This is a genomic window from Fluviirhizobium alvei, from assembly GCF_030551875.1.
In the GTDB taxonomy this organism is placed as follows: Bacteria; Pseudomonadota; Alphaproteobacteria; order Rhizobiales; family Rhizobiaceae; genus Rhizobium_E; species Rhizobium_E alvei.
Map to the genome: position 1 here is coordinate 1 of NZ_JAUOZU010000009.1, position 114206 is coordinate 114206.

General features: G+C 59.8%; 101 protein-coding genes and 2 pseudogenes (1 of these 103 running past the window's edge). 57 read left to right on the forward strand and 46 right to left on the reverse strand.

The features are described 5' to 3' along the window. Positions 1 to 176: 176 nt before the first annotated feature. Positions 177 to 673: pseudogene (locus Q4481_RS13730) on the forward strand (DDE-type integrase/transposase/recombinase); the annotation flags it as partial. 528 nt (positions 674 to 1201) lie between these two features. Here the strand turns inward: Q4481_RS13730 and Q4481_RS13735 are convergent. The 3 genes from Q4481_RS13735 to Q4481_RS13745 form a co-directional block, all read right to left on the reverse strand. Further along, a protein-coding gene (locus tag Q4481_RS13735) for an IS3 family transposase (RefSeq protein WP_304377179.1) occupies positions 1202 to 2553 on the reverse strand; the annotation gives its coding sequence in 2 pieces (ribosomal slippage) (positions 1202 to 2217 and positions 2217 to 2553; 1353 coding nt in all). Positions 2554 to 2600: 47 nt separating this feature from the next. Further along, the gene (locus tag Q4481_RS13740; protein ID WP_304376962.1) at positions 2601 to 2828 is read right to left on the reverse strand and encodes a ParB N-terminal domain-containing protein; all 228 of its coding nucleotides are present in this window, start codon (positions 2826 to 2828) and stop codon (positions 2601 to 2603) included. 597 nt (positions 2829 to 3425) lie between these two features. Then, positions 3426 to 4826, reverse strand: a complete 1401-nt coding sequence (locus Q4481_RS13745; protein WP_304376963.1) for a helix-turn-helix domain-containing protein — start codon at positions 4824 to 4826, stop codon at positions 3426 to 3428. Positions 4827 to 4949: 123 nt separating this feature from the next. Here Q4481_RS13745 and Q4481_RS13750 point away from each other — a divergent pair, with 123 nt between their 5' ends. Then, complete coding sequence (locus Q4481_RS13750) at positions 4950 to 6542, forward strand: isocitrate lyase (RefSeq protein WP_304376964.1); 1593 nt, start codon at positions 4950 to 4952, stop codon at positions 6540 to 6542. A gap of 113 nt (positions 6543 to 6655) precedes the next feature. On the opposite strand, the gene Q4481_RS13755 is transcribed toward Q4481_RS13750, so the two are convergent. Together Q4481_RS13755 and Q4481_RS13760 are read right to left on the reverse strand one after the other, a co-directional pair. Continuing rightward, a complete protein-coding gene (locus tag Q4481_RS13755; protein WP_304376965.1) occupies positions 6656 to 7138 on the reverse strand; it encodes a MarR family winged helix-turn-helix transcriptional regulator in 483 nt (160 codons plus the stop codon). Positions 7139 to 7273: 135 nt separating this feature from the next. Continuing rightward, positions 7274 to 8845, reverse strand: coding sequence for a phytoene desaturase family protein (locus tag Q4481_RS13760; RefSeq protein WP_304376966.1), 1572 nt, complete (start codon positions 8843 to 8845; stop codon positions 7274 to 7276). Between the two features lie 283 nt (positions 8846 to 9128). On the opposite strand from Q4481_RS13760, the gene Q4481_RS13765 reads away from it, so the two are divergent. The 3 genes from Q4481_RS13765 to Q4481_RS13775 all read left to right on the forward strand — a co-directional run bounded on the left by Q4481_RS13765 (position 9129) and on the right by Q4481_RS13775 (position 12138). Then, on the forward strand, positions 9129 to 9908 hold the full coding sequence (locus Q4481_RS13765; protein WP_304376967.1) for a cyclase family protein: 780 nt from the start codon (positions 9129 to 9131) through the stop codon (positions 9906 to 9908). 117 nt (positions 9909 to 10025) lie between these two features. Further along, positions 10026 to 11615 (forward strand): phytoene desaturase family protein, encoded by a 1590-nt coding sequence (locus Q4481_RS13770; RefSeq protein WP_304376968.1) that lies wholly within the window; start codon positions 10026 to 10028, stop codon positions 11613 to 11615. Between the two features lie 16 nt (positions 11616 to 11631). Beyond that, the gene (locus Q4481_RS13775; RefSeq protein WP_304376969.1) at positions 11632 to 12138 is read left to right on the forward strand and encodes a MarR family winged helix-turn-helix transcriptional regulator; all 507 of its coding nucleotides are present in this window, start codon (positions 11632 to 11634) and stop codon (positions 12136 to 12138) included. A gap of 72 nt (positions 12139 to 12210) precedes the next feature. Here the strand turns inward: Q4481_RS13775 and Q4481_RS13780 are convergent, their stop codons facing one another. Continuing rightward, positions 12211 to 13761, reverse strand: a complete 1551-nt coding sequence (locus tag Q4481_RS13780) for an indolepyruvate oxidoreductase subunit beta family protein (RefSeq protein ID WP_304376970.1) — start codon at positions 13759 to 13761, stop codon at positions 12211 to 12213. A 12-nt stretch (positions 13762 to 13773) separates the two neighbouring features. After that, on the reverse strand, positions 13774 to 15927 hold the full coding sequence (locus Q4481_RS13785) for a ferredoxin family protein (protein ID WP_304376971.1): 2154 nt from the start codon (positions 15925 to 15927) through the stop codon (positions 13774 to 13776). Between the two features lie 255 nt (positions 15928 to 16182). On the opposite strand from Q4481_RS13785, the gene Q4481_RS13790 reads away from it, so the two are divergent. The 8 genes from Q4481_RS13790 (at position 16183) to Q4481_RS13825 (ending at position 22848) form a co-directional block, all read left to right on the forward strand. Then, positions 16183 to 17718 carry an ABC transporter substrate-binding protein gene (locus tag Q4481_RS13790; RefSeq protein WP_304376972.1) on the forward strand — a complete coding sequence of 512 codons (1536 nt, stop codon included), beginning with the start codon at positions 16183 to 16185 and terminating at the stop codon, positions 17716 to 17718. Positions 17719 to 18023: 305 nt separating this feature from the next. Then, on the forward strand, positions 18024 to 19031 hold the full coding sequence (locus tag Q4481_RS13795; protein WP_304376973.1) for an ABC transporter permease: 1008 nt from the start codon (positions 18024 to 18026) through the stop codon (positions 19029 to 19031). A gap of 43 nt (positions 19032 to 19074) precedes the next feature. Further along, entirely contained in the window at positions 19075 to 19920 is an 846-nt protein-coding gene (locus Q4481_RS13800; RefSeq protein ID WP_304376974.1) for an ABC transporter permease, read from the forward strand. After that, positions 19917 to 20789, forward strand: a complete 873-nt coding sequence (locus Q4481_RS13805) for an ABC transporter ATP-binding protein (RefSeq protein ID WP_304376975.1) — start codon at positions 19917 to 19919, stop codon at positions 20787 to 20789. Before Q4481_RS13800 ends, Q4481_RS13805 begins: the two co-directional genes overlap by 4 nt. 1 nt (position 20790) lies before the next feature. Further along, positions 20791 to 21633 (forward strand): ATP-binding cassette domain-containing protein, encoded by an 843-nt coding sequence (locus Q4481_RS13810; protein WP_304376976.1) that lies wholly within the window; start codon positions 20791 to 20793, stop codon positions 21631 to 21633. A gap of 14 nt (positions 21634 to 21647) precedes the next feature. Continuing rightward, positions 21648 to 22202 carry a VOC family protein gene (locus tag Q4481_RS13815; protein ID WP_304376977.1) on the forward strand — a complete coding sequence of 185 codons (555 nt, stop codon included), beginning with the start codon at positions 21648 to 21650 and terminating at the stop codon, positions 22200 to 22202. A gap of 81 nt (positions 22203 to 22283) precedes the next feature. Further along, a complete protein-coding gene (locus Q4481_RS13820; RefSeq protein WP_304376978.1) occupies positions 22284 to 22529 on the forward strand; it encodes a type II toxin-antitoxin system ParD family antitoxin in 246 nt (81 codons plus the stop codon). Between the two features lies 1 nt (position 22530). Beyond that, positions 22531 to 22848, forward strand: a complete 318-nt coding sequence (locus tag Q4481_RS13825; RefSeq protein WP_304376979.1) for a type II toxin-antitoxin system RelE/ParE family toxin — start codon at positions 22531 to 22533, stop codon at positions 22846 to 22848. Position 22849: 1 nt separating this feature from the next. Here the strand turns inward: Q4481_RS13825 and Q4481_RS13830 are convergent, their stop codons facing one another. Further along, positions 22850 to 23839, reverse strand: a complete 990-nt coding sequence (locus Q4481_RS13830; RefSeq protein WP_304376980.1) for an AraC family transcriptional regulator — start codon at positions 23837 to 23839, stop codon at positions 22850 to 22852. 154 nt (positions 23840 to 23993) lie between these two features. Between Q4481_RS13830 and Q4481_RS13835 the strand changes: the two genes are divergently transcribed. The 3 genes from Q4481_RS13835 to Q4481_RS13845 are packed head-to-tail and all read left to right on the forward strand — an operon-like array spanning position 23994 to position 26608. Then, the gene (locus Q4481_RS13835) at positions 23994 to 24506 is read left to right on the forward strand and encodes a flavin reductase family protein (RefSeq protein ID WP_304376981.1); all 513 of its coding nucleotides are present in this window, start codon (positions 23994 to 23996) and stop codon (positions 24504 to 24506) included. 38 nt (positions 24507 to 24544) lie between these two features. Beyond that, the gene (locus Q4481_RS13840; RefSeq protein WP_304376982.1) at positions 24545 to 25330 is read left to right on the forward strand and encodes an SDR family oxidoreductase; all 786 of its coding nucleotides are present in this window, start codon (positions 24545 to 24547) and stop codon (positions 25328 to 25330) included. A gap of 39 nt (positions 25331 to 25369) precedes the next feature. Next, positions 25370 to 26608, forward strand: coding sequence for a styrene monooxygenase/indole monooxygenase family protein (locus tag Q4481_RS13845; RefSeq protein WP_304376983.1), 1239 nt, complete (start codon positions 25370 to 25372; stop codon positions 26606 to 26608). Positions 26609 to 26934: 326 nt separating this feature from the next. Here the strand turns inward: Q4481_RS13845 and Q4481_RS13850 are convergent, their stop codons facing one another. Further along, complete coding sequence (locus tag Q4481_RS13850; protein WP_304376984.1) at positions 26935 to 27492, reverse strand: winged helix DNA-binding protein; 558 nt, start codon at positions 27490 to 27492, stop codon at positions 26935 to 26937. 171 nt (positions 27493 to 27663) lie between these two features. Here Q4481_RS13850 and Q4481_RS13855 point away from each other — a divergent pair, with 171 nt between their 5' ends. From Q4481_RS13855 to Q4481_RS13945, 19 genes are all read left to right on the forward strand, one after another. Then, positions 27664 to 28782: an LLM class flavin-dependent oxidoreductase gene (locus Q4481_RS13855; RefSeq protein ID WP_304376985.1), complete on the forward strand. Its 1119-nt coding sequence runs from the start codon at positions 27664 to 27666 to the stop codon at positions 28780 to 28782. Between the two features lie 113 nt (positions 28783 to 28895). Next, on the forward strand, positions 28896 to 29417 hold the full coding sequence (locus Q4481_RS13860) for a flavin reductase family protein (protein WP_304376986.1): 522 nt from the start codon (positions 28896 to 28898) through the stop codon (positions 29415 to 29417). Positions 29418 to 29531: 114 nt separating this feature from the next. After that, complete coding sequence (locus Q4481_RS13865) at positions 29532 to 31847, forward strand: bifunctional salicylyl-CoA 5-hydroxylase/oxidoreductase (protein ID WP_304376987.1); 2316 nt, start codon at positions 29532 to 29534, stop codon at positions 31845 to 31847. 7 nt (positions 31848 to 31854) lie between these two features. Further along, positions 31855 to 32640, forward strand: coding sequence for an SDR family NAD(P)-dependent oxidoreductase (locus Q4481_RS13870; protein ID WP_304376988.1), 786 nt, complete (start codon positions 31855 to 31857; stop codon positions 32638 to 32640). Between the two features lie 25 nt (positions 32641 to 32665). Beyond that, complete coding sequence (locus Q4481_RS13875) at positions 32666 to 33085, forward strand: acyl-CoA thioesterase (protein ID WP_304376989.1); 420 nt, start codon at positions 32666 to 32668, stop codon at positions 33083 to 33085. Continuing rightward, entirely contained in the window at positions 33078 to 33473 is a 396-nt protein-coding gene (locus tag Q4481_RS13880) for a RidA family protein (RefSeq protein ID WP_304377180.1), read from the forward strand. The genes Q4481_RS13875 and Q4481_RS13880 overlap by 8 nt, the downstream gene beginning before the upstream one ends. A gap of 40 nt (positions 33474 to 33513) precedes the next feature. After that, the gene (locus Q4481_RS13885; protein WP_304376990.1) at positions 33514 to 33939 is read left to right on the forward strand and encodes a cupin domain-containing protein; all 426 of its coding nucleotides are present in this window, start codon (positions 33514 to 33516) and stop codon (positions 33937 to 33939) included. Then, the gene (locus Q4481_RS13890; RefSeq protein ID WP_304376991.1) at positions 33939 to 34787 is read left to right on the forward strand and encodes a fumarylacetoacetate hydrolase family protein; all 849 of its coding nucleotides are present in this window, start codon (positions 33939 to 33941) and stop codon (positions 34785 to 34787) included. The genes Q4481_RS13885 and Q4481_RS13890 overlap by 1 nt, the downstream gene beginning before the upstream one ends. 3 nt (positions 34788 to 34790) lie before the next feature. Then, positions 34791 to 35573 carry an SDR family NAD(P)-dependent oxidoreductase gene (locus tag Q4481_RS13895; protein WP_304376992.1) on the forward strand — a complete coding sequence of 261 codons (783 nt, stop codon included), beginning with the start codon at positions 34791 to 34793 and terminating at the stop codon, positions 35571 to 35573. Between the two features lie 320 nt (positions 35574 to 35893). Further along, positions 35894 to 36658 carry a DeoR/GlpR family DNA-binding transcription regulator gene (locus Q4481_RS13900; RefSeq protein WP_304376993.1) on the forward strand — a complete coding sequence of 255 codons (765 nt, stop codon included), beginning with the start codon at positions 35894 to 35896 and terminating at the stop codon, positions 36656 to 36658. A gap of 119 nt (positions 36659 to 36777) precedes the next feature. Beyond that, positions 36778 to 38298, forward strand: coding sequence for a glycerol-3-phosphate dehydrogenase (locus Q4481_RS13905; protein ID WP_304376994.1), 1521 nt, complete (start codon positions 36778 to 36780; stop codon positions 38296 to 38298). A gap of 37 nt (positions 38299 to 38335) precedes the next feature. After that, positions 38336 to 39421, forward strand: coding sequence for an ABC transporter ATP-binding protein (locus tag Q4481_RS13910; RefSeq protein ID WP_304376995.1), 1086 nt, complete (start codon positions 38336 to 38338; stop codon positions 39419 to 39421). Between the two features lie 10 nt (positions 39422 to 39431). Further along, positions 39432 to 40502 (forward strand): ABC transporter ATP-binding protein, encoded by a 1071-nt coding sequence (locus tag Q4481_RS13915; protein WP_304376996.1) that lies wholly within the window; start codon positions 39432 to 39434, stop codon positions 40500 to 40502. Positions 40503 to 40504: 2 nt separating this feature from the next. Continuing rightward, a complete protein-coding gene (locus tag Q4481_RS13920) occupies positions 40505 to 41374 on the forward strand; it encodes a carbohydrate ABC transporter permease (RefSeq protein ID WP_304376997.1) in 870 nt (289 codons plus the stop codon). A 10-nt stretch (positions 41375 to 41384) separates the two neighbouring features. After that, positions 41385 to 42203: a carbohydrate ABC transporter permease gene (locus tag Q4481_RS13925; protein WP_304376998.1), complete on the forward strand. Its 819-nt coding sequence runs from the start codon at positions 41385 to 41387 to the stop codon at positions 42201 to 42203. A gap of 10 nt (positions 42204 to 42213) precedes the next feature. Next, on the forward strand, positions 42214 to 42495 hold the full coding sequence (locus tag Q4481_RS13930; protein ID WP_304376999.1) for a DUF2160 domain-containing protein: 282 nt from the start codon (positions 42214 to 42216) through the stop codon (positions 42493 to 42495). Between the two features lie 84 nt (positions 42496 to 42579). After that, on the forward strand, positions 42580 to 44301 hold the full coding sequence (locus Q4481_RS13935) for an ABC transporter substrate-binding protein (protein WP_304377000.1): 1722 nt from the start codon (positions 42580 to 42582) through the stop codon (positions 44299 to 44301). An 82-nt stretch (positions 44302 to 44383) separates the two neighbouring features. Beyond that, a complete protein-coding gene (glpK, locus tag Q4481_RS13940) occupies positions 44384 to 45880 on the forward strand; it encodes a glycerol kinase GlpK (RefSeq protein ID WP_304377001.1) in 1497 nt (498 codons plus the stop codon). A 142-nt stretch (positions 45881 to 46022) separates the two neighbouring features. After that, positions 46023 to 48092, forward strand: coding sequence for a 3-hydroxyacyl-CoA dehydrogenase NAD-binding domain-containing protein (locus Q4481_RS13945; RefSeq protein ID WP_304377002.1), 2070 nt, complete (start codon positions 46023 to 46025; stop codon positions 48090 to 48092). Positions 48093 to 48161: 69 nt separating this feature from the next. Here Q4481_RS13945 and paaG read toward each other — a convergent pair whose 3' ends face one another. From paaG to Q4481_RS13985, 8 genes are all read right to left on the reverse strand, one after another. Next, a complete protein-coding gene (paaG, locus tag Q4481_RS13950; RefSeq protein ID WP_304377003.1) occupies positions 48162 to 48968 on the reverse strand; it encodes a 2-(1,2-epoxy-1,2-dihydrophenyl)acetyl-CoA isomerase PaaG in 807 nt (268 codons plus the stop codon). Further along, positions 48959 to 49255, reverse strand: a complete 297-nt coding sequence (locus tag Q4481_RS13955) for a hypothetical protein (protein ID WP_304377004.1) — start codon at positions 49253 to 49255, stop codon at positions 48959 to 48961. The genes paaG and Q4481_RS13955 overlap by 10 nt, the downstream gene beginning before the upstream one ends. Next, on the reverse strand, positions 49252 to 50862 hold the full coding sequence (locus tag Q4481_RS13960; protein ID WP_304377005.1) for a glucose 1-dehydrogenase: 1611 nt from the start codon (positions 50860 to 50862) through the stop codon (positions 49252 to 49254). The genes Q4481_RS13955 and Q4481_RS13960 overlap by 4 nt, the downstream gene beginning before the upstream one ends. A gap of 23 nt (positions 50863 to 50885) precedes the next feature. Next, on the reverse strand, positions 50886 to 51437 hold the full coding sequence (locus tag Q4481_RS13965; RefSeq protein ID WP_304377006.1) for a flavin reductase family protein: 552 nt from the start codon (positions 51435 to 51437) through the stop codon (positions 50886 to 50888). Positions 51438 to 51545: 108 nt separating this feature from the next. Next, positions 51546 to 53669: an acetate--CoA ligase family protein gene (locus Q4481_RS13970; RefSeq protein WP_304377007.1), complete on the reverse strand. Its 2124-nt coding sequence runs from the start codon at positions 53667 to 53669 to the stop codon at positions 51546 to 51548. Between the two features lie 24 nt (positions 53670 to 53693). Then, complete coding sequence (locus Q4481_RS13975) at positions 53694 to 54569, reverse strand: SMP-30/gluconolactonase/LRE family protein (RefSeq protein WP_304377008.1); 876 nt, start codon at positions 54567 to 54569, stop codon at positions 53694 to 53696. An 86-nt stretch (positions 54570 to 54655) separates the two neighbouring features. Next, positions 54656 to 55873 carry an ABC transporter substrate-binding protein gene (locus tag Q4481_RS13980; protein ID WP_377352879.1) on the reverse strand — a complete coding sequence of 406 codons (1218 nt, stop codon included), beginning with the start codon at positions 55871 to 55873 and terminating at the stop codon, positions 54656 to 54658. Between the two features lie 104 nt (positions 55874 to 55977). Continuing rightward, positions 55978 to 56733 carry an SDR family NAD(P)-dependent oxidoreductase gene (locus Q4481_RS13985; protein ID WP_304377010.1) on the reverse strand — a complete coding sequence of 252 codons (756 nt, stop codon included), beginning with the start codon at positions 56731 to 56733 and terminating at the stop codon, positions 55978 to 55980. 210 nt (positions 56734 to 56943) lie between these two features. Between Q4481_RS13985 and Q4481_RS13990 the strand changes: the two genes are divergently transcribed. Then, entirely contained in the window at positions 56944 to 57696 is a 753-nt protein-coding gene (locus Q4481_RS13990) for an IclR family transcriptional regulator (RefSeq protein ID WP_304377181.1), read from the forward strand. A 51-nt stretch (positions 57697 to 57747) separates the two neighbouring features. On the opposite strand, the gene Q4481_RS13995 is transcribed toward Q4481_RS13990, so the two are convergent. The 9 genes from Q4481_RS13995 to Q4481_RS14035 form a co-directional block, all read right to left on the reverse strand. After that, positions 57748 to 58731 (reverse strand): branched-chain amino acid ABC transporter permease, encoded by a 984-nt coding sequence (locus tag Q4481_RS13995; protein WP_304377011.1) that lies wholly within the window; start codon positions 58729 to 58731, stop codon positions 57748 to 57750. Continuing rightward, the gene (locus Q4481_RS14000; protein WP_304377012.1) at positions 58728 to 59603 is read right to left on the reverse strand and encodes a branched-chain amino acid ABC transporter permease; all 876 of its coding nucleotides are present in this window, start codon (positions 59601 to 59603) and stop codon (positions 58728 to 58730) included. The genes Q4481_RS13995 and Q4481_RS14000 overlap by 4 nt, the downstream gene beginning before the upstream one ends. Before the next feature lie 2 nt (positions 59604 to 59605). After that, complete coding sequence (locus Q4481_RS14005; RefSeq protein ID WP_304377013.1) at positions 59606 to 60346, reverse strand: ABC transporter ATP-binding protein; 741 nt, start codon at positions 60344 to 60346, stop codon at positions 59606 to 59608. Next, positions 60339 to 61133, reverse strand: coding sequence for an ABC transporter ATP-binding protein (locus Q4481_RS14010; protein ID WP_304377014.1), 795 nt, complete (start codon positions 61131 to 61133; stop codon positions 60339 to 60341). Before Q4481_RS14010 ends, Q4481_RS14005 begins: the two co-directional genes overlap by 8 nt. A 61-nt stretch (positions 61134 to 61194) precedes the next feature. Beyond that, positions 61195 to 62349 carry an acyl-CoA dehydrogenase family protein gene (locus Q4481_RS14015; RefSeq protein WP_304377015.1) on the reverse strand — a complete coding sequence of 385 codons (1155 nt, stop codon included), beginning with the start codon at positions 62347 to 62349 and terminating at the stop codon, positions 61195 to 61197. Further along, positions 62349 to 63125, reverse strand: coding sequence for an enoyl-CoA hydratase/isomerase family protein (locus Q4481_RS14020; RefSeq protein WP_304377016.1), 777 nt, complete (start codon positions 63123 to 63125; stop codon positions 62349 to 62351). Before Q4481_RS14020 ends, Q4481_RS14015 begins: the two co-directional genes overlap by 1 nt. A gap of 19 nt (positions 63126 to 63144) precedes the next feature. Continuing rightward, a complete protein-coding gene (locus Q4481_RS14025; protein ID WP_304377017.1) occupies positions 63145 to 64263 on the reverse strand; it encodes an acyl-CoA dehydrogenase family protein in 1119 nt (372 codons plus the stop codon). Between the two features lie 57 nt (positions 64264 to 64320). Next, entirely contained in the window at positions 64321 to 65952 is a 1632-nt protein-coding gene (locus Q4481_RS14030) for a long-chain-fatty-acid--CoA ligase (protein WP_304377018.1), read from the reverse strand. A 113-nt stretch (positions 65953 to 66065) separates the two neighbouring features. Beyond that, positions 66066 to 67301 (reverse strand): NADH:flavin oxidoreductase/NADH oxidase, encoded by a 1236-nt coding sequence (locus Q4481_RS14035; RefSeq protein ID WP_304377019.1) that lies wholly within the window; start codon positions 67299 to 67301, stop codon positions 66066 to 66068. Positions 67302 to 67475: 174 nt separating this feature from the next. Between Q4481_RS14035 and Q4481_RS14040 the strand changes: the two genes are divergently transcribed. Continuing rightward, complete coding sequence (locus Q4481_RS14040; protein ID WP_377352727.1) at positions 67476 to 68006, forward strand: nuclear transport factor 2 family protein; 531 nt, start codon at positions 67476 to 67478, stop codon at positions 68004 to 68006. A gap of 140 nt (positions 68007 to 68146) precedes the next feature. Here Q4481_RS14040 and Q4481_RS14045 read toward each other — a convergent pair whose 3' ends face one another. Next, positions 68147 to 69217: an LLM class flavin-dependent oxidoreductase gene (locus tag Q4481_RS14045; RefSeq protein ID WP_304377021.1), complete on the reverse strand. Its 1071-nt coding sequence runs from the start codon at positions 69215 to 69217 to the stop codon at positions 68147 to 68149. A gap of 524 nt (positions 69218 to 69741) precedes the next feature. Between Q4481_RS14045 and Q4481_RS14050 the strand changes: the two genes are divergently transcribed. Next, on the forward strand, positions 69742 to 70737 hold the full coding sequence (locus Q4481_RS14050; RefSeq protein ID WP_304377022.1) for an adenosine kinase: 996 nt from the start codon (positions 69742 to 69744) through the stop codon (positions 70735 to 70737). On the opposite strand, the gene Q4481_RS14055 is transcribed toward Q4481_RS14050, so the two are convergent. Next, a complete protein-coding gene (locus tag Q4481_RS14055; RefSeq protein ID WP_304377023.1) occupies positions 70727 to 71284 on the reverse strand; it encodes an SH3 domain-containing protein in 558 nt (185 codons plus the stop codon). The genes Q4481_RS14050 and Q4481_RS14055 overlap by 11 nt on opposite strands. Positions 71285 to 71452: 168 nt before the next feature. On the opposite strand from Q4481_RS14055, the gene Q4481_RS14060 reads away from it, so the two are divergent. Beyond that, positions 71453 to 72457 carry a 2-hydroxyacid dehydrogenase gene (locus tag Q4481_RS14060; protein WP_304377024.1) on the forward strand — a complete coding sequence of 335 codons (1005 nt, stop codon included), beginning with the start codon at positions 71453 to 71455 and terminating at the stop codon, positions 72455 to 72457. On the opposite strand, the gene Q4481_RS14065 is transcribed toward Q4481_RS14060, so the two are convergent. Then, positions 72458 to 73237, reverse strand: coding sequence for a molybdopterin-synthase adenylyltransferase MoeB (locus tag Q4481_RS14065; protein ID WP_304377025.1), 780 nt, complete (start codon positions 73235 to 73237; stop codon positions 72458 to 72460). 79 nt (positions 73238 to 73316) lie between these two features. Next, on the reverse strand, positions 73317 to 74543 hold the full coding sequence (locus tag Q4481_RS14070; RefSeq protein WP_304377026.1) for an FAD-dependent oxidoreductase: 1227 nt from the start codon (positions 74541 to 74543) through the stop codon (positions 73317 to 73319). Positions 74544 to 74640: 97 nt separating this feature from the next. Between Q4481_RS14070 and Q4481_RS14075 the strand changes: the two genes are divergently transcribed. The 3 genes from Q4481_RS14075 (at position 74641) to Q4481_RS14085 (ending at position 77992) form a co-directional block, all read left to right on the forward strand. Continuing rightward, positions 74641 to 75300: a TetR/AcrR family transcriptional regulator gene (locus Q4481_RS14075; RefSeq protein WP_304377027.1), complete on the forward strand. Its 660-nt coding sequence runs from the start codon at positions 74641 to 74643 to the stop codon at positions 75298 to 75300. Between the two features lie 60 nt (positions 75301 to 75360). Further along, positions 75361 to 76065 carry a Crp/Fnr family transcriptional regulator gene (locus Q4481_RS14080; RefSeq protein WP_304377028.1) on the forward strand — a complete coding sequence of 235 codons (705 nt, stop codon included), beginning with the start codon at positions 75361 to 75363 and terminating at the stop codon, positions 76063 to 76065. 64 nt (positions 76066 to 76129) lie between these two features. Next, positions 76130 to 77992: a CHASE2 domain-containing protein gene (locus tag Q4481_RS14085; protein WP_304377029.1), complete on the forward strand. Its 1863-nt coding sequence runs from the start codon at positions 76130 to 76132 to the stop codon at positions 77990 to 77992. Here Q4481_RS14085 and Q4481_RS14090 read toward each other — a convergent pair. From Q4481_RS14090 to Q4481_RS14100, 3 genes are read right to left on the reverse strand one after another with little or no spacing between them, the layout of a single operon-like run. Then, positions 77982 to 78593 carry a DNA-3-methyladenine glycosylase family protein gene (locus Q4481_RS14090; RefSeq protein WP_304377030.1) on the reverse strand — a complete coding sequence of 204 codons (612 nt, stop codon included), beginning with the start codon at positions 78591 to 78593 and terminating at the stop codon, positions 77982 to 77984. The two genes, Q4481_RS14085 and Q4481_RS14090, sit on opposite strands and share 11 nt — an antisense overlap. A gap of 1 nt (position 78594) precedes the next feature. After that, a complete protein-coding gene (gene polA, locus Q4481_RS14095; protein ID WP_304377031.1) occupies positions 78595 to 81579 on the reverse strand; it encodes a DNA polymerase I in 2985 nt (994 codons plus the stop codon). Positions 81580 to 81623: 44 nt separating this feature from the next. Next, positions 81624 to 82634, reverse strand: coding sequence for an SMP-30/gluconolactonase/LRE family protein (locus tag Q4481_RS14100; protein ID WP_304377032.1), 1011 nt, complete (start codon positions 82632 to 82634; stop codon positions 81624 to 81626). Between the two features lie 297 nt (positions 82635 to 82931). Here Q4481_RS14100 and Q4481_RS14105 point away from each other — a divergent pair, with 297 nt between their 5' ends. Beyond that, positions 82932 to 84521, forward strand: coding sequence for a phytoene desaturase family protein (locus Q4481_RS14105; protein ID WP_304377033.1), 1590 nt, complete (start codon positions 82932 to 82934; stop codon positions 84519 to 84521). Then, positions 84518 to 84736, forward strand: coding sequence for a hypothetical protein (locus Q4481_RS14110; RefSeq protein WP_304377034.1), 219 nt, complete (start codon positions 84518 to 84520; stop codon positions 84734 to 84736). The genes Q4481_RS14105 and Q4481_RS14110 overlap by 4 nt, the downstream gene beginning before the upstream one ends. Before the next feature lie 42 nt (positions 84737 to 84778). On the opposite strand, the gene Q4481_RS14115 is transcribed toward Q4481_RS14110, so the two are convergent. Further along, positions 84779 to 85372, reverse strand: coding sequence for a DUF922 domain-containing protein (locus Q4481_RS14115; protein WP_304377035.1), 594 nt, complete (start codon positions 85370 to 85372; stop codon positions 84779 to 84781). 90 nt (positions 85373 to 85462) lie between these two features. Here Q4481_RS14115 and Q4481_RS14120 point away from each other — a divergent pair, with 90 nt between their 5' ends. Continuing rightward, positions 85463 to 86185 carry a glutathione S-transferase C-terminal domain-containing protein gene (locus tag Q4481_RS14120; protein ID WP_304377036.1) on the forward strand — a complete coding sequence of 241 codons (723 nt, stop codon included), beginning with the start codon at positions 85463 to 85465 and terminating at the stop codon, positions 86183 to 86185. A 12-nt stretch (positions 86186 to 86197) separates the two neighbouring features. Continuing rightward, positions 86198 to 87637, forward strand: a complete 1440-nt coding sequence (locus Q4481_RS14125) for an endo alpha-1,4 polygalactosaminidase (protein WP_304377037.1) — start codon at positions 86198 to 86200, stop codon at positions 87635 to 87637. A gap of 5 nt (positions 87638 to 87642) precedes the next feature. On the opposite strand, the gene Q4481_RS14130 is transcribed toward Q4481_RS14125, so the two are convergent. The 6 genes from Q4481_RS14130 to Q4481_RS14155 form a co-directional block, all read right to left on the reverse strand. Further along, positions 87643 to 88647 carry an inorganic phosphate transporter gene (locus Q4481_RS14130; protein ID WP_304377038.1) on the reverse strand — a complete coding sequence of 335 codons (1005 nt, stop codon included), beginning with the start codon at positions 88645 to 88647 and terminating at the stop codon, positions 87643 to 87645. Beyond that, positions 88647 to 89291: a DUF47 domain-containing protein gene (locus Q4481_RS14135; protein WP_304377039.1), complete on the reverse strand. Its 645-nt coding sequence runs from the start codon at positions 89289 to 89291 to the stop codon at positions 88647 to 88649. Before Q4481_RS14135 ends, Q4481_RS14130 begins: the two co-directional genes overlap by 1 nt. 225 nt (positions 89292 to 89516) lie before the next feature. After that, positions 89517 to 90674 carry an alpha/beta hydrolase family protein gene (locus Q4481_RS14140; RefSeq protein ID WP_304377040.1) on the reverse strand — a complete coding sequence of 386 codons (1158 nt, stop codon included), beginning with the start codon at positions 90672 to 90674 and terminating at the stop codon, positions 89517 to 89519. A gap of 66 nt (positions 90675 to 90740) precedes the next feature. Continuing rightward, positions 90741 to 91514 (reverse strand): SDR family NAD(P)-dependent oxidoreductase, encoded by a 774-nt coding sequence (locus tag Q4481_RS14145; RefSeq protein ID WP_304377041.1) that lies wholly within the window; start codon positions 91512 to 91514, stop codon positions 90741 to 90743. Next, the gene (gene hisD, locus Q4481_RS14150; RefSeq protein ID WP_304377042.1) at positions 91511 to 92827 is read right to left on the reverse strand and encodes a histidinol dehydrogenase; all 1317 of its coding nucleotides are present in this window, start codon (positions 92825 to 92827) and stop codon (positions 91511 to 91513) included. Before hisD ends, Q4481_RS14145 begins: the two co-directional genes overlap by 4 nt. 105 nt (positions 92828 to 92932) lie before the next feature. Further along, positions 92933 to 93844, reverse strand: coding sequence for a LysR family transcriptional regulator (locus Q4481_RS14155; RefSeq protein ID WP_304377043.1), 912 nt, complete (start codon positions 93842 to 93844; stop codon positions 92933 to 92935). Positions 93845 to 93947: 103 nt separating this feature from the next. Here Q4481_RS14155 and Q4481_RS14160 point away from each other — a divergent pair, with 103 nt between their 5' ends. Further along, positions 93948 to 94718: an SDR family NAD(P)-dependent oxidoreductase gene (locus tag Q4481_RS14160; protein WP_304377044.1), complete on the forward strand. Its 771-nt coding sequence runs from the start codon at positions 93948 to 93950 to the stop codon at positions 94716 to 94718. 30 nt (positions 94719 to 94748) lie between these two features. On the opposite strand, the gene Q4481_RS14165 is transcribed toward Q4481_RS14160, so the two are convergent. Beyond that, positions 94749 to 95525 carry an SDR family NAD(P)-dependent oxidoreductase gene (locus Q4481_RS14165; RefSeq protein ID WP_304377045.1) on the reverse strand — a complete coding sequence of 259 codons (777 nt, stop codon included), beginning with the start codon at positions 95523 to 95525 and terminating at the stop codon, positions 94749 to 94751. A gap of 269 nt (positions 95526 to 95794) precedes the next feature. Between Q4481_RS14165 and bcsA the strand changes: the two genes are divergently transcribed. The 4 genes from bcsA to bcsN are packed head-to-tail and all read left to right on the forward strand — an operon-like array spanning position 95795 to position 103446. Then, positions 95795 to 98056 carry a UDP-forming cellulose synthase catalytic subunit gene (bcsA, locus tag Q4481_RS14170; RefSeq protein WP_304377046.1) on the forward strand — a complete coding sequence of 754 codons (2262 nt, stop codon included), beginning with the start codon at positions 95795 to 95797 and terminating at the stop codon, positions 98054 to 98056. Beyond that, positions 98049 to 100331, forward strand: a complete 2283-nt coding sequence (locus Q4481_RS14175) for a cellulose biosynthesis cyclic di-GMP-binding regulatory protein BcsB (RefSeq protein WP_304377047.1) — start codon at positions 98049 to 98051, stop codon at positions 100329 to 100331. Before bcsA ends, Q4481_RS14175 begins: the two co-directional genes overlap by 8 nt. Further along, positions 100328 to 102493 carry a hypothetical protein gene (locus Q4481_RS14180; protein ID WP_304377048.1) on the forward strand — a complete coding sequence of 722 codons (2166 nt, stop codon included), beginning with the start codon at positions 100328 to 100330 and terminating at the stop codon, positions 102491 to 102493. Before Q4481_RS14175 ends, Q4481_RS14180 begins: the two co-directional genes overlap by 4 nt. Beyond that, on the forward strand, positions 102490 to 103446 hold the full coding sequence (gene bcsN, locus Q4481_RS14185; RefSeq protein WP_304377049.1) for a cellulose biosynthesis protein BcsN: 957 nt from the start codon (positions 102490 to 102492) through the stop codon (positions 103444 to 103446). The genes Q4481_RS14180 and bcsN overlap by 4 nt, the downstream gene beginning before the upstream one ends. 9 nt (positions 103447 to 103455) lie before the next feature. On the opposite strand, the gene Q4481_RS14190 is transcribed toward bcsN, so the two are convergent. Then, entirely contained in the window at positions 103456 to 104001 is a 546-nt protein-coding gene (locus Q4481_RS14190) for a glutathione peroxidase (protein WP_304377050.1), read from the reverse strand. A gap of 300 nt (positions 104002 to 104301) precedes the next feature. On the opposite strand from Q4481_RS14190, the gene Q4481_RS14195 reads away from it, so the two are divergent. Continuing rightward, positions 104302 to 105357 carry a GlxA family transcriptional regulator gene (locus Q4481_RS14195; protein WP_304377051.1) on the forward strand — a complete coding sequence of 352 codons (1056 nt, stop codon included), beginning with the start codon at positions 104302 to 104304 and terminating at the stop codon, positions 105355 to 105357. 12 nt (positions 105358 to 105369) lie between these two features. On the opposite strand, the gene Q4481_RS14200 is transcribed toward Q4481_RS14195, so the two are convergent. From Q4481_RS14200 to Q4481_RS14210, 3 genes are all read right to left on the reverse strand, one after another. Continuing rightward, positions 105370 to 106248 (reverse strand): LysR family transcriptional regulator, encoded by an 879-nt coding sequence (locus Q4481_RS14200; protein ID WP_304377052.1) that lies wholly within the window; start codon positions 106246 to 106248, stop codon positions 105370 to 105372. Positions 106249 to 106702: 454 nt separating this feature from the next. Then, positions 106703 to 107011 (reverse strand): putative quinol monooxygenase, encoded by a 309-nt coding sequence (locus Q4481_RS14205; protein ID WP_304377053.1) that lies wholly within the window; start codon positions 107009 to 107011, stop codon positions 106703 to 106705. 101 nt (positions 107012 to 107112) lie between these two features. Further along, the gene (locus tag Q4481_RS14210; RefSeq protein ID WP_377352708.1) at positions 107113 to 107634 is read right to left on the reverse strand and encodes an Rrf2 family transcriptional regulator; all 522 of its coding nucleotides are present in this window, start codon (positions 107632 to 107634) and stop codon (positions 107113 to 107115) included. 68 nt (positions 107635 to 107702) lie between these two features. Here Q4481_RS14210 and Q4481_RS14215 point away from each other — a divergent pair. The 4 genes and pseudogenes from Q4481_RS14215 to Q4481_RS14230 all read left to right on the forward strand — a co-directional run bounded on the left by Q4481_RS14215 (position 107703) and on the right by Q4481_RS14230 (position 112508). After that, positions 107703 to 108604: pseudogene (locus Q4481_RS14215) on the forward strand (NAD(P)/FAD-dependent oxidoreductase). Between the two features lie 103 nt (positions 108605 to 108707). Further along, on the forward strand, positions 108708 to 110204 hold the full coding sequence (locus Q4481_RS14220) for a CoA-acylating methylmalonate-semialdehyde dehydrogenase (RefSeq protein ID WP_304377055.1): 1497 nt from the start codon (positions 108708 to 108710) through the stop codon (positions 110202 to 110204). A gap of 158 nt (positions 110205 to 110362) precedes the next feature. Then, positions 110363 to 111448, forward strand: a complete 1086-nt coding sequence (locus Q4481_RS14225; protein ID WP_304377056.1) for a YjgN family protein — start codon at positions 110363 to 110365, stop codon at positions 111446 to 111448. Continuing rightward, positions 111438 to 112508 (forward strand): M48 family metallopeptidase, encoded by a 1071-nt coding sequence (locus Q4481_RS14230; protein WP_304377057.1) that lies wholly within the window; start codon positions 111438 to 111440, stop codon positions 112506 to 112508. Before Q4481_RS14225 ends, Q4481_RS14230 begins: the two co-directional genes overlap by 11 nt. A gap of 36 nt (positions 112509 to 112544) precedes the next feature. Here Q4481_RS14230 and Q4481_RS14235 read toward each other — a convergent pair whose 3' ends face one another. Continuing rightward, positions 112545 to 113582 carry a Fe(3+) ABC transporter substrate-binding protein gene (locus Q4481_RS14235; protein WP_304377058.1) on the reverse strand — a complete coding sequence of 346 codons (1038 nt, stop codon included), beginning with the start codon at positions 113580 to 113582 and terminating at the stop codon, positions 112545 to 112547. Between the two features lie 210 nt (positions 113583 to 113792). Between Q4481_RS14235 and rirA the strand changes: the two genes are divergently transcribed. After that, positions 113793 to 114206 carry the 5' portion of an iron-responsive transcriptional regulator RirA gene (rirA, locus tag Q4481_RS14240; protein ID WP_304377059.1) on the forward strand. 45 nt of this gene lie beyond the right edge of the window, so 414 of the gene's 459 nt are visible here — the first part of the coding sequence; it begins with the start codon at positions 113793 to 113795; the stop codon falls past the right edge of the window.

Sequence of the window (114206 nt, forward strand, 5' to 3'; positions counted from 1 at the left end):
TGCGGCCAGCGATGGAGACGGTGGATAGTTTCATTGGTGTTCTCCTTGCATCGAGCGTCAGGCGCTCCTCATCTTGTGAACTGCTGCAGGAATGTCTGCGACAGCATCGTTCAGCTAAGCCGGCGCCAAAGTTCGGCGATCTTCTGCTCAATCTCATCCGGTTGACGGGCGGTACCATATCCGATTTCACATATGTCGCGACCTGGCAGGGCTTCGTATACGTTGCTTTCGTGATCGACGCCTTCTCCCGCCGCATCGTTGGCTGGCGGGCAAGCCGGACGGCGCAAGCGGGTTTTGTCCTCTACGCACTGGACCAGGCACTCCATGATCGGCGGCCCATCCATCGCGGCGGGCTCATGCACCATTCCGACAGGGGCGTGCAATACGTGTCGATCAAGTATTCCTGGCGGAGGCGGGCATCGAGCAGTCTGTCGGAAGCGTCGGCGACAGTTACGACAATGCTCTCGCAGAAACGATCAACGGCCTTTACAAGGCAGAGGTCATCCATCGACGAGGACCATGGTGCAACTCCGAAGTGGTAGAGTTCGCCACACTCGAATGGGTCGACTGGTTCAACCACCGACGTCTTCTGGAACCCATCGGAAACATCCCGCCAGCAGAGGCAGAAGAACGATGCTACGGCATGCTGGACGCGCCGGCCATGGCGGCATAGCTTAAACCAAACGGTCTCCGGCAAACCCGGGGCGGTTCAATGCTTGTGTGAGGCTAAACACCTAGCAGGCTGTTGAAAAAGGCTCTCGCCTGATGGGGCTGGGGGTGATGCACTGAATCAACGGGCTTCGGGGATGATAGAATGCGCGGCGGAGATATGTCGCCAAGCTGCTCGCGAACAGTTGGATCAGCGCTGGCTTGCGCAATATCGCAAGGAGTATCTCGGGGAGTTTCAGAAAGTAGCTGAGATGGATTTGATCGGCCCTCAATCCGACGCGCCGGAGGCATAGCCGCACGCTGCCGGCGAAAGAAACCTGTCTGGTCCCATCGGACTGCTGAACGCGTTAGCCTCGTTGGACCCGGTAATACGATTATCGTCTACTCACCAACGCTTTGCTGATCCGCCCATATCATCCCTGCAGCATTGAAAGAGGTGATGCCGATGCCGTCGAACATGTCCGTCGTCGAATGATTTGAGACTTTTTGGGCTTTGGAAGAGTGGAGTTTCCGGCTCGGTTTGCGGGTTGATCTAAGCTGCTTTGGTCTGGTGGTTCAAGCGGCGCTGTTTGATGGTGTCGCGTTTGATCCTTTCGCGTTCGAGCAGGATGGTATGGCCGCGCCCGAGATAGACGTCGGCGGGCGTGAGATTGTCGAGGCTCTCGTGGTATCGTCGGTGATTGTAATGCTCCACGAAGGCCGCGATCTGGGCTTCGAGGTCTTCCTTGAAGAAGTAGTTTTCCAGCAAAATGCGGTTCTTCAACGTCTGATGCCAGCGTTCGATTTTCCCTTGTGTCTGCGGATGGCCGGGAGCGCCGTGAACCTGGTTGATCTTGTATGTCTCCAGCCATTCACCGAGATCGGCAGCGACGTAACACGGGCCGTTGTCGGACAGCAGGCGCGGCCGGTGCTCCACCTTGACCTTGTCGCAGCCTGAGGCGGCCAGCGCCAAGTCGAGCGTGGCTGTGACATCATCTACCTTCATGCTGGTGCATAGCTTCCAGGCGATGATGTATCGGGAATAATCGTCGAGAATGGTCGACAGGTAGAACCATCCCCAGCCGATGACCTTCAGATAGGTGAAGTCGGTTTGCCACATCTCGTTCGGCCGCGTGGTCTTGTCCTTGAACTCGTCATGGGTCTTGATGACGATATAGGCCGGGGACGTGATCAGGTCATGGGCCTTGAGCAGGCGGTAGACCGAAGCCTCTGAGACGAAATAGCTTTCCGTGTCGGTGAACTTCACCGCCAGCTCGCGCGGCGACAGGTCGGCGTGATCGAGCGCCATGGTGACGATCCGGTCCCGGACATCGTCGGGGATGCGGTTCCACACCTGTGACGGCGCGGATGTTCGGTCCTCCAGCCCCTCGACGCCATGGGTCATGAACCGATCATACCAGCGATAGAAGGTTGGCCTGGGAATGCCGAGCTTGTCGAGTGTCTGCGTGGCCGACAGATGAGACTGCTCGACCAACCGGATGATTTCCAGTTTCTCTGAGGCGGGGTATCTCATTCTTCGTCGCCCCCATCCCCGATCATGCTTTTTTTGAGCAGGCGGTTCTCCAGAGTGAGGTCGGCTAGCGCCTCCTTCAGGTCGCGGCTCTCCTTACGCAGCGCTTTCACCTCGTCACTCGTTGCTGAACGGGAGGTATCGCCTGCAAGGCGCTTCTTGCCAGCTTCGAGGAATTCCTTGGACCAGCTATAATACAAGCTCTCGGCGATCCCTTCACGGCGGCAGATCGCGGCAATGCTGTCCTCACCGCGCAAGCCTTCCAGCACGATGCGGATTTTTTCTTCGGCTGAATGGTGCTTGCGCGTCGCGCGGCGGATGTCCTTGATCGTTTTCTCTGCCGCCGATGTCTGCGGCCCGGATTTTTGTCTCATCTTCGCTTCCTTTGATAGAGCTACGATGAGCCGAAAATCCTCTCTTCTCAATTAAGCCAGTTTGGTCTCGAAGGCGCTGATCCTGGACACCTTGCCGCTTCGACCCTGCCATGGCCGGCGATGATCACATTGTCGACGGTTGCGATGACGGGACTGACGAATCCGAATTTGCTGATCGATGACGCAATCATCCTCAGCTGCTTCTTCGAATGCGTTCTGGCGTTCTTTGGGTGAGACCTTAAAATGTCGATATCGACGAGCTTGACTTCCAGCATGACACCTCTATCCTAAATTGCAGAAAATCTTCAGAAACACGTCTCCCGTGCCTGTACTGTTTCTGCTGGTTGCGCCGAGATCGTCCCGGCACTGCGTCGCTGGAGTTTTGCTACAGCGCGTTTTTCCAGAAAATGGAACCCGGCTGATGACACCGTGCCGGTTTTTGACTGAACTTCGGCGCTTGATGGATTTGCGGATCGATTAAGCTTTTGGCCGTTTGGCTTCTCTGGGCGATGTCATACTTTTCCGCAGTTCTCTCGCTTTCCCTGTATTTTTCCCTGTTTTTGGCAAGGCGCGAACGGAGACCGGTTCGAAGCCGACTGTCTCTTGCACCATTCTTTCCTTGAAAAGATGTTAGTTCTGGACATCGCCTCGCATTGGCCAGCTCCGTTTCAGTTGAATTGCCGGAGAAAGCGCGTTCCCATGCCGAAAAAACACATTCTCCAGATCAAGCAACAGATGATACTCTGATTGCCAGTTGTGCCATAAGGCTGCTTAGGAGAGCAGGTGACGCGCTCCTGCAAATGACCCCGAGCTGGAGGATGCCCGCTGGTTCGGAAGGTGCCGACGAAATTGCATTCCATAGACAGGGTGTATCAGTCGGAAAAGCCGTAGGGCGTGTCGGTGCGGCGATAGTTGTCGGGAAGGATCTGGCGGCCGATCGGCGGTTCTGAACGCGACCGGCAATCGGTGCGCTGGCAGAGCCGACAGGTAATGCCGATGGGTGTCGGGGTCGTGGTCGCGGCCTGCTGGTTGAAATAGACGAGGCGATCGGCAAAACTCGCCTCACAGACCAGAGCTACTGCTCTCGTAACGGTCGGCAGCCCAAAACCGCCGCCGCCGGAACTGACGGTGCGGGCAATGGAGACGAAGCGCTGGCCGTCCGGCAGTTCGAGAAGCTGTGTTAGCACCGTACGAGGCTTCGCGAAGGCCTGGTGCAGACTCCAGAGCGGACAGCCGCCGCCATGGCGGGCGAAGGGGAAGTTGGCGCTGTCGAGCCGTTTCGACACATTGCCGGCGGCATCGACGCGGATGAAGAAGAACGGTACCCGCTCCTGTCCCGGCTTCTGCAGTGTCGTCAGGCGGTGGGCCGTCTGTTCGAAGCTGGTGCCGAAATGCCGCGCGATCGCCTCGACATCATATTTGCGCGTATCGACCATCCGGACAAAGGCGGTGTAGGGCATGATGATGGCGCCGGCGCAATAGGCCGCGACCGCGCGGTGCGCGAGGCGGGCCGCACTTTCGGACTTCAGATTGCCCTCATCGACCGTTTTCAGGATCTCTTCGCCGAACTCGATATAGGCGAGCTGCTGGGCGAGCTGGAAATTCTGGCTGGCAGTGTCGAGACTGTCGTCGAGGAGCACCTCGCGCCGGTGCCAATCGAGCCGTCTGAGGCTGCCGGTCATGACCTCGACCGGCAGGCGCCTGACCGTCAAGGCATGCTTCTGCTTGAAGTAGGCGCTGAAACCACCGGCCTGCTGAACGGCATTGGCAAGTTTCTCGGCGGCGGTATCGAGAAGCGGAAAACAGTTGCGGCGTGCGGTGAGGAAGCCGCGCACCGCCGCGACGGGATCGGCTCCCATCTCGATGCCCTGGTCGGCGGCGACCTGTCGCTGGTCGGCGAGCACGAACTGGGCTTCCTTGTAAGCGGTGTAAAGGCGCAGCATTGCCTCGGTGAAACCGGGGAAACTGCTGAGCACATCGGCCACTTCGAGCGGCGACACATCGCTTTCGGCAAAAATCGGATCGCGCATGGCAACCCGCAGCCGCTCGGTCAGCTCTCCGCCATGATCTTCGAGTGCGGAAGCGAGATCGATCTTGTAGGCCTTGACAAGCCGCAGCAGCACTTCCGCCGTCACCGGACGCTGGTTGCGTTCGATCAGTGCGATATAGGAGGGCGAGATCTGGAGATCGTTCGCCATCTGGGCCTGGGTAATGCCCATGTCCTTGCGCAGGCGACGCAGACGGGGGCCGATATAGTTTCCGAGCTTTTCCATACTAACATTACAACATTACAGAATTTGTTTGTAAAGATATACAACGTCACACCGACAGGCCTTCCGGAGCGTGATCGGGCAGGCTATCCCGGCTTCATCGAACATGAACTCGCGGAGATGACCATGTCTTACCAGACCTACCTCGAAGAAGCCTCCAAGCTGATCGGCAAGAGCAACAACATGTCGGGCATCTCGGCCGAAGCCGTCGCTCGCATGCGCCTGCAGAACCGTTTCCGCACCGGGCTTGATATTGCCAAGTACACCGCCAAGATCATGCGGGCCGACATGGCTGCCTATGATCTCGACCACGCCAAGTACACCCAGTCGCTCGGCTGCTGGCACGGTTTCATCGCCCAGCAGAAGGTCATCTCGATCAAGAAGCATTTCGGCACAACCGACCGTCGTTACCTCTACCTCTCGGGCTGGATGGTTGCTGCGCTGCGCTCGGAGTTCGGCCCGCTGCCGGACCAGTCCATGCATGAAAAGACCTCGGTTCCGGCCCTCGTCGAAGAACTCTACACCTTCCTGCGTCAGGCCGATGCCCGCGAACTCGGCATGCTGTTCCGCGATATCGATGCCGCCCGCAACGCCGGTGACGAAGTCAAGGAACGTCAGCTCCTCGACAAGGTCAACAACTACCAGACCCATGTCATCCCGATCATCGCCGACATCGACGCCGGTTTCGGCAATGCAGAGGCAACCTACCTGCTCGCCAAGAAGATGATCGAAGCCGGCGCCTGCGCGCTGCAGATCGAAAACCAGGTCTCGGACGAAAAGCAGTGCGGCCACCAGGATGGCAAGGTCACCGTTCCGCACGAGGATTTCGTCGCCAAGATCCGCGCCTGCCGCTATGCCTTCCTCGAACTTGGCGTCGATGACGGCATCATCGTTGCCCGCACCGACTCGCTCGGCGCCGGCCTCACCAAGCAGATCGCTTTCTCCGCTAAGGAAGGCGACATCGGCGACCTTTACAACTCCTACCTCGATTGCGATGACGTCACCGGCCAGACCCCGTCGAACGGCGATGTCCTCATCACCCGTGGCGGCCGCACCCTGCGTCCGAAGCGCCTGCCGTCGAACCTCTACCAGTTCCGCGAAGGCACCGGTGCTGACCGTTGCGTTCTCGATTGCATCAACGCAATCAACAACGGCGCCGACCTGCTCTGGATCGAAACCGAAAAGCCGCATGTCGAGCAGATCGCTTCGATGATGGACAAGATCCGCGACGTCATCCCGACGGCCAAGCTGGTCTACAACAATTCGCCGTCCTTCAACTGGACGCTGAATTTCCGCCAGCAGGTCTTCGATGCCTGGCAGAAGGAAGGCAAGGACGTTTCGGCCTACGATCGCGCCAAGCTGATGAGCGTCGATTATGACGAAAGCGAACTGGCCAAGGAAGCTGACGAGCGTATCCGCACCTTCCAGGCCGATGCTTCCATGCGCGCCGGCATCTTCCATCACCTGATCACGCTGCCGACCTACCACACCGCGGCTCTGTCGACCGACAATCTTGCCAAGGAATATTTCGGCAGCCAGGGCATGCTCGGCTATGTCGCCAACGTCCAGCGTCAGGAAATCCGTCAGGGTATCGCCTGCGTCAAGCACCAGAACATGTCTGGTTCCGATATCGGCGACGACCACAAGGAATATTTCGCTGGCGAAGCCGCGCTGAAGGCCGGTGGCATCCACAACACGATGGGCCAGTTCGCTGCCTGATCGTAAAGACGCAACAAGTTATGTGGGCGGTGAAAACCGCCCACTTTGCGTTTGATGAAAGCATGGAATGGGTGCCTGCAACGAGGCGCCCGATCAATCATCGACGCTTGGTATCAGTCTTCCGAAAGGTGCCGCTGGGCGGATGCCTTGACATGGCCGACATGGGTCAGCAGGCCGGAAATCACGACCGGATCGACATCCGCCATCATTTCCTTGATCCAGCGCTCATGGGCATCTGCCATGCCCTCGAAATAGCTGCGCCCCTTGTCCGTCAGGCGGGCCACAGTCACACGCTTGTCATCCGGCAGGCGTTCCCGAATGATGGTGCCGTCTGCCTCTAGCCGTTCGACAAGCCCCGTGACATTGCCATTGGTCACCATCGTCCGGCTTGAAAGTTCCCCGAGCCGAAGTCCGTCCTTCTCCCGGTAAAGCTGCGCCAGAAGGTCGAATTGCGGCAGGGTCGCGCCGAACTCGCTGCGCAGCCGGCGGCGGATCTCCTGCGACATCAGTTTCGTCGTCGCCAGAAGCCGCAGCCACAGCTTCAGTTCCTGTTTCTTGCCCTCCTGGGCGTCGCTGACAACGAATTCGAGATCCATCTTGGTTCCGTCTTCTACTATATTTCCGGTCCCTAACTGATGGAAGTGCAACTCTGCGTCAAGTGAAATCCTTGAGGCCTGAAACAGTTGCCATCGGCTTGTGCCAGGCGCCGATGGCGGGGTTGTTGTTTGCTGTCAGCCGGCCAGCATCCGCGCCAGCAGGAAGCCGGAACCCGCACCGGTTCCGGCACCCGGCCATGTTGCGGCGCCGCACATGTAAAGCCCGTCGATCGGGCTCTTGTAGCGCGAATAGCCTGCGACCGGCCGGAACAGGAAATTCTGGTCGAGATGGTGCGAACCCGACAGGCTGTCGCCGCCGATAAGATTGGGGTTTTCCCGCTCGAGATCGACAGGCGACCAGACCGACCGACCACGGACCAACCCGCCAAGACCCGGCGCATAGGCCTCGATGATCTTGAGCACGCGATCGGCGTAGGCTTCCTTGGCGGAGGCCCAGTCGGTCACCGTGATCTCGCCCGCTGCATCGCCTTTGATATCGGCGGGCAGCACGCGCACCTGCACCCAGAGCACATGTTTGCCATCCGGGGCGCGCGACGGATCGAGGGCCGTCGGTTGGCCGACAACGAGCGCCGGTTCGCGCGGTAGCAGTCCGGAGATCGCCTCGTCATAGACCCGGTTCATCATCGAGAGGTTGGGGGCGATATGGACATAGGCGTAGGATTTGAGCGCCGGTGACGCAGCCCAGTCCGGCAGGCGATCGAGCGTCAGGTGGATCATCATGGCGCCTGGTCCGGAGCGATAGGCTTTCAGCCCTTCCGAGAAGCGCGCCGGCAACGAGGCGGCTGGCACCATGCCGCCGAACAGGATTTTCGGATGTACGTTGGAAATCACGGCCTTGCGCGCGGTCAGCCGTCTTCCGTCGCACAGGACCACGGTCTTTGCCCGACCCTGCGAGAGTTCGATCGATTGAACCGGGGCATTGAGAAGAAGCGTGCCGCCCTTGGCCAGCAGCAGGCCCGACATGGCCTTGATGATCGTATCGGCACCGCCGGAACCGATGACCATGCCGAAGGCCTGGTTGGTCATGGTCTCGAGATAGGGAAACAGCGCGCCGCCGGCGGCATCCGGCGGAAAATCGAGATGCAGTCCCCAGGCAGCCATCATCGCCTTCAGCTTTTCATTGTCGAAATGGCGATCGAGAAAGCCGCGCGGCGAAGACATAAGCAGACGCAGGAGATCGTGAAGCAGCGGCAGGCCGCCGGCACGCCAGGCTTTCCACACCGTTTTCACGCTGGCGAAGGAGGGCATCGGCGCGCCCAGAAGCCCGAAGAGATGCGGCGCCATGGTGCCAAAGGCCGACGACATGGAGGCGAAGCTTTCCGCATCCCTGGACGAAAGGGCGGCAATGGCGCTCCGGTTCGCCGCAGCGTCGGTTCCAATCCCGAGATGGGTCCCATCGGGAAACACGCTCGCAAAACAGTGCGGCGCCGGCACGAATTTCAACCCGTGCGCGGCAAGATCGCCGGCATAGAGCTGGTGGAAGGCTGAACCGGCAAACATCGAAAGGTTCATGGCGCAGAGGTCGTGCCTGAAGCCGGGCTCGATGAGTTCCTCGGTCTTGACGGCGCCGCCGGCGGTCGGCTTGGTCTCGACAACGGCGACTTTCCAGCCCTTTGTTGCGAGATGGATCGCTGCGGCCAGCCCATTGTGGCCGGCGCCCACGATCACGGCATCGAATTCAGACATAGGATCCCCCGATTTTCGGAATTATTTTTGTATGCATACATTTTTCCAAAACAGGCTCAAGCCCAATCTCATTGCCTGGCGGGTATTCATGGGTCGAAATCCGCCAGAAGGAAGTGTTAATAGTGCAATTGATGGACGGTTTGTCGCGCGCATGCTGAGATGGAGTGCAAGAATCGCATCATGAAAATGCTTGCATTTACATATTTTATGAAATAGCGTTTCCGGTAATGCAGGACCTTGCCGGCAGTCCGGCCGGCCACCTGCTGCCAACAAGGGGAACGCCATGGCAAACTCGCTCAATCAACTCGCTGCCGGCCTGCTGACGGGCTCGGTCAAGGTCGTCGATCTCACTGCGCCGCTCGGCCCTGAGACGCCGGTTCTTTATCTGCCGCCACAGTTCGGCAAGAATACGCCGAACGTCAAGGTCCATACCATTTCCGCCTATGACCAGGACGGTCCGTTCTGGGCCTGGAACTGGCTTGAGCTCGGCGAACATACCGGTACCCATTTCGATGCGCCCTGTCACTGGATCACCGGCAAGGACAATCCGCAGAACACGACCGACACCATTCCGCCGCAGAATTTCGTCGCGCCCGTCAATGTCATCGACCGGTCGAAAGAGGCTGCAGCCGATCCGGACTATCTCCTGACTGTCGACAGCATCAAGGAGTGGGAAGCCGAGAACGGCGAGATCGAGGCCGGCACCTGGGTTCTCATGCGCACCGACTGGTACAAGCGCAACGGCTCCACCGAGACCTTCCTTAATGCCGATGAGAATGGCCCCCATTCGCCGGGTCCGACGGCAGAAGCGATCGAATATCTTCTGTCGAAGGGCATCATCGGCTGGGGCCAGGAGACGATCGGAACCGATGCCGGTTCCGCTGGCGGCATGAACCCGCCGTTCCCTGCGCACAATCTCATGCACAAGGCCAACAAATACGGCCTCGCCAGCCTGTCGAATCTCGACCAGCTGCCTGCCAAGGGTGCAATCCTCATTGCCGCGCCGCTGAAGCTGGTCAAGGGCACCGGTTCGCCGGTGCGTGCCCTGGCGCTGATCGCCTGATTGCAGCAAAGGCGGCGGACAAGGTTCGCCGCCTCTTGCCTGCAGGCTCTTTCTTTCTCACCATGGAAGCTGCCGGGAGCGCCATGCGTTCGCTGGCTTTACGTCTGGAGGCGACCCATGAGCGTTCCCGATTACATCGTCGTTGGTTCCGGCATCAATGCGCTGGTGGCCGCTGCCATGCTCGGCAAGAAGGGCAAGAAGGTTCTGATGCTGGAGCGTAACGCCCAGCTCGGAGGCTGCTTGCGCACGGAAGAAGCGACCGTCCCCGGCTTCGTCCATGACGTGATGGCAACGACCATGGTGCTCTTCATGACATCGCCGGCCTTTGCTGCGCTAGGCAAGGATCTGGAAGCGCGAGGCCTCGAATTCTGCCATTCGGCTCTGCCCACGGGGGTTCTGCGTCCGGACGGAACGCATGCCATCCTCAGCATGAAGCGCGAAGACAACATTGCCCGCTTCGACGCTCTCGCGAGCGGCGATGGCCAGGCGTTCGATCGCGAGATGAACCGTTTCGGCGGCAATGCCGGCTTCGTTTTCGGGCTCCTGGGTGGCAATCTCTGGTCGATGGCAACCGCAAAACTGGTAGCGAAGGAAGCCTGGAAACGCGGCCTCAAGGGCTTGGCCGCCTTCTTTGGCGAAGCCTTGGCTCCCGCGCGCGGCTATCTCGAAACCACCTACCGCTCCGAAGAAATGAGGGCGCTCTGGGCGCCTTGGGCTCTGCATTGCGGGCTCGGTCCGGAGAGCAGCTATTCGGCCGAGATGACCAAGGTGATCGGCTTTGCGATCGAACTTGCGGGCTGCCCGATCGTGAAGGGCGGTGCTGCCAATCTCGTCAAGGCATTCGAGCGCCTGATCCGCGACCAGGGCGGGGAAATCCTGACCGGCGCCGATGTCGACCAGGTGACGGTTGGGGCAGGCGGACGCGCTTCCGGCGTCGTTCTCGCCGATGGCCGCAAGTTCACCAGCAAATCGGGCGTCATCGCCTCCATGACCCCGGACCAGATCTATACCCGTCTTTTGAAATCGGCGCCAACGCCGCTTCCGGAAAGTGTTTCGGATGGTTTAAAAACCTACCGATACGGCAAGGGCAACATGCAGATCCATTACGCCCTGAAAGAAGCGCCGCGCTGGAAGGCAGGCGAAGAACTCGGCAAGGTCGCCCTCCTGCATCTGACGCCGGGGCTGGATGGCGTATCGAAATCGTCCAACGAGGCGGAGCGCGGCATGCTTCCCGCCGAGCCGACGGTTTGCGTTGGACAGCCGACTTCGTTTGATCCGAGCCGGGCGCCGGAAGGGCAATCCATCCTCTGGCTTCAGTTGCCAGACACGCCGCGCTTCATCAAGGGCGATGCAGCCGGCGAACTGGATTGCCCGACCGATGGTCGCTGGACCGAGGCTCTGCGCGAATCCTTTGCCGATCGCGTCGAAAACATGCTGCGCCACCATATAGAGAATTTCGACGAAGCGGTGATTGCCCGCCGCGTCTATTCGCCCGCCGATCTCGAAACCATGAACATGAATCTGGTCGGCGGCGACCCCTACGGTGGATTCTGCGGGCTGGACCAGTTTTTCCTCTGGCGTCCGTTCAAGAGACCGAATAACCACATGACGCATGTGCCGGGGCTCTATCATATCGGAGCGTCCACCCATCCGGGGCCCGGCCTTGGCGGAGGATCTGGCTTCTTGCTGGCATCCTCATTGAAGTAACGAGGAGCAACGCGGGATGGAGAACGGTTTTTCCGGCGAGGTTCTCGGGCCGCCCGGCTCCGAGGACGGTCGCATGCCGAGCCTCGGCGAAATGGGGCTCAACCACTTTGCGCCCTACATCATGAACCGGATCATGGCGCGCTGGAACGCCAACCTGGCCGATGAATTGCGCGCGCGCGACATCACGACGGCCAAGATGCGGGCGCTTGCCGTCCTTTCGGTCTCGACATCGCTGACGATCAATGAACTCTCTGTCTTCGGCGTGACGGAACAGTCGACCATGAGCCGCACGGTGGATTCTCTCGAAGAGCAGGGGCTGATCAGCCGTACGCCGCGTGCTGACGATCTGCGTGTGCGCGATGTTTCCATCACCGAGGAAGGCCGTAACGTCTTCAACGAAATCTGGCCGCTGATGTATGATGGTTTGCGCCAGATGTTTCGCGACATCGATGACGACGAATATCGTGCCTTTCTCACCACTTTGCACAAGATCCTGCGCAACGTCCGCAAGAACGAGATCTGAGCGGTCAAGCCATACCGATTTGCCGCCGCGCGTATAAACATCAAGGCCGCCCGAAAGGGCGGCCTTGATCATTCAGAGCGTCGCCACCGTTTTCAGTGCACCATCGAGCGCCGTGCCGTTTTCATCGAGCAGAGCTGCCTGCCGCAACCGGCGCATCCAAGCGGCGCCATCCTCGCGGTCAGCGAGTTTCGGCAAGGCCGACATCACGCGATCGAACTTGGAGAGGCCGCGCGAATGGGTATCCGAATAGCCCTTCACGAGCCGGCGGTTACCGAGAATCTCGACAGCCAGATCATAGTTTTTCGGCAGCAACCGCAGCGCTTCGCCAACCCACGCCTGGCGATGTTCGGTCTCGATGGCATGGCGCAGGCTGCCGCGTCGGAACCGGCGCAGCGCCGAGACGAAATAGAGCCCGGTGAACCAGAACAGCGTACCGGTCTTGACGCGACGACCCTTGTCGATCCGGCGATTGAGCCAGTTGAACAGTCCGGGCCTGTTCTCGATCCAGCGTCCGAGCGCTTTGGGCAGCGTGCCGCAAACTTCTTCCATCCGCGGATGCATATATTCGGTGGTGTAGAGAAGCTGGTCGGCCTTGACGCCGACTTCCTTCTTCACGCGGTCGAAGCGCGTGGCTCGTGTCTTCAAATCGGCGACCCGGATGACGTCGTCATAGGCCATGGCGATCGCCACATATTTGGCAGCCTGTGCAGTAAAGGCAAAATCCTTGGCTTCGCCGCCATTGGTCCTGTCGGCACTGTAAAGCCGGGCGACCTCATCGAGATATTCATTGGCATAGGCCGGATCCTGGAAATCGGTCAACTTCTTAACGCCGGCATAGAGCATGGCATGGATGGTTGCCGGAAACTCGTTGCGGATGCGGGCAAGCAGCTTGTCGAGGGCCGGATGACCCGCCTTGGCCGGTAGTGGTGCGAATGTCTTGCCCGGCTCGGCCGAGAGCTTGTCGTTACCGCCCTTGAGCACGCGCTCATAGGCGGCATTGAAGGCGCGCAGACTGGCTTCCACACCCTTGCCGCCTTTGCGCACGGTGGCTTCGAAAGCCTCCTTCGTGAAGGGCAGGGCGCCTGAGGCGCAAAGGGCGCCGAACATCGAGGCCGAAATCACGCTGCCATTTTTCACCGCCAGCGTATCCATGTCGAAAGCGATCGTCTTTTTCGCGGCAAAATCGGTGGCATCGACAACCACAGTCGGGTTGCCGGTGCCATCACCCGGCTTCTCCTTTTCGCCCACCGCATAGGAACGGTGCGTAGACGCGATCAGCATCGTTTTTTCAGGGGTGACGAGGCCGCGCAGCACCGAGCGTCCGGCTTCCATCAGCTCGGCGGCGAGCACGACATCGACATCGCCTGGTGTCGGCATCAGCGCTAGCACCGGTTCCACACCCTCGCGGGCTTTCAGAAGTTCGAGATAATAGATGGTGGCGCCGGTTCTCTGGGCGACACCGGGAACCGAGGTGGTCTGCGCCACCCAGCCTTCACCTTCGGCGAGATCGACGATCCAGTCAGCGAGGACGCCGCCGCCCTGTCCACCCATGGCGAGAATGGCAAGCGCCAGCGGCTTGTCCTGAGACAGCATGGCAGACGTGTTTTCGACATGTACGTTCATGATGCTGTCCCCTCAATCTGCAAATACGATGCGGCCGGCGTCGCGGCGCTTCTGTAGCCAGCCGATGACGGCTGCGCGGATACGGTGGGCAAACCGGTCCCAACCGGTCGGATTGTGGATGACGTCGGCGCGATAGAAGGAAGGACAGAGGACGGCTGCCTCCGAGACCTCGCCGCAATTGCCGCAACCGACGCAGGAATTGTCGATCGCCGCGACCGGATCGTCCTTGAGCGGGTCGTCCGTATGCTTGACCGACAGCGACGGGCAGCCGGACAAACGGATACAGGCGTGATCGCCCGTGCAGACATCCTCGTCGACGCCGAACCGTTCCTTGACCATGCGCTTACCGTCCTTGACGGCTTTCGCAAATTGCGGCTTCACGCGGCGCTGCTTGTTCAGCATGCATTCCGAGGAGGCGACGATGATCTTCGGTCCCGGTTCCTTTGTCGTCAGCGCTTCCTTCAGCGTGTCGCGCATCTTGGCCACATCATAGGTGCGGTCGATCTGGCGCACCCAGGTCGCTCCGATACCCTTGACCGCATTGACGATGGAATTGTTGGTCTTGCGTCGCGGATTGAGCGCTCGCGAGGACATGATGTCCTGACCGCCCGTTGCCGCTGAGTAGTAATTATCGACGACAAGAATGACACCGTCCTGCTTGTTGAAGACGGCATTGCCGACCGAGGTTGCCAGGCCATTGTGCCAGAAGCCGCCATCACCCATGACGGAAATCGAACGCTTGCCGGCTTCGACATTGAAAGCGGATGCGGAGGCCGGCCCGAGCCCGTAACCCATCGTCGTGCCGCCGATATTGAAGGGCGGCAGGATGGAGAAGAGATGGCAGCCGATATCGGCCGAGACGTGATGTTCTCCCAGTTCCTTTTCGACAAGCTTCATGGCGGCGAAGATCGGGCGTTCCGGGCAACCGGTGCAGAAGCCGGCCGGCCGCGGCGGTACGACCTCGGCAAGGGCCTTGACCTTCGGATCCGAAAGCACCGGCTCGGGATTGGGAACCGGCGGTCGATTGCCAAGAAGGGCAGGGGCATGGGTTTCGATGAAGGTGCCGAAACCCTTGATGAGAACCGGCGTCGTATATTCACCGCCGAGCGGCAGCACGTCCTTGCCGGAGATCTTTGTCGCGATATCGCGGCGACGGAAAAGCGCATGCAGCGTGTGCTCGATATATTCGGGAGCGCCTTCCTCGACCATGAGGATTGCCTTCTTGCCCTCGGCAAAGGCGATCAGCTCCTCATCCACCATCGGATAGGAGACGTTCATGACATAGAGCGGAACCCGGCAGTTGCCATAGACATCGGCCAGCCCGAGATGCTGGAGCGCCCGCATGGCACCATTATAGACGCCACCCTGAAGCACGATGCCGATTTCGCCCTCGTCGGGACCGAAGAACTCGTTAAGCCGGTTTTCGCGAACGAAGTTGACAGCGGCCGGCCAGCGCTTTTCGAGCTTTTCCTTCTCGTGCACGAAAGAGGCCGGCGGCAGCACGATGCGATTGACGTCACGGCGCGGATTTTCGAGCGCTTCCTTGAGCGTATATTCGGGACGCTTGTTGTCCTTGGCGACAAAATGGCCGTGGACATGGCAGGACCGGATGCCGACCTGCAGCATGACCGGCGTGTTCGAGGCTTCGGAAAGCTCGAAGCCCTTTTCGACAGCCTCGACGATCGACGGCAGGTTCGGCCGCGGCGTCATCAGCCACATCTGCGATTTCATCGCAAAGGCGTGGCTGCGTTCCTGCATGATCGAGGAACCTTCGCCAAAATCCTCGCCGATGATGATGAGAGCGCCGCCTGTCACCCCGCCTGAGGAAAGATTGGAAAGCGCATCGGAAGCAACGTTGGTTCCTGCCGTCGATTTCCAGGTGACCGCACCGCGCACGGGATACATGACGGAGGCCGACAGCATGGCTGCCGCTGCGGCCTCGGAGGCGGACGTCTCGAAATGGATGCCGAGTTCTTCCATGACATCCTTGGCATCAGCCAGAACGTCCATCAGGTGCGAGATCGGTGAACCCTGATAGCCGCCGACATAGGACACGCCCGATTGCAGCAGCGCTTTCGTAATGGCGAGAATGCCCTCGCCACGGAAGATGTCGCCATCCTTGAGTTTCAGATCCTCAACTTCACGTGCGAATGATCGCTCTGCCATGACGTTCCCCATCTTGTTGGCAATTTGTATGCAAATGCATATAATGCCAGTTCGAATGTGTCAATTGCATAAATCGACGCCGATCAAGCGCCTATTCCCCCTGAATTATACGTGTTGAAAAATATTCCGATACATATTTAATTCGAAAATCCGCCTTCGCACCTCTTGTCAAAGGCCAATTTTTCATTTTAAGTTTAAAACAATCAAAAATCCGGAAGAGACCGGAATTCCGCAAGGGGAACGAAGGAGTCCAACATGACTGACATTACGCGTCGTGGCGTACTGGGGCTGGGTGCAGCAACGGTGCTGACAAGCATTCTTGCAGGCCGTCTGCCCGTGCAGGCCGCCGAAACCGATACGCTGACCATTGCCTTCAATGCCAATCTGCCGTCTTTCGACGGCACGGTTGGTCTTTCGGGCGTCAATCCCGCCATCCAGGCGATCTATCGCTCGATCTACGATCAGTATATCGGCCAGAAGCCGGATCTCGCCTTCGAGCCTGGCCTCCTGACGGCCTGGGGCTGGAACGACGACAAGACGCAGGTATGGATGGATGTGCGCGAAGGCGTAAAGTGGCACGACGGGTCCGATTTCACCCCGGAAGATGTCGTCTGGTCGCTGACGCGCGCCGCCAAGCCTGAAACCGGTAACCCGGTCGCCAGCGTCTGGGCCGGCATCGGCAACTATAAGGTTGAAGGATCGCGGATCACCGCCGATGTGCTGGCATTCGATCCGACCATCTTCAAATGGATGGCGTTCCTCACCGGCTACGTTCTGCCCAAGGCCTATTATGAAAAGGTTGGCGCTGAAGGGTTCGAAAAGAAGCCGATCGGCACGGGCCCCTACATGTTCGACGCTTACGAGGGCAATTCCTTCCTGCGCCTCAAGGCCAACCCGAACTATTGGGGCGGCAAGCCGGCGTTTGAGACCGTGATCTTCAAGTTCGTGACCGATGCGACGAGCCGCGTCGCCGAAATCGAATCCGGTTCGTCCGACGTGACCCTCGAAATTCCCTTCGAGGAATTCGACCGCCTGAAGGAGATGGAAGGCCTGGCCGGCGTCTCGTCCCCGATCTCCGATATCGGCATGATCTTCATCACCAATGTCGAGCCGATGCTGGACAAGAATGTGCGTCTGGCCGCCCACCATGCCATCGACAAGGCCGGTATCGTCAAGAAGCTCCTGCGCGGCTATGGCGTGCCGATCGATACGCTCGAAGCACCGGAATATGCGGCTTTCGATCCGTCCATCAAGGTCGAGTACAATCCCGACAAGGCTGTCGAACTGCTCGCAGCCTCGGGCTTCTCGAAGGAAAATCCGGTCAAGTTCAAGATCCAGACCACCCGCGGCCTCAAGCCGAAGGACTATGAGATGATCCAGGCGATCGTCGGCATGTGGCGTAAGGTCGGCATCGAGGCGGAAATCGAAGTCTACGAAATCGCCAAGCATTTCGAACTGCGTGCCGGCCACAAACTTGCGCCGGCTGCCTTCTACAACTGGGGCAATGCGATCGGCGATCCGACCACTTCGACAGGCTTTGCGATGTTCTCGAAGTCGCCGCATTCCGGCTGGAAAACGGACGATGTCGATGCCCTCATCGGCCCGCTCTGGGGCGAAAAGGATGAAGAAAAGCGCATCGCCGGCTGGAAGGCTGTCGATAAATACATCGCCGAGCAGGGCTACGTGATCCCGCTCCTGCAGTATGTGCAGCCGATCGTCTTCAAGTCTTCGCTGAAGGTAACGCCGAACGTTTCGAGCGCGCTCCAGCCGACTCTCGTCTCCAAGGCCTGAGCCGAGGTGGTTTCCCCTTCTCCCCCATGGGGGGAAGGTGGTCCGCAGGCTGGATGAGGGGGGTGCGCGCGGGGCTTCGTTGAATGTCTTGCCGCGTCGACCCCTCACCCCGCCTCCGCTGCGCTCGGCGGACCTCTCCCCGAGGGGAGAGGTCCAAGAGGCTGCGGCTTGCTCCCTCTTCTCCCCATGGGGAGAAGGTGGCGCGCAGCGCCGGATGAGGGTTCCCATAGGGCCATTGCGGCCAAAGAGACCGCACTGCTGCGATCTCCCAATCTCAAGACTTCGAAGGCAGCAGGAGGGTTATCATGACCGCTTCCGATCTTCTCAATCGCCTCTTCATGGCTGTGCTCACCCTTGCCGGTGTCGCTGTCGTCGTTTTCTGTCTCTTGCGCATCGTGCCGGGCGATCCGATCGCCATGATGATCTCGCCGAGCGCCACGCCGGCCGATATCGCGGCCCTGCGCGCCCATTACGGGCTTGATCTCAGCCTGCCGCAACAGTTCTTCATCTGGTCCAAGGATGTCCTTCGGGGCGATTTCGGTATATCGATTTCCCAGCGCCGCGATGTCATGGAGCTTATCGGAGAGCGCCTGCCAGCAACGCTGGAACTGGCCTTTGCCGCGCTCGTTTTCGGCGTCATTGCCGGTGGTGTGATTGCCACGCTCGGCACGCTTGCCCGCCGCACGGCGCTCGATCCGACGCTCGATTTCGTCAACGGCCTGTTCCTCGCGGTGCCGGATTTCGTCTGGGCGCTCGCGCTGGTGCTCATCCTCGGTGTGTTCTGGCCGCTCTTTCCGCTCTCGGGTCGTATCGATCCTGCTCTCTCGACGGATTTCTACACGGATTTCTATCTGATCGAGAGCCTGTTGACCCTGAAGTTCGCAGCCTTCGCCGATCTCTTCATGCATCTTGTCATGCCGATGCTGGCGCTTGGCCTGCCGCTTGCGGCCATCGTCATCCGCACGCTCAAGGAAGCGCTCGCCGAAGCTATGGTGCAGGACTATGTGCTGCTTGCGAAACTCAAGGGAATGTCGCCGATGCGTCTCGTGCTGCAGGAAGCGCTCCGCAATGCCATCGGCCCGACGCTGACGCTGACCGGCGTCCAGTTCACCTTCATGATCGGCGGCACCGTGATTGTGGAGCGCATTTTCTCCTATCCGGGTCTCGGAAACATGGCGATCGATGCGGTGATCAACCGCGACCTGCCGCTGATTCAGGGGATCGTGCTGACCTTCGGCGCCATCTTCATTCTCGTCAACATTGTCGTCGATCTCATCGCCGCCTGGCTGAACCCGAGGCAGGCCCATGGCTGAAGTCGCGACCTCTCAAGCCCCCGTCCATTCCCGGAGCCTGCCGATGAAGCAACTGAAACCGCTCCTTCGCGAGCCCCGCGTGGTGATCGCCGGCGGCTTCATATTGCTCCTGCTGCTGATAGCGGTTTTCGCGCCCTTCATCGCGCCGAAAGACCCGCTCGAGCAGGATCTGATGCTCGGCACCATGCCGCCGGCCAATTATCCGGATGCAGAGCCTGGCTATTGGCTGGGGACCGACGATCTCGGACGCGATGTTTTGTCCCGCGTCCTTTATGGGACGCGCATCGCGCTTACGGTCGCTTTCGTGGCGGCCAGCCTCTCGGCGCTCATTGGAACCCTTCTCGGTCTGGCTGCAGGCTGGTATGGCGGCTGGGCCGATCGCATCATCTCCCGGCTCGTTGATATCTGGATGGCCTTTCCGCCGGTCTTGCTGTCGGTCCTGCTCGTTGCCGTCATGGGATCGGGCCTGCATTCGGTTATTGCCGCCATCGTCATTATCGACTGGACCCGCTTCTGTCGTGTCGTGCGCGCCGAAACCATGGCACAGGCGCGGCTTGACTATGTAACGGCAGCCGAGACGATCGGCTTCTCCCGGTCCCACATCCTGTGGCGGGAAATCCTGCCCAATGTGGCGCCGGTACTGATCGCGCTTGTCAGCCTGGAAATGGGCATTGCGGTGATCGTCGAAGCCATTCTCTCCTTCGTCGGCCTATCTCTTTCTTCCGATACACCGACCTGGGGCGGAATGATCGCACAGGGCCGCCAGATGATCCATCAGGGCTGGTGGGTTTTCGTTTTCCCCCTTATCGCGCTGTTTGCCACCGTGCTCGCCTTCAACCAGTTGGGCAATGGTTTGCGCAGGGCGCTCGACCCGGTGATGCGCCGATGACCAATCCTCTAATCTCCATCGAGGCGCTCAGCGCCATTTCCACCCGCGATGCCGGCCAGCCGGTGCTGCGCGATGTCTCGCTCACCCTTGAAAAGGGCGAGGTGCGCGGTCTCGTCGGTGAATCCGGTGCGGGCAAGTCCACCATTGCCAAGGCGCTGCTCGGCATCCTGCCATCGACCGTCAAGGTCACGGGCGGCTGGATCCGCTTTGAAGGCCGGGATCTTTTGGCGATGGCGCCGCGCGATCTTTCCGCCATCATGGGGCGCGACATTACCCTCATTCCGCAGGATCCGCAGACGGCCCTCAACCCGACCCGGCGGATCGAAGCGCAATTGACCGATGGCTTGCGGCTCAAGCTCAACATGGGCAAGGGGGCGGCGCGGGAACGCGCCCTGCAATTGCTCGACGAGGTACAGATCCGCGATCCGGAGCGGGTGCTCAAGGCCTATCCGCATGAGCTTTCGGGCGGCATGCGCCAACGTATCCTCATTGCCTCGGCCTTCGCGCTCAATCCCAAGCTGGTCGTCGCCGATGAGCCGACAACGGCCCTCGATGTGACCGTGCAGAAGGAAATCCTGCGCCTCATCCGTCGTATGCAGGAAGCCCATGGGACGGCGGTTATCTTCGTCACACACGATCTCGGTGTCGTCGCCAAGATCTGTGATCAGGTGACCCTGCTCTATGCCGGCAAGGTGATCGAAGATGGGCCGACGGCCGAACTGTTGACGGCGCCAAGGCATGTCTACACAAGAGCGCTGATCGCTGCCGGGCCACGTTACGACCAGCCGAATGCCGGGCTCGAGCCGGTGCCCGAATCCGTCTTCCGGCAGTTGCGTGCCGAAATCGGCATCGCCGAAAGGAGGATCTGACATGAGTGAACCACTTTTCGAAGCCAAAGGCATCGAGGTGACCTATGGTAAGGCCAGTGGTCTGCTCGGTCGGGGATGGAAGGGTGTCCGCGTGCTTCACGGCGTCGACATCTCCATCCGCCGTGGCGAAACGATCGGCATTGTTGGCGAGTCCGGTTCCGGCAAGACCACGCTCGGGCGGGCCCTTCTGAAACTCGTGCCGATTTCCGGCGGCTCGATCCGTTTCGACGGACAGGACATCACCAATATGCCAGCAGCGGCCATGCGCCCGCTGCGCCGCCGCATGCAGATGATCTTCCAGGACCCGATGGCGTCGCTCAATCCGCGCCACTCCATCCGCCAGATCCTCACCGAACCCCTGTTCCTTCACGGTCTTGCCAAGACCCGAGAAGAAGCAGAGCGGCAGGTTCGGGCCATCCTTGATCGCGTCTCGCTGCTGCCGGTCGTGCTCGATCGCGCGCCGCACGAGCTTTCGGGCGGTCAGCGCCAGCGTGTCGGCATTGCCCGCGCAGTGCTGATGAAGCCGGATTTCGTGCTCGCCGATGAGATCGTCTCCGGCCTCGATGTTTCCACCCAGGCGCAGGTCCTCAATCTTCTGAAGGCGCTGTCGCAGGAAATGGGCCTCGCGATGGCCTTCATCAGCCACGATCTGTCGGTTATCCGCGCCGTTTGCGATCGCGTCTATGTGATGCGCTTTGGCAAGGTTGTCGAAGAGGGTCCGTGCGAAACCGTGTTCGATGCGCCGCAATCTTCCTACACGCGCCTGTTGCTCGACGCCATTCCACTGCCGGAAATCGATCCCGATTGGCTGACGCGACCGGCACCCGCTCTCGAACCCGCCTGATCAGGAGCATGACCATGACCTCTTCCGTATCGGCAACCAAGGGTCTGCCCGGTCTCGTCGGTCACGACCATACCGGGCTTACGGTTCCCAATCTCGATGAAGCGATCGATTTCTTCGATCGGGTTCTCGGCTGCACCCATGTGCTGACCTTTGGTCCGATCGGGGATCCCGAAGGCAGTTTCATGACGGATGCGCTCGGCGTCCATCCACGCGCCCGGATCGAACGCGTGGCGATGATCCGCTGCGGCAATGGTTCCAATCTCGAACTGTTCGAATATTCCGCACCCGATCAACGCGATCTTCAGCAGAAGAACAGCGATATCGGCGCCTTCCACATCGCCTTCTACGTGCGCGACATCGCTGCTGCCAAAGCCTATCTCGATGCCATGGGTGTCGCGACACGGCTCGGTCCGCTACCGATCGAGGATGGCCCGATTGCCGGCCAGTCGATCCTCTATTTCCAGGCGCCGTGGGGTCTTCAGTTCGAGGCGATCAGCTATCCCAACGGCATGGCTTATGAGGCGATCAGCCCTGTCCGGCTCTGGAATCCCGAAAAGCCGGGCATGTGAAGACTTGTCATCGACAGTAACAATTATTGCGCATTTTTCGTTATTGACGCATAATGTACTGCGTCGAAGGAGAATTCTGCAATGAATGTATCATTGGGCGAACGCTGGGAAAAATTCGTCGAGCAGACTGTGCGTGAAGGACGCTACGGCTCGGCGAGCGAAGTCGTGCGCGAAGGCCTCCGTCTGGTCGAGGAGCGCGAGATTCGCCTGAATGCCCTGCGGACGCAGTTGAATATATCGATCTCCTCGGGAGGCGACAATAATGACGAGGCGGTCGACGCCGCGTTGGCAGAGGAAGCCAGGCAGTTGGTAGCCAAAGGCTACTAACGTGGCGCGCCTCAGTTTTCTTGATAGTGCCAAATCGGACCTCGTCCAGATCCTGCGCTACATAACCACGCAAAGTGGATCACTGACGCAAGGTCAGGACTTCGTTGCAGAACTCCGGCAAAAATGCCGTAAACTGGCAGATCTGCCGGGTCTTATGGGGCGCCCACGCCCCGAATTGCGAGACGATATCCGCAGCTTCGCATTTCGAGGCTATGTGATTCTCTTTCGCTACATCGAAGACCGGTTTGAAGTCGTCAACATCCTGGAAGGACATCGAGACATCGACGCCTTTTTCGAGGACAACGACCGTCCAGGATAAATCACCTTCCCCGAACCCGCCGCAGCGTTTCAGAGGGGCTTTCCCCGAAGGCTTCGCGATAGGCTGAAGCAGCCCGTCCGAGGTGACCAAAGCCGGATGCCAACACGGCATCGGCGACGCTGAGCGTTGCACTGGGTTTCAACAGCAGGCGCCGTAATGTTTCGAGACGGGCCAGTTGAACGCCGTCCGAAAGCGTGCGGCCGAGCGCCTTGCGATAGGCCTCCTGCAATGTCCGGAGTGGAATGCCTGCCGCTTCGGCAATATCGGCCATCGAAATGTTTTCAATCGCATGGGCACGGATATAGTCTTCCGCCTTGCGCACGGGCGCAGATCCGACATCGCTCGAGGCTTGGCCGAGCAGGGATGCGCCGTTGTTCGCAAGCCCGGTGAGCAGCAGCGAAATCAGCCCATCGCGCAGCATGGTTCGGTAGGTGTCGGGAAGCGCGGCCCCACCTTCGGCGGCTTCGAACATCATCCTTGTGTGCGAAAAGATGCTGCGCCCGACCGAACTGGTGAGATCGATCGCTGGATCGAACTCGATCGGGCCGCGGGCGCGATGCGTCAGGGTCTCGTAGAAATCCTCCACCACACTCCGGCGCATCAGGACGATGAGCTTTTCGCAGCCGGCCTTCCAGACCATCCGCGAAGCGAGCGTCGGCGACAGGAGCGAACCGCATTGGCCGGCGGAGGTTTCGGCAATCCGTGTGCCGCAACGAACGCTGGCTGCGCCTTGCACGGGCAATTGCAGCAGGAAGAAATCGGACAATTCACCCGGATCGATTTCCACTTCGGCACCATAGGCGACGAAGTTGACGGAATAGCCGGGCTGCTCGACCGCATTGTGCACGGCGTGAAATCCATCATGCGAACGCCCGTTCACCGACAGGAAATGTGGACAGAAAATGCGCCCGATCGCATCGCGCGCTTCATCGACGGCACGGGTATCCACCAGTCCGTGATGCTGTAGGGGTCTTGCAATCGCATCGATCATCGGCGGTTTCCCGGTCGAGAGCCGAAATCAAACCACATCTGCCGAAAACGGACAAGGCATTGCGCAAAGCGGATTGCCGATCGTCAACTTCGGTTCATGATTAGTTTAAACATAAAATGAATGGAAAATCCATTCGCAAAATGGGAACCGGACAATGGGAAGCGATCTTTTTCGCGCCGGCATGCGTCGTCTTGCCGGGGGCGTCACCATCATCACCTCTGTCGATGCCGAAGGTCGGCGCTGCGGGATCACGGCAACGGCCGTCTGTTCGCTCGCAGCCGAGCCGCCATCGCTCATTGCCTGCGTCAATCGCTCGACATCGATTGCCGCCGTCGTCGAGCAGCGCGGCGTCTTCGCGGTCAATGTGCTGGCGGAAGACCAGCAGCCTGTCGCCGAAACCTTTGCCGGGCGCACGGGCCATTCCCGCGAGGACCGGTTCGCGATCGGCGACTGGGGTATCGCTGAGACCGGTGCTCCGGTGCTCGGCGGCGCTGCCGTCAGCTTCGATTGCCGGCTGGCCGAAATCCACGAATTCGCCACGCACATGATCCTGATCGGCGAAGTGGTGGCCACGCGTGTCGAGGGTGAAGAGGCCTCGCCGCTGATCTATGGCGGCGGCGCATTCCTCACCGCCCGTCAGGCCCCGGCGGCTGCGCCGGCCGCCTGATCCAATCAAGATCCACGAAGAAACAAGGGGAAGCCATCATGAATGGATTGAACGGTAAAACTGCGATCATTTCCGGCGGCGCGACGCTGATCGGGCAGGGCGTCGCCGAGGTGCTCAAAGGCTACGGCGTCACCGTCGTCATTGCCGATATCAACAAGGAAGCCGGTGAAAAGGCGGCTGCCAATGTTGGCGGCAACACGCATTTCATCGCCACCGATATCACGAACGACGATGAAATAGCTGCACTCGTCGCCAGGACCGTCGAGAAGACCGGCCGTCTCGATTTTCTCGTCAACGTCGCCTGCACCTATCTCGACAATGGAGCCGAAACGACCCGTGGTGACTGGCTGAAGGCGCTCGATGTCAACATCGTCGGCTCTGTCATGCTGATGCAGGCAGCGCGCAAGCATCTGGCCGCCAACAAGGGTGCGATCGTCAATTTCGGTTCGATCTCGGCACGTGTCGCGCAGACCGGTCGCTGGGTCTATCCGGTCTCCAAGGCCGCGATCCTGCAGTTGACCCGCAACCAGGCGATGGATCTGGCCCCCGATGGCATCCGCGTCAACGCAGTGTCGCCGGGCTGGACCTGGTCCAACATCATGCAGGAACTGACGCATGACACGCGTGCCAAGGCAGACGCCGTCGCCAAGGATTTCCATCTGCTCGGCCGCACCGGCAGCCCGAGCGAAGTGGGCGAGGCCATCGCCTTCCTTCTTTCTGACAATGCGAGCTTCATCACCGGCACGGATATCCGCGTCGATGGCGGTTACACGGCCATGGGTCCGGAAACCAACGTTCCGGCTATCCCGCGCCTGATGGACTGACACTGAAAACTTCAAGAAACTCAAACAAAGGGGAATGACATGACGAATTCGAGACATTTCACCATCGTCGGCGGCGGCCAGTCCGGCCTTCAACTCGGCATCGGCCTGCTCAAGGCGGGACATGCCGTTCGCATCGTGCAGAACCGCACCGGCGAAGAAATCGAGAAAGGCAAGGTTCTGTCGAGCCAGTGCATGTTCGATGTGGCGCTGCAGAACGAGCGCGATCTCGGCATCAATTTCTGGGAAGCTGCTTGCCCGACCGTCGATTCGATCAATTTCACCGTGCCTCATCCCGAAGTCGCCGGTGCCAAGGCCATTGATTGGAACGGCAAGCTCGACAAGCCCGCCCAGAGCCTTGACCAGCGTGTGAAAATTCCGCGCTGGATGCAGGAATTTGCCCGTCTCGGTGGCGAAATGGTCATCCACGATGCCGGCATTGCGGATCTCGAAACCTATGCCAAGCAGAGCGATCTGGTGATCGTCGCAGCCGGCAAGGGCGATATCGCCAAGATGTTCGAGCGCGATGCCAGCCGTTCGCCGTTCGACAAGCCGCAGCGCGCTCTGGCTCTGACCTATGTGAAGGGCATGAAGAAGCGCTCCGACCATTCGGCCGTCAACTTCAACCTCATCCCGACGGTCGGCGAATATTTCACCTTCCCGGCCTACACGACCACGGGTGCCTGCGACATCATGGTGTTCGAAGGCATCCCGGGTGGCCCGATGGATTGCTGGAAGGATGTGAAGACACCGGAGGAACATCTGGCCAAGTCCAAATGGATCCTCGAAACCTTCACCCCCTGGGAAGCCGAACGTTGCACCGATATCGAGCTGACCGACGATAACGGCATCCTGGCCGGCGCTTTCGCCCCGACCATTCGCAAGCCGGTGGGCCGTCTTCCGTCCGGTGCGATCGTGCTGGGCATGGCCGATGCCGTCTGCCTCAACGATCCGATCACCGGTCAGGGCTCGAACAACGCCTCCAAGGCGGCAAAATGCTACATGGATGCCATTCTGGCACATGGCGACAAGGCATTCGATGAGGCCTTCATGGTCGATACGTTCGAAGCCTACTGGTCATACGCCCAGTTCGTCGTCGGCTGGACCAATGCGCTTCTGATGCCGCCGCCGCCGCATGTGCTGAATATCATGGGCTCTGCCCAGGCCTATCCGGAACTGGCCAAGCGCATTGCCAACGGCTTCAACGATCCGCGGGATTTCTTCCCCTGGTTCGCCGTACCGGAAGAGGCGGATGCCTATCTTACGCGCCTTGCTGCGTAAGGATCGTCTGCATTCAGGCGAACCCTTGGCCGCGTTTCGACGCGGCCTTTTTTGTTTAAGGCAAAGAATGCCGCGGGTTGCTCCACTTTCGCTAAGCGCTTGTGACTGCTCAGCGAACACAATCGCGGAAGGTCCGCCGTTATAAACAACGCTGCTTGTTGTCTTCCTCGGGCTTGTCGCGAGGATCTGCTGAGGCGGCCAGGCAATCCACGTAGCTATAGGAATTGTGCGAGGGCAGATGCTCGGGACAAGCCCGAGCATGACGGTGGGCGGGCTGCGGCGCTATGAACATCTTGCGAAGCTGGTTACTTGGACGCTGAGGGGGCCTATTTCGGCAGGCGTCTGTGCGTTGCCGCCGTCCTTGCCACCTGTTCGTAGATGCCCGTCATCAGGTCGAGCGTTTCGGTGGCCTGTTCCAGCCGGTGCGCAAGGTTGGGGACCGACTGTACGGCCTTGACCAGCAACGAGGCGCGGATATCGGCGTAACGGTCGGTCACGTCGCGGCCGGCCTGGGTAACGGTGTAAGTCACGCCCGAACGCCCGCTGCCGGTCCGCTCGACAAGGCCCGCACCGATAAGCTTGCGCAAACTGTATTGCATGTTGGGAATGTCCTCGCGGTTGGAAAGCCGCGCAATATCCTTCAGCGTCTTCGGCCGGTCGTTCATGCGGATGATGTGCAGCATGGCATTTTCCGGACCGCTGGCCGTCAGGTCGATCACGGTGGCCAGACATTCCGCCTGCCAGCGTCCGAAGGCTTCGAAGGCGCGCATCAGGGCATATTCCAGTTCGGCGACATCCATTTCCGCCGTGGTGCGTGCCAGATGCCAGTGGCGATCGAGACCCTCCTCGCCGTCTCTGCCGTTGTCTTGGCTCTTGTCCTGCATCTGATACTCCCGTCCCGATTCGAGGGGCATGCTCACTGTCGTCGGCACCTGCTTAGAACCATCCCCTGCTGCAGTCAAAAAAAGGGCCGCACCGGAAAATGTCCATTGACAAACTTTATGTTTCAAATAAAATTTCTATCGTAAATTCTAACAAATATTTGGGGAACTACCATGACAGAGAACTCGATGTTCGCTGAAGGACAATTCGTGCTCGGAACCTTCGCCTCCAACTGCTCAGGCGGCATGTCCGTGACGAAAGTGCCGGAGCGCTGGGTCAATTCCTGGGACAACAATCTGAAACTTGGCAGGCTGCTCGATGATGCCGGGATCGACTTCATGCTGCCGATCGCCCGCTGGATCGGTTATGGCGGCGAAACCAACTTTCATGGCGGCGTGCTGGAAACCATGACCTGGGCCGCCGGCCTGCTCGCAAGCACCAAGAATATCAATGTGTTCGCGACCATCCACACGGCCGCGAACCATCCCGCCGTGGTGGCAAAGCAGATCGCGACGATCGACCAGATCAGCCATGGCCGCATCGGTCTCAACATCGTCGCCGGCTGGAACCAGCCCGAATATGAGGCGCTTGGTCTGTCGCTGCCAGCCGGCCATGAGGACCGTTATGGCTATGCGCAGGAATGGTTCGATGTCATCAAGGCATTGTGGAGCAAGACTGAGGCCTTCGATTGGGATGGCGCCCATTTCAAGCTCAAGAATATTCTCGGCGACCCGCGACCCTCGCGCAAGATTCCGATCCTCAATGCCGCCGGTTCGGGTGAGGGCAGGGCTTTTGCCGTGCGTAACGCCGATTTCCTCTTCACGCCGGCTATCGATCTATCACGCTCCGGCGAAGAGATCGCTGCCCTCAAGCAGCAGGCTGCCGATGTCGGTCGCAAGGTCGGCGTTCTGACCTTCAGCCATGTCGTCTGCCGTCCGACCGAGAAGGAAGCGAAGGACTATCTGCAGCATTTCGGCCAGGACAATGCCGATTGGGACGCCGTCGACAATCTGGTGCGCCTGCAGTTCGCCCATGCCCATTCCTTCCCGCATGATCTTCTGGCGCTGATCCGCGATCGTATGGCAGCCGGCCATGGCGGCTTTCCGCTCGTCGGCACCCCGGAACAGGTGGCGGAAGGGCTGATTGCGCTTCACAAGGCGGGCTTCAACGGAACGACATTGTCCTTCGTGGATTATGCCGAGGAGTTCCCCTACTTCCGCGACAATGTGCTGCCGATCCTGGAAGCCGCCGGTATCCGCCGTTCGGTGACGCTGGAAGCAGCGGCAGCCTGATCGGTCTGCATCGGGGTGGCGTGATCGCCGCCCCATTTCTCTTTCAAAACCGGAAATCTGGACGTCGGGTTGAAGCCCGCGACGGTTTCCTGCATCCATACAGCGAGGCAAACATGCAGTTCGATCAGGATGTTAATGCACTTCCAGACCTCTACAAGCGCGCCATGCGCAGCTTCGCAGGCAATGTCAGCGTCATCACGGTCGGCCGCGGCGAAGACCGGTCCGGTCTGGTTGCCACATCCACCGTGTCCCTCTCCGTCGACCCCGCCATGATGCTTGTTTGCGTCAACCGGGGTGCGTCTTCCTGGCCGCTTTTCGAGCGCTATCGCCATTTCGGCGTCAACTCGCTGACGCCTGACCAGCAGGCGATTGCCGAGCGCTTTTCGGGTCGCGGCGGCGTGAAAGGGCAGGATCGTTATGCACTCGGCCGCTGGACCACGGCGGTCACCGGTGCGCCGCTTCTCGAGGATGCCGCCGTCTCCATCGATTGCTCGATCGAGGACATGATCGAGCGCGAAACCCACTCGATCCTGATCGGCCGCGTCCGGGCTGTCGAGATCGGGGATCCCTCTGCGGCCCTCGTTTATTGGCAGGGTTCCTATCGGCCCCTTCTAGCCGAAAGCTTGTCTGTCTGATCGGCCTGACAAGGGCATTTTTCATTGTCTCGGGGTGCCACTTTTTGCTTGACGCTTAAAACATCTCGAGATATTTTAATCTTAAAATAAATTCAGGCATGAAGGGAACGACACATGCGCATCGTTTGTATCGGCGGGGGTCCGGCAGGTCTCTATTTCGGATTGCTGATGAAGAAACTTCATCCCGAGCATGACGTTACGGTGGTGGAGCGCAACAAGCCTTACGATACGTTCGGCTGGGGCGTCGTCTTCTCGGATGCCACCATGCAGTCGATGCGGGCCTGGGATCCGGAAAGTGCAGCCGAGATCGAAGATGCATTCAACCATTGGGATGATATCGAGCTTCTCTTCAAGGGCACGCGCCAGCGCACGACCGGCCACGGTTTCGTTGGCATCGGTCGCAAGAAGCTTCTCAACATCCTGCAGGCACGCTGCGAAGCGCTCGGCGTCGAACTGGCCTTCGAAACCGAAGTCGACAGTGATCTCGACTTCCCGGATGCCGATCTGGTCATCGCTTCGGACGGGTTGAATTCCAGGATCCGCAACAAATATGCCGACGTGTTCCAGCCGGATCTCCTGGTTCGCCCGAACCGCTATATCTGGCTCGGCACCAACAAGCTTTATGATGCCTTCACCTTCGATTTCCGCAAGACGGATCACGGCTGGTTCCAGGCGCATATCTACAAGTTCGACGACCAGACTTCGACCTTCATCGTGGAAACCACCGAGGAGGCCTATCAGGCCCACAAGCTCGGTGAAATGTCACAGGATCAGTCGATCGCCTTCTGCGAGAACCTCTTCGCGGAAACTTTGGAAGGCGCTTCGCTGATGACCAATGCGCGCCATCTGCGCGGATCGGCCTGGCTGAACTTCAATCGCCTGATTTGCGGAAAGTGGAGCCATTTCAACGGCAATTCGCATGTCGTGCTTATGGGCGATGCGGCCCATACCGCTCATTTCGCCATTGGCTCCGGCACCAAGCTCGCCATCGATGATGCGATCGAGCTTGCCAACCAGTTCAATATTGCCGGCCACGGCAAGGAGACGATTCCGGCGGTTCTCGAAACCTACGAGGAAATCCGTCGCGTCGATGTCGCCCGCATCCAGAACGCGGCACGCAATGCCATGGAATGGTTCGAAGTTGTCGGCCAGCGTTATGCCGATACGCTGGAGCCGGAACAGTTCATGTATTCCATGCTCACCCGTTCCCAGCGCATCAGCCACGAAAATCTGCGTCTGCGCGACAAGACCTGGCTCGAAGGTTACGAGCGTTGGTTCGCGGCCAAGCAGGGTCTCAATGTCCAGGAAGGCGAACGCTGCCTGCCGCCGATGTTCACGCCCTACAAGGTGCGCAACGTTACCCTCGCCAATCGTATCGTCGTCTCGCCGATGGCAATGTACTCGGCCAAGGATGGTCTGATCGATGATTTCCACATGGTCCATCTCGGTAGCCGCGCCATGGGTGGTGCCGGTCTCGTCTTTGCCGAAATGACCTGCGTCTCGCCGGATGCGCGCATCACGCCGGGCTGCCTTGGCCTGTGGAACGACGAGCAGATGGAGGGCTGGAAGCGGCTTGTCGCCTTCGTCCATGCCAACACCAATGCCAAGGTTGCCGTGCAGCTCGGCCATGCCGGTCGCAAGGGTGCGACGAAACTGGCCTGGGAAGGCATCGACCAGCCTCTGGAAACCGGCGGTTGGCCGCTGATCTCGGCCTCGGCTCTGCCCTATCTCAAGCATAGCCAGGTTCCGAAGGCGATGGATCGCGCCGATATGGATCGTGTAAAGGCCGATTTTGTCGCCGCGACGAAGCGGGCCGCCGAGGCCGGTATCGACTGGCTCGAATTCCATGCCGCTCACGGCTATCTGTTGTCGAGCTTCCTGTCGCCGCTCACCAACCGGCGCGAAGATGAATATGGCGGCAGCCACGAGAACCGGGCGCGCTATCCGCTCGAAGTTTTCCGTGCCGTGCGCGATGCCTGGCCGGCCGACAAGCCGATTTCGGTTCGTCTATCCTGCCATGACTGGTTCGAAGGTGGCAACACGCCGGATGATGCGGCGATTTTCGCGGCCATGTTCAAGGACGCCGGCGCCGATCTCATCGACTGCTCGTCGGGTCAGGTCTGGAAGGAGGAACAGCCTGTCTATGGCCGCCTGTTCCAGACGCCGTTCTCCGACAAGATCCGCAACGAGATCCATGTGCCGACCATTGCCGTCGGTGCAATTTCGGAAGCCGACCATGCCAATTCCGTCATCGCAGCCGGCCGTGCCGATCTCTGCGCTGTGGCCCGCCCGCATCTGGCCGATCCGGCCTGGGCGCTGCATGAAGCAGCCAAGATCGGTCTGAAATCGGTGCCCTGGCCGAAGCAATATATGTCGGGCAAGTATCAGTACGAATCCAACCTTGCCCGCGCGGCAGTCGCTGCCAAGTGAGGTTCAGATGACCGGCTCTCTCGCCGACAGGCATGTTCTGGTGACCGGTGCCGGCAGCGGCATCGGCGCGGCGATTGCGCGCCGCCTCGCCCGAGAAGGCGCGCGACTTTCGCTGGCGGGCCGCAGGGCCGCGCCGCTGGCGGACGTCGCCGCCGAACTCGGACTTGACCGGTCCCATGCCATCGCCGGTTTTGATGTCACCGATCCGGAAGCAATCGCGCGGGGACTGGAAGAAGCGCATGCCAGGTTCGGACCGGTATCGATCCTGATCAACAATGCCGGTGAGGCTCCGAGTGCACCCTTCGACAAGACGGGGCTTGATCTCTGGGAAAAGGTTCTGTCGGTGGATCTGACCGGCGTTTTCAACGTCATCAAGGCCGTGCTGCCGGATCTCAAGGCGATCGGGCGCGATGCCCGCATCGTCAACATCGCCTCGACGGCGGGCCTGACCGGCTATGCCTATGTCTCGGCCTATTGTGCTGCCAAGCATGGTGTAGTCGGGCTCACGCGCGCCCTTGCACTGGAACTGGCGAAGACGGGAGTTACGGTCAATGCCGTCTGCCCGGGTTTCACCGATACGCCGATCATCAGCCGTTCGATCGAGGCGATCGTCGCCAAGACCGGCCGGACGCCCGAAGAGGCGCTCGCCGAATTCACCAAACACAATCCGCAAAACCGCCTTGTCCGGCCTGAAGAGGTTGCCGACACGGTTGCCTGGCTTTCCGGGCCGGGCGCCGGTTCGATTACCGGCCAGGCTATTGCGGTCGCCGGTGGCGAAGTGCTGGCGGGCTGAGAAAAAGGATAACGAGGGAGAGAAGATGCCATTCAAGATATCCAAGCCTATGCGCTTCGGCGACTGCGATCTCACGGGGATCGCCTATCATCCGGCCTATCTGGGCTATCTGGTCGATGTGAACGAGGCCATGTTTGCCTCTTTCGGCATCACCTGGAAGGAGATCATGTTCGAGCGCCGCATGGGCCTGCCGACAGTATCGATGAACCTGCAGTTCATGAAGCCGGCCGTCTATGGCGATGTGCTTGATTTTTCGGTCCATGTTCGTGCGATCGGCCGCTCCTCGCTTGATCTTGAAACCGATGTTCGCGTTGGCGAGGACATGATCTGGACCGTCCGGCAGCGCATCGTTCTCACCTCGACTGAAGACCACAAATCCCGTGCCTGGCCGGATGATATCCGCGCCGGCCTGACCCGTTACCTGGAGCCAAGAAATGATGCATGAAATTATCCAGCCCGATGGTTGGGCAAAACCCGTCGGCTATTCCAACGGCATCAGCGCCCGTGGCCGGATCGTCCAGGTCGGCGGTCAGGTCGGTTGGGATGAAAACTGCCAGTTCCAATCCGACGACTTCGTCGATCAGGTTCGCCAGACGCTCATCAACATCGTCCGCGTTCTCGAGAAGGCCGACGCCCGTCCCGAGCATCTCATCCAGCTCACCTGGTATTTCACCGATCGCCACGCCTACAAGTCGCGGATGAAGGAAATCGGCGCGGCCTATCGCGAGATCATCGGCCGTCATTTCCCGCCGATGGCTGCAGTTCAGGTCGTCGCCCTGATGGAAGATCGCGCAAAAATCGAAATCCAGGCGCTCGCCGTCGTTCCGGAATGAACGCTGTCGTCGTCTGACAATCAAACCCAAGGAGGAAACCATGACTGCTACCGTAATGCCCGTCATCACCCGCAAAGGCCATGAAGACAAGAATACCGGCCAGTCCGGCGGCTGCGTCCGCGTCTCGGGCGTCGGCCCGCAGCATACGCCTGCCACCAAGATCTGGTTCGGCAAGGTGTCGAACGAGCCCGGCTACCGTTCCTACCCCCATCATCACGGCGAAGCCGAAACCGGCGGCTATGTGCTGAAGGGCAAGGCCCGGATCTATTACGGTGAGAACTGGCAGGAATATTACGACATGGAAGAAGGCGACTTCATCTTCGTGCCGCCCTACTGGCCGCATATCGAAGTCAACATGTCGACCACCGAAGAGCTCGTGTGGATGACCACGCGCACGCCTGACAATATCGTCATCAACCTTCCGGATGTCGATGATTCCATCCTGGTCGGCTACCGGCGCGCCTGATGAAACTTCTGCGTCATGGTCCGGCGGGCGCCGAAAAGCCCGCCCTTCTCGATGCTGACGGCAAGGTCCGGGATCTCTCGGGCATTGTCGCCGACATTGCTGGTGAGGCGCTCTCCGATGCGGCACTGGCCCGGATCGCTTCTATCGATCCTGCGAGCCTGCCGGAAGTGACGCCGGGCCGCATTGGCCCCTGTGTGGCCGGCACGCGCAAATTCATCTGCGTCGGCCTCAATTATGTCGACCATGCCCGCGAAACGGGCAAGACGCCGCCTGAAGAACCGATCCTGTTCATGAAGGCGACGAGTGCCATCATCGGCCCGAATGACGAGGTCGAAATTCCCCGCACGTCGGTCAAGGCCGATTGGGAAGTCGAACTCGGTATCGTCATCGGCAAACGCGCGAAATATGTTGGCGAAGACAAGGCTCTCGATCACGTTGCCGGCTATTGCGTCGTCAACGATGTGTCCGAGCGGGCCTTCCAGTCGGAGCGCGGCGGTCAATGGACGAAGGGCAAGAGCCACGACACGTTCGGACCGATCGGCCCCTGGCTTGTCACGCGCGACGAGATCCCGGATCCGCAGAATCTCGCACTCTGGCTTGATGTCGATGGCGTGCGCCGCCAGACCGGCACGACGGCCAACATGATCTTCGGCGTTCGCTATCTCGTCAGCTATATCAGCCAGTTCATGACGCTCGAACCCGGCGATATCATTGCCACCGGCACGCCACCTGGCGTCGGCATGGGCATCAAGCCGGAGCCGGTCTACCTCAAGGCCGGGCAGGTGATGACGCTCGGAATCGATGGGCTGGGCAGCCAGCGTCAGCAGACGATTGAAGCGAGGGACTGAACGATGAGCGATTTCGTGGGCAAGGTTGCAATCGTCACCGGTGGCGCGCGTGGACAGGGTGAGGCAGAAGCCCGCCTGTTCGCATCCAAAGGCGCTGCGGTCATCATCGCCGATGTGCTGGTAGACGAGGGTGAGGCTCTGGCGGCCGAATTGGTCAAGGCTGGTCAGGAAGCCCGTTTCATCCGTCTCGACGTGACGAGCCCGGAGAGCTGGGCGGCGGTCATCGAGCTTGCGAAAAGCTGGAAGGGTCGTCTCGATGTGCTGGTCAACAATGCCGGCATCATCAACCGCACCCTTGTTGAAACGACGCCGCTTGAAGCCTGGGAGCGGGTGCTGAAGGTCAATCTCACCGGTGCCTTTCTCGGCATTCAGGCAGCCAGTGGCCTGATGGCGGAAAGCGGTGGCGGCTCAATCGTCAACATCTCTTCCAACAGCGGCTATTCGGGCCACTATGATCCGGCCTACACGGCGAGCAAGTGGGGCTTGCGCGGCCTTACCAAGACCGCTGCCATGGAACTGGCGCCCAAGAACATCCGCATCAATGCAGTATGCCCCGGACTGGTGGTGACCGGGCTCAATGCCACGAGCCCGCATCTGAAGCCGATGATCGGGATGACGCCGATGAAGCGGGCCGGTAAGCCTGAGGAGATCGCCGAACTCGTCTTCTTCCTGGCATCCGATGCTTCGGGTTTCATCACCGGCGAAGATTTCGTCATCGATGGTGGTTTCACCGCTGGCGCCGCTTATCGCCGTGTCGCATCCGAAACGGGCATCTATCCCGAATGAAGGAACAAGCGGGCGTCTTGACGCCCATCGGTTCTGGAGCAGCCGGGCGGTTCGTCCGGCTGTTTCTGTTTGAATGCTCATCGCTCGCCTAAGGCGTGGACCGTTCTGTGCAAAAAATGCCCATGGAACGGGTCTGCCTGAAAATCTTGCAAAAACACTCGTGAAAGTAGAATTTGCGTGAAAACTACCGCTCTTTGAGTTTTGCGGTGGTTGCGACTTCGCCGGTTTTCGATTTCGATTTGCAGAAAGAAGTCGTTCGACTTGACATCACCCGCGCCTTCGTTTTTCCATAAAAACGAAAATAACGAAAGGAGCTCCCGATGCTGCCAACGCCGCGACAGGATGATATTCTGGCGCTCGCCCGGGCAAACCGGCGCGTGACGGTCGATGATCTGGCAGCTCGTTTCGGCGTAACGCCGCAGACAATTCGCAAGGATCTCAATGACCTGTGCGATGCAAGGCTCCTAAATCGGATTCATGGTGGTGCGGTGTTTCCGACCAGCAACGAAAATGTCCAGTATGAAGCGCGCCGCGCCATCGCTGCTGCGGAAAAGCAGGAAATCGGTCGCGCCGCCGCTGCCCTCATCCCTGACAATTCCTCTCTGTTCATCAATATCGGGACGACGACGGAAGCGGTTGGTGAGGCGTTGTTCGACCATCGGGATCTCATGGTCATCACAAATAACATCAATGTTGCCAACAGGTTGCGCTTGTCTTCCGGCAACGAGGTCGTAATTGCAGGCGGCGTGGTCCGCCATTCGGATGGTGGGATCGTGGGGGAGGCGGCCGTCGATTTCATTCGCCAGTTCAAGGTGGATTTCGCGGTGATCGGTGTCTCCGCCCTCGATGAAGATGGCGAATTGCTCGATTTCGACTTTCGCGAGGTCAAGGTAGCCCAGGCCATCATTTCGAACGCGCGCCATGTCATCCTGGTTTCGGATTCGTCCAAGTTCGAGCGTGCCGCTCCGGTGCGGATCGGCCATATTTCCCAGGTGCACACCTTTGTCACAGATCGCTGTCCCAGCGAACGGTTCCGGGCTGCATGTGCCGACAACGATGTTCGTCTGATCGAGACTGCCCTCTGACCTGTTTTCGAATTGGTCGATGAAATATTCGTTTGACATTCGTTTTGCATTCGAAATACAGTGATCACGCTTTCAACAAAGCCGGTAACAAAAGCGGTATGAAAGCTCGGGGAGGATGTATGTCGAACGAGGAAGCTCACGACCTGTTCGTGATCGGAGGCGGTATCAATGGTTGCGGCATTGCACGTGATGCAGCCGGCCGCGGATACCGCGTAGCCCTCGCCGAAATGAACGACTTCGCATCCGGTACCTCTTCAGCCGCCACCAAGCTCATCCATGGCGGCCTACGCTATCTCGAACATTACGAATTCCGCCTCGTGCGCGAAGCGCTGATGGAGCGCGAAGTGCTGTGGTCGATGGCGCCGCACATCATCTGGCCTCTGCGTTTCGTCCTGCCGCTGCAGAAGGGTGGGTTGCGTCCGGCCTGGCTCGTTCGTCTCGGCCTGTTCCTTTACGATCATCTGGGTGGTCGCAAGCTTCTGCCGCCCACCAGCAATGTCGATCTGAAACGGGATCCGGCAGGAAAGCCGTTGAAGCCGATGTTCACCCGCGCTTTCGAGTATTCCGATGGCTGGGTGGATGATGCTCGCCTCGTGGTCCTCAATGCGCGTGATGCCGCAAGTCGCGGCGCCTTGATCCTCAACCGGACGCAGGTTGTTTCAGCGCGGCGCGAGGGCTCGCTCTGGCGCATCGAAACACGCGACGTCGATGGTCAGCGCGCGGTCCACTGGTCGCGCATGCTGGTGAATGCGGCCGGACCCTGGGTCGACAATGTGATTGCCGGTGTGCTCGGGCGCAACAATGTTCACAATGTGCGCCTTGTTCAGGGCAGCCATATTGTGGTCAAACGCAAGTTCACAGATCCGAGAGCCTATTTCTTTCAGAACCCGGATGGGCGGATCATCTTTGCCATTCCCTACGAGCAAGATTTCACGCTCATCGGCACGACCGATCGCGACTATACAGGCGATCCGCGCAAGGTGGAGATATCGGGCGACGAAATCGCCTATCTATGCGATGCTGCGAGCGAATATTTTGCCGAGCCGGTCAAGCCGGAGGATATCGTCTGGACCTACTCGGGTGTGCGGCCGCTTTTCGATGACGGCGCCTCCAAGGCGCAGGAAGCAACGCGCGACTATGTTCTGAAGGTCGAAGCCGAAGAGGGTCAGGCGCCGATCCTCAATGTGTTCGGCGGCAAGCTGACGACCTATCGTCGTTTGGCCGAAAGTGCGCTCGAGAAGATCGGCGAGGCGATTGGTGTCCGGGGGAGGCCCTGGACGGCCGGTTCGCATCTTCCGGGTGGTGATTTCGCCGCTGGCGGACAGGAAAGTCTGGTCGCTTCGCTGAGGGCGCGCCATCCCTTCCTTGATCCGCGCCATGCCGAAAGGCTGATCCGCTGCTACGGCAGCGATGCGACGGCACTTCTTTCTGGGGCGACCGATGTTGCCGGCCTTGGGCGCCATTTCGGCGGCACGCTCTATGAGGTGGAAGTGCGTTGGCTGATCGAACGCGAATGGGCGCTGACGGCGGCGGACATATTGTGGCGTCGCACCAAGCAGGGCCTGTATCTGACATCGGAAGACGTTGCGAAACTTGAGGATTATCTGGAGGGAGCCGTCGACCGCCTGAAAGCGGGTTGACGATCATTCCAAAGGCTGGAGGAGGCTTTGGATAACAATGCTTGAACTGCGGAACGTCTCCAAGACGGTGGGGGGCTCGAGCCACATCCACCCGACGGACCTCACGCTGGAGCGCGGCAGCCTCAACGTGCTCCTGGGGCCGACGCTGTCTGGCAAGACGTCGCTGATGCGGCTGATGGCGGGCCTCGACCGGCCGACCGAAGGAACCATCCATTTTGACGGGATCGATGTCACCGGCATGCCGGTGCAGAAGCGGAACGTCGCCATGGTCTATCAGCAGTTCATCAATTATCCGGCGCTGACCGTCTATGAAAACATCGCTTCCCCGATGCGGATTGCCGGTCGCGATGCCGCAACCATAGACCGCGAAGTCCGCAAGGCCGCGGATCTTTTGAAACTGACACCCTATCTCGATCGCACGCCGCTCAATCTTTCGGGTGGTCAGCAGCAACGCACGGCGCTTGCCCGCGCCATCGTCAAGAATGCCAATCTCGTGCTTCTGGATGAGCCGCTCGCCAATCTGGATTACAAACTTCGCGAGGAATTGCGGCTGGAATTGCCGAAGATCTTTGCCGAATCCGGAGCCATTTTCGTCTATGCGACGACCGAACCATCGGAAGCGCTGCTGCTCGGCGGCAATACGGTGACACTTTCGGAAGGCCGTGTCACCCAGTTTGGCAAGACGATCGATGTCTATCGCCGCCCGATCGATCTCCTGACGGCCAGGACTTTCGCCGATCCGCCCCTCAATACAGTCAATCTCGTTCGGTCAGGCAACCAGTTCCTGCTCAACGGCGTCGCCGTCATTCCGGTGCCGGCGCATCTTGAAAACATTCCCGAAGGATCGGTGACGGTTGCCTTCCAGCCGCACCATCTCTTTCTCAAGCCTGCCAATGGCCATACGACGCCGCTTTCCACCCGCACCCAGGTTTCGGAGATCGCCGGCTCGGAAAGCTTCGTGCATCTCGATTTTGCCGGCGCGCGCTGGGTGATGCTGGCGCATGGCATTCACGATATCGACCCGGGTCAGGACCTGACCGTTCATCTCGATACTCGCCACCTGATGGCCTTCGATCAATTGACCGGACGTGCGCTCGGCAGCGCGTTCCAGGCCGCGGCCTGAGGAGGCGGAGATGGCACGCATCAATCTCGAACATATCCGGCACGCCTACAGCGCCAAGGCCAAGGCGGCCGGCGACTATGCCTTGAAGGAAGTCCATCACGAATGGGACGATGGTGGCGCTTACGCGCTGCTGGGACCATCGGGCTGCGGCAAGACCACGCTTCTCAACATCATTTCGGGCCTTCTGCATCCATCCGACGGGCGGATCCTGTTCGACGGCCTCGATGTGACCGAACTCTCCACCCAGCATCGCAACATTGCCCAGGTGTTCCAGTTTCCGGTCGTCTATGACACGATGACGGTGTTTGACAATCTCGCCTTCCCGCTGCGCAACCGCCATGTGCCGGAGGCAGAGGTGCAACGGCGTGTCACCGAAATTCTCGAGATGATCGATCTTGGAGGCATGGCCAAGCGCCGGGCCCAGGGGCTGACCGCCGACCAGAAGCAGAAGATCTCACTCGGTCGTGGCCTCGTTCGTTCCGATGTCAACGCCATTCTGTTCGACGAGCCGCTGACCGTCATCGATCCGCATATGAAATGGCAGTTGCGCTCGCAGCTCAAGATGCTGCATCGCCAGTCCGGCTTCACCATGGTCTATGTCACCCACGACCAGACCGAAGCGCTGACCTTCGCCGACAAGGTTGTCGTCATGCATGATGGCGAGATCGTCCAGATCGGAACGCCGGCAGAGCTGTTCGAACGCCCGAGCCATACATTTGTCGGCTATTTCATCGGCTCGCCGGGCATGAACCTGATGCCGGTAGCGATCGATGGATCCACCGCCAAGGTCGGCGATCAGTCGATTGCGCTCAAAGGCGCGCCCAAGCTGAATGGTGCGTCAAAGCTGGAACTTGGCATTCGCCCGGAATTCGTTCGTATGGGCCGCGAAGGCATGCCGGTCACCATTGCGAAGATCGAAGATATCGGTCGTCAGAAGATCGTACGGGCCAGCTTCTGCGGCCAATCATTGTCGATCGTGCTCGGCGAGGATGACGATATTCCGGCCGATCCGAAGATCACATTCGAACCGGATGCGATCGGCATTTTTGCCGATAGCTGGCGTGTCGGGCAGGAGGGCTGACAATGAACAAGACCTGGAACAACAAGGCCTGGTTCATGGTTTTACCGGTGCTTCTGCTGGTCGCCTTCTCTGCCGTCATTCCGCTGATGACGGTGGTGAACTATTCGGTACAGGATACGTTCGGCAATAATGAGTTCTTCTGGGCCGGCAGTGACTGGTTTGCGGAAATGCTCGCATCCGACCGGTTCTGGAATGCGCTTGGCCGCAACCTGATCTTTTCTGCCATCATTCTGGCGATCGAGGTGCCACTCGGAATCGTCATCGCGCTCAACATGCCCAAGAAGGGTCTCGGTGTCCCGGTCTGCCTCGTCTTGATGGCGCTGCCGCTTCTGATCCCGTGGAATGTCGTCGGTACGATCTGGCAGGTCTTTGGCCGTGTCGATATCGGCTTCCTCGGTCATTATCTGACCAAGCTTGGGTTTGACTACAACTATACGCAGGATCCCGTCGATGCCTGGGTGACGGTCATCGTCATGGATGTCTGGCACTGGACCAGCCTCGTGGTGCTCTTGTGCTATGCCGGTCTCGTCTCGATCCCGGACGCCTATTATCAGGCAGCAAAGATCGATGGTGCCTCGCGCTGGTCTGTATTCCGCTTCATCCAGCTGCCGAAGATGAACAGAGTGCTGCTGATCGCCGTGCTGCTGCGCTTCATGGACAGTTTCATGATCTATACCGAACCCTTCGTCGTCACCGGCGGTGGGCCCGGCAACTCCACCACCTTCCTGTCGATCGACCTTGTGAAGATGGCTGTGGGCCAGTTCGATCTCGGTCCGGCTGCAGCCATGTCGATCATCTACTTCCTGATCATTCTTCTGATGTCCTGGGTCTTCTATACCGTGATGACCAACAGCGACGCCGAGCAGGCGTGAGGGGCGCGCGATGAACAACAACAGCAGCAACGCGCGGTTCGGCTTCCTGATCCCGACGCTCTATATCATCTTCCTGATGATCCCGATCTACTGGCTCGTCAACATGAGCTTCAAGGACAACAACGAGATCACCTCCACCTTCTCGCTATGGCCACAAAGCCCGACGATCCGCAATTACGCCGTCATCTTTACCGATCCGTCCTGGTATAACGGCTATATCAATTCGATCATCTATGTGGTGATGAACACGGTGATCTCGGTTCTGGCGGCGCTTCCGGCAGCCTATGCCTTCTCGCGCTACCGTTTTCTGGGCGACAAGCACCTGTTCTTCTGGCTCCTGACCAACCGCATGGCGCCACCGGCCGTCTTCGCGCTGCCCTTCTTCCAGCTCTATTCGGCCTTCGGCCTGATCGATACCCATATCGCGGTTGCGCTGGCCCACTGCCTGTTCAACGTGCCGCTGGCAGTCTGGATCCTCGAAGGCTTCATGTCGGGCGTACCGAAGGAGATCGACGAAACCGCCTATATCGACGGTTATTCGTTCCCGCGCTTCTTCGTGAAGATCTTCATGCCTCTGATCGCAAGTGGTATCGGTGTGGCTGCCTTCTTCTGCTTCATGTTCTCGTGGGTCGAGCTTCTGATCGCCCGTACCCTGACGACAACCGATGCCAAGCCGATTGCCGCGACCATGACGCGCACCGTCTCCGCCTCGGGCATGGACTGGGGTGTTCTGGCCGCGGCCGGTGTGCTGACCATCATTCCGGGTGCGCTCGTCATCTACTTTGTCCGCAATTATATCGCCAAGGGCTTTGCCCTGGGCCGCGTCTGAGGAGGGTTCGATGGATTTCTCATGGATGGCCTGGACGCTGCCGACGGCGATCTTCTTTCTGGTGATCCTCGGCCTCATCCTGTCGATGGCCATTTGGGAGTATGTTTCGCCCGGCGGCAATCCAAGGGTCGGCATTCTCAAGTTCGAAACCACCCGCGGCGACCGCCTGTTCGTGTCGTTGCTCGGGTCGGCTTTCATACATCTCGCTTGGTTGGGCCTCATCGGGCCGAACCTGTGGTGGGCTCTTGCCCTGTCAGTGGTCTACGCCATCGGCGTTTTCCGCTTCGTCTAGGGTTGGAAAAGGCGGATGGCGGCGGGAGGTCGCCATCCTGGGACTGAAATCTACCTGCAATCGCAACCTTTAGGGAGGACAATCATGCGAAAGCAACTTCTGACAACGACTGCCGCCATGCTTCTGGCGATGACCGGCATCGCCTTTGCCGGCATGGACGAGGCCAAGCAGTTCCTCGACAAGGAAATTGGCGACCTGTCAGCGCTCGACCGCGCGGGCCAGGAAGCGGAAATGCAGTGGTTTGTCGATGCGGCCAAGCCGTTCTCGGGCATGGAAATCAAGGTCGTTTCCGAAACCATCACCACGCACGAATATGAATCCAAGGTGCTGGCACCTGCCTTCACGGCAATCACCGGCATCAAGATCACCCATGACCTGATCGGCGAAGGCGACGTCGTCGAAAAGCTGCAGACCCAGATGCAGTCGGGCGAAAACATCTATGACGCCTACATCAACGACTCCGACCTGATCGGCACCCACTGGCGTTATCAGCAGGCCCGTTCGCTGACCGATTTCATGGCCAACGAAGGCAAGGACGTCACCAACCCGAACCTCGACATCAATGACTTCATCGGCAAGTCCTTCACGACTGCGCCGGATGGCAAGCTCTATCAGCTGCCCGACCAGCAGTTCGCCAACCTCTATTTCTTCCGTTACGACTGGTTCAACGACGAGAAGAACAAGGCCGATTTCAAGGCCAAGTATGGCTACGATCTCGGCGTGCCGGTCAACTGGTCGGCCTATGAAGACATCGCCGAATTCTTCACCGGTCGCGAAATCGACGGCAAGAAAGTCTATGGTCACATGGACTACGGCAAGAAGGATCCGTCTCTCGGCTGGCGTTTCACCGACGCCTGGCTCTCGATGGCCGGCAATGGCGACAAGGGCATTCCGAACGGTCTGCCGGTCGATGAATGGGGCATCAAGGTCGACGAGAATTCGCGCCCGGTCGGTTCCTGCGTTGCCCGCGGTGGCGACACCAACGGCCCGGCTTCGGTCTATGCGATCGAGAAGTACCTGGAATGGATGAAGAAATATGCTCCGGCTGCGGCCAATGGCATGACCTTCTCGGAATCCGGCCCGGTTCCTTCGCAGGGTGAAATCGCCCAGCAGATGTTCACCTACACCGCCTTTACGGCTGATTTCGTCAAGGAAGGTTTGCCGGTCGTCAACGCCGACGGGACCCCGAAGTGGCGTTTCGCACCGAGCCCGCATGGCGTCTACTGGAAGGAAGGCATGAAGCTTGGCTATCAGGACGCCGGTTCCTGGACCTTGATGAAGTCGACCCCGGACGATCGCGCCAAGGCAGCCTGGCTCTATGCCCAGTTCGTTACGTCCAAGACGGTCGACGTCAAGAAGAGCCATGTCGGCCTGACCTTCATCCGTCAGTCGACGCTTGACCACAAGTCGTTCACCGAACGTGCACCGAAGCTCGGTGGTCTGATCGAGTTCTACCGCTCGCCGGCCCGCCTGCAATGGTCGCCGACCGGTACCAACGTTCCGGACTATCCGAAGCTGGCTCAGCTCTGGTGGCAGGCGATCGGCGATGCCTCTTCCGGTGCCAAGACCGCACAGGAAGCTATGGACTCGCTCTGCGCCGAACAGGAGAAGGTGCTGCAGCGTCTTGAGCGTGCTGGCGTTCAGGGCGATATCGGACCGAAGCTCGCCGAAGAGCATGATCTCGCTTACTGGAACGCCGATGCCGTCAAGAACGGCCATCTCGCGCCGCAGCTGAAGATCGAGAACGAGAAGGAAAAGCCGCTGACGGTCAACTATGACGAACTCGTCAAGAGCTGGCAGAAGTAACGGCTGATTGCTAGAAGTCGATGGCCGGGGCGGCAAACCGCCCCGGCCACATTGCTGTCCGGAAAACAGGAGGGAGATCGTCATGGCTGGTTACATTCTTGCTATCGACCAGGGCACCACATCAAGCCGCGCGGTTGTATTCGATGCCGACATGGCCATCGCCGGTGTGGGCCAGCAGGAGTTCACACAGCATTTTCCCGCTTCCGGATGGGTCGAGCATGATGCGAACGAAATCTGGCAAAGCGTGCTGGCGACCATTGAAACAGCACTCGCCAAGGCCGGCATCACCGCCGCCGGGATTGCTGCGATCGGCATCACCAACCAGCGCGAAACCGTCGTCGTCTGGGACCGCAAGACGGGTGAACCGTTGCATCATGCCATTGTCTGGCAGGACCGTCGTTCGGCCCGGTTCTGCGATGAACTGAAAGGCCGCGGTCTCGAGCCGACCTTCACGGCCAAGACCGGTTTGCTGCTCGATCCCTATTTCTCCGGCACCAAGCTTGCCTGGCTGTTGCAGAATGTCGATGGCTTGAAGGCGCGCGCCGCTGCGGGCGAAGTCTGCTTCGGCACGGTGGACAGTTGGCTCATCTACAAGCTCACGGGTGGGCGCGCCCATGTTACCGATGCCACCAATGCTTCGCGGACGCTGATCTACAATATCGCCGAAAACACCTGGGATGACGAACTCCTGTCGATCCTCGATATTCCGAAGGCAATGTTGCCGGAGGTAAAGGATTGCGCCGCCGATTTCGGTATCACCGATCCCGATACTCTGGGTGCCGCGATCCCGATCCTCGGTGTTGCCGGCGATCAGCAGGCTGCCGTGATCGGCAATGCCTGCTTCGAACCCGGCATGATGAAATCCACCTACGGCACCGGCTGCTTTGCGCTTCTGAACACCGGCACCGATCGCGTGACCTCCACCAACCGGCTCCTGACGACGATCGCCTATCGCCTCGATGGCGTGACGACCTATGCGTTGGAAGGCTCGATCTTCATCGCCGGCGCGGCCGTGCAGTGGCTGCGGGATGAGCTCGGCTTCATCAAGGTTTCGTCCGAGGTTGGAGCGCTGGCGGAAGGGGCCGATCCGGCGCAACGGGTCTATCTGGTTCCGGCTTTCACCGGTCTTGGGGCACCCTACTGGGATGCCGATGCGCGCGGTGCCATCTTCGGCCTCACGCGCAGCACAGGTCCCGCGGAATTTGCCCGTGCGGCGCTCGAAAGTGTCGCCTACCAGACCTACGATCTCCTGGAAGCGATGAAGAAGGACTGGCAGGGCCATGGTGCAACCACGGTTCTGCGCGTCGATGGCGGCATGGTGGCTTCCGACTGGACCATGCAGCGGCTCTCCGACATTCTCGATGCGTCTGTCGACCGGCCGACGCTTCTCGAAACCACCGTGCTCGGTGCGGCCTGGCTTGCAGGCTGGAAAGCCGGCGTCTGGCCCGATGCCAAGGGCTTTGCCGCTCGCTGGAAGCGTGATCGTCGCTTCGAGCCGGCCATGCAGGCCGATGATCGCCGCGAGGCAATCGCCGGCTGGCATGACAGCGTGTCGCGCTGCCTGACGAAGCGGAACTGACCGCAGACAAACCTTCAATCCAATATCCGGATCCCGGCGCATGACGCCGGGACGTCAACGCATTTTCACGAATCTGAAATTGCGGCGGCGGTCTGGATGCCGGCGCCAGGACATGCGAAGCGGTTCCAAACGGGAGGAGCCGATGTCGATGAATTTCCCTCAGCCTGTCGCACTGTCCTATAGCGGAACGGTCGCGATCGTCACCCTGTCCAACCCACCGGTCAATGCCATTTCCAAGGCCGTCCGCGAAGGACTGATCGCTGCCTTTGCCCAGATACGGTCGGAAGCCACGGCGAGTGCGGTCGTTCTCTGGGGCGGAGAGGGCAGGTTCGTCGCCGGTGCCGATATTCGCGAGCTCGAATTTGCTCCGGAGCCGCCCTTTCTTCCTGAGGTCGTCAGGGTCATCGATGCGATGGACATTCCGGTCGTTGCGGCTATCGACGGCCCGGCGCTGGGTGGCGGGCTCGAAATCGCGCTTGCCTGCGATCTGCGGCTCGCGGGACCAAAGGCGCTAGCCGGCCTTCCCGAAACCAATCTCGGCATCGTTCCGGGCGCCGGCGGCACCCAGCGGCTGCCGCGCCTTACAGGTGTTCCGGAGGCGATCCGCCTTATCGGCAGCGCCACGATTCTCAAGGCGAAGGAGGCGGTTACCGCCGAAATTTTCGATGCGGTGATTGCGGAAAATCTGCTTGAGGCTGCAATCGGTCGCGCGCAGGGCTGCCCGAAAAGGCGTCTGTCGGAAATGCCGGCTCCACCCGCGACGGAGGCTGAGATCGAAGCGGCCACCAGTGCCGTTCGCAAGAAGGCCCGCGGCGTTCCAGCAATCCTCGAAGTGCCGGCAATCGTTGCGGCAAGCCTGACATTGTCCTTCGACGATGCGCTTGCAATGGAGCGGGAAAGCTCGGTGCGGCTGCGGCTCACCGATGAGGCAGCGGCACTGCGCCATCTCTTCCTGGCTGAACGCGGCGCTGGCCGCATGCCGGACGGCATGACTGGGAACAGCCGCACCGCCACGAACGTCGCCATCATCGGCGGCGGCACCATGGGCGCGGGCATCGCGATGGCCTTCGTGTCGAGCGGTTTGCCGGTGACCATAATCGAACGCGACCAGACGGCGATCGAAGCGGCCGGTGCCCGCATCGACGGGCTTTTCGACCGTCAGGCGGAATCCGGCCGGCTCCGCGAAGCCGATCGTGCCGAACGACGGGCCTCTGTAACGATCACCGACGACTGGCAGAGCTTGGCGCAAACGGATCTCATCATCGAGGCTGCGTTCGAGGATCTCGATGTGAAGACGGAGATCTTCCGCAAGCTCGATGCCATCGCGCGACCCGGTGCCCTTCTCGCCACCAACACATCCTATCTCGATATCGACGCCATCGCGCAGGCGACAAAGCGACCGGAAGATGTCATCGGTCTGCACTTCTTCTCGCCCGCCCATGTGATGAAACTTCTCGAAGTGGTACGGGGATCGCACACCTCGGCGGATGCGATCGCCACCGGCCTTGCGATCGGTCGCAAGATCGGAAAGTTGCCAATCCTGGCCGGCAATTGCGATGGTTTCATTGGCAACCGCATTTATGCCGTTTATCGGCGGCATGCCGAATATCTTGTCGAAGATGGTGCCACGCCCGACCAGATCGATAGAGCGCTTGAGGCGTTCGGCTTTGCCAAGGGTGTCTTTGCCGTCAGCGACATGTCCGGTCTCGATATCGGCTATGCCATGCGCAAACGCCGGGCGGCGACCCGTGATCCCGCCGAACGCTATAGCGTGCTTGGCGATCGCATCGTTGAAATGGGACGGCTTGGCCGCAAGACCGGGGCCGGTTGGTATGCCTATGGTGCGGCAGGCAAACGCGAGGATGATCCGGCTATTGCGGACCTCATCGATAGGGTCCGCGCCGAACGTGCGATCACGCCGCGCCCCTTTACGGATGAGGAAATCCAGCTGCGTCTTCTTGCGGTCATGGTCAATGAGGCGTGCCGCATTCTAGATGAAGGTATTGCCGGTCGAGCCGCCGATATCGATCTCGTCTTCGTCAATGGCTACGGTTTCCCGCGCCTGAAGGGCGGTCCGATGCATGCGGCTGGAAAGATCGGATGGGATCGCATCCTGAAGAACGTGATCGATGCCCAACCGGCTGGCGGTCCGTCGTCGGTGCCATCGCCGCGTCTCGTCGAAGCAGCCGCTTCCGGTCGATCTCTGCTCTGACAACCAAAAGGCGCGGCCATCAACCGCGCCTTTTCGTCTTGCAAATTGTCCGAAGCAAGAGGGGTTGGCCTAGCGGCCCTTGAATTGCGGCTTGGTGCCAGCCTTGAAAGCCTCGACGCCGATCATATAATCCTCTGTCTGTCCCGCCTGGCGTTGAAGCTCGGCCTCGAGCCTCAGTTGCGCTGCAAGGTCATTGCCGGCGGAAGCGTTGAAAGCCTGCTTCATCAAGGCAAAGCTCTGCGTCGGACGCTGGGCCAGATCGGCGGCCATGGTTTCGACGGTGGAAAGCAGGACATCGTCATCGACAACATCCCAGATCATGCCCCAGTCCAATGCCTGTCCGGCCGAAACCGGTTCGGCCAGAATGGCGAGCGCACGGGCGCGGGCCTCTCCGATCAATCGGGGCAGGGTAAAGCTGCCGCCGGCATCCGGCACCAGGCCGATGCGGGAAAAGGACTGGATGAAGCGGGCCGAGCGGGCAGCAATCACGATGTCGCAGGCAAGTGCCAGGTTGGCACCGGCGCCTGCGGCCACACCGTTGACTGCGGCGAGGACAGGCTTTGGGGCCGAGCGGATCGCCATGATGAGTGGATTGTAATAGGTTTCGAGCGAAAGGCCGAGATCGGGCGCCTTGCCGGGCTCAAGTTTGCGTTCCTTCAGATCCTGTCCGGCGCAGAAGCCGCGCCCTGCACCCGTCAGAGCGATCGCACGGCAGTCAGGATCCGCTGCCGCGCTATCGAAAGCGGCTTTGAGTTCGCGATGGAGCGGAACGGTGAAGGCGTTGAGCTTGTCGGGACGGTTGAGCGTAATCACGACATAGCCGGGCTCGCGCCGGACCAGCACAACATCCTTTTCTTCGTGCGCTGTCATTTCCATTCGATATGCGCCTTGATCGACTGGGATTCGGCATCGATCCAGCCATATTTTGCAGCTGCCGTCACCATGGCATCGAAACCTTGTCGCCAGGTCCCATCCGGGTCGTCGCCAGCCAGGTCGATAACCGTCTGCTGATCGATATAGGCGTGATCGTCGGCGATATAGCGAATGCCGGCGATTGCCGGCTGCGAGCCGGCTTCAAGCTGCTCAAACTGCAGTTTGAAGGCTTTGAAATTGTCGCGCTCGTCGAGCGCCAGCGTCTCATCGCCAGATTTGCGAACGATCATTGTGCAGCCTCCCGGACTGAGTTTTCTTCGATTTCGGCAGCATCGCCGGCATTTCCGAACGCCGTCCAGCCCCCATCGACATAGAGAATGGCACCATTGATGTAGGAGGCATCGTCCGAAGTGAGGAAGATGGCTGCGTCGGCGATATCCTCGGGCTTGCCGAGCTCGCCCATCGGAATGCGCCGGCGGATCTTGCCGGAATCGATGCTGCCTGAGGCTTCCAGTGCCGCGACGCCGGGCGTGCGGATATAGCCCGGCGCGATCGTCGCGAGGCGGATCCCGTCCGGTCCGAGTTCGGCGGCGAGGCAGCGCGTAAGCATGTCGATGCCGGCTTTCGAGGCGCCATAGGCATGCCGTGGCGCAAAGGGCAGGAACGTGTTGATCGAACCGATATTCAGAATGACGCCGCCCGGCTTCGTCATGAACCGAAGCGCTTCGCGGGAGGCGAGGAAGGCACCCGTAAGATTGATATCGAGCAGGCCCATAAGATAGGCGCTGTCCTGCTCCTCCACCGGCATGAACCGGTCGGCAATTGCAGCATTGTTGATGAGCACATCGATGCGCCCATGGAGGGTCTTGATCGCTGCAAAAGCGTCGATAACTGCCTGCTCGTCCGCCATGTCCACCTTGAGCGACAGGCACCGGTCGCCAAGAGCCTTTTCGGTCTCGCAGAGTTCCGTCTCGTCGCGATCCAGAATGACGACCTTGTCGCCCTTTGCCGCAAACGCCATCGCAATCGCCTTGCCGATGCCGCGGCCGCCACCGGTCACCACAACAACCTTGAAATTGTCGGACGGTGCAGGCTTTCCCAGTTCGGCTGCGGGTGTGCCGGAAACCGGCGGATGCGCTTCGCCCGGCTGGTTGAAGGTTGCCCAGCCGCCATCGACCGCAAGCACGCTACCTGTCACATAACGCGCCTTGTCGGAGGCCAGGAAGCGGGCTGCGGCTGCGATCTCGTCCGGTCGGGCCATACGCCCCATCGGAATACGCTGGCGAACCTTCGAGAGGTCTGCCTTGCCGTCGCGTTCGAGCCCGGCCACCATCGGCGTGCGCACGTAACCGGGGGCCACGGCTGCGACGCGAATGTTGCGATGCGCGAGTTCGCAAGCCAGCGATTTGGTGATCGAAACCACCCCAGCCTTGGACGCAGCATAGGCGTTGCGTTTCGGGTTGGAAACGATACCGGCAAGCGAAGCGATATTGACGATGGCGCCACCTTCAGGGCCCATATGGCGCGCCACTTCGCGGGCGAGCAGCAATGGTCCGACAAGATTGACTGTCAGCGCGGCCCGGAAACCATCGGCAGTCGTGTCGACTGTCGCTGCCATGGTCGGTCCGAGTGCGGCATTGTTGACGAGTACATCAATGCGCCCGAAATGCTGGTGGATGGCCGCGATCGTGGCGACGATCTCCGCCTCGGAGCCAATATTGCAGGTAAAGGCTTCATGGTCATCCTTGTCCAGGCTCGAAAGGGCGCCATTGAGGTCGGTGCCCTCAAGATCGACGGCGGCGATGCGGAACCCGTCTTCGGCCAGAAGCGCACAGAGCGAACGGCCAATGCCGCCCGCAGCACCGGTCACGATCGCGACCTTCTTGCTCATCATCATTGTGGTCTCCTCCCGAATGACGATTAACCGGCCGGCTGCAAGCGTCTGAACAGACCGTCCCGATAAAGCAGGACATCGTGATCGACCGATGTAACGCCGACGACACGCCCGATATAAAGATTGTGGCTGCCCGATGGAATGCAATCCTCGACGACGCAATCGAAGGCCGCAACAGCGCCTTCGAGAACCGGCGATCCGGTCACCATCTCAGACCAGGTGGCACCGGCAAACCGTTCATCCGGGCTCAACTTGGATGTCGAAAACAGTCGGGCGATGTTGTGCTGCTCGTCGGTCAGCATGTTGATCGCAAAGGCGCCACGTGCCGCGATGATTGCCTCGGCGCTGGCATTGCGATTGACGCAGACGAGCATTGTCGGCGGCTCGGTGGATACCGAACAGATTGCCGTTGCCGTCAGTCCATTGCGGATGTTTCCGTTGCGGGCGGTGATCACGCCCACCGGAGAAGCGAGCTGCCGCATGGCCATCTTGAATTCGGCTGCATCGACATTGGCGGGTGCGTTTGTATCGGCTCCCTCATCTCGTCCGTGACTGCGGGCTTCCTGGCTGGCTGACATCGGTCTCTCCTCCGTTATTCCCGAGTCTTGCAGTTCGGGCTTGTCGCTTTTTGCAGTCTGGCCCATCCTGCCGTGAAATCAATCGCTTCAGATAGCTGAACGAATGATTCACGCATGTGAAGAGATTTCCCCTCCGGCAGCCGCAACAATCAGAGCGTCAAGCGGCCGGACACCCTGACCTTCCGGCATGACCATGACCGGGTTGAGGTCGATGCTGGCGATCGCATCGGCATTGGCCGCAGCGAAATGGGACAATCGGGAAAGCAGCTTTGCCAGCGCTGCAACATCTGAACGCTGGGCACCGCGCACGCCTTCCAGCATCGCATAGCCGCGAATGTCGCGGATCATGCGCATGGCCTCGTCCTCGTCGAAAGGTGCGGCACGGAACGTCACATCCTTCAGCACTTCCACGAAGACGCCGCCAAGACCGAACATCACCACCGGCCCCATGACCGGATCGTTGAAGACGCCGACGATCGTTTCGACGCCGCCGGAGATCATCGGCGCCAGAATGACACCATCGAGATGCGCGTCTGGCGCTTTTTCTCGGACCGATGCCAGCATCTTCGTCATCGCCTCGCGAACGGCCTCCGGCGATCGGAGATTGAGCGCGACACCGCCGACTTCCGTCTTGTGCGGCAGATCGGCCGACGCGATTTTCATAACAAGCGGATAACCGACAGTGTCTGCCGCTGCAGTCGGGTCTTCGCCCGGCGCCACAAGCCGCTCTTCCGGGAACGGAATTCCGGCGGCAACAAGAATAGCCTTGGCTTCATGTTCGCTGATCGCGCGTTGTGGAATGGCCGCCGGTGCCGCTAGGGCGTTGGTTCGTTTCGTAGCCTTGGCAAGGTCGAAATTCTGGCGGAACTTGACTAGCGCGCCGAGCGCGTTCGTCAACGCGGTTCCGTCCTCATAGATCAGGAAGCCCTTCTCTTCATAGGAGCGGACGATTTCGGTCGGCGCCGTCATGGTCACGCATTTGATGCAGTCCTGCTTGCCGGCGGTGGCATCCTCCAGCGCCTGCCGCAGCGAGGCGGCAAAGGTGGGGCTGGCCGGACCGCTGCCGAAGATACCGGCGAACATGTCATAACCGCCCTTGTCGAGCATCGCATCGATAAAGCGGGTCATCAGCGGCAGATCGGTCAGCGCCTGTGCGGTTGCATCGACCGGATTGCGTGGCGATGCGTAAGGCAGCATTTCCTTCAGTTCGGTCTGCGCGTCCTCGGGCATGGGCGCGACATCGAGACCGGCATCGGCCGCGTCATCGGCCATCTGGATGCCGAAGCCGCCGGACAGCGTGAAAATACCGAGCCGGTTGCCGCGCGGAAAGATCCCGCGCGAGGCGGCATAGGCCACGTCCAGTTGTTCTGCCGTCGTAGCAGCACGATAGACGCCATATTGGCGCAGCACGGCATCGAAGACAGCATCCGAACCGGCGAGTGCTGCTGTGTGGGAACTGACGGCATGCTGGCCCACTTCCGAACGGCCGACCTTCATGAAGACGATCGCCGTTTCGCGCTCGCGTGCGATCTCGAGAGCTTCGATGAACTTGTCGCGGTTGCGGATTCCTTCCGCATAGGCCATCACGACATTGACGTCGGGCTGGGCGACCACCCAGTGAAGGGCTTCTGCCACATCGATATCGCATTCGTTGCCAGTCGTGACCCAATGGTCGATACCGAGGCCCCGCTGCCGGGCGAGATGGGTGATATGCGACCCATAGGCACCGCTCTGCGAGACGACGGAAACCGGCCCCGGCTGGATGAAACCGGTATCGAGGATGGCCGAGAAAGTGCCGTAGAAGTTTTGCCGCGTATTGAAGACGCCGAGGCAGTTCGGCCCGAGCACGCGCATGTTGGCTTCGCGCGCAATACCAGCGATGGTTTCCTGCATCACCCGGCCTTCATCGGACGTTTCGGCGAAGCCGGCGGAAAAGACGATGGCCGAACCGATGCCGCGATCGGCGCAATCCTGAACGGCCTGGACGGTCGCCGCAGCGGGAACTGCCAGAATGGCAACATCCGGAGATTCGGGAAGCGCCTGGATCGAAGAATAGGCCTGGAAGCCTTGAACGGTGTCTCGGTTCGGATTGACCGGATAGACAGCGCCAGCAAATCCGGCCTCCCTCAGATAACGTAAGGGCCGGCCGCCAATGCGGGCGGCATTCTCGGACGCGCCAACAAGCGCAATCGATCGGGGAGCGAGAAGGGAGGAAAGAGCGCTGGCAGTCATGGTTGGTCCATTTCAGTGCGGGGATTAGGCGCCGAAACGCTGTTCGGGAAGCCCCTTGACCCCCAATCCATCGATGGCAAACAGGCAGCCGCCGTGCGGATGGCGGGAAATTGCGCGGCCGGAGCCGGAATTCTTGATCGAGGTGACGAAGAGCGTCGATAGGTCTTCCCCGCCAAAGGCGAGGCAGGACGGCATGTCGGTCGGTGCATTGATCATGCGATCGACGATTCCCGCTGGCGAGAAGCGGGCGATCTTGCCGACCTGCACGAGGGCGACCCAGACATAGCCTTCGGCGTCGACGGTGGCGCCATCGGGTCCCGAACCGAACACTTCGGTGTCGACGAATACCCGCGGTTCGGTGAGCGGAACCTTTTCGGCGCAATATTTGTAAGCCCGGATCATGCGATCGAGGCTGTCGGAGAAATACATCGTGTCGCCGTTGGGGCTGAAGCAGAGCGTGTTCGAAATCCGGATACCATTGGCCAGGATATCGGTTTCGCCACTGTCGCAGACCCTGTAGAGCGCGCCGCGCGGATCGGCATGCACACCCATCGAGCCGCAGAGAAAGCGGCCGGAGCGATCGGTCTTGCCATCGTTGAAACGCACGAGCGGATCGGCCGGGACAGGCTGCACGATCGGCGTGAACGCACCGCTCTCGAGATCGAGCAGGAAAATACCGTCGGCAAGCCCGGTAACGAGCCGGTTGCCGGTCGCAAGACCGACGGAACCGACCATCGAGGGCGCCTTCCACTCGCGGAACGTTTGCGTCTGCGGCTCATAGCGGCGAATGAGGCAGGAGACACCATCCACCCAGTAAAGCCAGCCATTCTCGCTGTCCCAGACAGGGCTTTCGCCGAGAAGGTCCGGTTTGTCGGAGACGCGTGTGATCGCAAGCGACATGTCTGTTGCCCTGGAGAATTTAGGAAAGATTGGAAAGGTGCGAGCCGGCGGCAGGCAAACCCCGCCTGCCACCGGCTCCTGGGAGATTACTGCGACTTCAGCGCTTCGCAGGCGCTTTCCGAAGCCGGGCGCCAGGCGTCTTCAGCCGTAACGGTGCCGGTGATTTCGTAATAGTCGTAGGGATACTTCGATTCATCCGGCTTCTTGATGCGGGCCGACAGCAGCGGACGCATGACCTGTCCGTCGGCGCGGATGCTGATATCCTTCATTTCAAAGTCGTTGATCGGCGTCTCGCGCATCTTGGCCATGACGGCTTCACCGTCATCGGTTCCGGCTGCCTTGACGGCCTTCAGATAGTGATTGACGGCGCTATAGGTGCCTGCCTGGGCCTCGTTCGGGGCGCGATCGTTGAAGGCAGCCATGAAGCGCTTGGCGAAGGCGCGGGTCTCGTCGTCACGATCCCAGTAGAAGGGGGTCGAAAGACGGACATCCTGGAGAATGTCGAGGCCGATCCCGTGGGTCTGGTTGAGGAAGAGGCCGAGCGGCGCCATCTTCTGTCCACCTTCGGCAATGCCGAATTCCTGCGCCTGCTTCATGGCGTTGGCGAAATCAGCGCCGGAGTTGGCAAGCGCGATCACCTTGGCGCCGCTGGCCTGCGCCTGCAGCAGGAAGGAGGAGAAATCGGAGGAGTTCAGGGGATGCAGAACCGAGCCGAGAACCTTGCCGCCACCCTGTTCGATGAACTTGGTCGCGTCGGTCTGCCAGGCCTTGCCGAAGGCATAGTCGACGGTCACGAAGTACCAGGTGTCGAGACCCTGCGACAGCAGCGATTTCACCGTCGCCTTCGGCAGCGCGTAGGTGTCCTGCACCCACTGCGTGGTCATCGGCGTGCACTTGTCGTTGGTGAAGGCAGACGAAGCGGTGCCGGCCAGCATGTAGGGCTTCTTGCGATCCTTCATGATGTCCTGAACGGCGAGCGCGATCGAGGAGGCCGAGCAGCCGACAATCGTGTCGACACCTTCTTCGTCCACCCACTTCATGGCAGCGGCGACACCGACATCCGGCTTGTTCTGGTCGTCGGCAATCACGATCTCGATCTTCTTGCCATCGATCTCGCCGCCGGCATCTTCCACCGCAAGCTTGGCCGCAGCTACAGAGCCCGGGCCGCAATTATCCGCATAGGGACCCGACTGGTCGTTCATGACGCCGATGCGAATGACGTCGCCGGAAATTCCGGCAGCTGACGCAGGCTGCATGCCGCCCATCATGGTGGCGGCCATCAGGCCAGCTGTCAGTATGCGCATTTTGGTGCTTTTCATTTCTCTCTCCCATTGATGAACCGGGCGGTCCTCCAACCGTTGCCGGATTCGTTGCTCACAGTTTTACGCAGGCTTGAAGGCTGCGCAATTCAGGAAAATGCGAAGGTCATGCCGCCATCAACGAACAGCATATCGCCTGTCACGAAGCTTGACTCGTCGCTTGCCAAAAACACGGCTGCCTTGGCGATATCATCCGGCGCCCCCAGCCGGCCGAGCGGCACGCGCTGACGCCGACGCTCCCAGGCTTCTTCGGTGACGACGAGATTGGCGCCATCGGTTGGGGTCGAGCCCGGAGCGATGGCATTGACGCGAATGTTGCGCGGACCGAATTCCGCTGATCCGGAGCGCGTCATGCCTAGTACGGCAGCCTTGACGGCGCTGTACATGATGCCATGGCGCATCGCGATCATCGCCGAGGGCGATGCGATGTTGATGATGGACCCGCCACCTGCCTTGGTCATGCCGTCGAGCACGGCCTGGTAACCCCAGACGACACCCTTGAAACCGACATCGATCATGCGCCCGACCATCTCTTCGGTCTGGTCTTCGAGCGGTCCATAACGGTTCCACATGGCATTGTTGACGAGAATGGTCGGCGCGCCGACCGAAGCTTCAAGCACCGCAACGGCGTTGAAAACATCGTCACGCTTGGCAACATTGCCGACGATCGCAATCGCCTTGCCACCTTCCGCCTCGATTGCACGGACGGCATCGTTTGCGACTTCGTCCTTGAGGTCGAGAACGCCGACGATTGCGCCTTCGCGAGCGAAGGCGAGGCTGATGGCGCGACCGATTCCGCGTCCACCACCAGTGACGAGTGCGACCTGTCCGGCCAGTCTTTTCATGGTTTTCTCCTCCTGTCGCAGTGGCGGATCTCCTCCCGCCTCTGGGCCGCCGAATGAAAATTTCATCGGTGGACTTGACTGAACGCATCCTGTCACGCCAGCTATGAATTGAACAATTGCAATTCGTATGTGCGGCCCATTTTCATAAATGTGAAATTCGGACCGCTAGGGAGGAGGAACGACATGCAATCGTCGCAAGTGAAGTCCGCGATGCGCGCTTTGGAAATTCTTGAGTTTTTTAAAAAGGTTAGGCAGCCGCGAGCGATGTCCGAGATCGCCTCTGCCCTCGGCTATCCGCAGTCGAGCACCACGGTGTTGCTCAAGACACTCATCTCGCTTGGCTACCTGAATTTCGATCGACGGGAGCGACTTTATTTCCCGACGGTGAAAGTGACCTCGCTTGGCGATTGGGTGCCAAAGGCGCTTTTTGGTACGGGCCGCGTCATCGAGGCGATGAGGGACGTTCATGCGGCGACCGGCGAGACGGTGTCGATCAACACCAAGAACGACATCTACCTGCAATATGTGCAGATCATCCAGTCTGTGCATGCGCTCAGGTTTCATGTCGATGAAGGCGAGATGCGGCCGCTGACACGATCGGCCGTCGGCTGGCTGCTTATGTCGACCATGAACGACGATATGATCGACAATGTCATTCGCCGCGCCAATATCGCGACTGAAAAGGCGGCCGACCGGGTCAAGCTGCAGGACATGATGGAGAAAATCCGCTCCATCCGTGGCAAGGGCTATTGCTCGGCGGAGAACGTGCCTTTTCTGGGCGGGGGGACCATTTGCGTGCTCCTGCCGATCACCATCCAGGGCCAGCCGGTCGTTCTCGGCCTCGGTGGAGCGGTCGAACGCATTCGGCAGAACCATGACCGCTATCTTGCGGTGTTGCAGCGAGCGGCGAAGTCCATCGAGCCGCGTGATCCGTTCGATCAGCCGATCGAACTGGAGATCTGAACGAAAGTGCCCGGGCAATCCGCCCGGGCGTCTAACGTCGTATCGGCTTGCTCAGCCTTTCTGGTCTGCGACCACAAGAGGGGCTTGAGCATCGTTTGCCTTTGACTTGCGGTCTGACTTGAGCCGCCGGATGAGGGCCGCACTTTCTCCGACGAAGCCGCGGCGGAAGAAGACGATCACGACCAGCAGCACGACGCCCTGTGCAATCAGCGCCCATTCTCCCAGGCCGGCCAGAAGATCGTTCATCAGGATGATGATCGCCGCCCCGAACATCGGGCCGGTGAAGGTGCCAAGCCCGCCCAGCAGCGTCATCAGGATGACTTCGCCGGAAATCGACCAGGATGCATCGGTCAAGGTTGCGAACTGGAAGACGGTTGCCTTCATGGCACCCGCCAGTCCGGCGAGGGAGGCTGAGAGGATGAAGGCGACCAGCTTGAACCGTTCGGGCGTAAAGCCGAGCGATTCCACCCGCGGTTCATTGTCGCGAATGGCGCGCAGGATCTCGCCGAAGGGCGAATGAACGATCCGGTAGAAGGCGAAGATCGCAAGTGCGGTAAAGCCGAGGATCACGTAGTAGAAGCTGAAACTGTCCTTCACATCCACCAAACCGAAGAGCGCATTGCGTGGAATGCTCTGCATCCCGTTTTCACCGCCGGTAAACTCGGCCTGCAGCAGAATGAAATAGACGAATTGCGAGAAAGCCAGCGTGATCATCGCGAACTGGATCCCCTGCCGGCGGATCGAAAGCGCGCCGACGAGGAGGCCGAGAACCGAGGAGGCGAGCATGCCGATGATAATCGCAAGCTCAACCGAGATGGCAGTCGTCTTCAACACCTGACCGGTGATGTAGGCGGACATGCCGAAAAACATCGCATGGCCGAAGCAGAGTAGCCCCGCATAGCCCAGGAGCAGGTTGAAGGACGAGGCGAAGATGACGAAGCAGAGCACCGTCATCAACAGGATGGGATAGACGAAAAACGGAGCGACCAGTGCAAGTGCCGCAACCACGGCTCCGATCAGGATGGTTCTGTTCATGCCGTGCCCTCGCGATTGGACTGGAACATGCCGGATGGACGAAAGAGAAGGGCCGCCATCATGAAGACGAAAACGACCACGCTTGCCGCCTCGGGATAGATCGCCTTGGTCAGGCCTTCGACGAGGCCGAGCAAATAGCCGGTGACGATCGCGCCCAGGATCGAACCCATGCCGCCGATGACGACGATGGCGAAGACCACGATCATGACGCTCGACCCCATCGAGGGTGAGACCTGGTAGATCGGAGCAGCGAGTACGCCTGAAAGCGCAGCGAGGCCAGCGCCAAACCCGTAGGTCAGCGTGATCATTTTCGGAACGTTGATGCCGAAACTTTCGACGATCTGCGGTTTTTCATTGGCCGCACGGAGATAGGCACCGAGCTTGGTATGTTCGATGAGGTACCAGGTGCCGAAGCAGGTAAACAGCGAAAAGACGACGACCCAGATCCGGTAGTAGGGCACGAACATGAAACCCAAGCTGACCCCGCCCGGGATCGGATTTGCGTAGGGAATACCTGTGGCGCCGTACTTCTGCCGGATCAGGCCCTCGACGATCAGGGCAACCGCATAGGTCGCAAGCAGCCCGTAGAGATGGTCGAGATTCTGGAGTGGTCTGAGAAGGAAGCGCTCCATGACCATGGCAAGCACTGCCACGATCAGTGGAGCGATGACGAGCGAAGCCCAGTAGGGCACACCGACGGTGGTCAAGAGGAGCCAGGCCAGGAAGGCGCCGATCATATATTGCGCCCCATGCGTAAAATTGACGACGTTCATGAGGCCGAAGATGATGGCCAGGCCCATCGAAAGCATGGCGTAGAAGGAGCCGTTGATCAGGCCGAGCAGCATTTGCCCGGCAAGCAGTTGGACTGTCATGGTCAGACCCCCAGATAGGTTTTGATGCGGTCGGCAGATTTCTCGAGCTCTGCGGCGGTGAGTATGTCGGCAACCTTGCCGTTCTCGATCACCACATGCCGGTCAGCCACCCGGCGGGCAAAGCGCAGGTTCTGCTCCACCAAAAGGATCGTGTAGCCCTTCTCCTTGATCTTGAGGATCAGGTCGCGGATCTCCTGCACCACCACGGGCGCCAGCCCCTCGCTCGGTTCATCGAGCAGCAGCAGGCGTGATCCGTTGCGCAGGATGCGGGCGATCGCAAGCATCTGCTGTTCGCCGCCGGAGAGTTTGGTTCCCTGGCTGGATGCCCGTGCCTTGAGATTGGGGAATGTCGCGAGCAGCTCGTCCTCGCTCATGCCGCCCGGCTGCAGCACCGGCGGCAGGAGCAGGTTTTCGCGCACGGACAGCGAAGAGAAAATTGCGCGTTCTTCCGGGCAGTAGGCGATACCCTTGCGGGCGATCTCGAATGTCCGGCGGCCGATCAGCTCCTCGTTCTTGAAGCGGATCGAGCCGGTGCGCTTGCGCAGGAGGCCCATGATCGAGCGCAGTGTCGTTGTCTTGCCGGCGCCGTTGCGACCGATCAGTGTCAGCAGTTCGCCTTCGCGCAAATCGAAGGACACACCATGCAGGACCTTGGATTCGGCATACCAGGCATTGAGATTGTTGACCGACAGCATGACGGGTGCGGTTCCCGCTTGTGCGTTGGAAAGGGCGGCCTCACGCATCGTCTTCTCCCAGATAGGCAGTCCGGACCAGCGGATTGGCCGAGACTTCGGCATAGGTTCCGTCGGCGATGATCTGTCCGTGCTGCAAAACGGTGATGCGGTCGCAGAGTGTGGAAACGACCGACAGATTGTGTTCGACCAGCAGCACCGTTCGTCCGACAGCCACGCGGCGAATGAGATCGGTGATCGGCTCGATATCTTCATGACCCATGCCGGCGGTCGGCTCGTCCAGAAGGAGCAGTTCAGGCTCCAGTGCAAGCGTGGTGGCGATTTCGAGCGCCCGCTTCTTGCCGTAGGACAGTTCCGCCGCCGTGACGCCCTGGCTTGCGGACAGACCGACTTCGCCGATGAGCTCCAGCGCGCGCGCATTCAGACTGTCGATCGAATGGATCGAGCGCCAGAAATGATAGGACTTTCCATGCTTGGCCTGCAGCGCGACGCGAACATTCTCGAGCACCGTCAGGTTCGGGAAGGTCGCGGAAATCTGGAAGGAACGGACCAGGCCCCGCTTGGCGACGGCTGCTGAGCGCAGGTCGGAAATATCCGAACCATTGAACATGATCCGGCCGGACGAAAGCGCAAGCGCCTTGGTCAGGAGGTTGAAGCAGGTGGTCTTGCCGGCGCCATTCGGGCCGATCAGCGCATGGATCGAGCCGCGCCGCACAGCAAGATTGAGATTGCTGACAGCAAGAAAACCGCCGAAACGTTTCGAGACGTTTTCGGCGACGAGAATATTGTCTGTGGGCTGACCCGCAGCGGCTGGTATCGCCGAAGCTGCCTGTAGCATCTTTTCCTCCCAAATTCGTTTGACCGGGCCGGCACCTCCGCTCCGGCCCGGTTCGCCTCACTTATCCCGGCAGCGCCAGGACAGCCTTGGCGAGAATGTTGCGCTGGATTTCGTTCGACCCGCCAAAGATAGCCGGTGCGCGGGAATCGAGGAACAGGTTCATCGCATCCACATGTCCGTTGCCGGCCTCGAGATCGTCATTATAGCGGGCTTCTTCGCCGGCCAACATCAGCATCTCTTCGGTAATGCGCTGGTAGAGCTCGGTGGTGAAGATTTTCAGCATCGATACATCGGCACCAAGTTCGCCACCCGAACGCAGCACCTTTGCGTAACGCTCGAAGCTTGAACCGAGATCGTAAAGATCGAGCCGAAGCTTGGCATAGCGCGACAGAAAGGCCGGATCATCGAAGGCTCCGCGGGCCTCGGCAAGCTTGTCCAGTCGTCCCAGCGCATATTCGGGTCGCGTCGGGGCGCCAAGGAAGATCCGCTCATGCCCGAGCACGGATTTCGCCAGCGTCCAGCCCTGGTTGATCTCGCCGACGAGGTTTTCTGCAGGCACCTTCACATTGTCGAAGAAGACTTCGCAGAAATCGGTTTCTCCGCGCAGATTGGCGATCGGGCGGACCGTAACGCCAGGCAGCGTCATGTCGACCAGAAGCACCGAAATACCGCGCTGCGGCTTGGCTTCCTTGTCGGTACGCACAAGGACGAAGATCCAGTTGGCGCAATGGGCGAGTGTGGTCCAGATCTTCTGGCCATTGATGACGAAATGGTTGTCCTCGAGAACCGCCGATGTGCGAAGGCTTGCGAGATCGGAACCGGAGGAGGGTTCGGAATAGCCCTGGCACCAGATATGTTCGCCCGACAGGATCTTCGGCAGGAATTCCGCCTTCTGCGCTTCGGTGCCATACTGGATGAGCAGTGGCCCGGACAGGCCGATACCGTGATCGGGAATGCGAGGGCAGCCGAGACGGCCCCATTCCTCGACATAGATCATGTGCTTGGCGGGCGACAGCCCCATGCCACCATGTTCCTTCGGCCAGACCGGCGCGAGCCAGCCCTTCTTCGAAAGCGCCTGGTACCAGACCTTCACTTCTTCATAGAGCGGGCGTTGCTTGCGCATATAGCGCAGTTCGGCGGGGCAATTGGCTTCCACCCATTCACGGAAAATGGCGCGGAATTCCTCATCGGAAAGGCTGTTCCAATCCTCGACCATCAGATCACATCCTTGAAAACGGCCGGACGCTTCTCGATGAAGGCGCGCATGGCTTCCTTGGAATCTTCGTGGCGGGTCATTTCAACCGTCAGGTTCTGTTCGAACCTGTATCCGTCCCGCAGTGGCATGTGCTCGACCGTGTTGATCGCCCTCTTGGCGAGGCTGAGCGCCTTCGGGCTCTTGGAGGCAATGGTGCGGGCAATCTTCATCGCCTCTTCCATCAGGTTTTCGAGCGGCACGCAGGCCTCGATAATGCCGCGACGATAGGCTTCTTCCGCCGGAACCCGGTAGCCGGTCAGGATCATGCGGCGGGCCAGCGAATGCGGGAAAATCCGCATCGTGTGGCTGGCGCCGCCCATCAGGCCGATGTCGATTTCCGGCAGGCCGAAGACGGCATTCTCGGATGCGAGGATAATATCGGCATTGACGATCGGGCCCATGCCGGCGCCGAGTGCCGGGCCATTGACGGCGGCAATGACGGGCTTGGAGCATTCGAGAATGCAGTTGGCCACTTCACGGGTGCGGCGCAGATGCCGGTAGGTCTCGCCCTTGATGTCGCCGATATTGGCGCGGTTCTTGATATCGGCACCGGCGGAGAAGATCTTCTCGCGGCCGGTGATGACGATCACGCGCACATCCGGCGAGTCGTTGAGTTCATCGAAGACCTCGATCAGTTCCTCGGCAAAATCGCGCGAATAGGCGTTGACCGGAGCATTGTCCATCTTCACGACCGCAATATGGTCGGCGATTTCGGTCTTGATCAGATTGTTCTGCATAATTGTCTCCCTCGCTGCCTCAGGCAGCCCGTTCCAGCGATACGAACTGGCGGCGGAGCTTCTCCGCCTGGCCAAACATGGCGCCGAGATTGACGGCGCGTTTGAGATAAAGGCCGATGTCGCATTCGTCGGTGAAGCCCATCGCGCCATAGAGATGGATCGCCCGGCGGCCGATCAGGAAGGCGGCGTCGGAGGCGCGTGCCTTGGCAGCCAGGATCGCAAGCCGGGCAGCCTTTTCATCGCCTTCGCCGAGACGCTCGATGGCATTGACCACCGCAGATCCGGCAAATTCGGCTTCCGTCCACAGATCGACCAACCGATGCTGGATGACCTGGAAGCTGGCGATCGGCTTGCCGAATTGCACGCGCTCCTTGGTATAGTCGGAAGCCATCTCGAACGCCTTGCTGGCAATGCCCGACAGTTCGGCAGCAAGCGCCAGGCGGGCGAGGTCGATCGCCTTTTCGACAAGTCCGCCGAGATCGCCGCGCGCCAGGATGCGGGACATGTCGAGCCGGCATCCGGTGAAGATCAGGCTGCTGATCGTTGCACCGTCCACACCGGGTCGGTCGATGAGCTGCAGTCCCTGGCTACCTGCCGGTACGCTCAAGAGAAGATCCTCGTCGCCGAGACGGGCAAGGACGAGGAAATCGACCGCAGCATGCGCCGCTTCCACGAATTCGCGGCGACCATCAAGATAAATTGCGCCATCAGCAGCCCGGGCTATAAGTTTCGAGGCTTCGATATCGTCGGTGATCGCTGTTGCAATGATGGACGAACCGGAAACAAGGTTCGCGGCCAAACGCGAACGCTCCTCGCTATCCTGGCTGCCCGCAATCAGCGCGCTTGCGAGAACCGAAGCGGTTGCCATCGGTGCGGTCACGAGCGCGCGTCCCAGCGCTTCGCTGATGACGGCCTGTTCGCGAATGCCGAGACCAGCGCCGCCGAGCGCTTCCGGAAGCATCAGGCCAAGCCATCCGGCCTCAGCCATTTCCTGCCATTGCGCCTTGTCCATGTCGCTTTCCGCAGTGCGGATCGACCGCACGGTCTGCGGGCCGGGGCGTCCCTCAGCAAAGGCAGCCACGCTTTCGCGCAGCATGGCAATCACACCATCATCGTCATCCAAAACCATTTGGGGCATCAGTATCTCCAGTGTTCCAGCGGTTGGTCCGCATGCCGGTCGCGGTGGGCCGGTCGGTCAGTTCTTGAAAGTAAAGTCCCGGAACTGCTCGCGCAGTTTGGTCTTCTGCAGTTTTCCGGTGGCCGTGTGCGGCAGTTCGTCAACGAAGACGACATCATCGGGAAGCCACCATTTGGCGACGCGGCCGGCGAGGAAATCGAGGATTTCCGGGCCGGTTGCAGTGCTATCGGCCTTGGGCACGACCAGAAGCAGCGGTCGTTCCTGCCAGCGCGGATGCGGTAGCCCAATGACGGCAGCCTCCTGTACCGCAGGATGGGCAACGGCTGCATTTTCAAGATCGATCGAGGAGATCCACTCGCCGCCGGATTTGATCACATCCTTGGAACGATCAGTGATCTGCACATATCCGTCCGGATCGATTGCGGCGACGTCGCCGGTCGCAAACCAGCCGTTCTCGTCGAGCACTTGACCGCCTTCACCCTTGAAGTAACCGGACGTGACCCAGGGGCCGCGCACCTTCAGATCGCCGGTCGCCTTGCCATCATGCGGCTGGGCAACGCCATCGCCATCGGTGATCTGCAATTCGACGCCATAGATTGCCCGACCCTGCTTGGTGCGGACGGAAATCTGGTCGTCGATGCCGAGCGACTGGTGTTTGGGCAGGAGATTGCCGATCGTGCCGAGCGGGCTGGTTTCACTCATACCCCAGGCATGCAGCGTTTCGGCACCCAGCTTTTGATGCAGCTTCTCGATGACGGCACGCGGGGCAGCCGAGCCGCCGATCACCACGCGCCGGATCTTGATCTGGCCGAGATCGAGAGCCGGGTTTTCCTCGATATATTTCAGGAGACCAAGCCAGACGGTCGGAACGCCGAGCGACATCGTGCATTCTTCGGCGCTGGCCAGCTCGAACAGGCTTTTGCCGTCGAGCCAGGGGCCCGGCAGCACCACTTTTGCGCCGCACATGGCCGATGCATAGGGAATGCCCCAGGCATTGACGTGGAACAGCGGCACGGCCAGCAGAACGCTGTCGCGGCTCGACAGCTGCAGCCCGTCGCTGGCGCAGGCCGTAAAGGAATGCAGGACGGTCGAGCGATGGCTGTAGAGGACGCCCTTGGGATTGCCGGTCGTGCCCGACGTATAGCAGAGCGACGAGGCTTCCGTTTCGGGGAATTCCGGCCAGACGAGATCATCGGCTTCGGCGGCCACGAGATCCTCGTAGCAGAGGCACCCTTCAAGACCAGCCGGCATATGGGCGCGATCGGTCATGGCCACCAGCGTCTTCGCCGTCGTCAGGCTCGGCCACAGCTTTGCGACCAGTTCGGCGAAGGTGATGTCGAAGAAGAGAACGCTATCTTCGGCATGGTTGACGATATACTCGATCTGCTCGGCAAACAGCCGCGGATTGACCGTGTGCAGAACGGCGCCGATGCCCGAAACGCCAAAATAGAGTTCCATATGGCGATGGGTGTTCCAGGCAAGTGTGCCGACCCGGTCACCCGGCTTGACGCCCAGCCCGATAAGGGCCTTTGCGATCAGTGCAGCACGCGAACGCAGGGTCCGGTAGTTGCTGCGGACGGTTTCGCCTTCGCAGGTCCGGGAGACGATTTCGACAGTGGGGTGGAAACGAGCGGCATGTTCGATCAGGGTCGAAATAAGCAGCTGCCGCTCCTGCATCAAGGCGCGCATGAAACCTCCCAAATTACGCTTCGAGGACAGCTCCTCCAGCCGTCCGTTCTTGCCCTTGATGGTCGTCAGCCACTTGCCACTTGTCAAATCAAACTCATTCTCGAAGCTTAAATTCACAAGCGTGAAGTTTTCGGCGAAACGACGACCTCTTCCGTGGCCGGTTGCGGCCCGTCGTCGGGGCGATCCCAGAGCATAGAGGCTGGTCTGTCGGCTTGCCGGGAAGCCTGGAAATGCGGGGTTTCGGGATGGATATGGCGATAGCCGGTCCAGTTGTTCGGCCTCGCCCGAAGATATTGCGGCGGGTAGTCGACATCGACGCCGAGCGCCGCAGCCGCATGAAGGCCCCATCGCGGGTCGTCCAGCATGGCGCGGCCGATGGCGACAAAGTCGGCACGCCCTTCGGCGATGATCGCCTCTGCCTCTTTCGGCTGTCCGATCATGCCCACTGCCATCACGGTCAGCCCGGTTTCTCGACCGACCCTGGTCGCGAAGTCCACCTGATGTCCGGGGGAAGCCGGCGGTATCTTGATGCCCGGCGCAATGTTGCCGGCCGACATGACGCAATAGTCGATGCCGATCGCCTTGAGCTTTCCAGCAAGGACAACAGCATCGTCGAGCGTCAGCCCGTCCTCGTGCCAGTCGGTACTGGTCAACCGAAAGCCGAGTGCCTTCTCTTGCGACCAGACTGCGCGCACGGCTGTGGCGATTTCGAGCGCCAGGCGCATTCGGTTTTCCGGCGAACCGCCATAGGCATCCTCCCGCCGGTTGGTGAGGGGTGACAGGAACTGGTGGATCAGATAGCCATGGGCCGCGTGGATTTCGACGAGATCGAAGCCGGCCCGGTCGGCGCGGACGGCGGCAGCTGCAAAGCTGTCGATAATGCGCCCGATATCCGCATGGCTCATGGCTTGCGGCACTTGCCAATCCTTGTCGAACGGCTCCGATGAAGGGCCGCAGACCGGCCAGCCGCCCTCATCCATGGGCAAGGGCTCGCCCTTCCATCGCTCTGCAATCGAGCGGGTCGAAGCCTTGCGGCCGGCATGCTGCAGCTGGATCCCGATCTTTGCGGAGGAGAGCGGACGCACCTGCCGTACGAGTTCGGCGAGGGCTTCCTCCTGAGCGTCGCTGTAGAGGCCGAGGCAGCCCAACGTTCCGCGTCCCTGCGCATCAACGCCGGTTGCTTCCATGATCACTAAACCGGCTCCGGACATCATCAGATTGCCGATATGGATCAGATGCCAGGGCTGCGCGATCCCATCCCGGGCGCTATACTGGCACATGGGCGAGACGACGATACGGTTGTTCAGCTGCAGCCCGCCAAGGCGGGCCGGCGAAAAGAGTGCGCTCATGATTTTCCTCCCAATTCGATCCCATCATGCCGGGGACGTGAGAGAAGGGAAGACGAGCGCCTCAAGCCCCCACTTTTTCATGGATGTGAAAAGGTGTCCGATCTTGCCGTTTGCTTTGACCGCCGGGGAGCGCCCCTCTTAAGGTGCGCTGCTTTTTGAATGCGGGAGGAGACCATGCCGGACAACAACGACAAGCTGACCGAACTCGTGGACCGTGAGGCGATCCGCGATTGTCTTTATCGTTATTGCCGCGGCATCGACCGGGCGGATGAGGCAGCACTACGCTCCTCCTACTGGGAGGATGCCACCGATCAGCACGGCCCCTATAACGGCTCGGCGACCGGCTTCATCGATTGGGCTTTGACTTCTCTGAAGAGCTACGAACGCTCCATCCATCAGATCACCAATGTGCTGATCGAATTCCAGGCTGATGGCGCGATCGTGGAATCGCAGTTCACCGCCTATCAACGCTCGCCGAATGCAAGCGGCACCCTGCAGCAGTTCTTCCTGATGGGGCGTTATGTCGACTGGTTCGAAAAGCGGAATGGCGAATGGCGCGTCGCCCGCCGCAAGGTCATCTATGACTGGGTAGAAGAACAACCTTTGCCGGCTGAAAGCGAGGCGAAACGCTTCGGTGTTCGCCAGCCGATTGGCGCCCAATGGCCGCATGATCCGGTCTATGGCCTGCTCGCCAAATCTGCCTGAACCCGTCTTGCAGAAATCTCCACGAGAAAAACCGGCCACTGCAATGGCCGGTTTTTCGTTTGTTGATACATGGACGAAAGCTGTGCTTCAGCGGGGCGGCGCCATTCCTCCCAATGGAACGACGCCGCCGCTTGGGAGGATTACTGGTTCACGGCAATCTTGGTCGGCTGCGACAGGGCCTTGTTGACGGCCGGGATAATCTTCTCGCCCCAGAGTTCGATCTGGCGCAGCATGGTCTTCTGGTCGAAATCGCCCAGCTGGGTCTGGACGGCGATCTGGTCCGGCTTCAGGACCTCGATTTCTTCCAGCAGCTTGTCGATCACGTAGTTGACGCTGCCGACAGGCAGGTTCTTGCGCAATGTGTCGAACGACAGATCCTGTTCGGTCGGCGTTTCGCGGAGCAGATAGCCGTCCTCGCTCTGCTGCTTGCGCTTGTGGAGGGCCTCCGAAAGCCGACGCTGGAAGCGGGCATTGTCGAGATAGGAGTTGATCTCGGCCTCATCGTCGCTGGCGTAGCAGCAGCGAAGGAGGGCCACCTTGCGATCGCTTACCACCTTGCCTTCACTGCTGGCAGCTTCTTCCAGCATGCCGCGCAGGGTCCGGACCTGATCGGTGCCGCCATGGAAGGCGGTGACGAACAGATTGTGGCCTTCGCGATAGGCGCGGCCCATGGAACGCGGTGAACCGGCTGCGATCCAGATCGGCGGCGTCGGCTGCTGGACGGTGCGAACCGAGATTGCCGTTGGCGGAATCTTGATGTGCTGGCCATCATGTTCGAAGATCTTCTGCTTCAGGCCCTTGAGCAGGATATCGAAATATTCCGAGAAGACGACCGGTGCCTCATCGACATTGACGCCGAAACGCTCGAACTCGAACTGCTGGTAGCCGGAGCCCACGCCGAGCTCGAGACGACCGCTCGATACGATGTCGGCAAAGCCGATTTCCGACAGCAGGCGCTGTGGCTGGTAAAGCGGCAGAACGCAAACGGCGGTTCCGAGGCGGATCGTCTTGGTGACGCCAGAGCAGGCCGCAACCATCATCAGCGGCGAAGGCACGAGGCTGTAATTGTTGAAATGGTGTTCCGCAAACCAGGCGGCGTTGAAGCCGGCCTTCTCAGAGGTAACCGTCTGTTCGATCGAGTTGCGGATGACTTGGTCTGATGTCTGGTGGTAGCCGCGCTGGGCCGCAAGAATGAAAGTTCCGAATTCCATGTCATGATCCTCCTTGTTCGGCCGGCTTAAAGGTCAGCCTTGCGGCAGGGCGATGCCATGCCGGTTGTGAATGGTCTTGATGTTTGGGGTGGGTCGACCGCCGGCTACGGCCGACATCGCGCTTGATCTGGCGTTCCGCGGCTCCTGCAATCGAGTGCAAAGACATCCCTGTCTGCATGATCAGCAGTTTGGTTGACGCCGCAGGCGCCGTCGGTGCGGCGCAAATGCTATTTTGCGAAATCCATTTGGTATCTCTCCTCCTCTTCCTCACCAAAAGAGTAATGGAGGTACCGACGCCTGCCCAGTCTTTTCCTATATGTGTGGTGCAATTTCAGAAATGTGAAGTTCTGGAGCTCCGATCCCGGATCATTGCCTGAGCGGACGAACCGGAGTTTCACCGGAACAGGCCGAATACCGGTTTGGGGCCTACTTTTTCTGGGTAAGAACGTCGCGCGCGCCAATTCGCTCTTTTCGGCGGAAGATTTTTCCGCCATGACTTGCCCGAAACAAACTAGGGCTTGGTAATGGCGACTTTCGACGTCCTGACGATTGGAAATGCAATCGTGGATATTCTCTCACGTTGCGAGGATGACTTTCTCGTCGACAATGGAATCGCCAAGGGCGCCATGAACCTGATCGATGCAGACCGCGCCGAACTTCTCTATTCGCGCATGGGGCCGGCGATTGAAATGTCGGGTGGTTCCGCCGGAAATACGGCGGCCGGCGTCGCAAGCTTCGGCGGCAAGGCCGCCTATTTCGGCAAGATTTCGTCCGACCAGCTTGGCGAGATCTTCACCCACGACATGCATGCCATCGGCGTGCATTTCGGAACCGATCCGCTCAAAGGCTTTCCGCCGACCGCGCGATCGATGATTTTCGTGACGCCGGATGGCGAACGCTCGATGAACACCTATCTCGGGGCCTGCGTCGAACTGGGCATCGAGGATGTCGATGCGGCTGTGGTTGCCGAATCCAAGGTCACCTATTTCGAAGGCTATCTCTGGGACCCGCCGCGTGCCAAGGAAGCCATCCGCGAATGCGCCCGGATTGCGCACGCCAATGGCCGCGAAATGTCGATGACGCTGTCGGACTCGTTCTGTGTCGACCGTTACCGGGATGAGTTCCTCGAACTGATGCGCAGCAAGACGGTCGATATCGTCTTTGCCAATCGCCACGAAACCCTCTCTCTTTACCAGACCTCCGATTTCGATCTGGCGCTGACGCTGCTTGCGGCAGACAGCAAGCTTGCCGTCGTGACGATGGGCGAGGAAGGCTCGATCATCCTTTCGGGTGACCGTCGCATTCGGGTCGATGCCCTCAAGATCAACAGCGTCGTCGATACGACCGGTGCGGGTGATCTTTATGCCGCCGGTTTCCTCTTCGGCTATACGCAAGGTTTTGAACTGGCCGATTGCGGGCGGCTTGGCAGCCTTGCTGCGGGACTGATCATCCAGCAGATGGGTCCACGCAGCCTGACGCCGCTGCGCCAGGCCGCTGTCGAGGCCGGTATTATTTTGTAAAGGCTTCGCCGGGATAGGCGCCCCAGATTTCGGCCTGGTTTACCCAGCCGTCGGTTCCATCGGTTTCGCCATGGCACCAGTCGCCATTGCATTCGGTTATTTTGAGCACGACGCCCGGCTGGAGCTTGGCGACGATGCTGGCGCCGTCGCGCGGATCGCTGCGCATGTTGACGAAGATATTGTCGCCCTTGCCCTTCATCCAGGGTGCGGCGATTGCGGCGCGTTCGCCGGAAAGAAGCGAGTGGAAGACCCAGCCCTCGGCGCCGTCGGCATCGCGTACGCGGCGCCAGTTGTCGAATTCCTGGATCACTTCCACCGGCAGACCGGGCTTCAGGAACATCCAGGAAACCGCATAATCCTTGCTCGGGCCGACGCGCAGGTTGACCTTCTTGGATTTCAACGACACAAAACGCGGCAGCGGCGGCTTGTTGGCGCTCTGGGCCATGGCCATGCCGGCGGACAGCGAATAGCCGATCGCAAGCGCAACCGCGATCAGTTTCGCCTTGATGGGTGCTCGGAAATATCTGGTCTCGTTACGCAAACTCATGATCGATCCCCATTCAGCCGCAAATATGTGGAATGACATCCGATGGTTGCCGAGTTCGTCCGGGGGCGGATTGTCTTCGCACGCGCGTCTGATTATGAATAGGCTTACCGGCGCCCAGTGTCGCCTAACTTGGTTAACGGGCGGTCAACATCCGGAGCAAAAGACGGCATGACGAACAAGAAAAAACCGACAGTCTATATTACACGCACCTTGCCGGATGTCGTGGAAACCCGCATGCGCGAACTGTTCGATGCCGAACTGAATGTCGATGACCGGCCGCGCAGCCGCGCCGAACTCGAAAATGCCGTCGCGCGCGTGGATGTGCTGGTGCCGACGGTCACCGATCGTATCGATGCGGCCCTCATCGAGGCAGCCGGTCCGCAGTTGAAGCTGATCGCGACTTTCTCCAACGGCACCGACCATATCGACATAGAGGCGGCATCGCGGCGCGGTATCACCGTCACCAATACGCCGAACGTGCTGACGGAAGACACCGCCGACATGGCCATGGCGCTCATTCTCGCCGTGCCGCGCAGGCTCGCCGAAGGCGCCCGCATCCTGACCGATCGCAAGGGCGATTGGGAAGGTTGGTCGCCAACCTGGATGCTGGGTCATCGCGTCGGCGGCAAGCGGCTTGGCATCATCGGCATGGGCCGCATCGGCACCGCCGTTGCCCGGCGCGCCAAGGCTTTCGGCCTTTCGATCCATTACCACAACCGCAATCGCGTCAGCCTGCAGACCGAGGAAGCACTGGAAGCGACCTATTGGGACAGTCTCGACCAGATGCTGGCTCGCGTCGATATCGTTTCGATCAACTGCCCGTCGACACCGGCGACCTATCACCTCATGTCGGCCCGCCGGTTGGCCCTCATGCGACCGGGAAGCTACATCGTCAACACCGCGCGCGGTGGCGTCATGGATGAGACGGCGCTGATCAAATGCATCCGTGAAGGATCGATTGCCGGTGCCGGTCTCGACGTGTTCGAGAACGAGCCCTTGGTCAATCCCAAGCTGCTCAAGCTCGCCCATGAAAACAAAGTGGTGCTCCTGCCGCATATGAGTTCGGCCACCATCGAGAGCCGCATCGAGATGGGCGAAAAGGTGATCATCAACATCCGAACCTATTTCGATGGCCATCGTCCGCCCGACCGCGTCCTGCCCGGACGCAACTGATCAGTCCTTGCGGCGGTAGCGGATCGTGTCGAAACGGGCCGCCAGCGCGTCATACATCAGCAATCGTCCCACCAGTGGTTCGCCTGCGCCGGTGATGAGCTTGATGGCTTCCATACCCATCAGCGTGCCGATGACGCCGGTCAGGGCTCCGATGATGCCGGTTTCGGCGCAGGCGGGCAGCATGCCCTCCGGTGGGATCTCGGGAAACAGATCGCGATAACGCGGGTTCGGTTTACCGTCCTTGTTCAGCTCGTAGGGCTTGAGCACCGTCACCGAGCCATCAAAGCGCCCGACAGCGCCGGAAACGAGCGGCACCTTCAGTTCTTCGGCAATGTCAGCGGCAAGGTAACGGGTGGCGAAATTATCGGATCCATCGACGATCAGATCGTGATCGGCGGCAAGTTCCATGGCATTTTCCGCCGTCAACCGAACGGCCATGCCAAAGACGTCGACATGCGGATTGACGGCGCGAATGCGCGCCTTGGCACTGTCGACCTTGGCCTGGCCGATCGTCTCTGTCGTATGGATCATCTGGCGTTGCAGGTTGGAAAGCGAGACAATATCGTTGTCGACGATCGAGATCCGCCCAATGCCGGCACCGGCGAGATATTCGAGCACCGGCGAACCGAGCCCGCCGGCACCGATCACCAGCACCCGAGAAGCCTTGAGCTTCTGCTGCCCCGATCCGCCGATCTCGGGCAACAGGATGTGACGCATATAGCGGGAAAGCTCGTCTTGGCTAAGAGGGTCGGCGGCAGCGTCGGTCATGGGTCTATCCATTGGTTGGCCTGGCCGAAGCAATAGCAGCCTTGGCCATAGGTCTCCAGACCGGAAGCGCCGCCGCTTCGTATTGGAATGTCTATGCGGAGTTTACGTGTAGCTCTTTCAGCGCCAGCGACGCCTTTTCGGCATCGGCGAGATAGTCCTTGCTCAACGTCTTCTGCAGAAGCGGGGTATGGTCGTAGACAAGATCCCGGATGAAGGCCAGCGGCGCCGGCAGATGGTGAAACACCTTGCCGAGTGTTCTGGCAAACTCGACATGGTGATTGCAGTAATCGACCCGCTGCATCTCATACTGCCGAAAGGCCTGACTGACCTGTTCGGTTTGACTGAGATCCCTGTTTGCGAGGAATTTGGCGAGGAAGTAGCCGTCCTCGATTGCCATGCCCATTCCGTATGCCGCGTAGGGTGAAACCGGATGAACGGCGTCGCCGAGGCAAACGACCCGCCCGCTGCTCCAGGACTTGAGAGACGGTCGGTTATAGACCTCCCAACGGAACATCTGGGTCGAAAAGTCCGTCCGGTCAAGGAACCTGGACATGGGATCGGCAAATTGCCGCACGATGTTCGAGACATGGGCTTTGGCATCGGCGGGAACCGGGGCCTTATCGGATGACGGTTCGACGACCCACCATTCAAAACCGGGGCGACCGTCATGCAGCATCGGAAAATAGCTGGCCTGATAGGTTCGCGAATGCGATATCCGGCCTGTGTTCGGCGGCAAACCGTCAAAGTAGTCGCACCAGGCAAGCCAGACGCGCACGCCGGCATGAAATAGCTCCGGGTCGCCAAAGGCTTGACGGGACACTTTAGAATGGACCCCGTCTGCTCCGATGAGAATGTCGGCCTCAACCGGTGCGTGATTTTCGAATTCGATGCGAATGTCGGATTCGGTTTCCGAATAAGAGGCGAAGCTGTGGCCCGCTTCCAATATGCCACCGGGTAACAGTTCAAGCATGCGGGCAAATGCAGAGGCGCGCAGCACGCCATAATGCCAGCCAGGGATCCCGAAGCTTCGCTCGACTTCGCGATTGAAGGGCAGGGTAGCTCGTAGCTTGCCTTTGCTGTTGCCGAACTCGGTGACCGTGTATGAGCCGAAATTGTGAATATCGATACCGTAGTGCCTCAGGATCGCCAACACCGGCGTGCTCAGGAGGACCGCTCCACCTAAAGGTTTGGGCTCGGGCATACGTTCATAGATCCGCACATCGAAACCGCTTCTTATCAGCGCCAAAGCTGCCGATACCCCTCCCGGTCCGGCTCCGACGATCGCGACCCGTTTTCCCTTCCGCCAACTGTGATTCATTCCATTCTCCTCCAAGAAAATAAGAATCATAATACTAGAATATGAATTCTAATACAATGCAGTTGGCACCCGGGCCTTGAGGCGCTATGAGGCGGTGATGCAGGATACGGTCAAAGAACCACGCCAGAAGCGCAGCCATGCCAGTTTCGAGCAGTTGATGACGACAGGCGTCGCATTGCTGCGCGAGGGGGTTCTGTTTTCGGTCGCCGAATTATCGGAACGTTCTGGCGTCTCGGTCGGCTCGATCTATCAGCGCTTCGGAGCAAAGGAGATAATTTATCTCACTTTGCAGGACCGCGTTCTTTCGGAAATGGATGCGGAAGCAGTTGCCCTTTTTGCCGACACTTCCGGGAAGGCGCTGCAAGAACGTATTGACTATGCCGTGAAAATGTATTGCGGCCATGTCGAAAAGTACGAGGCAGTTCTCCGATCGCTGATTCAGATGGACAACAGCAATCCGCAGGCCGCCGAGCGCGGACAAATCTCCTGCCAGAAGATAGAAAGTGCTTTCGTCGCTTCGCTTCTGGTTGGTCTACAGACTGAAGTCGCAGAACCGCTGAGGATTGAAGCGACCTTTTGCTTCAGAATGATTTTTGCGGCGACCTGGCATCGGATTACCAGGCAACCGCTTGCAATCGCTACTGAAGACCGAACCTGGAGCGAATTTGCTGCAGATATGTCCATACTTGCCTGTCGGTTCCTGATGGCCGGATTGCCGAATGGCCGGATGCAAGTCTCTGATGCGCTTTCCCCTTAACATTTCCCTCGCTTGCTATAGTTTAGGTGCAAGGCGGCAAAGATGTAACGAGGGCAAGTCATGGCTGAGATCAACAGGAGCCCGGCATTCTGGCGATCCTTCCCGATCTTCGAGGAATTCAGCAAGGAACAGGTCGCCGAAATCGCCGATCTTGCCATCATCCGTCGCTGGCCGGCCGGAACCGTGATTTTCCAGCGCGGCGATGAAGGCAACAACATGATCCTGGTCACCGACGGTCGCATCAAGCTGTCGCTGATCACATCTCAGGGCAAGGAACTGACGCTGCGCCACCTGGAAGCGGGGACGCTTCTGGGCGAGATGGCGGTGCTCGATGGCGAACCGCGCTCGGCTGATGCCACCGCATCGATCGCTACGGAAGGTTATGTGATCGGCCGCAGCGATTTCATGGCCTTTCTCGAACGCAATCCGGAAGCCGCCGAAGCGGTGATCCATTATCTCTGCCGCCGCTTGCGCGACACGACCGAGCAGCTTGAAACGATCGCCCTTTACGATCTCGACAGTCGCGTTGCTCGCTTCTTTCTTGCCACGCTGCGCACGATTCATGGCGATGACCTGCCCGACGAAGCCTCGCTGCAGATTGCCCTGTCGCAGACCGAAATCGCCGGCATCCTTGGGGCCAGCCGGCCGAAGATCAACCGCTCCATCCTGTCGCTTGAAGAGAAAGGCGCCATCACCCGTCAGGGGAATGTGATTCACTGCCGGATCGGCCGCCTCCTCGCCTTCGCCGAACCGGACGAGGAATGAGAATGGTGCTCTACCCGAAAGGTGGGTCCCTCGGCGCAGTTACCGGCAAGGGAGCGCCGGATCCATGACGTTTCGTCTGCGCCCCCTGCATGTCGGCGTCGTGGCCAGCCTGGTTGTCGCGCTGGCGCTTCTGCTCGTGCCGGAAGACTGGCTGGAGTCCGGCCGTGAACTCTATTTCGACCGCTTGACCCAACTGGTCTCCATTCCCCAGTCACCCGATATCGTTGTGGTCGATATCGACCGCAGGGCCTATGCGGGCGTCAAGGATCAGAAATGGCAGCGGACGGATACCGCCCGACTGTTGTCGCTGATCGCGGCCGACAAGCCTGCGGCGGTGGCTTTCGATCTCGTCTTCTCAACCGACTGCAATGCCGATGATCCCGCCAACCGGACGCTTGTCGCGGCCATACGGGAAGCGCCGGTCATTCTCGGTTTCCTGCTGTCGGACATTGAAGGGACTCCACCAAGGCCGATCCCGGCTTTGGCGATCACACGGACGCTGACCGTCCCGGAAATCTGGTTCCTTCCGGGTGCCGAAGCTGCTTGTGTAGAATTCCAGACGGCAGCTTCAAGCGCCGGTGCGGCCTTCCTGATCGGCGATGAAGGGTCGCGCGTCCGCCGCGTTCAGGCCTTCTCGATCATCGGTGACGATCCCTATCCGGCACTGGGGCTGGAGGCGGCCCGGCGTTATCTCGATGTCCGGACTCCGATTCTGGGCGGCACACCGCCCTGGCTCAAGCTGGGCCGGTCGCTTTTCAGTCTGGCGGAAGATGGCTCGCTGCGGTTCGTGGCGAGCCGACGCGAGGCGATCGATGCGCGGACGGTTTCCGCTGATGAGGTGATGCAGGGTCGGCTGGCGCCTGGACGGTTCACGAACCGCATCGTATTCATAGGCTCGTCTCTGCCCAACCTCGGAGGTTTGCGCGAAAGCGCGGCTGAGCCTCTGGTCGCTTCGGTGCAGATCCATGCCGACCTTGCCAACACGCTCGTCATGGATGCTGTGCCGACGCGCGATCCGATGCTCGCCTATGGCGAAGCGGGCTATGTTCTGCTCGGTGGCCTGCTGATCGCGCTCATGACGGTGCGGTTCCGACCCGGTCTGATTGCGCTCGGAGGTGTCGGCTTCATTCTCGCCACGCTGGTCCTGTCTTATGCCATCTATGCGATGACCTATCGTCTGACCGATGGGTTTTCCGTCGCCCTGCTGTTGTCGATCGTGCTGGTGATCACCGCCTTTTCGCAGTTTGCCGAGACCCGACGCGCCGAAAAGGTGGCGCGTCAGCGCTTCTCGCAATATCTGCCGCAATCGGTGGTCGATCGGTTCATCGACAATCCGGAACTGTCCGGCAAACAGGCGGAAGAGCGCCAGGTAACGGCGCTGTTCACCGATATCGAAGGTTTCTCGACGCTCGCGGGGCGCGTCAGTCCGCAGACGCTGGTCGGCCTGCTGAATATCTATTTCGCCGAAGTGACAGGCCTTGTGCACAAGCATGGCGGCATGGTGGACAAGATTGTCGGCGATGCCGTGCATGCCTTCTTCAATGCGCCGGAGGATCTCGATGATCATGTCAACAAGGCGATTGCCTGCGCGCTTGCCATCGTCCGGCTGACCGAAGAGATGCGTCTGCGCCCAGAATTCAAGGGCGAGGATTTCGGCCGCACGCGCATCGGCATCGAAACCGGTATGGCCGTTCTGGGCGAGGTGGGCACCGGCGGCAAGCTGGATTATACGGCCCATGGCAATGCCATCAATCTGGCGGCCCGCCTTCAGGATGCCAACAAGTTTCTCGGTACACAGACCTGCATCGGCCCTCAAGCCGCTGGCGAAAGCAACTATCCGCTCCGTCCGCTCGGCGAGCATGAAATACGCGGTTTCGGCACGATGGCGCTTTTCACACCAGATGATCTCGTCACCGTCAGCCGGTAATCGGCGTCGCATCGAGATGGCGCCAGAGATACCAGCTGGCGACCGAACGGAAGGGCCGGAACCGATCGGCAATCGCTTCCAGTGGCGCATCATAGAGCTGGCGGCTGGCACGTTGCAGGCCAGCATCGCCGATCGAAAGCACGTCGGGTCGCTGAAGACCGAAGATCAGGAACATTTCTGCAGTCCAGGGACCGATACCGGGCAGCGCGACCAGCATCTTGACCGCCTCCTCCTCCGAAACCTGGGTCAGAAGCGCAAAATCGATCTCGCCCGACAGGCTGCGTTCGGACAGTGCGCGCAGATATTTCACCTTGGCGCCGGACAGGCCGCACGCGCGCAGGGCGTCCGGCTCGACGGCAAGGATTGCATCAGGGGCCATCTCGCCGATCACGGCCAGTACGCGTGCCTCGATCGTGTCGGCTGCCTTGACCGAAAGTTGCTGCGAAATGATGGAGCCGGCAAGCGTCTGGAAAGGGCGATAGGCCCCATCGGACAGCCGGCAGGGCCCATGCCGCTCGACCAGATCCGCCATCACCGGGCAGGCTTGCGAGAGGTGGCGACCGGCCGCTTCGACATCAAGGAGAAGCACCGGCTCGCTCATCTCAATGGGCCTCGTCCCAGTTCTTTGCCGCCCGTGCGTCGACCGCAAGCGGAACCTTCATCGAAATCGCCGGCATGGCTGCATGTTCCATGACCTGCCGGATCACCGGAATGGCCTTTTCGCATTCGGCCTCGGGCGCTTCGAAGATCAGTTCGTCATGCACCTGCAGGAGCATGCGGGCGTTGATGCGATTTTCCTCAAGCGCCGGTTCCATCCGGATCATCGCCCTGCGGATGACATCGGCAGCCGAGCCCTGGATCGGCGCATTGATCGCCGCCCGCTCGTTGAAAGCCCGGACCGATGGGTTGGAGGAACGGATCTCCGGATAATGGATACGGCGTCCGAAGATGGTTTCGACATAGCCGAGATCGCGCGCCTTGGCTTTCGTCTCTTCCATATAGGCCTTGATGCCGGGGAACCGCTCGAAATAGCGCTTGATGTAATCGCCGGCCTCGGACCGCTCGATACCGAGCTGGTTGGCAAGCCCGAAGGCGGAGATGCCATAGATGATGCCGAAATTGATCGCCTTGGCGCGGCGGCGAATATCGGACGGCATTCCCTCCACCGGCACGCCGAACATTTCGGAAGCCGTCATGGCATGAATGTCGATACCATCGGCGAAAGCCTGCACCAGTTGCGGAATTTCTGCCGCATGGGCAAGAACGCGCAGTTCGATCTGGCTGTAGTCGGCCGAAACCAGCAGATTGCCCGGTTCGGCGATGAAGGCGGTGCGGATCTTGCGGCCTTCGGCGGTGCGGACGGGAATGTTCTGCAGGTTGGGTTCCGAAGACGCCAGGCGGCCGGTTGTGGTCGCCGCCATCGCATAGGATGTGTGCACTCGTTTCGTTTGCGGGTGGATGTAGCCCGGAAGCGCATCGGTATAGGTGCTCTTGAGCTTGGTGAGCTGGCGCCAGTCGACGATCCGCCTTGGCAGCGGTTCGCCGGCGGCGGCGAGATCTTCAAGCACCTGCGCCGAGGTCGACCATTGGCCGGTCTTGGTCTTGGTTGCGCCCGACAGTCCCATCTTGCCGAACAGGATATCGCCGAGTTGCTTGGGCGAACCGATGTTGAAGCGCTCGCCCGCGAGTTCGTAGATTTCATCCTCGATACGGGCTGCCGATTGGGCAAGCTCGCCCGAAAGCCGTGACAGGATCTGCCGGTCGACGGAAATACCGCGTTCCTCCATGCGCGCCAGAACATCGACGAGCGGTCGTTCGAGCCGTTCATAGACCCGCATGAGCCCTTCGGCCGCCAGTCTGGGTTTCAGCAGCAGCCAGAGCCGCAGCGTCACATCCGCATCTTCGGCGGCATAGGCTGTCGCTCGTGCGATGTCGACCTGGTCGAAACTCACCGCTCCCTTGCCGGAGCCCGCGACATCCTTGAAGGCGATCGGCGTATGGCCGAGCCAGCGTTCGGACAGCGAATCCATACCATGCGTGCCATTGCCGGCATCGAGCACGTAGGAGATCAGCATCGTGTCGTCGAAGGCGCGAACCGCAATGCCATAACGCCGCATCAGCAGCGCATCATATTTGAGGTTCTGGCCGATCTTGAGGATCGTCTCGTCCTCGAGCAGGTCTTTGAGCGCCGCCAGCGCATCCTTGATCGGGATCTGGTTCTCGACCAGTCCGCCACCCAGAAGATCGCCGGTTCCGGACTTGTGGCCGACCGGCACATAGCAGGCGCTGATCGTACCGCTTGAAGGATCGGTCCGATTGTCGATCGTCGCCAGTGAAAAGCCGACAAGCTCGGCCTGCATCGCATCGAGCGACGTCGTTTCCGTATCGAAAGCCACCAGTCCCGTTTCTCGCACGAGAGTGAGAAAGCGATTGAGATGGGCGGGATCGCGGATGGTCTCATATGTCGAATGGTCGACCGGACGTGCGGCAAGCGCTGCAGCCCGCCCTTCCGCAAATGCCTTCGGCAGATGCGCGGCGTCCTGGCCGATCTCGCCTGCGCCATTCCCCGGGGACTTTTCCTTTGGCGTCGTGACCGGGGCTGCCTTGGCTTCTGCGGCAGGATCGTCGAGATCCGGTCCATGCGCCTTGCCGTTCCATTCGATCGGAACCTCGGCCGGTTCGATGCTGGCCAGATCGCAGCCGCAGACTTCGGCGACGCGGCGGGTGAGCGATGTGAATTCCATCGCCTTCAGGAAGGCCACCAGCCGTGGTCCGTCCTGCGGCTTGAGTTCGAGATCGCCGAGCGGAACGCCCACCGGCGTATCGGTTTTCAGCGTCACCAGCATCTTCGAGAGCGGCAGGATTTCGCGGGCGGCCAGAATGCTTTCGCGGCGCTTGTCCTGCTTGATCTCATGGGCACGTGCCAGAAGCGTGTCGAGATCGCCGAATTGCTCGAGCAGGGTGGCGGCCGTCTTCGGGCCGATGCCGGGAACGCCGGGGACATTGTCGGTCGAATCGCCCGTCAGCGACTGCAGGTCGATCATCTTTTCGGGAGGCACGCCCCATTTCTCGATCACTTCCGGAATCGAGATCTGCTTGTCCTTCATCGAATCGTACATATGCACGTTCGGCGTCACAAGCTGCATCAGATCCTTGTCGGAGGAGATGATCGTCACATCGGCGCCGATTGCTTCGGCCTGCCGCGCATAGGTGGCGATGATGTCATCGGCCTCATAGCCCTCGAGTTCGATGCAGGGCAGGTTGAAGGCGCGGGTCGCTTCTCGGATAAGGCCGAATTGCGGCACGAGGTCCTCAGGAGGCGCCTGCCGGTTGGCCTTGTAGTCGGGATAGATTTCCTTGCGGAACGTCTTGGACGAATAATCGAAAATCACCGCGAAATGGGTGGGCGTCACCCCGACCGATGTGTCGCGCGCATCGGTGAGCAACTTCCACAACATGTTGCAGAAACCGGCCACGGCACCGACCGGCAATTTGTCGGATTTGCGTGTCAGGGCCGGCAGGGCATGGAACGCCCGGAAGATAAAACCGGAACCGTCGACGAGGAAGAGATGATCACCTTTTTTCATGCCGAGGTGTTAGCACGCGGCAGGGGCGACGGAAAGGGGAGGCGTTACCAACCCATGAGCGGCAGGCCTGCCACGGGGCTGCGGAAATAGGGAATGCGCTTGCCGCGGAGCGAGCCGAGATAGACGGTCTTGAGGTCGGGGCCGCCGAAGGTCAGGGATGCCATCCAGGGGCAGAGCGTGCCAGTTGCCGCCGTCATCAGATCGGGCGTCACTCGCCCTTCTTCCCAGGCTCTGTCGAGTTCTGCGGTGGCTTGCGGGTTTCCGTCATCGAGGATGGTGAGAAGATCCCCCTGCGGCGTAATCGCTACCAGCCGGTCGGCCATGATCAGGGTCGTCCAGAGATTGCCGAAGGAATCGAAAGCGATACCGTCGCAGAAGCCGCCGACATTGCTCGGACCGTAGATTTCCCGATGGGTCAGCGAGCCGTCGTCCTGAGGCCGGAACCGCGTGATGTTGCGCGATGTGGTCTCGGCGACATAGAGCCATTCTTCCTTCGGATCGAACCGCAGTTCGTTGGTGCCGCACAATCCATCTGCGACGATGCGGGCCCCCTTTTCATCGATGACCGCAATATAGCCATCCCGGCTGTTGGTTTTCACATGGTCGGTCCAGGGTATCGTCTGCGTTGTCACCGTCAGCCACAGGCGGCCCTTGCTGTCGCGGGTAACGAAGTTGGCCTTGCCGATCGGCCGACCTTCGATCTGGTCGATCAGAACACGCGTTTCGCCATTCCTCTTCATCAGTTCGAGACGGTCGGTACCGAAATTGGCAATCAGGAAGTCGCCGTTCTCGTCGAAGGCGAGACCATTTGGCAGCGAGCCTTTCGTGTTGACATAACGGTCCTCGAACGATGAGGCGGTGTTGGTTTCCAAACCTGTCTGCAGGATCAATGTTTGCCGGCCGTTTCTCTCGATGCGCATGACACCGCCCCGACCATCCGCTGCCCAGAGCGTACCATCTCGCTCGGCAAGGATACATTCCGGACGTTCGAGGTCCTCGCCGATGAAGCCGATATCCTTCGTCTCGACGGAAAAGCCGACCAGCGGATTGATCATATGTCCTGCGCTCCAGATAGATCCGGGCGGCTTGGTCCCCCGGCCGCCCGGCTGGCGACAGGCGCTTGCGCGCTTGATTGTCACCAATTGATTGTACGACCGACTAATCAATGAACGCAGAGAAAAAGTCAAGCGTGTTACGAGAGTTAGCGTTACCGATCCCCGCGAAATCGCCCGCAGGATCGACGCACAAAAATGTGCCGTCTTCCCAGTTTGCGGTTCCCTTGCTAGGCCATGGTCGATCGACCAAACAAGATCGCGCCATCGCTGGCGCCAGATGGGAGAGAGTGGAGGAAAATGAGCAATCGTTTTGACGTGATTTCCGTTGGCGGCGGGCACAATGGCCTGACTGCCGCAGCCTATATGGCAAAGGCCGGCAAGAAAGTGCTCGTGCTTGAACGCAAGGGGCATCCGGGCGGCGGCGTGTCCACGCGCGAACTGACCAAGCCCGGCTTCTGGCATGACGAACATTCCAATGTGCACATCATGTTGCAGGGCAATCCGATGATCACCGAGGACGAGCTCGGCCTCTTTTCGAAGTTCGGCCTGAAGTATCACTATTCGCCACTGCCGTCAGCGACGGTTTTCGAAGATGGAACCTCCGTCAAGTTCTACAAGGATCTCGACAAGACCTGCGAGGGGATTGCGGAATTCTCGCCGCGGGATGCCGAAGCCTATCGCCGTTTCGCGCAGAAGAGCATGGCCTTCCTTCCGATGTTTATGTCGGGCCTTTATGCACCGCCGTTTCCAATGGGCGCCTTCATGGCGATGATGGACCAGACCGACGAAGGTCGCGAAATTCTCGATTTCATGAGCCGTTCTTCAGTGGATCTCGCCGACCAGTTCTTCGAAAGCGAACGTCTCAAGGTCCATCTGGTCCGTATGGTGACCGAAAACCTGCAGGCGCCGGATGATCTGGGGACCGGCATGGGTGTGTTTCTCATGCCCGGCATCATTCACAAGTTCGGCGTGGCGCGACCGATCGGCGGTTCAGGCGAACTGACCAAGGCAATGATCCGCTCGATCGAACATTTCGGCGGCGAAGTGCGCTGCAATTCAGAGGTTCGGCGGATCCTGACCTCGTCAGGCCGGATCACGGGCGTGGAACTGTCGACAGGCGAGCGGTTCGAGGCCAAGGATGCGGTGATTGCCGGCATCCATCCGAAAGTCCTCGGCAAATTTGTCGATGGCATTCCACCGCGGGTGGACGAGCGGGCGCAGCGCATCACCCAATCGCATTTCTCGATCATGCTCAGCCATTATGCACTCAAGGAGAAGGCGACGCTCAAGGCCGGCGGTGATCTTGACGATGCCGTGATGACCGAACTCATGACGTCGGATCGCATGAACGACATGCGAAAGAGCTTCGATGAACTCAAGCAGGGCAGGGTTCCGACGGTTCCGCTCTGCGCCGGTTCAGACATCGCCGTTGGCGATCCCAGCCGCGCGCCGGCCGGTTCTGGTACATTCTATGGCGTCACCTTCGCTCCTTACGATCTCGAAGGCAATCCGTCGCTCTGGGACGAGCGCAAGGAAGAGGTGGCGGACAAGAGCCTTGCCTATTATCGCAAGTTCTTCAATGGCATGGAGGACAGCAACATCCTCGCCCGTGTGGTCAAGAGCCCGCTCGACATGGAACGGGACAGCCCGAATTCCTTCCTGCGCGGCGATATTCACGGTTGCGCGCCCTACATGTACCAGACGGTGGGCCATCGCCCGACCCCGGATTACGGCCAGTACGCTGTTCCCGGCGTCGAGGGGCTCTATCTCGTCGGCCCCTTCATGCATCCGGGTGGCGGCGTTTTCGGCGCCGGGCGTGGGACGGCCATCCGCATGATGGACGACATGAACATCGACTATGACAAGGTGATGGGGGCACGCGTATGAAATTTCTCGACGCCCAGAACAAGGAACTGATGACGGTTCGCAAGGTCGAGCTCGAAGATGGCGAACTCGTCATTCGCGGCAAGATTTTCGGTGCGATGCCAATGGTCGCGAAACTGACGCCGGAAGAAGCGCGAGCCGGGCTGAAACTGCTCGGCCTCAGCACCATTCTCAAGCTCGTTCCCTTCATCTTTTCGAAGAGCAAACCGAAAAGCTGAGCCAAAGACGCCCGGAGAGATCCGGGCGTCCGGTCGAGAATATCAGCGGCCAGAATTGAGAAAGTCGAGGATCAGGCGGTGCACGGCGCCGCCATCCGTCAGTTCCTGCTGATCGAACTCACGGCTTCTTGTCCGCTGCTGGTCCGACAGCGCCTTGAGCGGCAGCTGGATCGCCTGCCGGATGACCTTGCAGCCGGGATCGTTCTCCTGTCGGAAGCCGACAGTCGCCGCTTCGATGGCTCGAACCATCTCGATGATATGGGTTCCGTGCGCCTTTTCATGCCGGAGGATGCCGTCGTTGAAGACGGTCCATTGGGCGTCGAGGGGAGCGGCCAGTTTGCCGCGCGGTTGCGGCAGGTGATAGGTGATGACCAGCCGGGGAATCGCGGATTCCAGCACGCACGCCTGTCCCTGCTTCACATAGTTGCGCCGCCAGGTCAGCTTGAAGGTCGTCAAAGCAATGGCGCGCGTCTGGCCCACCCTGGGACCGTTCTCACCGATCGACGCATAGAGAGCGCCGGCGGACTGGCCTTCGATCCTGTAATGTTGAACGGTTTCAGTTGCTGTCCAGGCCCTTGCTGCGGCAGGCAGGGCAAGGAGACTGAGTACGATCATCAGGATTCTGGCAAACTTCATGACGACTCCTTAAAACCTGAAGCGCGGTGAGACAATTCCATTTTGACCTTCATTGATCTAGCTTGGCCAAATCACCATCAGGAGCCTCGCATGATCACCCTCTATGGATTCGGCCCAGGCCTCGGTCAGCCCGATCTCAGCCCCTTCGTCATGAAGGTGATGGCGCTGTTGCGAATGTCGGGGCTGCCTTTTCAGGTCGAACATGGTTTGAAAGCGGTCCGCGGCGCCCCCTTCGGCAAGCTTCCCTACATCCGTGATGGCGAGACGATCATCGCTGACAGCCGCTTCATCCGCAGATATCTCGAGGAGGCGCGCGGGATCGATTTTACCGGCGGGTATGATCGCGCAACGCTGGCGCAGGGACATTTCGTCGAGCGGATGCTTGAAGAAGGAACCTATTTTACGGCCTTGCACCGGCGCTGGGCACAACCATCCGGCTGGCCCGTTCTTCGGCAGGCGGCGTTCGGCACCCTTCCGTTTCCCCTGTCGATGATCGTCCCGCCGATTGCACGCCGCTCGGTTGTCCGGTCGCTGATCGGGCAAGGCACGGGGCGGCTGCCGGTCGAAAAAATCGAGGCTCTCGCGATCGCCGATTTCGAAGCCTTGGCGCTGTTCCTCGCAGACAAGCCCTATCTCCTCGGTGACAGGCCCTCAGCATCCGATGCAACCGTCCTGGCATTTCTGACGGCGGCGCTCGAACCGGCTTTTCCCGGGCCGATGCTCGATGCGCTGCGCCACCATTCCAATCTTGTCACCTATCGGGATCGTCTAGCGCCGCTGTTCCTGACATCCGATGGCAGCCTTCAAGTGTAATCGAGAGCTTTCATGCCGAAATTCAAGACATCCACCGGAACCATTACCGTAAACAACTGGGGCTACCAGTTGCAGGGCATGAACCGCCCCCTCGATGCAACGCTTCTTTCCCAGGCGAGCCATGACCTGCTGGTGATCGATTCCACCCGCGACGGCACCAATGCGACGCGCTTCAGCGCGAACGACATTACCCGCATGAAGGATGGTATGGGCGGCCTCTCGGTCGTGGCCTCCTACATCTCGATCGGCGAAGCGTCTGATTTTCGCGATTACTGGGATCCGGACTGGACCACCACCGGCAAGGCGTCAGGGCGTCTCACAGATCTGGCGCCGGACTGGCTGGGGCCGCTCAATCCCGATTGGCCGGAATCGCGCAAGGTACGTTATTGGGATGATGACTGGCAGAACCTCATGTTCAACAGCAAAGGGACCGGCGATTTCGACGCAATCGTCAAGGCTGGTTTCGACGCGGCCTATCTCGATATCGTCGATGCCTATTACTTCTGGGGCGAAGAAGTCGCCAACAGCCAGCGCCAGCCGGGTGATCCGAAAAACGAAAAGCAGGCCGCCCAGCGCATGGTCGATTTTGTGGTCGACATGGCAGAGCATGCGCAGGAAACCAATCCCGATTTCTTCATGATCCCGCAGAATGGGGCCTGGATCATCGATGCCCTGAAAACGGGTACGATCGACAAGACCAGGATCGAGGCCTATCGCGATGCCATCGGCGCCATTGCTATCGAGGACCTCTATTTCCGCGGCGGCAAGGACGAAAACAATGTTCTACGCCCCGATGAAGCGACCATCCGGGTGTTGAAACGCGACTTTCTCGATCAGGGTATTCCGGTCTTCGTGGTCGATTACATCAACGATCCGAAAAAGGTCGCTCGGTTCGAAAAGCTCGCTCTGGAAGACGGGTTCATTCCGTTCGCGGCGCCGGATCGCGAGCTCAACCAGTTGACGGAAACGCATGATGGCGATCCGGCTTACATTCGCCCGGATAAGCACGCGAACCAACTGCGGGGCTCGATGCTTCGCGACGAGATCGATGGCCTTGGCGGCAATGATCATATCGATGGCCGCGGCGGCAATGACTGGCTTGCGGGTGGCGAGGGCAAGGATGTATTGACCGGCGGCAGCGGCCGGGACACATTCCATTTCGCAGAAATCGAAATGATGCCCGCATTCGACACTGTTAAGGACTTCACCCATGCGGTCGACCGGATTACGCTGGACCGGGACGGGTTCCTGTCGTTGCCGAAAGGTGTTCTCGACCGAGATAGTTTCGTCATTGCCCACAGCGCGACCAATAGCGACGAGCATATCATCTACAATCCCGGAACGGGATATCTCTCCTATGATGAAGACGGCAAAGGTGGCAGAGACGACCAACTCATTGCAAAACTGGTGCCGGGTACAACACTGACGGCCACAGATATCTGGGTTGTCTGACCGGTTCAGCCGATATGACTGCCCAGCCAGTAGCACAGGGCCGCGATGATCGCGGCGGAAGGGATTGTAACGAACCAGGCGATCACGATATTGCCGGCAATGCCCCAGCGCACGGCAGAGACGCGGCGAGCCGCACCGACACCGACAATGGCACCGGTGATCGTGTGCGTGGTCGAAACCGGGATGCCGAGCCAGGTGGCGGCAAAGAGCGTAATCGCGCCACCGGTTTCGGCGCAGAATCCCTGCATCGGATTGAGCCGCGTGATCTTCGAACCCATTGTATGGACAATGCGCCAGCCACCGAACAGGGTGCCAAGCGCAATGGCGGCCTGGCAGGTGATCACCACCCAGAAGGGCACATAGAAGGTCTCGCCGAGATAGCCCTGCGAAAAGAGCAGAACGGCGATGATGCCCATGGTCTTCTGCGCATCATTGCCACCATGGCCGAGTGAATAGAGCGAGGCCGAGACGAATTGCAGCACGCGGAAGGTCGAATCCACCGCAAAGGGCGTCTGGCGCACGAAGATCCAGGAGACGGCAAGAACGAGCATCAGGGCCAGGAAAAAGCCGATCATCGGCGAAAGAAAGATGGCGCCGACAGTTTTCAGAAGGCCCGTCAGAACCAGGGCGTTACCGCCGCCGGCGACAAGACCCGCGCCCACAAGCCCGCCCACAAGCGCATGCGAGGAGCTGGAGGGAATACCGAACAGCCATGTGACGATGTTCCAGACAATGGCGCCCATCAAGGCCGAAAAAATCACCAGCGGTGTGATGATCGTCGGGTCGACGATCCCCTTGCCGATGGTTTCAGCCACATGCAGTCCGAAGAACAGAAAGGCGATGAAGTTGAAGAATGCAGCCCAGAACACCGCATATTGCGGCTTGAGCACGCGGGTCGATACGATCGTCGCAATCGAATTGGCGGCATCGTGCAGCCCGTTGAGGAAATCGAAGAACAGCGCCACGGCAATCAGCGCGACGAGCAGCGGAAAGGCGAGCGTGGCGTCCATCAGACGTTCTCGATCACAATACCGCTGATTTCATTGGCAACGTCTTCGAACCGGTCGACCACCTTCTCGAGCTCGCTGTAGATTTCCCGGCCGATCATGAAGGCCATCGGATCGGTCTTGCCATAGCGGGTGAAGAGATCCTTGAGACCCTTGTCATGCAATTCGTCCGACCGGCCCTCGACCTTCGTCACCTCGACGGCGATCTGTGACAGACGTGTCGCATTGGCGCCGATCTTTTCGAGAAGCGGAATGGCTTCCGAAATGAGGCGCGCGGCTTCGGCGATCAGTTCGCCCATCTCCTTCATACCGGGCTCGAAGGAATAATGCTCGTAAAGCCGAATGGTCTTGACGGTCTTGTGCATCATGTCGATCGCGTCATCCATCGACTGGATCAGATCCTTGATGTCGCTGCGGTCGAAAGGTGTGATGAAGCTCAAGCGTATGGCTTGCATCACGTCATGGGTAATATGGTCTGCCTTGTCTTCAAGATCGACGATCGTCTGGCAATGGGCCTGGAGATCGCCTTCCCCGGCCAGGAGCGCGCGCAAGGCGCCAGCAGCGCCGACAACGGTTTCGGAATGCTGTTCGAACAGCTCGAAGAACTTGTCTTCTCTCGGGAGCAATTTCTTGAACAAACCGATCATCTGCGCATCCATTCTGGCTTTGTCATGAAAGTGTCATAAATGACGAAGCCGCGGCGCGAAAGGGGTTCGGACAAGGTTTTGCACCTCGTTGACGTCCAGCGATAACGAAAAGACGATCCTCGCCGGACCTGCCCATCCAGCGCATGCTGACCATGCTTCGATTGTGGCTGTGGAATAGGCGGAAGCGGGCGGGAGGCGCCGTTGTACCTCCCGTGTAAAGCGGCCTTACATGTCGGCAAACGTCTCGCCGATCCAGTCGGCGATATAGTCGCGCAGGATGGTGCCGTTGTCGGCGCCACAATGTTCGACTTCGAAATCGTCCCTGGTGGTGATGAAGAGGGTGCGTTTCGGGCTGTAGATGGCCTGGTCGTAACTCTGGTGGGCATATTCGACCGGAATCTGCCGGTCGCCCGAACCATGAGTGACGAGGAAGGGCACACGGATCTTCTCGACAACACCATTGAGATCCATCGCCGGCGCCCAGTCCATGAATTCCTCGATCGTCTTCTTACCGAATACCCACATGACATGGTCCCAGTAATGCGGAACCGGCCGGTCGCCTTCACGGGCCATGCGGCGCTTTTGCATTTCGCCCCAGTTATGGTTGGCACCCATGACGGCGCAGAGCGCGAAGCGCGGCTCCATTGCCGCAGCTCGGGGGGCGAAATAGCCGCCAAGCGACAGGCCGAACATGCCAATGCGCTTGGGATCGACATCCGCACGCGTCAGGAGATAGTCCAGGGCCGCCGACGCCCAGGCTTCTGAATCGTGGCGACCGACGAGCCCGAGGTTGCGAAGCGCTTCACCGGTGCCCGGCTGGTCGATCACCAGCGTCGAGACGCCACGCAGCCGGAAGGCCTCCGGATTGCCGGCGCTGTAGATCTGCTCCTTCATGGAATCGAGACCGTTGCAGGACACGACGCAGGGCGCCGGACGGCCATCCGGCCCCGGTTCGGCCTTCACGAAGAGCGCCGTGTAATATCTACCCTCATAGGGGATCTGGACGAACTCGACATTCTTGCCCTGCAGTTCGACGCCCTTGCGGAAGTATTTAAGGCCGTCGTTATAGGCTTCCCAGCGTGGTGCGTAGTCGCGGCTCTGCATGCGTTCGGCCGCGAGAAGATAGCCGGCGGCGCGCTGATATTTGACGCCCGCCGAAAGCGGCCGGCCCATCTCCAGATCGCGATCGCCGAGTGCAAGCACCTTGCGCGCCACATTCACCCAGGAATCGAAAAAGAGTGCCGTTCCGGCATCCTCGCCCCGCGAAGCGGCCTCGCGGATCGGACGGCAGGCTTCGTCAAGCTCGCCGTAATTGCCGCCGCACATCAGTGCCAGGTTGGTGGAAAGGTTCCACACATAGTTCCCGGGAAATGGTTCGAACATGGTCTTTTCCTCACCTAGAATGCGTTGTCGTTGGTCGTCTTGCCCAAAATCAGGGCCGGGTTTGTCTCAATCCGCCGTCCACCCGCCATCGACAAGGATGGAGGTGCCGGTGATCAGTGCCGAGGCATCCGAAGCCAGAAAGACAAGCGCTCCCATGATATCCTCGACCTGGCCGAGCCGTCCGAGCTTGATCTTGGCGAGCACACTGTCGAGAAACGCCCTGTTTTCGAAGAAGGGTTTCGTCATCGGCGTTTCGATGAAGGTCGGTGCAATTGTGTTGGAGCGGATGCCGTAGGGCGCCAGATCCAGCGCGAATGCCTTGTTTATGCCTTCCATCCCCCATTTGGAGGCGCAATAGAGCGATCGGTTCGGTCCGCCGACATGGCCCATCTGCGAGCTCATGTGAATGATCGAGCCGCGAATACCGGCATCCCGCATGCCTATCGCAACCGCACGTGCAACGAAGAAGGAGGCCTTGAGGTTAAGGTCGAGAACTGCGTCATAATCCTCTTCCGTAACCTCCCAGATCGGTTTCGGTCGGTTGGTGCCGGCATTGTTGAAGAGAATGTCGAAGGGGCCGCTCATGGCAACGGCGGCCTCCATGCCGGCCCGGTCGGTCACATCGAGCACGATCGCGCTCGCCTTGCCACCTGCGGCAACGATCGCCGCGGCGGCCTCGTCGATTTCACCGCGCGAACGGGCCGCCAGCACCACCTCGGCGCCGGCCTGCGCAAGCGCAGCGGCCGCAGCCATTCCTAGTCCGCGGCCTGCGCCGGTTACAAGCGCCTTCTTGCCGTCAAGACGGAAGGAAGGCGTCGTGGGTAAGGCAACAGCGCTCATGCCAACTCTTCCGCCCGACCGGCATAGGGCACATTGTCGCCGCCATAGCGGCGGACGCGGATATTGGCCTGTTCCCCGTGACCCGAGAAGCCTTCGAGATCGCACAGGCGCGAGCAGTAGCGGCCGACAAGTGCCGATGCTTCGTCGGTGAGGACCTTCTGGTAGGTGCAGGTCTTGAGGAACTTGCCGACCCAGAGGCCGCCGGTATAGCGGGCTGCCTTCTTGGTCGGAAGCGTGTGGTTGGTGCCGATCACCTTGTCGCCATAGGCGACATTGGTGCGGGCGCCGAGGAAGAGGGCGCCGTAGTTGGTCATGTTGGCAAGGAAATAGTCCGGATCGCGCGTCATCACCTGAACATGTTCGGAGGCGATTTCGTCGGCGATCTTCACCATCTCCTCGTCACTGTCGGCCACGATCACCTGGCCGTACATGCCCCAGGATTTACGGGCGATTTCAGCCGTCGGCAGAATGGTCAGCAGACGCTCGATTTCGGCCATCGTGTCACGAGCCAGCTTCTCCGAGGTGGTCAGCAGGATTGCCGGACTGTCCGGACCATGTTCGGCCTGGCCGAGCAGGTCGGTCGCGCAGATTTCACCATCGACGGTCTCGTCGGCAATCACGAGTGTTTCGGTCGGACCGGCAAAGAGATCGATACCGACGCGGCCGAAGAGTTGCCGTTTGGCTTCCGCCACGAAGGCGTTGCCGGGACCGACCAGCATATCGACGGGGGCGATGGATGCTGTGCCGAGCGCCATGGCGCCGACGGCCTGAATGCCGCCGAGCGCGTAGATTTCGTCGGCGCCGGCAAGGTGCTGCGCGGCCACGATAGCCGGTGCCAGCCCACCCTTGTAAGGCGGTGCGCAGGTGATGACACGCGGAACGCCGGCAACCTTGGCGGTGATGACCGACATATGGGCCGATGCGAGAAGCGGATATTTGCCGCCCGGCACATAGCAGCCGGCGGCCTGGACCGGCACATTCTTGTGGCCAAGGATGACACCGGGCAGGGTCTCGACTTCGACATCCTTCAGGGCTTCGCGCTGAATTCGGGCGAAGTTGCGCACCTGCGTCTGGGCAAATTCGATATCTGCGATATCGCGCTTGGAAAGTTTGCCCAGGCATTCGTCGATTTCCGCCTGCGACAGCCGGTAATCCTCGCGATCCCAGCCATCGAACTTGATCGAAAGCTCGCGAATGGCCGCATCACCGCGCTTTTCGATATCGGCCAGCGTGGTTTCGACAACTTCCCGAACCTTGCGGTCATTCTCCGCGATGCTGGACGCTTCCGCGCCCTGCTTGAGCCAACGTGCCATGGCTATCTCCTCCGTCATGATCTGTGGCAGGAGATAGCCTTGATTGGTCGTATGTTCAAACAACGGCTTTCGATAGGCACTATCGATGAAACCGATGCATCCGCCTCAGCTTGGCGGATGTTCGCCCATCAGTCGAATGAGATGATTGCGGACCCAGCGCAGGCATTCATCGGAATCATTGTAGACATGCCATTGCAGCGCCTCGTTGACATGCGGAATCTCCACCGGCGGCGGCAGCAGTCTGAGAGGCATCATGGCAGCGAACGTTTCGGCCAGCTTGCGGTGCATGAGGGCGATGCGATTGGTTCCGTTGAGCAGGAACGGAACCGCCGAATAGGACCCGGCCGTGATTTCCACCAGACGATCATTTCCGAATCGTTCGATGAACCAGCCCTCGAACGATGGGCCGACATTGGAAAAGCGCACCGCGACATGCTTCAGCTTGAGAAATTCCTCAAGGGTAACGGTGTCGCCGACCTGTGTATTGCCACCCCAGACGACAGCCCGATAGTCATCCGAGAAAAGATGCGCCGACGGGTGATCCGGAGAATGATAGACATCCGGCATCGCGAGAAAATCAACTTCACCGCGCTCCAGCATTTCACGCGGATCGGTCTGCGGCGGGATGAGCGAAAAGGTCAGATCCGGCGCCATCTGCGAAATCGCCCGGAGCGCCGGCGAAAAGGCCGTGATGGTCATGAAGTCGGAAGCAATGATACGGATTTCGCGCTTGGCGGTCTTCGGATCGAATTCCGGCCGCTTGATGATTGTGCCTTCGACTTGCAGCAGGACATTGCGGACGGCGCCGGCCAGTTCCTGCGCACGGGGCGTCAGAACCATGGAGCGACCGAGTTGAACGAGCAGGTCGTCGGCGAAATAGTCTCGCAGGCGGGCAAGTGCGCCGGATGCCGCTGACTGGCTCAGGCAAAGCTTGTCGGCAGCGCGCGAGACATTGCGCTCGGTCAACAGACAATCGAGTGTAACGAGAAGGTTGAGATCCAGCCCCTGGAATCGCATCCTGTTTCCTCCGTTATCGATGCGGTCAATGTGAACAATCTTGCATATCAATTTTCCGGATACAAGCGCGCCTGATAATCGCCAGATCGGTTGGGAGGATACGATGGATCTGTTTGACTTGAAGGGACGCCGTGCGCTTGTGACCGGCGGCACGAGCGGAATTGGCCTTGCAATTGCCGAGGCCTATTGTGCAGCAGGCGCTCATGTCGTGGTGGCCAGCGAAAACAAGGATGCCTGCCTGGCAACGCAGGCGGCACTTCGCGCGACCGGCGGGGTTGCGCATGGCATCGTCGCGGATCTGTCGAGGAAGGAACAGGTAGACAACTTGTTCGCGGAGACGCTTGCGGCTTTGGGCGGCATCGATATTCTTGTCGCCAATGCCGGGATCGAGGGACCAAAGGGTGCGACCGGAACCTATGCCGAAGAAGATTTCGACCGGTTGGTTGCCATCAATCTCAAGAGTGCGCTCTGGCTGGTCGGTCAAGCCGCACCGGTGATGGCGGAACAGGGCGGTGGCTCGATCATCCTCATGTCGTCCTTGTCCGGCCTGCGTGGCAACAAGATGATCGGCGCCTATGCGATGACCAAGGCAGCCCTGGCCCAGATGGCCCGGAACATTGCCGTCGAGTGGGGTCCCAGAAACATTCGCGCCAATGCCATTTCACCGGGCATGATCCGAACGCCCTTTTCCGAGCGGCTGATGGCGGATGAGACCTTTATGGCAAGGCGGCTCGCCATGACCCCGCTTCGTCGGGTCGGCGAACCGCATGAGATTGCCGCAACGGCTCTATTCCTTGCCTCACCCGGTGGCGCCTTCGTGACCGGTCAGAACATCGTCGTCGATGGCGGCACCATCATCACCGATGGCGGTTGAGAATGGCGCGGGTACCCCGCGCCATCCGGTTCACCAGGCTGTAGCGCCACCATCGATCGACAGGTCCGCACCCGTGACATAGCGGCTTTCGTCGGATCCGAGATAGACGGCGAGATAGCCGATATCGTCGGGCGTCCCCAGCAGATCGACCATGGCTTTGGTCTTCACAGCGCGCATCATCTCCGGATTGGAGAGGTGCCGCTCGGTTTCTTCCGTAATGATGAAGCCCGGTGCGATGGAATTGGCGCGGATGCCGATCTTGCCACCTTCCATCGCCATCTGCCTCGTCATGGCAAGCACGCCGCCCTTGCCGGCGCAATGGGCAATGGCCGGGGATGTGTCGAGCGCAACATGGGCGTTGGCGGAGGAAAAATTGATGATCGAACCGCCGCGGATCTTCATCAGCGGCCAGATCCGCCGCGTCACCAGAAAGACCGTGTCCAGTTCGCCTGCGATCGTCTTGCGCCACTCCGCAAAGCTCATCTGGTCGATCCAGTTGAAAACGACGATGGCAGCCGCATTGACGAGGATCTCGACCGAACCGAAAAGAGCTTCGGCCTTGTCGCCGAGACCGTTTGCGCCTGCCTCGTCCGTGAGGTCGGCGGCATGGATGTCAAGATTGGACAGCCCTTCGGAAAGGGCCTCCTTCTTCAACTGATCGAGAGATCCGGCGTTGATATCGCAGGCGAGCACTCGGGCCCCCTGTCTGGCCATCATCAGTGCAACGCCCTTGCCGATTCCACGGCCGGCCCCGGTCACAACGGCATTCTTTCCGGCCAGCCGGCTCCCCCGCATTTTCGCGTCCAAAATCGCTCCTCCCTGTTTGATCGATTGACCAAACATTAGTCTTCTCCTGAGCTATCGGCAAGTTGGCATTTTCAGATCGCACCTATCGCCGGCACGAATAAGGGCCGGAAATCATTAGGCGATCGTTTACCAAGAAAATTGGTTTCGCATCCGAATCCATCGGCATTTCCCGGTTTTAGCATTTGCGCAAGGATTGGGTCTCTAGGATCGGCTTCGTCTCATTTCGAGACCTTCCGTCATGATGACGTAAGCAGTGTCACGGGGATTACATGGTCAAATTCATGCTGAACATGCTGGCAGCGGCAGCAGGCCTTGCGGGCCTTGCGCTGATTCTTCTGCCTATCAGCCTGCAGGCACAGCTCGTGCTGAGCTTCGGTGTCCTCGGCATCATGTTCATCACCATGAGTCGTCCCGACAACAAGGTTTTCCGGATTGTCACCTACTGTCTCGTCGGAATCCTGGCGATACGCTATGCCTATTGGCGAACCGCTGACACGCTGCCTTCGATTTACGAGCCCTGGAATTTCATCCCAGGTTTCCTGCTCTACCTCGCCGAAATGTACTGCCTGGCCATGCTGGCCGTCAGCCTTTTCATGCTGGCCGATCCGCTGAAGCGGTCTTCGCCGCCGATCTCCAATGCCGATGAACTGCCGACCGTCGACGTCTTCGTGCCCTCTTACAACGAGGACCCGGAGCTTCTGGCGTCGACGCTTGCGGCCGCCAAGGCCATGGCCTATCCCCGCCACAAGCTGAAGATCTATCTGCTCGATGATGGCGGTACCGAAGCCAAGCGTAATCATCGTGATCCGCGCGTCTCCATGGCGGCCATCCGCCGCCATGAGGAGCTCAAGGCGCTCTGCGAAGCCATGGGCGTCATCTATCACGCGCGCAAGGAAAACAGCCACGCCAAGGCCGGCAACCTCAACGAGGGCCTGAAGATTTCGAGCGGCGAACTTGTCGTTGTCTTTGACGCCGACCATGCGCCGGTGCGGGATTTCCTCCGCGAAACGGTTGGTTTCTTCAAGACCGACGACAAGCTGTTTCTCGTTCAGACCCCGCATTACTTCCTCAATCCGGATCCGCTGGAAAAGAACCTCCAGACCTTCGCCCGCATGCCGTCTGAAAACGAGATGTTCTATTCGATCCTGCAGCGCGGGCTCGACAAATGGGATGCCTCCTTCTTCTGCGGCTCGGCTGCGGTTCTGTCGCGCAAGGCGCTGATGACCGTGAACGGCTTTTCCGGCCAGTCGATCACCGAAGACTGCGAAACGGCACTATCGCTCCATTCCAAGGGCTGGCACTCGGTGTATGTCGACAAGCCCCTGATCGCCGGCCTGCAGCCAGAGACAATCGTCTCCTTCATTGGCCAGCGCGCGCGCTGGTGCCAGGGCATGTTGCAGATCCTCATTCTCAACCGGCCGTTTCTTGCCAAGGGCCTCTCGCTGCCGCAGCGTATCTGCTACGCAGGCATCAACCTGTTCTGGCTGTTTCCGCTGTCGCGGCTGGCCTTCATGTTCTCGCCGCTGCTCTACATCTTCTTTTCGCTCGAAGTGTTCCGCTCCAACATCATCGAGTTTGGTTCCTATGCCATGACCTATCTCGTCGCCTCCTATGCGATGCAGAATTACCTCTATGGCAAGGTGCGCTGGCCCTGGGTTTCGGAACTTTACGAATATGTGCAGTCGGTGATGCTGTTCGGATCGATCGTGTCCGTTGTGCGCAATCCCCGCAAGCCGACTTTCAACGTCACGGCCAAGGGCCAGACGCTCGACAAGTCCGGCATCAGCCCGATCGCCAAGCCCTATTTCGCGATCTTCTTCATTCTCTTGACTGCTGCCGTTTATGGCGTCTGGCGCTATTTCACCGAGCCGCTGGCTGGTGACCTGCTCATGATCGTGCTGTCCTGGAACATGATCAATCTCGCGCTCGCCGGCGCGGCTCTCGGTGTGGTCTCCGAACGGCGCGAACTGCGGCGCAACCAGCGCCTTCCGGTCAAGCGCCATGCTTTGATGCGTATCGAAAACAAGCTTTATTCGATCATCGTCAGCGATGCGTCGAGCGGCGGTATCGCGGTCGAATTCGTCGATGGCGAGCCGGCCCTCGATCCCGCAACAGCCTTGAAAGGCTATCTCGAACTGCGTCGCGGCGGCCAGGTGCTCGGTGCGGACATGGTCTTGCGCGGCACGCGAAAGAGTGGCGATCATCTCATCTACGGTTTTGCCTATTGCGAGCGGACACCACAGACTTTCGGGGTGATCGCGGAACTGATGTATTCGGACCAGGCGGTGTTGCAGGACCGGTTGAACCGTCGCCAGGTGCGCATCGGCTATTTCGCCGGCACGTTTCGTTTCGCCATCTGGACCTTCACCGAAACCTTCCGGGCACTGCGCTATTCGCTCGGCTGGATCCGCGAACAGGAGTTCAGTTCGCAACCCGATGCGCCGATCCGGGTGAACGAAAACGGAGCCACGGTGGCACCGGTAACACCGCCGCTCCCGGCTGTCCTTGCCGGAGGTAACGGCCATGCATAAGTCCACGTTTCGTGCTCTGCTTCTGTGCGCGCTGTTCATGCCCGGCGCCGCTTTTGCCGGCAACCCGCTGCTTCCCGATGCGCTGCAATCGGAGCCGGCGACAAAGGATGCGCCTGCCGTTGAGGTGAAGGCGAACCCCGTTTCGGCGGGCTTGACCCTCATTCCCTTCGCCGAGCCTAGCGATCGTTTTCGTCTGATCGGCGAAGCCGACAATGCGATCCTTTCCTTCTCTGTCTCCGAACAGGAAGCGCGGGCCGGCGGCAAGCTCCAACTCGCCTACAAGAATGCGGTTTCGGTGCTGCCGGATGATGCCCGGCTGTCGGTGGAGATCAACGGCAAGAGCGCTGGCGAGTTCCCGATTGCCTCTCCATTCGACTTCCAGAAACAGGAAATCGCCGTCGGACCGGATGCCTTGCGTCCGGGACGGAACATGGTCCGGGTGTCGGTCATCCAGCATCATCGGGTCGATTGCTCTCTCGATGCGACCTATGAATTGTGGACCCAGCTTTCGCCGGCACTCAGCGGCTTCCGGCCGGCGAACGCACAAGTGCCATCCTCGCTTGAACGCTTGTCCGCCGTCGGACGGCTGGAGAGCGGTGCGACGGACCTTCGGCTTGTCCTGGCCGATGGCGATCAGCGGCAGCAGATCAATGAGGCCATGCCAGCGCTGCAAACACTTGTCCTGGCGCTCGGTCGCGAAGATCTCAAGGTCACAGTCGCATCCACCGCAGGCAAAGGGCCCGGTATCGACCTTCTCGTATCGGTTGGCCGGGGGGCTCCCGCATCTTCGGTTGCTCCCGAGCGCGGCATTCATGTCCAGCCGATGGATGCGAACGGTCGTCTCCGGGTAACGGTCAATGCCAATGGCAGCGACGATCTCGCGTCCCTCATGCTCGCAGCCGTCAAGGGCCCGCTATCCGAAAGCTTGAAGGATAATCTCACCCGCAGGAACGGCCAGGGCATCATCCATGCCGAACCCGATCACGATCATCCGCTGTCGGAAGCCGGTATTCGTTCGGCGACTTTTGCGGGGCGGCTGCTCCGGACCCATTTTGATCTCGCCATGCCGGCGGATTTCTATCCGGCCGACTACGCCACCATCGATCTGAAACTGTCTGCGGCCACGGCCCCTGGCCTCGATCCGGCGTCCAAGCTTCTCGTGCGCGTCAATGACAAGGTCGTCAACGCCTTCCCATTTCGCAATACGGATGGCCAGTCTTTCGATGCGAAGCTGATCAAGTTGCCACTGCGCGCCTTCCGGCCGGGGATGAATTCTGTCGAGCTTCTTGCCGAACTGCCGAACGCGCGCGACAAGGCCTGTGCCCCGGGAGAGCGGGACGATTCCAAGCCTCGCTATGTTCTGCTCAATGATACGAGCCTGTCTGTTCCGAAACTGGCGCGGGTGGCGCGTTTTCCTGATCTGGCAGCCTTGGCCGGATCTGCCTCTCCCTTCTCCGCCGCTCGGCCTTTGACAATCCGCGTTGATGCGGATGATCCAAGGTTTACTGGCCCGGCCCTGACGCTTCTGAGCCGTTTGGCACTTGCCGAAGGCGCGCCTTTGAAGGCCGCAATCGAGATTGGTGGATCCTCGCAAGACGCATCCGCGGACTCGCTTGTGCTGACGGTGGCCGATCGCCAAAGTGCTGCGGCCTCGCCTGCTGCCCATCTCGCCCTGTTCGATCAGCAGACGACCGATCCAGTAGTCACGGCATCGATCGCCGATGGCAATCCGAATGGCGACGAACTGCAAGACCAGTTGATGCAGGCCTTCGAGCAATCCTCGGCGGATGCCGGCGAGCGGTCCTTTTCGACCCGCTTCAAGGGTTTCCTCGCGTCCATGAGCGAACGCTTCGGCAACTGGCTGAGCTATGAAGACGATATGTCGGCGCTTCAGTTGACATCGGACGCGGTGCTGACACTGGCCCAGACCAAAGCCAGGAATGGTGGCGCATCGGCAACCATTATCCGTGTCGCCAGCGCCGAGGATCTTGTCACGGGTGTCAACCGCCTCACCGACCCGGATGTATGGGCAAGGCTCGAGGGCGGTGCCGCAATCCTGCGCGAGAAGAATCTGTCACTTGTCAATCTGGCGGTTGCCCATCCGCAAATCGTGGCGGTGACCGATCATAGCGCCGGCAATTACCGTCGCATAGCAGCAGCCTGGCTTTCGGATAACTTCCAGGTCTATGTGGTTGCGGTCATCCTGCTGGTCGGCTTCTTTGCCGTATGGCTCGGGCGTCTGGTTCCCCGTCTCGGTACGAGGACTGTGAAATGAGACCATTCCTGACAGCCACACTGTTCGTCACCGCATTCACGGGTTTCGCTTTTGCCGGTGACCCGGTCAATCTGCTGGTCGATACGAAAAGCAAGACTGAAGAGCTGTTGCCGGCCGTGGCGGAACAGCCTTTGCCGCTCGCCCCCGTCTTGAGCGGCAAGGAAACTCTGCCTGAAAAAGCGGAAACGGCAAAGGCCGCTGGGCCGGACAAGGTCGAACTGGCCGCGATCTACTATTATGCCGAACAGAAGGCGGAAGCGCGCGTCCAGGCCGAATTCCGTCGGCTCAAGCGCAAATATCCCGCGTTCGAAATGCCGGCGGATCTCTATATGCCAGCCGCTGCCAAAGCTGTCGATGAAAAGGCGCTCTGGGTGCTTTACGAGAAGGGCGATATCACGGGCGCCGAGGCAGAGATGGCCCGGCGGACCGCGGCGATCGCCGGCTGGAAGCCATCGGAGGATTTCAGCCGGAAATTCGCCCGCATGAAACTGCGCAAGTCCATCGAGGTCGCGACCAAAGCCAGGGCCTGGCAGGCTGTAGCTGCTGCCGGATCGGAGCTGGATCCGGCGACGGAAAAGGAACCGGATCTGCTCTGGTCCTATATCGACGCCCTTGCCGCGCTCAAGCAGACCGACAGGCTGGCCGCCGTCTATCGCTCCATGCTGTTCCGCGAGCCGCAGAATGTGCTGGCGAAGAAGGATATCATCACCACGATCGAAAAGGCGACGCGCGACTTCTCGCCTGCGGATGTGCGCGCGGTTGTCGCCCATTTCTCCACCGATCCCGTCATTGCGGCCGGGCTCGGCAAGGTGACGGAAGATCTGGTTCGTCGCAACGTCGCGGACTTCAATGGCGACGACAGCCGCAAGGACGCCTTGCCGACAGAAGAGATCGCCCCGCTCATCGAAGCGGCACGGCGCGATGAACGCCCCGCCGATATGTCTCTGATCGGCTGGTATGAACTCAAGATCGGCAATCCCGCCGAAGCCGGGGCCTGGTTCCGGCGCGCGCTGTCCGCCGAAGCGAATGCCGAACATGCCAAGGGTCTCTATCTGGCGCTCGTCAAACAGGACCGTCAGCAGGAGGCCTTCGATGTGGCGCTGGCCCATCGCCAGGCGCTGGCGAGCGATCCGGTTTTCCTGATGAACGCGCTTGCTGAACGGTTCGCCAAACCGGAAACCGGCGCCATCGATCCGGCCGTCATGCAGGCCTATTCCGAAGCAATTCTGGCCAACAAGAGTGCCGATCACAGCGAGATCCTGGCCTGGTACGCCTATAATTCGGCCCAGTACGAGGCATCGCGCGCCTGGTTCACCAAGAGCCTCGGCTGGAAAGCGAGCGAGGCCCGGGTCAAGGGACTGGCACTTTCGATGGCCCAGATGGGCGATCGCCAGGGATTGATTGCGCTCTACCGGGCCTATGGCACCCAATATCCGTCGATCTGGGATGACATTCATCTTGCCAAGCCCGGCAAGGGCCGCAAGCAGCGTCCGAAGGAGAATGCAAGCTTTATCGATCGCATGGAAGTCGGTGCGGTCACGCCGGTGGAAGGCAACCGGGTTGCGCGCGATCCGGCGGTCGCAACGCCGCAGAAGGCCACAATCGACAACGGTTATCTCGCCGCCTTCAAGGCCAAGCGGTACGGCGATTGCCTCATGGCGCTGCAATCGGGTGCTCTCAGCGCCGATCAGGCCCTGATCAAGGGCTGGTGCCTGCTGGGACTCAAGCGGGCCTCCGAAGCACGAAGCGCTTTCTCGCAAGCGCTTGCCGGAAAGGGCAGCACACAGGCCGATGCAGCCTATGGACTGACTCTGGTGCTGTTGCAGGCGAAACTGACGGACGATGCGCTGTCCGTGGTCAATCTTTATCCGATGACCGAGAGCCGCAAACGCGAGGTGCTGAGCGAGATCTATTGGCAGAAGGCGCGTTCGGCTTTCGATGCCAAGAATTTCCAGGCCACGCTCGACGCTCTCAATGCGCGCATCGCAATTGCGCCGGAACCGGGCAACCTGTCGCAACTGCGTGGCTGGGCCCATTTCAATCTTGGCCATCTGGCCGAGGCACGGGAAATCTTCCGCCGACTCGATCAGCATATGGATGATCCCGGTGTGCGGCGTGGCGTCGAGGCAACGTTCGGCAATGTTCAGGGGGCTCCGCGATGATGGCAAAGCTTCGACTGTATGGCGCGTTGCTGGCAGCAGGACTGCCGCTGGCGGCGTGCTCGACGGCAGGCCCCGATCCATTTCTGACCACCCAGGCTGTGGCACCGGTCGCCGCCCCCATTGCCACTGAAGTGGCGGGTGAATTTGCGGCAGCCTATCTGACGAGCCTTGCCGGATCGATCCAGACCGTCCGGCAATCGGTGAGCCACGACAGCCTGCACCAGGAAGTGGTCTATGAGAACCGCACCGCGCTGGCGGGCGAAAACCTGTTAACCGTTGATGTCGGGCGGCGCGATCAGGCTGGTTTCATGCGACCGCCGTCGGCGAACCAGATCGCGCGCGAGATGCGCATGGCGCTGCCGGGCGTCAATGCTTCGATCAGCCCGTTGTTGCGTCAGAATTCGCGCGGAACCTATGGATATGCCACGGCAAGTTATGGCAACGGCGGAGCCTGCCTCTATGCCTGGCAGCATGTAAAAGCCGTAACGCCGGCGGATTCGATCGGGTTCGACAAGCTCACCCGCTCTCGACTTTCGGCGCAGATCCGCCTGCGTTTCTGCCATCCGGGTTTGTCAGCGGATCAGATCGTGGCGCTGATGGATACGCTGACGCTCAAGGATATGAACAGCCAGACCATCGACATGCTGCGGTTTGCAGCCGGTTCGGGAAGCATTACGCCTCCGGTCGCCAAGCTCGATATCGATCCGACACCCGAAAAGCCGCGCCGCAAGATCATCCGGACGGCAAAGGTCGAGGCTGCGGAGGATTGGCGAACCGAGGCCCAAAAGCCCGCAACCGCCGCGGAAGAGGACGGCAAGGTCATCGCCAATGCCGTTGCCGTTCCGCTTCCGGACAATACCGCACCTGCTGTGGATGCTGACGCGACGAGGCTGAACAAGCCGATGACCGATCAGCCGATTGCCAATCCGGTCACTGTGCCCCTGCCGCAATAGGCGCCAGCCTCAGGCCGACGCCAGTGCTTTCTCGATAGCGCCGGCAAGCGGCTCATCCGTCACCGCCATGTTCGGCGAGAAACGGCCGATGACCTTGCCATCGCGACCAACCAGGAACTTTTCGAAGTTCCACAAAACGTCGGTATGATCGTCTCCGGCAAGGCCCGCCTTTTCCAGCCGTTCGCGGAACGCTTCGGTGCCGACTGCGGCCGGAATGGCTGCCTTGAGTTCTTTGTAGAGCGGATGAATGTCATCGCCCTTGACCGAGATCTTCGAAAACATGGGGAAAGTGACGTCGTAGGTCAGCGAGCAGAATTCGGCAATCTCGGCATCGGTGCCGGGCTCCTGTTCCTTGAAATTGTTGGCCGGAAAGCCGAGAATTTCCAGTCCCTTCTCCTTTTCGGCGCGATAGAGCGCTTCCAGGCCCTCATATTGCGGAGTCAGACCGCATTTGGATGCGGTGTTGACGATGAGCACAACCTTGCCAGCATAATCGGCGAGAGAGGTTGTTGTGCCGTCAAGGCGGGTGAGGGGGATGGATGCCAATGCGGTCATGATTCTCTCCGGGCACGGTTGGTTCGGCCTGTCTTAGACGGAAGGACGACGAAGAGAAAGCCTCCGGTTTCCATCGAGAAATGCGGATAATGATGTCGCAAAAGTGACGGAAACAGCTGTCATATAGCAGCCGATTGCCCGTGAAAGGGTCGCGAAAGATCGTAATGCGACATTGATTTTGGTCCAGACCGGCGAATTTGGCCGGAAACTGACGTCAGACGCGTAAATGTGACGCTTATGGCAAAGTGCGACAAATGCGTCTCGGTTATAAAGGATCATGGAATCGAACCGGTGGAACCGATGAGCGGAGTGACGAGCAGCGCCAGAGCAGCCGAACAGCCTCGACCGGCTTTGAAAGTCGGTTTCGTGCTGAGCAAGAATTTCACGCTCAGCGCCTTTGCCCTGTTCGTGGATACGCTGCGGCTTGCCAGCGACGAAGATGATCGGTCGAGCCGTCGCAATTGCGACTGGCAGGTGCTGAGTTCGAATGGTCATCTCATCCGTTCGAGCTGCGGTGTACAGATCGCGCCTGCCGTCGGACTGCCGGATCCAAAAGAGTTCGACTATATCGCCGTCGTCGGTGGGCTTCTCAATGTCGAGGAGCCGATCGACGACCAGATGCAGGCCTATATCAAGCGTGCCACGCGCGAGAATGTGCGCGTCATCGGTGTCTGCACCGGCAGTTTCGTGCTGGCCCAGGCAGGCCTCCTGAAGCGGCGGACAGCCTGCGTCAGCTGGCTGCATCACAACGAATATGTCGAACGTTTCCCGGACCACAAGATCACGTCCAACCAGCTCTATGTCGAGGATCAGGAGATCATCACCTGTGCCGGCGGCAGCGCGGTGGCTGATCTGGCGGCGAGCCTTGTCCGGCGCCATGTCGGCAACAAGGCCGAGCGCAATGCCCTGCAGATCCTGCAGATCGAACGGCGGCGCGAGGGCAAGGAAGTGCAGCCGCGCAATCCGCTGGCCACCGATCACCGCGATTCCAGGGTGCGCCAGGCGCTGATCTTCATGGAAAATCATATCGACAAGCCGCTTTCGATGGACAAGGTGGCCGAATCGATCGGCCTGTCGCGCCGCCAGATGGAACGTCTCTTCGATCGCCGCCTTGGCCTGTCGCCGGCCGCGGTCTTCACCCGGCTCAAGATGCGGCGTGCGCGCACACTGGTTCTCCAGACATCGAAGCCGCTGATCGACATCGCGCTCGACATCGGCTTCGAGAATTCGAGCCATTTCGGGCGCAAGTTCCGCGAGACCTTCGGCTACACGCCCAACACCCTGCGCAAGACCCAGAAGGAGCAGGGCTTCGTCCATCTCGATGACGACCTGTTCGAAACCGCCGCCAATCGCTGACCGCCGCGCCAGCTACCAGATGCCGCGCTCCTCGCGGACGATTTCATGCAGGAAATCCGCCACTATGCGGATGCGGGCCAGTTCGCGGGCGCTTTCGTGGAAGATGGTCCAGTAGGTGCGCTGGATCGAAATGTCCGGCATCACGCGCACGAGATCGGGCAGGTGCCGGGCAATGTAATTGTGCAGGATGCCGATACCGGCTCCGGCACGCACGGCTTCCGTCTGGCCGATGGCCGAGGAGATCTCGAATGTGGCATCCCAGTTGCGCATGATCTCGCCGGTAAAATTCAGCGATTGCGAGAAGATAAGATCTTCCACATAGCCGATGCGGCGATGACCTTTGAGCGCATCGACATCCTGCGGCAGGCCGAAATGTTCCGCATAGGTCCGGGCGGCATAGAGACCGAGCGTATAGTCGGTGAGCTTGGACGAAACCAGCCGACCCTGTTCCGGCCTTTCGAGCGTCACGGCAATATCGGCTTCGCGGCTGGAAAGCGAAAAGGCCCGTGGCACCGGCACCAGCTGGATCTTGAGCTCGGGATGGCGCTCGATCAGCCGTCCCATTCGGGGCGCCAGGAAGGAAACTCCAAAACCGTCGGGCGCGCCGATCCGAACCGTGCCGGCGATGGCCGCGTCTGTTCGACCAAGACGCGCTTGTGCTGCAAGCATTTCGGTTTCCATCCGCTCGGCCGAGAGCAGGAACGTTTCACCTTCCGCCGTCAGTTCGCAACCATTGGTGCGGCGAACGAAAAGACGGGTTTCGAGCGCCTCCTCGAGCGATGTCAGCCGGCGTGAGAGCGTTGCATGATTGACCCCCAGCCGCCGCGATGCCGCCAGAATCTGCCCGGACCGCGCTACCGCAAGAAAAATGCGGACATCATCCCAGTTCATGAAGTGCAACCTCTGTTGTGCGGAAGACCCCGTCCCGAAACTCCTCCCCACGAGGGGAGGGGGTTAGATCTCTTTCACAACCAGTGGTCGGTGAGAGCGAGGTCATTCAATGAAACCTCGTGAATAGTATTAGGCGCTCACCAGAGGGAGTTATCCACTCTTCTGGTACCAGATAGAAGTTGCCCGGGTAGTCTTCGGTATGGGGTTTGCTATCGTCAAACAGGTGAGACTGCGCCCATTTCCAATACTCGAAGCATTCGGAATGCGAGATCCAGAGCAAAGACCCTGTCGTGTTATACTCGACGATTTGAAGCACGCCTTGTCGAAACAATTCCTTGATATCATCGCTTTTCAGCGGACGGACATGTTCTCCGATGTCAGAGACGAGAACGGATGTCCTCCTGATTGGAGTGTTCTTTTGACATGGTAGAAAGTGGTCGTGCATACCCATTTCTCACTTTCCCCGCATCAGCACCGGATCGACATCCACGAGACGCAGCGAGCGCACCATCCCCGCCGTCCCCGCCTTGTATTTCAGGAAATGCGGCGTTCTCAGATGTGCCTCATATGCCTCCCTGTCGGCGTAGACCTCGAGGATGCGAATATGTTCGGGCCGGATGCACTCCGACACGGCATGCAGCATCAGCACGCCGGGTTCTTTTGCGATCGATGCCTCTATCTCTTCGGCGAGCAGCGCCTTGTAGGCATCAATCTGCGCCGGATCGATCTCCAGTTCCGCGATCCGCACCATTTCGCCGTTCATATCGCTGTCCTTTTGTCAAAAAAATGCACAACGGATGCTTAATTCATCGCCCCGTGTTGTGCAAATTGATGTGTTGCGCTCCCCAAAACCGTTCCCGGAACCTACATGCCACTATCAGAAGTCTTGCTGGTTCCGTCGGGATTTACCGGTGATATCGCCCCCATTCGGCGATCGAAGTCATCCGCGATGTCGGAAAGCTTGACCTCGGCAAAACGAGCGAGAAGCATCTTCTGAGCGTCGACGAGGGCGTCGGAGATCGTTGCGTTCACGGCCTCTTCAACCAGGCAGCCCCGGTGATCTCGCGCAAAGCCAATCGAAAACATCTCGGGATCACCCAGCGCATGATGAACATCAAGCAGGGAAATCTCTGAAAGCGGACGCGCCAGCCGCCAGCCGCCGCCATGGCCCTTTTCCGACATCACATATCCGCTGGTGCGCAGCCCGGCCATCGTCCGCCGGACCACAACAGGGTTTGTCGAGAGCATGCTGGCGATCGTTTCCGAAGTCATGGGTGCCTTTGCCCTGTCCATGTGGATGAGGACATGCAGCATCCTCGAAAGTCGGTTGTCGACTGGCAAATCGGGTCCCTCACACAGAAAGCGATAATCTGGGTCTTGAAACATGGAGAGTTACATAATATCTCATCCGCTTGTCACGTAACAAAGAAAGATACATGATGAACGAGCAGAGGCTGAGTTTTGACGTAGTTGTTATCGGTGGCGGTTTTGCCGGTGTTTCGGCCGCGATGCCACTTGTTCGAGCGAGGAAGCAGGTTCTGCTGGTCGACGGCGCCAGGCCCCGCAATCGCTTCACGCATGCATCGCACGGATTTCTCGGGCAGGATGGCGTCTCGCCTTTCGCGATACGGGCGACCGCTCTTGCGCAACTGGCTCGGTATCCCGGGTTCTCGATCATCGAGCGGGAGGTCATGAGCGCGCGACCGGAAGAGAAGGGATTTCGGCTTGCGCTCGATGATGGTCGCGCCGTCATGGCAAAAAAGCTCATCCTTGCCTGTGGAGTGACCGCACGCTTCCCGAAATACCCGGTCTTCGCGAACGTTGGGGCAAGAGCGTCTTTCACTGCCCCTATTGCGACGGTTATGAGATCAATCAGGCGCCGATCGGCATCCTGTCGCCAACCGAGCTTGGTCTTCACCAGGCGCTGATGCTTCCGGACTGGGGGCCGACCACGCTGTTCACGCACGGCACCTTTGAGCCGTCCGAGGTCGACCTGGCCAAACTCGCTGCCCGAAACGTCACGATCGAGCCAGTCGCCGTAACCGAACTTCTGGGGACCGGTGAGAAACTGGAAGCCCTGCGCTTGGCGGATGGTAGGACAATTCCGGCCGCCGGACTGTTCGTGCAGCCTAAGACCAGGGTTGCTTCCGAGATTCCGGCCTCGCTCGGTCTAGACTTTGCCGAGGGCATGACAGGCTCCCACATACGCCTGGTGGAGGGTGCTCAAACCAGTGTCGACGGCATTTTTGCGGCCGGAGATGCCGCCAGCCAGATGCACAACGCGACTTTGGCAAGCGCCTCCGGTTTCATGGCAGGCGTATCGGCGCATCGATCCCTGATCCTTGATCAACTATAATCGCGGACAGCTTCAAAAATTGCACAACGGATGCTTAAATCATCGCGTTGATATGTGCAAATTGTAGCGTAAACTCCAGCCATCAAAATCCTGGAGGAAGCCCATGTATCAGATCGGTCACTTTATCGACGGCAAGCGCGTTGCCGGCACGTCGGGCCGCACGGCCAACATCTTCAACCCGGCCACCGGCGAAGTGCAGGGTCAGGTTTCCCTGGCTTCCGAAGCCGAACTGAATGCCGCAGTCGAAAGCGCCAAGGCCGCACAGCCGGCTTGGGCTGCCACCAACCCGCAACGTCGCGCCCGCGTTTTCATGAAGTTCGTGCAACTCCTGAACGACAACATGCAGGAACTCGCTGAAACGCTGTCGCGCGAACATGGCAAGACGGTTGAAGATTCCAAGGGCGACATCATCCGCGGTCTCGAAGTCTGCGAATTCGTCATTGGCATCCCACATCTCTCCAAGAGCGAGTTCACCGAAGGCGCCGGCCCGAATATCGACATGTATTCGATCCGCCAGCCAGTCGGCATTGGCGCCGGTATTACGCCGTTCAACTTCCCGGGCATGATCCCGATGTGGATGTTTGCCCCTGCGATTGCCTGCGGCAATGCCTTCATTCTGAAACCTTCCGAGCGTGATCCGTCGGTTCCGATGCGTCTGGCCGAACTGATGATCGAAGCCGGTCTTCCCGCTGGTATCCTCAATGTCGTCAATGGCGACAAGGGTGCGGTCGATGGTATCCTGACCCATTCGGATATCGGCGCCGTCTCCTTCGTCGGCTCGACCCCGATTGCCCGCTACGTCTATGGCACGGCTGCCATGAACGGCAAGCGCGCCCAGTGCTTCGGCGGCGCCAAGAACCACATGATCATCATGCCGGATGCCGATCTCGACCAGGCAGCCAACGCGCTGATCGGTGCCGGTTACGGCTCGGCCGGCGAACGCTGCATGGCGATCTCGGTTGCCGTTCCGGTTGGCGAGGACACTGCCAACCGCCTGATCGAAAAGCTGACCCCGATGGTCGAAAGCCTGCGCATCGGTCCCTATACCGACGAGAAGGCCGATCTCGGCCCGGTCGTGACCAAGGAAGCCCAGGCGCGCATCAAGGGTCTGATCGACTCCGGCGTCGAACAGGGCGCCAAGCTGGTCGTCGATGGCCGCGATTTCAAACTGCAGGGCTATGAAGACGGCTTCTTCGTTGGTGGTTGCCTGTTCGACAATGTCACGCCCGACATGGATATCTACAAGACCGAAATCTTCGGACCGGTTCTTTCGGTCGTCCGTGCCAAGAACTATGAAGAGGCGCTGTCGCTGCCGATGAAGCATGAATATGGCAATGGCGTTGCCATCTATACCCGCGACGGCGATGCTGCCCGCGACTTCACCAGCCGCATCAACATCGGCATGGTCGGCGTCAATGTGCCGATCCCGGTGCCGCTTGCCTATCATTCGTTCGGCGGCTGGAAGGCTTCTTCCTTTGGTGATCTCAACCAGCATGGTACGGATTCGATCAAGTTCTGGACCCGCACCAAGACGGTTACCAGCCGCTGGCCGTCGGGCATCAAGGACGGCGCCGAATTCGTCATCCCGACGATGAAGTGATCCAGGTTTCAAATCAAAGTTGCGGACGGGCCCTTTCGAGGGCCCGTTTTCATTTGCGGTTGCACCAAGCTCATGGTTCAACATCCCAAGCGGGCCGCGTCGAATAGTGGGGACTGATCGACCGTTATCCGCATGATCGATGTGCTTGAGAGGGGCGAATGACTGTTGAGGTGGAAGAGGCGGCGCCGGTTGTCAGCCGCGGTGAATTCAGGGGCAATGCCAGCGAATATTTCGGTATCTGGATCGTCAATATCCTGCTGACGATCGTAACATTCGGCATCTATTCGGCCTGGGCGAAGGTGCGTCGCAAACGCTACTTCTATGGCAATACCTATCTCGCAAACGATTCCTTCGATTACCATGCAACCGGCAAGCAGATCTTCATCGGCCGGCTGATCGTTTTCGTCGTGCTTGCCATCATCAACGTGCTGTCGACCATTTTCCCGCTGGCCGGCATCATCACACCCATTCTGTTCCTGACAATCCTGCCATGGTTCGTGGTCCGCAGTCTGCGGTTCAATGCGCGGGTTACGAGCTACCGCAACATACGCTTCGATTTTACCGGCAAGGCCTGGGGAGCCTTTGTCGCCATCGTGCTGGGAAGTCTGGTCTCGTTCCTGTCGCTTGGCATTCTGGCGCCGCTCGCCAGCCGTTGGGCCAACCGCTATGTCCTCAACCACCTTCAGTATGGCGATCGCCCGTTCGCCTCCGATCCCCGCCTCGGCAAGCTTTACAGTGCCTGGTTCGCGCCCGCGATCATGGTGTTCATCGGTCTCTTGCTGATGGCGATCGTCGGCTGGCTGTTGCTCTGGCCGATGTTTGTGGGTTTTGCCGCCGATATCGATGATGGAACCGAGGAAACGCGCATGATGATTGGCGTCGTCCTGATCTATGCCATCCTCATTCCCGTGGTGCTGGTCTATCTCGCCGCGGGGTTCCTCTATCGTGTCGGCGTCCGCAATATCGTTCTGAACGCCACGCGGTTCGATACGGCCCATGAACTGGTCAGCGATCTTTCGCGGCTGCGTTATTTGTGGATCGTGACATCCAACCTCGCCGTGACGGTTGTTACCTTCAGCCTCATGCGCCCCTGGGCAGCCGTTCGCGAACAGCGTTACGTGGTTGAGCATACCGGTATCCGGATCGATGGCGATATCGGCGTCGTCATGGCTTCGATAGAGGCATCCGGTTCTGCCATCAGCGCCGAATATATGGATATGGAAGGTTTTGACTTTGGCTTCTGACGGTGTCGAAATCGCATCTGGCAAATGGCATGCATCCGGCTCCAGCCTTGCCCATCCAGCGAGGCTAGTCACCTCCGGTGAGATGATCCGCATCATGCTGGACGATGATGTGGTTGCCCTCCAGAGCAGGGTCGCCGAGATCACGGTGTCCGACCGCATAGGTCGCATTCCACGACGGTTGACTTTCATGGATGGCTCGCTCTTCGAGACGGCGGACAACGAAGCTATCGACATGCTGCTCAGGGCCCATGGTGCGGATCGGCGCGGATGGATTGCCGAACTTGAGCGCTTCCACCCGCGGCTTATCGCCTTTGCCGCAGCAGTCTTTCTCTTCGCATGGCTGATCTATCGCTACGCGATACCTGTCCTCGTCGAAATCGCCGTGCTGGTAACGCCGCCGGTCGTGCCGCAGATGATGTCATCAGGCACCTTGTCGTCGCTTGACCAGGCCGTCTTTTCGCCCAGCACGCTTCCCCCGTCGGAACAGGACGAGATTCGGACGAAATTCGAAGCCATCGCGACACATGCGGCAAGGGGGGCGGCGAACTACAAACTCAACTTCCGCAAGGGTGGCTATATCGGTCCCAATGCCTTCGCGTTGCCGGATGGAACTCTGGTGATCACCGACGAACTGATCCGCCTTGCCGGCAAGGACCAGGAAATGATCCTCGGCGTACTCGCCCATGAGATCGGTCATGTCGAGAATGATCATTCGCTCCGGCAACTCTACCGCTCGGCGGGAACCGCTGGTCTCATCATGCTGGTTGCCGGCGATATCGGTTCGGCGGGGGAAGAAATCCTCACCGATGGCGCCGCTCTCCTGTCGCTATCTTATTCGCGCTCCGCCGAAGCCGAGGCGGACCGCATCTCGGCGGAACTGATGGCCAAGGCCGGTCACGATCCTGCGGCCATCGGGCGTTTCTTCGCGCTTCTCGAACAGAAGCTTGGAGACCGCGCCGACACCTCAATGCTATCAACCCATCCCGGCACACCGGAACGCCGTCAGGCGATCGAGGATTATGCCAAGCTGCTGCGCGAAAAGAAAAACGGCGACCAATAGGCCGCCGTTGATCGATGCTGAGAGCGAAAAAGCTGCTTATTGCGGGCCGTCGTTGAAGCCGACCTTGTCGACCAGTTCGGAAGCCTGCTTGCGGTTCTTGGCAATCTCGGTCAGCGGCAGCGCATCCGGCTTGATGGTACCGAAGCTCTTGACGATCTTGGAAGGCTCGGCACCCGGCAGCACCGGATATTCGAACACCTTTTCGGCATAGATTTCCTGGGCTTCCTTGGAGGCGAGGAATTCCATGAACTTGACGGCATTGTCGCGGTTGGGGGCGTATTTTGCCAGTGCCATGCCGGAGATATTGACCGAGGTGCCACGATCGCCCGAATTCGGGAAGATCACGTGCATTGCCTTGGCCCATTCCTTCTGTTCCGGCTCCTTATCGTTGGTCAGCATCAGACCGACATAGTAGGTATTGCCGAGCGCGAGATCGCAGGTGCCGGCGAAAATGTCCTTGGCCTGGCTGCGGTCCGAACCGTTCGGCTTGCGAACGAGATTGTCGCGCAACCCGGCGAGCCACTTTTCGGTATAGTCGGCACCGTGATGGGCAATCATCGAAGCGAACAGGCCGATATTGTAGGAATGCTGACCGTCACGGGTGCAGATGCGGCCTTTCCATTTCGGATCGGCAAGCTCTTCGTAAGTCAGGTTTGTTTCCGGCACACGCTCGTTGGAGGCATAAAGCACCCGGCCGCGCGTCGTCAGGCCGAACCACATATTGTCGCTGTCCCGGTATTGGGCCGGAATGTTGCTGATGATGGTGTTGTCGGCGAGCGGCTGCGTCACGCCGCCATCCTTGGCCTCCGTCAGGCGGCTGATATCGACGGTGAGAATCACATCGGCGGGAGAGTTCTCGCCTTCCGCCTGCAAGCGTTCCACCAGGCCCTTGTCGAGGAACAGAACATTTGTGGTGATGCCGGTTTCCTTGTTGAAGGCGTCCAAAAGCGGCTGGATCAGTTCCGGCTGGCGATAGGAGTAGATGTTGACCTCACCATCCGCAAAGGCGGGGCTTGCAGCGAAGAGTGCGGAAAAAACAGCGGCGATGGCACTGCTTCGGTGAAATCTGGTCATGGATTTCCTCCAAACTTGAATGCGTTTTTCTATTTTGGATGTCTATCGCCCCGACAGCTTTGACTGTCAATAAACAGGCTCCGGAATCGAAAGAGATAACATGATTGTGATTGTCAGTATTTTTGCAGGCGAACTGTTTTTTGGAATTGTTCCAAACAAGAGTCTAGTTTATACAGGGCACATTCTAGGCAATTCGCTCGGGAGCGATGAATGCGGCTAACCAAGCAGACGAACTATGCAGTGCGGATCATGATGTATTGCGCCGCCAACGGCGAAAAGCTCAGCCGTATTCCGGAAATCGCCAAGGCGTATGACGTTTCCGAACTGTTTTTGTTCAAGATTTTGCAGCCGCTGCATAAGGCGGGCCTGGTTGAAACCATCCGTGGCCGCAACGGAGGCGTCCGGCTTGGACGTCCTGCCGACAAGATTACGCTGCTCGATGTCGTGCGGGTGACCGAGGAAAGCTTCTCGATGGCCGAGTGCTTTGACGATGGCGAATCGGATTGCCCGCTGATCGACAGCTGTGGCCTGAATTCCGCCCTTCGCAAGGCGCTGAACGCGTTTTTCGATGTCCTGAGTCAATACACGATTGACGATCTCGTCAAATCGCGGCCGCAGATCAAC

Excerpts from the sequence above, each read along its gene's own strand:
- Q4481_RS13800 (WP_304376974.1), top strand. The coding sequence starts at position 19,075 with ATGAAGCAACTGAAACCGCTCCTTCGCGAGCCCCGCGTGGTGATCGCC.
- Q4481_RS13965 (WP_304377006.1), bottom strand. The coding sequence starts at position 51,437 with ATGTCAGCCAGCCAGGAAGCCCGCAGTCACGGACGAGATGAGGGAGCC.
- Q4481_RS13905 (WP_304376994.1), top strand. The coding sequence starts at position 36,778 with ATGTCGAACGAGGAAGCTCACGACCTGTTCGTGATCGGAGGCGGTATC.
- Q4481_RS14220 (WP_304377055.1), top strand. The coding sequence starts at position 108,708 with ATGTATCAGATCGGTCACTTTATCGACGGCAAGCGCGTTGCCGGCACG.
- Q4481_RS13860 (WP_304376986.1), top strand. The coding sequence starts at position 28,896 with ATGCAGTTCGATCAGGATGTTAATGCACTTCCAGACCTCTACAAGCGC.
- Q4481_RS14080 (WP_304377028.1), top strand. The coding sequence starts at position 75,361 with ATGGCTGAGATCAACAGGAGCCCGGCATTCTGGCGATCCTTCCCGATC.
- Q4481_RS14060 (WP_304377024.1), top strand. The coding sequence starts at position 71,453 with ATGACGAACAAGAAAAAACCGACAGTCTATATTACACGCACCTTGCCG.
- Q4481_RS13985 (WP_304377010.1), bottom strand. The coding sequence starts at position 56,733 with ATGAAAAGACTGGCCGGACAGGTCGCACTCGTCACTGGTGGTGGACGC.
- Q4481_RS14020 (WP_304377016.1), bottom strand. The coding sequence starts at position 63,125 with ATGCAGAACAATCTGATCAAGACCGAAATCGCCGACCATATTGCGGTC.
- Q4481_RS14040 (WP_377352727.1), top strand. The coding sequence starts at position 67,476 with ATGCCGGACAACAACGACAAGCTGACCGAACTCGTGGACCGTGAGGCG.
- Q4481_RS13765 (WP_304376967.1), top strand. The coding sequence starts at position 9,129 with ATGGCAAACTCGCTCAATCAACTCGCTGCCGGCCTGCTGACGGGCTCG.
- Q4481_RS14035 (WP_304377019.1), bottom strand. The coding sequence starts at position 67,301 with ATGAGCGCACTCTTTTCGCCGGCCCGCCTTGGCGGGCTGCAGCTGAAC.
- Q4481_RS13855 (WP_304376985.1), top strand. The coding sequence starts at position 27,664 with ATGACAGAGAACTCGATGTTCGCTGAAGGACAATTCGTGCTCGGAACC.
- Q4481_RS14065 (WP_304377025.1), bottom strand. The coding sequence starts at position 73,237 with ATGGATAGACCCATGACCGACGCTGCCGCCGACCCTCTTAGCCAAGAC.
- Q4481_RS13795 (WP_304376973.1), top strand. The coding sequence starts at position 18,024 with ATGACCGCTTCCGATCTTCTCAATCGCCTCTTCATGGCTGTGCTCACC.
- Q4481_RS14190 (WP_304377050.1), bottom strand. The coding sequence starts at position 104,001 with ATGACCGCATTGGCATCCATCCCCCTCACCCGCCTTGACGGCACAACA.
- Q4481_RS13805 (WP_304376975.1), top strand. The coding sequence starts at position 19,917 with ATGACCAATCCTCTAATCTCCATCGAGGCGCTCAGCGCCATTTCCACC.
- Q4481_RS14110 (WP_304377034.1), top strand. The coding sequence starts at position 84,518 with ATGAAATTTCTCGACGCCCAGAACAAGGAACTGATGACGGTTCGCAAG.
- Q4481_RS13970 (WP_304377007.1), bottom strand. The coding sequence starts at position 53,669 with ATGACTGCCAGCGCTCTTTCCTCCCTTCTCGCTCCCCGATCGATTGCG.
- Q4481_RS13835 (WP_304376981.1), top strand. The coding sequence starts at position 23,994 with ATGGGAAGCGATCTTTTTCGCGCCGGCATGCGTCGTCTTGCCGGGGGC.
- paaG (WP_304377003.1), bottom strand. The coding sequence starts at position 48,968 with ATGGAAATGACAGCGCACGAAGAAAAGGATGTTGTGCTGGTCCGGCGC.
- Q4481_RS14235 (WP_304377058.1), bottom strand. The coding sequence starts at position 113,582 with ATGACCAGATTTCACCGAAGCAGTGCCATCGCCGCTGTTTTTTCCGCA.
- Q4481_RS14045 (WP_304377021.1), bottom strand. The coding sequence starts at position 69,217 with ATGGAATTCGGAACTTTCATTCTTGCGGCCCAGCGCGGCTACCACCAG.
- Q4481_RS13740 (WP_304376962.1), bottom strand. The coding sequence starts at position 2,828 with ATGCTGGAAGTCAAGCTCGTCGATATCGACATTTTAAGGTCTCACCCA.
- Q4481_RS13990 (WP_304377181.1), top strand. The coding sequence starts at position 56,944 with ATGCGCGCTTTGGAAATTCTTGAGTTTTTTAAAAAGGTTAGGCAGCCG.
- Q4481_RS14070 (WP_304377026.1), bottom strand. The coding sequence starts at position 74,543 with ATGAATCACAGTTGGCGGAAGGGAAAACGGGTCGCGATCGTCGGAGCC.
- Q4481_RS14130 (WP_304377038.1), bottom strand. The coding sequence starts at position 88,647 with ATGGACGCCACGCTCGCCTTTCCGCTGCTCGTCGCGCTGATTGCCGTG.
- Q4481_RS13880 (WP_304377180.1), top strand. The coding sequence starts at position 33,078 with ATGCATGAAATTATCCAGCCCGATGGTTGGGCAAAACCCGTCGGCTAT.
- Q4481_RS13980 (WP_377352879.1), bottom strand. The coding sequence starts at position 55,873 with ATGCGCATACTGACAGCTGGCCTGATGGCCGCCACCATGATGGGCGGC.
- Q4481_RS14155 (WP_304377043.1), bottom strand. The coding sequence starts at position 93,844 with ATGCGATTCCAGGGGCTGGATCTCAACCTTCTCGTTACACTCGATTGT.
- Q4481_RS13895 (WP_304376992.1), top strand. The coding sequence starts at position 34,791 with ATGAGCGATTTCGTGGGCAAGGTTGCAATCGTCACCGGTGGCGCGCGT.
- Q4481_RS14085 (WP_304377029.1), top strand. The coding sequence starts at position 76,130 with ATGACGTTTCGTCTGCGCCCCCTGCATGTCGGCGTCGTGGCCAGCCTG.
- Q4481_RS13745 (WP_304376963.1), bottom strand. The coding sequence starts at position 4,826 with ATGGAAAAGCTCGGAAACTATATCGGCCCCCGTCTGCGTCGCCTGCGC.
- Q4481_RS14205 (WP_304377053.1), bottom strand. The coding sequence starts at position 107,011 with ATGAACGGCGAAATGGTGCGGATCGCGGAACTGGAGATCGATCCGGCG.
- hisD (WP_304377042.1), bottom strand. The coding sequence starts at position 92,827 with ATGGCACGTTGGCTCAAGCAGGGCGCGGAAGCGTCCAGCATCGCGGAG.
- Q4481_RS13780 (WP_304376970.1), bottom strand. The coding sequence starts at position 13,761 with ATGAACGTACATGTCGAAAACACGTCTGCCATGCTGTCTCAGGACAAG.
- Q4481_RS13870 (WP_304376988.1), top strand. The coding sequence starts at position 31,855 with ATGACCGGCTCTCTCGCCGACAGGCATGTTCTGGTGACCGGTGCCGGC.
- Q4481_RS14120 (WP_304377036.1), top strand. The coding sequence starts at position 85,463 with ATGATCACCCTCTATGGATTCGGCCCAGGCCTCGGTCAGCCCGATCTC.
- Q4481_RS13815 (WP_304376977.1), top strand. The coding sequence starts at position 21,648 with ATGACCTCTTCCGTATCGGCAACCAAGGGTCTGCCCGGTCTCGTCGGT.
- Q4481_RS13775 (WP_304376969.1), top strand. The coding sequence starts at position 11,632 with ATGGAGAACGGTTTTTCCGGCGAGGTTCTCGGGCCGCCCGGCTCCGAG.
- Q4481_RS13865 (WP_304376987.1), top strand. The coding sequence starts at position 29,532 with ATGCGCATCGTTTGTATCGGCGGGGGTCCGGCAGGTCTCTATTTCGGA.
- Q4481_RS13935 (WP_304377000.1), top strand. The coding sequence starts at position 42,580 with ATGCGAAAGCAACTTCTGACAACGACTGCCGCCATGCTTCTGGCGATG.
- Q4481_RS13790 (WP_304376972.1), top strand. The coding sequence starts at position 16,183 with ATGACTGACATTACGCGTCGTGGCGTACTGGGGCTGGGTGCAGCAACG.
- Q4481_RS13960 (WP_304377005.1), bottom strand. The coding sequence starts at position 50,862 with ATGATGATGAGCAAGAAGGTCGCGATCGTGACCGGTGCTGCGGGCGGC.
- Q4481_RS14075 (WP_304377027.1), top strand. The coding sequence starts at position 74,641 with ATGCAGGATACGGTCAAAGAACCACGCCAGAAGCGCAGCCATGCCAGT.
- Q4481_RS13830 (WP_304376980.1), bottom strand. The coding sequence starts at position 23,839 with ATGATCGATGCGATTGCAAGACCCCTACAGCATCACGGACTGGTGGAT.
- Q4481_RS13900 (WP_304376993.1), top strand. The coding sequence starts at position 35,894 with ATGCTGCCAACGCCGCGACAGGATGATATTCTGGCGCTCGCCCGGGCA.
- Q4481_RS14210 (WP_377352708.1), bottom strand. The coding sequence starts at position 107,634 with ATGTTTCAAGACCCAGATTATCGCTTTCTGTGTGAGGGACCCGATTTG.
- Q4481_RS13890 (WP_304376991.1), top strand. The coding sequence starts at position 33,939 with ATGAAACTTCTGCGTCATGGTCCGGCGGGCGCCGAAAAGCCCGCCCTT.
- Q4481_RS14175 (WP_304377047.1), top strand. The coding sequence starts at position 98,049 with ATGCATAAGTCCACGTTTCGTGCTCTGCTTCTGTGCGCGCTGTTCATG.
- Q4481_RS14200 (WP_304377052.1), bottom strand. The coding sequence starts at position 106,248 with ATGAACTGGGATGATGTCCGCATTTTTCTTGCGGTAGCGCGGTCCGGG.
- Q4481_RS14050 (WP_304377022.1), top strand. The coding sequence starts at position 69,742 with ATGGCGACTTTCGACGTCCTGACGATTGGAAATGCAATCGTGGATATT.
- Q4481_RS13755 (WP_304376965.1), bottom strand. The coding sequence starts at position 7,138 with ATGGATCTCGAATTCGTTGTCAGCGACGCCCAGGAGGGCAAGAAACAG.
- Q4481_RS13995 (WP_304377011.1), bottom strand. The coding sequence starts at position 58,731 with ATGAACAGAACCATCCTGATCGGAGCCGTGGTTGCGGCACTTGCACTG.
- Q4481_RS13920 (WP_304376997.1), top strand. The coding sequence starts at position 40,505 with ATGAACAAGACCTGGAACAACAAGGCCTGGTTCATGGTTTTACCGGTG.
- Q4481_RS14160 (WP_304377044.1), top strand. The coding sequence starts at position 93,948 with ATGGATCTGTTTGACTTGAAGGGACGCCGTGCGCTTGTGACCGGCGGC.
- Q4481_RS14180 (WP_304377048.1), top strand. The coding sequence starts at position 100,328 with ATGAGACCATTCCTGACAGCCACACTGTTCGTCACCGCATTCACGGGT.
- Q4481_RS13955 (WP_304377004.1), bottom strand. The coding sequence starts at position 49,255 with ATGATCGTTCGCAAATCTGGCGATGAGACGCTGGCGCTCGACGAGCGC.
- Q4481_RS14000 (WP_304377012.1), bottom strand. The coding sequence starts at position 59,603 with ATGACAGTCCAACTGCTTGCCGGGCAAATGCTGCTCGGCCTGATCAAC.
- Q4481_RS14140 (WP_304377040.1), bottom strand. The coding sequence starts at position 90,674 with ATGTTCGAACCATTTCCCGGGAACTATGTGTGGAACCTTTCCACCAAC.
- glpK (WP_304377001.1), top strand. The coding sequence starts at position 44,384 with ATGGCTGGTTACATTCTTGCTATCGACCAGGGCACCACATCAAGCCGC.
- Q4481_RS14025 (WP_304377017.1), bottom strand. The coding sequence starts at position 64,263 with ATGCCCCAAATGGTTTTGGATGACGATGATGGTGTGATTGCCATGCTG.
- bcsA (WP_304377046.1), top strand. The coding sequence starts at position 95,795 with ATGGTCAAATTCATGCTGAACATGCTGGCAGCGGCAGCAGGCCTTGCG.
- Q4481_RS14125 (WP_304377037.1), top strand. The coding sequence starts at position 86,198 with ATGCCGAAATTCAAGACATCCACCGGAACCATTACCGTAAACAACTGG.
- Q4481_RS13785 (WP_304376971.1), bottom strand. The coding sequence starts at position 15,927 with ATGGCAGAGCGATCATTCGCACGTGAAGTTGAGGATCTGAAACTCAAG.
- Q4481_RS14015 (WP_304377015.1), bottom strand. The coding sequence starts at position 62,349 with ATGGTCGAGGATTGGAACAGCCTTTCCGATGAGGAATTCCGCGCCATT.
- Q4481_RS13840 (WP_304376982.1), top strand. The coding sequence starts at position 24,545 with ATGAATGGATTGAACGGTAAAACTGCGATCATTTCCGGCGGCGCGACG.
- Q4481_RS13875 (WP_304376989.1), top strand. The coding sequence starts at position 32,666 with ATGCCATTCAAGATATCCAAGCCTATGCGCTTCGGCGACTGCGATCTC.
- Q4481_RS13885 (WP_304376990.1), top strand. The coding sequence starts at position 33,514 with ATGACTGCTACCGTAATGCCCGTCATCACCCGCAAAGGCCATGAAGAC.
- Q4481_RS14115 (WP_304377035.1), bottom strand. The coding sequence starts at position 85,372 with ATGAAGTTTGCCAGAATCCTGATGATCGTACTCAGTCTCCTTGCCCTG.
- polA (WP_304377031.1), bottom strand. The coding sequence starts at position 81,579 with ATGAAAAAAGGTGATCATCTCTTCCTCGTCGACGGTTCCGGTTTTATC.
- Q4481_RS14005 (WP_304377013.1), bottom strand. The coding sequence starts at position 60,346 with ATGCGTGAGGCCGCCCTTTCCAACGCACAAGCGGGAACCGCACCCGTC.
- Q4481_RS14100 (WP_304377032.1), bottom strand. The coding sequence starts at position 82,634 with ATGATCAATCCGCTGGTCGGCTTTTCCGTCGAGACGAAGGATATCGGC.
- Q4481_RS13820 (WP_304376978.1), top strand. The coding sequence starts at position 22,284 with ATGAATGTATCATTGGGCGAACGCTGGGAAAAATTCGTCGAGCAGACT.
- Q4481_RS13925 (WP_304376998.1), top strand. The coding sequence starts at position 41,385 with ATGAACAACAACAGCAGCAACGCGCGGTTCGGCTTCCTGATCCCGACG.
- Q4481_RS14105 (WP_304377033.1), top strand. The coding sequence starts at position 82,932 with ATGAGCAATCGTTTTGACGTGATTTCCGTTGGCGGCGGGCACAATGGC.
- Q4481_RS14030 (WP_304377018.1), bottom strand. The coding sequence starts at position 65,952 with ATGCGCGCCTTGATGCAGGAGCGGCAGCTGCTTATTTCGACCCTGATC.
- Q4481_RS13850 (WP_304376984.1), bottom strand. The coding sequence starts at position 27,492 with ATGCAGGACAAGAGCCAAGACAACGGCAGAGACGGCGAGGAGGGTCTC.
- Q4481_RS13845 (WP_304376983.1), top strand. The coding sequence starts at position 25,370 with ATGACGAATTCGAGACATTTCACCATCGTCGGCGGCGGCCAGTCCGGC.
- Q4481_RS13975 (WP_304377008.1), bottom strand. The coding sequence starts at position 54,569 with ATGTCGCTTGCGATCACACGCGTCTCCGACAAACCGGACCTTCTCGGC.
- Q4481_RS14010 (WP_304377014.1), bottom strand. The coding sequence starts at position 61,133 with ATGCTACAGGCAGCTTCGGCGATACCAGCCGCTGCGGGTCAGCCCACA.
- Q4481_RS13760 (WP_304376966.1), bottom strand. The coding sequence starts at position 8,845 with ATGTCTGAATTCGATGCCGTGATCGTGGGCGCCGGCCACAATGGGCTG.
- Q4481_RS14135 (WP_304377039.1), bottom strand. The coding sequence starts at position 89,291 with ATGATCGGTTTGTTCAAGAAATTGCTCCCGAGAGAAGACAAGTTCTTC.
- Q4481_RS14225 (WP_304377056.1), top strand. The coding sequence starts at position 110,363 with ATGACTGTTGAGGTGGAAGAGGCGGCGCCGGTTGTCAGCCGCGGTGAA.
- Q4481_RS13930 (WP_304376999.1), top strand. The coding sequence starts at position 42,214 with ATGGATTTCTCATGGATGGCCTGGACGCTGCCGACGGCGATCTTCTTT.
- Q4481_RS14195 (WP_304377051.1), top strand. The coding sequence starts at position 104,302 with ATGAGCGGAGTGACGAGCAGCGCCAGAGCAGCCGAACAGCCTCGACCG.
- Q4481_RS14090 (WP_304377030.1), bottom strand. The coding sequence starts at position 78,593 with ATGAGCGAGCCGGTGCTTCTCCTTGATGTCGAAGCGGCCGGTCGCCAC.
- bcsN (WP_304377049.1), top strand. The coding sequence starts at position 102,490 with ATGATGGCAAAGCTTCGACTGTATGGCGCGTTGCTGGCAGCAGGACTG.
- Q4481_RS13810 (WP_304376976.1), top strand. The coding sequence starts at position 20,791 with ATGAGTGAACCACTTTTCGAAGCCAAAGGCATCGAGGTGACCTATGGT.
- Q4481_RS13770 (WP_304376968.1), top strand. The coding sequence starts at position 10,026 with ATGAGCGTTCCCGATTACATCGTCGTTGGTTCCGGCATCAATGCGCTG.
- Q4481_RS14055 (WP_304377023.1), bottom strand. The coding sequence starts at position 71,284 with ATGAGTTTGCGTAACGAGACCAGATATTTCCGAGCACCCATCAAGGCG.
- Q4481_RS14145 (WP_304377041.1), bottom strand. The coding sequence starts at position 91,514 with ATGAGCGCTGTTGCCTTACCCACGACGCCTTCCTTCCGTCTTGACGGC.
- Q4481_RS13945 (WP_304377002.1), top strand. The coding sequence starts at position 46,023 with ATGTCGATGAATTTCCCTCAGCCTGTCGCACTGTCCTATAGCGGAACG.
- Q4481_RS13910 (WP_304376995.1), top strand. The coding sequence starts at position 38,336 with ATGCTTGAACTGCGGAACGTCTCCAAGACGGTGGGGGGCTCGAGCCAC.
- Q4481_RS13750 (WP_304376964.1), top strand. The coding sequence starts at position 4,950 with ATGTCTTACCAGACCTACCTCGAAGAAGCCTCCAAGCTGATCGGCAAG.
- Q4481_RS13915 (WP_304376996.1), top strand. The coding sequence starts at position 39,432 with ATGGCACGCATCAATCTCGAACATATCCGGCACGCCTACAGCGCCAAG.